A 115343-nucleotide genomic window follows, 5' to 3' on the forward strand; every position below is an offset into this window, starting at 1 on the left:
GAGCTGCCTGCCGATTCGCTGCTGGCCAGCAGGTGCAGGTTGCCGACCGGGAAGTCCCGCTCTTCGAGAATCTGGACGAGGGTTTCGCCGACAGTACCGGTGGCGCCGATCACGGCAATATCAAAGGACTGGCTCATGGGTCTACCTCAGGTAAAACGTGGGGAGCGGCACTTTACCGGGTGGTGGGTATGCAGGCAATTGGCCGGAGGGTTTGCAGTGCCTGGGCGGGCCTCATCGCGAGCAAGCTCGCTCCCACATGGGATCTTCAGTGACCACAAAACCTGTGGGAGCGAGCTCGCGATGAGGCCCGCCCTGATACACAATTGCCCCCCAATAAAAAACCCGCACCTCTCACAAGGCACGGGTTCTTTCACCGCAGCAATCGATCAACGCTCGAGCAGGATCCGCAGCATGCGACGCAGCGGTTCGGCCGCGCCCCACAGCAGTTGGTCGCCGACGGTGAAGGCACCGACGAATTGCGAACCCATGTTCAGTTTGCGCAGACGGCCCACCGGTACGTTCAGGGTGCCGGTGACCTTGGTCGGGCTCAGCTCCTGCATGCTGATTTCGCGGTTGTTCGGCACCAGCTTGACCCAAGGGTTGTGCTGGCTGATCAGCCCTTCGATGTCGGCGATCGGCACGTCTTTGTTCAGCTTGATGGTCAGCGCCTGGCTGTGGCAGCGCATGGCGCCGATGCGCACGCAGATGCCGTCCACCGGGATCGGGCTCTTGAAGCGACCCAGGATCTTGTTGGTTTCGGCCTGGGCCTTCCACTCTTCGCGGCTCTGGCCGTTAGGCAGTTCCTTGTCGATCCAGGGGATCAGGCTGCCGGCCAGCGGTACGCCGAAGTTCTCGGTCGGGTAGGCATCGCTGCGCATCGCCTCGGCGACCTTGCGGTCGATGTCGAGGATGGCGCTGGCCGGATTGGCCAGGTCGTCGGCGACGGCGGCGTGGGTGGCGCCCATCTGCTTGATCAGCTCACGCATGTTCTGCGCGCCGGCACCGGACGCCGCCTGGTAGGTCATGGCGCTCATCCACTCCACCAGACCAGCTTCGAACAGGCCGCCCAGGCCCATCAGCATCAGGCTGACAGTGCAGTTGCCGCCGATGTAGTTCTTGGTGCCCGCGTCCAGCTGCTGGTCGATGACCTTGCGGTTCACCGGGTCGAGGACGATCACCGCGTCGTCCTGCATGCGCAGGCTGGAAGCGGCGTCGATCCAGTAACCCTGCCAGCCGGCTTCACGCAGCTTGGGGAAAACTTCGCTGGTGTAGTCGCCACCCTGGCAGGTCAGGATCACGTCGAGGGTCTTGAGCTCTTCGATGCTGTAGGCATCCTTGAGCGCACCGGTGTCCTTGCCCACGGACGGGCCCTGGCCACCGACATTGGAAGTGGTGAAGAACACCGGCTCAATGAGATCGAAATCCTGCTCTTCCAGCATTCGCTGCATGAGCACGGAACCGACCATGCCGCGCCAACCGATCAGACCTACACGTTTCATCGCAACTACACCTATACAAAAGTGGGCCACCGTCGGAGCGGTGGGCCCGAAAGATTACAGATTCCGCAGCGCGGCGACTACTGCATCGCCCATTTGCTGCGTACCGACTTTGGTACAACCTTGCGACCAGATATCACCGGTGCGCAAGCCTTGGTCCAAGACCACGCTGACGGCTTTTTCGATCGCGTCGGCGGCATCGTTCAAATTGAAGCTGTAGCGCAGCATCATCGACACCGACAGGATGGTCGCCAACGGGTTGGCAATGTCCTGCCCGGCGATGTCTGGCGCCGAACCATGGCACGGCTCGTACATGCCCTTGTTGTTGGCGTCCAGGGAAGCCGACGGCAGCATGCCGATGGAGCCGGTGAGCATCGACGCTTCGTCGGACAGGATGTCGCCGAACAGGTTGTCGGTGACGATCACGTCGAACTGCTTCGGCGCACGCACCAGTTGCATGGCGGCGTTGTCGACGTACATGTGGCTCAGCTCGATGTCCGGGTAATCCTTGGCCACCTGCTCGACCACTTCACGCCACAGTTGGCTGGAAGCCAGTACGTTGGCCTTGTCCACCGAGCACAGCTTCTTGCCACGCACGCGGGCCATGTCGAAGCCAACCCGGGCGATACGGCGGATTTCGCTTTCGCTGTACGGCAGGGTGTCATAGGCCTGGCGCTCGCCATTTTCCAGCTCACGGGTGCCACGCGGGGCGCCGAAGTAGATGCCGCCGGTCAACTCGCGGACGATGAGGATGTCCAGGCCCGCGACGATTTCCGGCTTCAGGCTCGATGCATCGGCCAGTTGCGGGTAGAGAATCGCCGGACGCAGGTTGCCGAACAGACCCAGTTGCGCACGGATCTTCAGCAGGCCGCGCTCAGGACGGATGTCGCGTTCGATCTTGTCCCATTTCGGGCCGCCCACGGCGCCCAGCAGCACGGCATCGGCTGCACGGGCACGGTCCAGGGTTTCATCGGCCAGGGGCACGCCGTGCTTGTCGATGGCTGCGCCGCCGATCACGTCGTGGCTGAGTTCGAAGCCAAGGCCGTACTTGTCGTTCGCCAGTTCCAGGACCTTGACCGCTTCGGCCATGATTTCCGGACCAATGCCATCACCTGGGAGAATCAGAATCTGCTTGCTCATGCTTTCCTCGTTTGCTCTGTCGGCACACGCCTGGGCTTTGTACCCAACGCCTGGCCGGGAAAAATGCTATCGCTCGGCCCACAGCACCAACACATCTGTACTGAACGAACCATCGGCCTCAATCTCAAAATATTCACGCACTTCATCGCCCATCGAACGCTGCAGCTGGAGAATCGCCGCCCGCATCACCTCGGGGGTGCGCATGCGCTCGACCCAGGAGCGGTATTCAAGGCGCAGGCGCTGGCGCGAGGTGCTGCGGGTGTGCAACCCCGCCTCGCTGACCTGGCGCAACCACTCGCCGGCAGAATAATCGCGCACGTGGCTGGTGTCGCGCAGCACTTCGACGCTTTGCAGGTACGTGTCCAGCAACGGCATGCCAGGCGACAGGACGTCGATGAACGCCACCACGCCGCCCGGCTTGAGCACCCGGCGCACTTCCCGCAACGCCAGGCCCAGGTCGCTCCAATGATGCGCCGAATAGCGGCTGAACACGAAGTCGAACTCAGCGTCGGCGAACGGCAAGCGCTCAGCGGCGCCGCATACCGTGCCGACATTGCCCAGGCCACGCTCGGCAGCTGCCGTGGCGACCACGTCGAGCATTTGCTGGGACAAATCATAAGCCACTACTTCACCGGCCAGCGGCGCTACATGGAAACTCACATGGCCGGCGCCGCACCCCAGGTCCAGCACCCGGGCATCGCCACGGCCGGCCAACGCAGCTTGCAGCAACGCGAATTCAGCGCCCTGGGCGTGCACGGCACTGCTCAGATAGGCCGAGGCCTGTTCACCGAATTGCTTTTGTACAACCTGACTGTGGGCGGTGCTGGTCATGGGATGTCCTTGTGGTGTTGTGTTGCCTGGGCGGGCCTCATCGTCGGATCGCCGCCCGGAGCAAGCTCGCTCCCACAGGGGCTTTGTGAACGCCGCAAATCCAATGTGGGAGCGAGCTTGCTCGCGATGAGGCCGGTACTGCCTACATCAATCCATCAAGCATCGCGAAACAACCAAGGCTGGCTCGCCCGGTGCTTGGCCTCGAACGCGGCAATCGCCTCGCCGTCCTGCAAGGTCAGGCCGATATCGTCCAGGCCATTGAGCAGGCAATGCTTGCGAAACGCGTCGATCTCGAAACCCAGCACCTTGCCGTCGGGACGGGTCACGGTCTGGGCGGCCAGGTCGACCTGCAGTTGATAGCCTGGGTTGGCCTCGACCTGCTGGAACAGCTCATCCACGTCAGCATCGCTGAGGATGATCGGCAGCAAGCCGTTCTTGAAGCTGTTGTTGAAGAAAATGTCGGCATAGCTCGGCGCGATGATGCTGCGGAAACCGTATTCTTCCAGGGCCCATGGCGCGTGCTCGCGGCTCGAGCCGCAGCCGAAGTTCTCACGGGCCAGCAACACGCTGGCGCCTTGGTAGCGCTCGGCGTTGAGCACGAAGTCCTTGTTCAAAGGCCGCTTGGAGTTGTCCTGGTAAGGCTGGCCGACATCCAGGTAACGCCATTCATCAAACAGGTTCGGGCCGAAACCGGTGCGCTTGATGGACTTCAAGAACTGCTTGGGAATGATCTGGTCGGTGTCGACGTTGGCACGATCCAAAGGCGCGACAAGACCGGTGTGCTGGGTAAAAGCTTTCATGCTGCGCTCCTTCAGATCAATTCGCGGACGTCGACGAAACGGCCGTTGACAGCCGCCGCCGCGGCCATGGCCGGGCTCACCAGGTGCGTACGGCCACCGGCGCCCTGACGGCCTTCGAAGTTACGGTTGGAGGTGGAAGCGCAATGCTCGCCCGACTCCAAGCGGTCCGGGTTCATCGCCAGGCACATCGAGCACCCCGGCTCACGCCATTCGAAACCGGCTTCAAGGAAAATCTTGTCCAGCCCTTCCGCTTCCGCCTGGGCCTTCACCAGGCCCGAGCCTGGCACCACGATGGCCTGCTTGATGGTCGAAGCAACCTTGCGCCCCTTGGCGATCACTGCTGCAGCGCGCAGGTCTTCGATCCGCGAGTTGGTGCAAGAGCCGATGAACACACGGTCAAGCTGAATGTCAGTGATCGCCTGGTTGGCGCTCAAGCCCATGTATTTCAAGGCGCGGACGATGGAGTCGCGCTTGACCAGGTCCATTTCCTTGGCCGGATCCGGTACGTTCTGGTCCACCGCCAACACCATCTCAGGCGAAGTGCCCCAGCTGACTTGCGGCTTGATCTGCGTAGCGTCGAGCTCGACCACGGTGTCGAACTTGGCATCGGCGTCCGACACCAGGTCTTTCCAGGCCTCGACCGCCATGTCCCATTCCGCGCCTTTTGGCGAGAACGGACGGCCCTTGACGTATTCCACGGTTTTTTCATCGGCGGCCACCAGGCCAACGCGGGCACCGGCCTCGATGGACATGTTGCAGATGGTCATGCGGCCTTCGACGGACAAGTCGCGGATCGCGCTGCCAGCGAACTCGATGGCATGGCCGTTACCGCCGGCGGTGCCGATCTTGCCGATCACCGCCAGGACAATGTCCTTGGCGGTCACGCCGAACGGCAACTTGCCCTCGACGCGCACCAGCATGTTTTTCATTTTCTTGGCGACCAGGCACTGGGTGGCGAGCACATGCTCCACCTCGGAGGTGCCGATGCCGTGGGCAAGGGCCCCGAAAGCACCGTGGGTCGAGGTGTGCGAGTCGCCGCAGACCACGGTCATGCCAGGCAAGGTCGCGCCCTGCTCCGGGCCGATGACGTGGACGATGCCTTGGCGCACGTCATTCATCTTGAATTCGACGATGCCGTATTCGTCACAGTTGTCGTCGAGGGTCTGGACCTGCAAGCGCGAGACCTGGTCGGCAATGGCTTCGATGCCGCCCTTGCGCTCCGGGGTGGTCGGTACGTTGTGGTCCGGGGTCGCGATGTTGGCATCGATACGCCAAGGCTTGCGCCCGGCCAGGCGCAGGCCTTCGAAGGCTTGCGGCGAAGTCACTTCGTGGATGATGTGACGATCGATGTAGATCAGCGCCGAGCCATCGTCGCGCTGCTTGACCAAATGCGAATCCCAGAGCTTGTCGTAGAGCGTTTTGCCGGCCATCAGACGGTTCCTCATCAGCTTGTTTCTATGCCCCGGGCCTTGAACGAATCAATAACCCCTTGGCTTGTGAGGCTGATCCTATGGGGTTACATTAAATAACTCAAATTCATATTTTTCATACTTTGCATAACCAACTGGAATTCGACCGGAACCGCCATGGACCTCGCCAACCTCAATGCCTTTATAGCCATCGCCGAGACGGGCAGTTTCTCCGGCGCCGGCGAACGCCTGCACCTGACCCAGCCGGCCATTAGCAAGCGCATTGCCGGCCTCGAGCAACAGCTCAAGGTGCGCCTGTTCGATCGCCTGGGCCGTGAAGTGGGCCTGACCGAGGCCGGCCGGGCCCTGTTGCCACGGGCCTATCAGATCCTCAACGTACTGGACGACACCCGCCGCGCCCTGACCAACCTGAGCGGCGAAGTGACCGGGCGCCTGACGCTCGCCACCAGCCACCACATCGGCCTGCACCGCCTGCCACCTTTATTGCGGGAATTCACCCGACGCTACCCCCAGGTGGCGTTGGATATCCAGTTCCTGGATTCGGAAGTGGCCTACGAAGAAATTCTCCATGGCCGGGCGGAACTGGCCGTCATCACCCTCGCCCCCGAACCCCACACGCTGGTACGGGCCACACCGGTGTGGGACGACCCCCTCGATTTCGTGGTTGCCCCGGAGCATGCGCTGCTGGAAAACGGCGCGGTCAGCCTGGCGGACATTGCCCTGCATCCGGCGGTTTTCCCGGGGGGCAACACGTTTACCCATCACATCGTGCGACGGCTGTTCGAAGCCCAGGGCCTGACACCGAATATCGCCATGAGCACGAATTACCTGGAAACTATAAAAATGATGGTCTCCATCGGCCTGGCCTGGAGCGTTTTGCCGCGCACCATGCTCGACGAACAGGTGGCGCGCATTCCTTTGCCGGGCATACAACTCAGTCGCCAGCTAGGCTATATCTTGCACACCGAACGGACGCTGTCGAACGCCGCACGGGCCTTCATGGCCTTACTGGACGCACAAATCGATTTGCCAGGGACAAGGGCATAGGTTGTGCCGCGTCTGTAGGGCCTGACGCCTGTGCTTTATGCCCTAACCCGCTCAAGGCTCGCTAGATAATGCCAAAACCCGCTGACCACCTCCCGCCCTTGCCACGCATCCAGGCGCTCGACCCGAAACGGTCCGAGCAGAGCTGGGACAGCGCGCCGCAGTTGCTGGCCGCCCTGAACGGTGCGCGGCTGGGGGCCTGGTCGTGGGACATCGAGACTGGGAAGATCAGTTGGTCCCGGGGTACCCAGGCGCTGTTCGGCTTCGATCCGCGCCAGCCATTGCCAGCGGATGTGGATTATCTGGACCTGCTGCTGCCCGAAGACCGGGCCAAGGCCCTGCGTGCCTTTCATGCGGCAGTGGCCGGGGCGCCACTGGAACAGGCCATGCATCACCACATCGTCTGGCCCGATGGCAGCTTGCACTGGCTGGAGATCAGCGGCAGCGTGCTGCCCGACAAGCACGGGCGCCCGCGCATGATCGGGGTGATCCGCGAAATCACCCATCAGCGCGAGCGGGAACAGGCGCTGCGCAGCTCGGAAAAACGTTTTGCCACGCTGTTCCACCTGAGCCCGAACATGGTGCTGCTGACCCGCGAGGAAGACGGGATGATCAGCGAGGCCAACCAGTATTTCGAAAGCCTGTTCGGCTGGCCGCTGCACGATGTGATTGGCCGGACCACCCTGGAACTGGGCTTGTGGGTCGACTCCGGGCAACGGGAAAAACTGCTGGAAGCCATCAAGGCCAAGGGCGAACTGGCGAGCATGGAGGTGGAACTGCGGGCGAGCAATGGCCAGATCCACACAGGCCTGCTCAGCGCGCAGAAAGTCGAGCTGGAGGGCCAACCCTACCTGTTGAGCGCCTTTCTTGACACCACCGAGCGCAAACTCGCCGAACAGGCCCTCAAGGATAGCCAGGAACGCCTGGACCTGGCCCTCGACTCGGCGCAACTGGGCACCTGGGACTGGCACATTCCCAGCGGCATGCTCTACGGCTCGGCTCGGGCCGCGCAACTCCATGGCCTGGAGCCCAAGCCGTTCCACGAATCGTTCGATGCGTTTTTCGAAGGCGTCCCCACTGAAGAACGCAACAACATGCGCAATGCCTATCGCAGCCTGCGCGAAGGCCCGGCGGGCAACTATCAGTTGACCTACCGCATACAACTGCCGGACGGCAGTTCGCGCTACCTGGAAAGCCGTGCCCGCCTCTACCGCAACGACGACGGCAGCCCCTTGCGCATGGCCGGGACCTTGCTGGACATCACCGACCAGGTGGAGCGCGAACAGAGCCTGGCCGCCTCGGAAGAGAAATTCGCCACGCTGTTCCAGGTCAGTCCCGACCCGATCTGCGTCACCCACCAGGACAGCGGGCGGTTCCTCGAGATCAACTCCAGCTTCACCCAGACCTTCGGCTGGACCACCAGCGACGTGATCGGCCTCAACGCCGACGAAATCGGCCTCTGGGACGCCTCGGGCAGCAGCCTGCAACGCATCGAACGGGTGATCCGCGAACAATCGCTGAACAATGTCGCCATCGTCGTTCACCACAAGAACGGCCAGCCATTGACCTGCGTGATTTCCAGCCGAAAAATCAACGTCGGCAACCAGCCCTGCATCGTCACGACCTTGCGCGACATCACGCAGCAACAACGCTCCGAAGCCGCCCTCAAGGCCAGTGAAGAGAAATTCGCCAAGGCGTTTCATTCCAGCCCCGACGCCATCACCATCACCGAGCTCGAAAGCGGTCGCTACCTCGAGGTCAACGACGGCTTCTGCCGGCTGACCGGCTACCGCGCCGACGAAGTGATCGGGCACACCGTCTACGAAGTGGGGATCTGGGCCGAAGAAAAACAGCGAGCCGCCTTGCTGGCCGAGCTGCAACTCAAGGGCCGCGTAGTCCACCAGGAGATGCTCGGGCGCAATAAACAGGGGGAAATCCTGACGGTGGAGGTCTCGGTCGAGCCCATCACCCTCAATGAAACCGCATGCCTGCTGCTGACCGCCCGGGACGTGAGCCTGTTGCGCAATGCCGAAGCCCAGATCCGCCACCTGGCCTACCACGACTCGCTGACCAACCTGCCCAACCGGGCCTTGCTGATGGACCGGCTGAGCCAGCAGATCGCCCTGCTCAAGCGCCACAACTTGCGCGGCGCCCTGCTATTTCTCGACCTGGACCACTTCAAGCACATCAACGACTCCCTCGGTCACCCGGTGGGCGACACCGTGCTGAAGATCATCACCGCGCGCCTGGAAGCCAGCGTGCGCCTGGAAGACACCGTAGCGCGGCTGGGTGGCGACGAATTCGTGGTACTGCTCAGCGGCCTGGAAGGCTCGCGCAACGAAGTCAGCGAGCAAGTGCGGACCCTGGCCGACACCCTGCGCGAACTGCTTTCGGAGCCGATGTTTCTCGATGGCCAGCGCCTGCAGGTCACGCCGAGCATCGGTATCGCGCTGATTCCCGATCACGGTTCCACGCCCACCGATTTGCTCAAGCGCGCCGACATTGCGCTGTACCGCGCCAAGGACTCAGGGCGCAACACCTCGCAGATGTTTCACACCACCATGCAAAAAGCCGCCAGCGAACGGCTGCGGATGGAGACCGACCTGCGCCTTGCCCTGGCCCGTGGCGAGTTCAGCGTGCATTTCCAACCTCAGGTCGATGCCCGGGACAACCGCATCATCGGCGCCGAAGCCCTGGTGCGCTGGCATCACCCGGACCTGGGCGCCCAATCGCCCAATGAATTCATCAAAGTGCTGGAGGACAGTGGCCTGATCCTGGAAGTCGGGACCTGGATCCTCGATGAAGCCTGCGACGGCTTCAAGCAACTGATCGCCAAGGGCAAGATCGATCCCCAGCAATTCAGCCTGTGCGTGAACATCAGCCCACGGCAATTTCGCCAGAGCGACTTTGTCGAATGCATCGAAAACAGTCTCCTCTCTCACGGCCTGCCCTTCTCCCTGCTGAAACTGGAGATCACCGAAGGCATCGTGATCCAGAACCTGGACGACACCATCGCCAAGATGCGCCGGCTCAAGAAACTGGGGGTGAGCTTCGCCATGGATGATTTCGGCACCGGCTACTCGTCGCTGACCTACCTCAAGCGCCTGCCGGTGGACACGTTGAAAATCGACCAGTCATTCGTGCGCGACGCCACCAGCGACCCCAACGACGCCGAAATCATCCGCGCCATCGTCGCCATGGCCCGCAGCCTCAACCTGATCATGATTGCCGAGGGCGTGGAGACCTTGGAGCAATTGCAATTCCTGCAAGGGCTCGATTGCCATCTGTACCAGGGTTATTTGCATAGCCGACCGCTGCCGCTGGAGGCGTTTGAGCGGTTGTTGCCATGACAATGCGAAACGGGGCTTTTGTGGCGAGGGAGCTTGCTCCCGCTGGGCTGCGCAGCGGCCCCAAAAAATAGAATATTCGCCTCAGACCAGCATGACACACCGAGTTGACTGGTTTCAGGGCCGCTTCGCGCTGGAGCGCCAGCCCGGCCCAGCGGGAGCAAGCTCCCTCGCCACAATTGGTCTCCCACCGATACACAAAATGAAGAAGGGCGCCGTTGGGCGCCCTTCTTCATTTGCGCTGCATCAGCTTTGCAGTGCCGGTTGTTGCCGCGCTCCGTTGATCGGGATGCGCTTGGCCTTGGCCTCTTCCGGGATCACCCGCAGCAGGTCGATGCTCAACAGACCGTTGCTCAGGCCGGCGGATCTGATCTCGATATGATCGGCCAACCGGAAGGACAGCTTGAACGCACGCTGGGCGATGCCCTGGTGCAGGTAGGTGACGCTGTCGTTACTGGCTTCACGCTTGCCGCCACTGATGGTCAGCACACCTTTTTCCACTTGCAGGTCCAGGTCTTCTTCCTGGAACCCAGCGGCGGCGACCACGATGCGGTACTCGTCATCACCATGTTTTTCCACGTTGTAGGGTGGATAGCTGCTGCCCGGCTCGTTGCGCAGGGCGGTTTCGAACAAGTCGTTGAAACGGTCGAAACCTACCGAGAAACGGAACAGCGGGGCCAGCGAAAATGCAGTACTCATGATTCAAATCTCCTGAAAAATTCAGCAAGTTTTTTGTCTCCGCGACCCGAATTCGGCATCGCGTAACCCTTATCTAAGGACCGCCAAAAACTTTTCAAGAGCTTCTTCTGAAATTTTTTCAGGCCGCTTCGGTGCGCTGCACACCCAGCAAATGGCCCACCGCATCCAGGTCGGTTTCCCGGCGCAACGCGGTAAACAGTGCCACCGCTTCGGGGTAATTGCGGGTCAGCATCGCCAGCCACTGCTTCAACCGGCCTGGAGCCTGGCGTGGTGTCAGTTGCTCGACCACCTGCACCCAAAAGTCGTGGAGCATCGGCTGCAGCTCGGCCCAGGACATCTCGACCACGTCCTCACCGGCCCGAGCGGCGGCGATCTGCCGGGCCAGGTCAGGACGGGAAACGAGACCGCGACCGAGCATGATGTCTTCGACACCGCTGATTTCGCGGCAACGGCGCCAATCCTCAACGCTCCAGATATCGCCATTGGCGAACACCGGCACCTTGACCACTTCCTGCACCCGGGGAATCCACTCCCAGTGGGCCGGAGGCTTGTAGCCATCAACCTTGGTCCGCGCATGCACCACGATATGCGCCGCGCCGCCTTCGGCCAGTGCCGTGGCACACACCAGCGCACCGTCCGGGCTATCGAAACCCAGGCGCATCTTGGCGGTGACCGGAATGTGTTTTGGCACCGCACGACGCACGTGCTCGACGATTTCGTTGAGCAGTTCCGGCTCCTTGAGCAACACCGCCCCGCCCCGGGATTTGTTCACGGTCTTGGCCGGGCAACCGAAGTTCAAGTCGATAACCTCCGAGCCCAACTCGCACGCCAACGCCGCGTTTTCCGCCAGGCACACCGGATCGGAACCGAGCAACTGCACCCGCAACGGCACACCGGCAGCCGTCTGGGCACCGGTCAACAACTCAGGGGCGAGCTTATGGAAATAGGCAGGCGTGAGCAGACGGTCGTTGACACGGATGAACTCGGTGACACACCAGTCGATCCCGCCAACACGGGTCAGGACATCCCGCAGGATGTTGTCGACCAACCCCTCCATGGGCGCCAGGGCAATTTGCATGGAAACACACACTCGAACGAAAAAACGTGCGGCAGTTTACCGGATTTTGCCCACAACATCGGAATTGACCACCAATCCCTGTGGGAGCGAGCCTGCTCGCGAAGGCGGTGGGTCAGTTTGCGGAGATGTTGAATGTAGTGCCGCTATCGCGAGCAAGCTCGCTCCCACAGGGTTCTCGAGCGTTCAAGAATCCTGCGCTCACCACAAATCCCTTGTGGGAGCGAGCTTGCTCGCGAAAGCGGTGGGTCAGTTTGCGGAGATGTTGAATGTGCTGCCGTCATCGCGAGCAGGCTCGCTCCCACAGGGGGTCTCGAGCGTTCAAGAATCCTGCGCTCACCACAAATCCCTTGTGGGAGCGAGCTTGCTCGCGATTACGGTGGGTCAGTCGGTGAGGACCCCGGATGGTTTCAACGCAGGACCATAACCTTCGATGAATTCCGGCGGCATGCGCTTGGGCCTGCCGGTGGACAATTCGATGCAGACGAAGGTGGTCTGGGCCCGCAGCAGCGTGGCGTTGTCGCTGGGACGGACCAGCTGGAAATGCCGAGTCATCTTCAACCGCTGGTCCCAGTCGACGATCCAGGTCGCCAATTGCAGCTCATCGCCTTCATAGGCGGCCGCCAGGTAATCGATTTCATGCCGCACCACTGCCATGGCCCGGTCGAGGCGCCGGTATTCCACCAGATCCAGGCCCAGGCGCTGGGAATGGCGCCAGGCGCAGCGCTCGAGCCAGCTGACGTACACCGCGTTGTTGGCGTGGCCCAGCCCGTCGATGTCTTCGGCATTGACCTGAAGATCAATAATGAACGGTGTTGCGCGATCCCAGCCCATGCCTCTCTCCTGGTCGAATTTGGATCGGGGCAGTGTAACGGATCCTAGCTCGACCGCCATCGCGGGCAAGCCTTGCTCCCACAGATCAAGCCGATTGCCGCGCCTGCAGGCTGCGCCCGGCCAGCAGTGATAACACCCCATCAATGACCCGTGGATCGGCCAGCACCCGCTGGTGCCCGCCCTGTGGCAGTCGCAGCAAACGACTGTCGAACCAGGCTTCATGGATCAACTGCGACTCCCTCACCGAAACCGACGTGTCGTCCTCGGCATGGACGATCAACCCCGGCACGTCCAGCTGGTAATGCGCGACGTCCATCTTCGAGGCAGGCATGCCCACATCGCTTTCCACCTGGCGAATGAACGCCGAACGCGCCTTGGGCGGCAGGCCCATCATCCGGGAGAAACCGCGCAGCACCCCAAGAATGCGGGCGGGTGCGGCGATGCTGACCAGCGTCTCGGTACGCAACCCCAACTGGACGGCCAACAGGGCACTGGCGCCGCCCATGGAATGCCCGATAACGGCCTGCAACGGCGGCAGCTCAGCAGCGGCCTCGAGCATGGCCCTGGCAAACAACAGGACATTCGCCTCGCGACCCGGTGAGCGACCATGGGCCGGACCGTCCAGCGCCACCACCGTGTAACCGGCGTCCACCAGGGCCGTGATCAGCGCCGCGAACTGGGTCGGCCGCCCTTCCCAGCCATGCATCAGCAAGACTGCCGGGCCTTTGCCCCAGCGCAAGGCCGAGAGACCGAAGCGCAAGGTGATACGCTCGGACGAGGCCAGCAGCGGCAGTTCCCAATCCCGCGGCGGCAAGTTGCGCGGGCGCATGAACAGCGAACGCATCTGTTTGGCCACCAGGCGCGGAGCCACCCAACCCAGCGTGCCATTGACGCTACGAATCCAGCTCAACCTGTTCATCGCTCATCTCCAGGGCTTGCGCCTTAGCTCATCGCACCGCCGACTTGGCGGCGCGCAGCAAACGATCCGATAACTCTCCAGGGCCCAGCGCTCGCGCCAGGGCCAGGCCACCTACCATCAAGGCGATGTCGGCCAGGGCCTTGTCGGCGTCCTCCGGGCTGGCCGCCAATTGCGCGACCATCAACTCGATATGCTCATTGAGCACTTCACGAAACGCATCCGGCAGCCGGCCGAGCTCGCCGACCGACGCGGGGATCGGGCAGGCGTGTTCGGTGGAGTCACGGTGCTTGCGGGACAGATAGAACGCCGCCACCAGGGCGCGCCGCTCTTCGCCTGTCAGTTCGCCGTCCATGTCGGCGATCAGGCCGCGGCGCCGATTGAGCAATTGCTTGAATGCCTCCAGCATCAAGGCATCCTTGCTTTCGAAATGGGCATAAAAACCGCCCACCGTCAGCCCGGCCGCGCCCATCACCTCGCCCACGCTCGGCTCAGCCGGCCCACGCTGGATCAGCGCATCGCTGGCAGCCTTGAGAATGCGCTCACGGGTTTGTGCCTTTTTATCGCTCATCGTCGCCTCCGAATATTACGACTGAAATATTATTCCTATAATAATTTTCCGCAAGCGGAAATGTTGACCGCCGGTCAGAAGTCTATTTTCAAGGATAAGGGAATTGGCCGAACGCCAGACAAACAAAAGGGCCATTCAAGAATTGAATGACCCTTATAAAATCCCGCAGAGCGGGTAATCGTGGCGTCCCCTAGGGGACTCGAACCCCTGTTACCGCCGTGAAAGGGCGGTGTCCTAGGCCACTAGACGAAGGGGACACAAACCTTCTGACTTGATCAGCGCTGAGAACTGATCGATTCAAGGACGGTGTGGCCAGACCTCGAACCTGTAATTGGTGGAGCTAGACGGGATCGAACCGTCGACCTCTTGCATGCCATGCAAGCGCTCTCCCAGCTGAGCTATAGCCCCAGATTTTTCGCCTCGCGGCGGAGCGACATCTTGCAACATCGCTTCTGTAAAACTGGCGTCCCCTAGGGGACTCGAACCCCTGTTACCGCCGTGAAAGGGCGGTGTCCTAGGCCACTAGACGAAGGGGACGCAAACCCTTCTATACAACTGATCAACGCTGAGTGTTGATCGCTTCAAGACCGGTGTGGCCAGGCCTTGAAGTGTAAATTGGTGGAGCTAGACGGGATCGAACCGTCGACCTCTTGCATGCCATGCAAGCGCTCTCCCAGCTGAGCTATAGCCCCTCATCGCTGAGGACGGGGCGAATCTTAAGGGCGTATCGGAGGGCTGTCAAATTTATTTTCAACAAATTTGAAAATTTTTTGCCGGGATAACAATCACTTACCACCTTCCCCAATAAAACTGGGGCCTCGCCTGTTCCGTAGGAGCTGTGTAGGAGCTGACGAGTGCAACGAGGCTGCGATCTTCCCCCAGCTATTTGAATCTCAAGCGAAAGATCAAAAGATCGCAGCCTCGCTTCGCTCGACAGCTCCTACACAGCTCCTACAGGCCATTTAGGCGATCGCGCCCAACAGTTTTTCCCACTCCTTGTTTTCCTTCTTCGACACGCCACCGAGCAGATCGATGGCCTGGCGCAGGCGGAAACGGGTCAGGTCCGGACCGAGGATTTCCATCGCATCGAGCACCGACACCGAGCTGGCCTGGCCGGTAATGGCGGCGAACATCAGCGGCATGGCATCGCGCAGTTTCAACTCCAGCGACTCGACCACGGCCTGGATGGTCGCGGTGATGCTGTCCTTCTCCCACTGACGCAGGCTTTCGAGCTTCCACAGGATCAGTTGCATCAACTGGCGCACCTGGTCGCCCGAAAGCTTCTTGGATTCGAACAACTTCGCATCCGGCGTCACGCCACCGGCGAAGAAGAAGCCGGCCAGCGGGGCGATCTGGCTGAAGGTCTCTACCCTGCCCTGCACATGGGGCGCGATCTTCATCATGTACTCAGGGTTCAATGCCCACTTCTGCACACGTGCGGCGAACTCTTCGACCGGCAGGTCCCGCAGCCACTGGCCGTTGAGCCACGACAGTTTCTCGACGTCGAAGATCGGCCCGCCGAGGGACACGCGCGACAGATCGAAATGCTCGACCATTTCCTGCAGCGAGAACTTCTCGCGCTCGTCCGGCATAGACCAGCCCATGCGCCCCAGGTAGTTGAGCATCGCCTCGGGCATGAAGCCCATGCGCTCGTAGAACGTCACCGAGGTCGGGTTCTTGCGCTTGGACAGCTTGCTCTTGTCCGGGTTACGCAGCAGCGGCATGTAGCACAACTGCGGTTGCTCCCAGCCGAAGTATTCGTAGAGCAGGATCAGTTTCGGCGCCGATGGCAGCCATTCTTCACCGCGCAGGACGTGGGTGATGCCCATCAGGTGATCGTCGACCACGTTCGCCAGGAAGTACGTCGGCAGGCCGTCGGTCTTCATCAGCACTTGCATGTCCATGCGGTCCCACGGGATCTCGACATCGCCACGCAGCATGTCCGGCACCACGCAAACGCCTTCGCTCGGCACCTTCATGCGGATCACATGGGGCTCGCCGGCCGCCAGGCGACGGGCGACTTCTTCCTTGGACAGCAGCAGCGCCCGGCCGTCGTAACGCGGGGTTTCACCGCGGGCCATTTGCTCGGCGCGCATCTGGTCCAGCTCTTCGGCGGTGCAGAAACACGGGAACGCATGCCCCATGTCCAACAGTTGCTGGCAATACTGCTGGTAGATGTCACCACGCTCGCTCTGGCGGTACGGACCGTGCGGGCCGCCGACGTCCGGGCCTTCGCTCCAGTCGATCCCCAACCAGCGCAGGGCGTCGAAGATCTGCTGTTCAGACTCGCGGGTCGAACGCAACTGGTCGGTGTCCTCGATCCGCAGGATGAACTCGCCGCCATGCTGCTTGGCAAAGCAATAGTTGAACAAAGCGATGTAGGCGGTGCCAACATGGGGATCGCCAGTGGGCGAAGGCGCGATGCGGGTGCGGACGGTGGTCATGGCATGTCTCGGAAAGAATATAAAAGCGAAGATCAAACAGGGGGCGAATGGTAACAGGCGATGGCGGGCGGGCTCCAGTGAGAGCGGGATTTGTGTCGCCAGTCGTCAGACCGAGTCGCGCTCATCGCGAGCAAGCTCGCTCCCACAGGGGGACTCGATCAAACTGTGGGAGCGAGCTTGCTCGCGATGAGGCCCTTAAAGCCGCCAAAGAACCTCAGACAGCCAGCAACCGCTCACGCAACTTGCCAATCTCATCACGCAACTGCGCCGCCGCCTCGAACTCCAGGTCCCGGGCCAGTTGGTACATTTTCTCTTCCAACTGGCGGATGCGCTTGGTGATTTCGCTCGGCGAGCGCAGTTCGGCCTCGTAACGAGCGCTCTCTTCGGCCGCCTTGGCCATGCCCTTGCGCTTCTTGCTGCGCGAGCCAGGCACGGTGGCGCCCTCCATGATGTCGGCGACGTCCTTGAACACGCCCTTGGGGGTGATGCCGTTGGCCAGGTTGAAGGCGATCTGCTTGTCGCGACGGCGCTCGGTCTCGCCGATGGCCCGCTCCATGGAGCCAGTGATGCGGTCGGCATACAGAATCGCCCGGCCATTGAGGTTACGCGCCGCGCGACCGATGGTCTGGATCAGCGAACGCTCGGAACGCAGGAAACCTTCCTTGTCGGCGTCGAGAATCGCCACCAGCGACACTTCCGGCATGTCCAGGCCTTCGCGCAGCAGGTTGATGCCCACCAGCACATCGAAGGTGCCCAGGCGCAGGTCGCGGATAATCTCGACCCGCTCCACGGTGTCGATGTCCGAGTGCAGGTAGCGCACCCGCACACCATGGTCGGCCAGGTAGTCGGTGAGGTCTTCGGCCATGCGCTTGGTCAGCGTGGTGACCAGCACCCGCTCCTCCACCGCCACTCGCTTGGAGATTTCCGAGAGCAGGTCATCGACCTGGGTCAACGCCGGGCGCACCTCGACTTGCGGATCCACCAGCCCGGTCGGCCGCACCACTTGCTCGACCACGCGGCCGGCATGCTCAGCCTCGTAGTTGCCGGGGGTGGCCGAGACAAAAATCGTCTGCGGGCTCACGCTTTCCCATTCGTCGAAGCGCATCGGTCGGTTGTCCAGCGCCGAGGGCAGGCGGAAGCCGTACTCCACCAGGGTTTCCTTGCGCGAACGGTCGCCTTTGTACATGGCGCCGACCTGGGGCACGCTGACGTGGGATTCGTCAATGACCAGCAAGGCATCGGCCGGCAGGTAGTCATACAAGGTGGGCGGCGGCGCGCCCGCCGGACGGCCCGACAGGTAGCGCGAGTAGTTTTCGATGCCGTTGCAGTAGCCCAGCTCCAGGATCATCTCCAGATCGAACCGGGTCCGCTGCTCCAGGCGCTGGGCTTCCACCAACTTGTTGTTCGAACGCAGGTATTCCAGGCGCTCCTGCAACTCGACCTTGATCCCTTCGATGGCGTCCAGCAGGGTTTCCCGGGGCGTCACGTAGTGGCTCTTGGGGTAGAAGGTGAAGCGTGGCAACTTGCGGATCACTTCACCGGTCAGCGGGTCGAACGCCGAGAGACTCTCCACTTCATCGTCGAACAGCTCGATGCGGATCGCTTCCAGGTCCGATTCCGCCGGGTAGACGTCGATCACATCGCCACGCACCCGGAACGTCGCCCGGGCGAAATCCATGTCGTTGCGGGTGTACTGCAAGTCCGCCAGGCGCCGCAGCAAGGCGCGCTGGTCGAGTTTGTCGCCACGGTCCACGTGCAGCACCATCTTCAGGTAGGTTTCCGGGCTGCCCAGACCGTAGATGCACGACACCGTGGTGACGATGATCGCGTCCTTGCGCTCGAGCAAGGCCTTGGTCGCCGACAGTCGCATCTGTTCGATGTGGTCGTTGATCGAGGCATCCTTCTCGATGAAGGTGTCCGACGACGGCACGTAGGCCTCGGGCTGGTAGTAGTCGTAGTAGGAAACGAAGTACTCCACGGCGTTATTCGGGAAAAACGCCTTGAACTCACCGTACAGCTGCGCCGCCAGGGTCTTGTTCGGCGCCAGTACCAGGGTCGGGCGCTGAATCTGGGCGATCACGTTGGCAATGCTGAAGGTCTTGCCCGAGCCGGTCACACCGAGCAGCGTCTGGTGCGCCAGCCCGGCCTCGATGCCCTCGACCATCAGGCGGATGGCTTCCGGCTGATCGCCGGCGGGCTGGAAGCGGGTGACTAGCTGGAATTCAGACATGACATAACCTCTGGATTCACCCCTGTCGGCCAGCCGACAGGAACGAGAAAGACCGAAACGACTGATGTCGCCCGAGGAAAAAACTGGAATGCACACAATGTGGAGGTGAATGCCTTCGCTTTCAAGACGAACGTCCTACACGCCTTGAAGACTTTGACGCGGCGAGAGGACTAACGGTCGAAAAAAATCGTAAAAACTTAGCGTAAAAACCGAATCGCCTGTCGCCGTGCCGGGTGATGGCCTCTATACTAGCTCCCCGTTTGTGCACCGCTCTAGTGCATTCGGCTGGAGCGCCACATCTCCCCTCACTCTCCATTAGAGCCGCGCAATAATGAGCCTGTTTTCCGCTGTCGAATTGGCACCCCGCGACCCCATCCTGGGCCTCAACGAAGCTTTCAACGCCGACACCCGTACCAATAAGGTCAACCTGGGTGTAGGTGTTTACTGCAATGAAGAGGGGCGTATTCCACTCCTGCGCGCCGTTGTCGAGGCCGAGACGGCTCGCGTGGCTCAGCACGTTTCCCGTGGCTACCTGCCGATCGACGGCATTGCCGCCTACGACCAGGCCGTGCAGACCTTGCTGTTCGGCAAGGATTCGCCGCTGATCGCCTCCGGTCGCGTCATTACCACCCAGGCCGTGGGCGGCACCGGTGCACTGAAGATCGGTGCCGACTTCCTCAAGCAACTGCTGCCTGATGCCGTCGTCGCCATCAGCGACCCAAGCTGGGAAAACCACCGCGCCCTATTCGAAACCGCCGGCTTCCCGGTGCAGAACTACCGCTACTACGACGCCGCCACCCACGACGTGAACCGCAGCGGCCTGCTGGAAGACCTCAACGCCCTGCCCGACCGCTCGATCGTTGTGCTGCACGCCTGCTGCCACAACCCGACCGGCGTGGACCTGAGCCCGGAAGACTGGAAAAACGTGCTGGCCGTGGTCAAGGCCAAGAACCACGTTCCGTTCCTGGACATGGCCTACCAGGGCTTCGGCACCGGTATCGACGAAGACGCGGCGGCCGTGCGCCTGTTCGCCGAGTCGGGCCTGACCTTCTTTGCCTCCAGCTCGTTCTCCAAGTCGTTCTCGCTGTACGGCGAGCGCGTCGGCGCCCTGTCGATTGTCAGCGAATCGAAAGAAGAAAGTGCCCGCGTGCTGTCCCAGGTCAAGCGCGTGATCCGCACCAACTACTCCAACCCACCGACCCACGGCGCCAGCATCGTCGCCGCCGTGCTCAACAGCCCTGAACTGCGGGCCCAGTGGGAAGCCGAGCTGGCCGAAATGCGCCTGCGCATTCGCGGCATGCGCGTCCAGATGGTGGACATGCTGGCCAAGGCCGCCCCGCACCACGACTTCAGCTTCGTCGCACGCCAGAGCGGGATGTTCTCCTACTCCGGCCTGACCGTTGAACAAGTGACGCGCCTGCGCAACGAGTTCGGCATCTATGCTCTGGACACCGGTCGCATCTGCGTGGCCGCGCTGAACCAGAACAACATCGATGCGGTGACCAAGGCCATCGTCCAGGTGATCTGACGCCTCGGCGCCGAATGAAAAACGGGAAGCCATTGGCTTCCCGTTTTTTTTGGCCTGATGCCTCTGTGGCCTGCTTCTGTGGCCTGCTTCTGTGGCGAGGGAGCTTGCTCCCGCTGGGGTGCGAAGCGGCCCTAAACCAGGCAACTCGGTGTGTCAGGCTGAGTGAGTTGACTGTTTTGGGGCTGCTTCGCAGCCCAGCGGGAGCAAGCTCCCTCGCCACAAAAGCAAAACCACCAAAGCAAGGCCACAAAAGCAAGGCCACAAAAGCATCTGGCACGACTCTCGGTGAGGCTACAACTCCGTCGCCCGCTGGCTCGCCGCATCGTCATAAATGACATACAACGACTCGGCCACCTGGCTCTTGATCGCCTTGGTGCTTTCCAGCCCCAGGACAAAGCCCTCGGCCTTGCCGCCGGCGCGGTTCAGTTCTTCAGCGGTGCTGGCCTGGGTGATGGCGTCGTACAGTTTCTCGGCATGAGGCCCCACGCCCTTGGGCAAGCTGATCTGAGCGGTACTCACAAGAGCACCTCGGCGCGGCGGACACAGAGAAGGGGTAACAGGTGGTTCATGGCGCGTACCTTAATGTCGGCGAATGGCCGGCAGCGCGTCCTGCCACTTCCGGGCGACCATGGTAGTCCTCTCCTGCCCTGGCGGTAACTGCCAATCGTTGATTGACCGTCAAAGGGCACCAGGAATGCGCCGTCCGGCAATGGACGCTTGACTTCTCTTTGCCAATCAGTAACATACGCGCCATTCCGCGATAGCTCAGTTGGTAGAGCAAGTGACTGTTAATCACTGGGTCCCTGGTTCGAGTCCAGGTCGTGGAGCCAGACAGCAACAAACAAAAGCCCCTGAATCGAAAGATCCAGGGGCTTTTTTGTGGGTAAAAAATAGACTAATGGCCGTATATGCCTGGCCGAGGTCGCTACCGGAACAATAATCCGGCGCCAAAAAGGCATTATGGTCCGGATCCTGCTTTCTTTTCTCCAACAACCCAAGCTGTCACGTGAGCGTCATGACCGGGCCGCAAACTGGCTCTGTCCGCCAACAACAGCTTCATAAAAACAAGGACGAAGGTATGCCCACACAAAACCCCCATCGCATCGTCGGCCTGTGCACCTCCAGCAAGGTGTACAACGTGCTGACCGAACTCAAGCAACTGGAAGGCCACCGCAGCGCCAAGTTCCTTTCCCTGCTGGCGGAAAACCTGGTGCGCAAGGGCCTGCTCAACGAGCAGGAAGTGGTGCACATGCTCGATCTGGTCGTCGATTGAGCGGCATCGATTCCTACTATTGAGCCGGTTGATTTTTCGTTACCCCCACTGAGTCGTAAGGTAACCCCATCGATTGATGGAGGTTTCCCATGCCCAAGGTTCAAATCATGTCTGTCATTGGCAGCGCCGTCCCCGCCCCACTCCGGGAGCTCGGGTTGCTGGCCTGCTGGTATCTGGTGCAAGACGGCGTAACCATCAGCGGCCCGCTGACTTCACTGCCCGCCGCCCAGGCCCTGTCGCAACGTATTGGCCCCTACCTGCTGAGCGCCTAAGGCAACTGCACCCGCGGTGTGGTTTCGACGAACAGGGCCCAACTCGACATGAACAGCGCGGCGATCAGCGGCCCGATCACGAAGCCATTGAGCCCGAACACCGCCAGCCCGCCCAGTGTCGAGACCAGCACCATGTAGTCGGGCATCTTGGTGTCCTTGCCCACCAGGATCGGACGCAGGAAGTTGTCCACCAGGCCGATCACGAACACCCCGAACAGCGTCAGCACCACGCCCTGCCAGATCGCCCCCGAAAGCAGGAAATACACCGCCACCGGCGCCCAGACGAGGCCCGCCCCCACCGCCGGCAACAACGACAGGAACGCCATCAGCACCGCCCAGGGCAACACCGTTGGAATCCCCAGGACCCAGAAGATCAGCCCACCCAGCGCCCCCTGGCTGATGGCGACCAGCAGGTTGCCTTTTACCGTGGCGCGCACCACCCGATTGAATTTCAACTGCAGGCGGCGCTTTTGGTGTTCGGCCAAGGGAACGGCCGTGCGCACCTTGCGCACCAGCTCCGCGCCGTCGCGCAGAAAGAAGAACAGCAGGTAGATCATCACGAAGAAGCTGACCAGGAACTGAAAGGTCCCCTGCCCGAAACTGAAGGCCTGGGTGGCGAAGAACTCGCTGCCCTGCATCGCGCTCTTGACGATCTTGTCGCGCAAGCCGTTCAGGTTGCCCAGGCCGAAGCGGTCCAGCAGGTGCTGAAAGTACGGCGGCAAGGCATCCTTGAAACGGGCCAGGTAATCGGCAATGTCCAGTTCTCCGCTTTCCAGGCTCTTGTACAGCGCCGCGCCTTCCTGGACCAACAACGTACTGATGATGATCACCGGCAAGATCGCGCTGACCACGCAGATGCTCAACGTGAACAGCGAGGTGACATTGCGGTGCCAGCCGAATTTCAACTGTAGGCGGCGCTGCATCGGCGCAAAGACGATGCCCAGGATCACCGCCCAGAACACCGCGCCGTAAAACGGCAGCAGAATCCAGATGAACGCAATGGTGACCAGCACCAGGAGCAACATCTGGGCTTTGTTTTGCAGCATCTTTCGATTCATCAGCTTTCCATGTCCAAAGGCGGGATAAACATTAGTCAGCCAGGACTCGTGGGAGTGCCTTCTCGTTTGCGCCGTGCATTGATTCAGATCAATAGGGCCTGGCCGACCATGGGCTACCCTCGCCGCCTTTTGCGATCCGACGCCATCATGACCCTCGCCGCCCCCGAACTACTGGCCCCCGCCGGCACCCTGAAAAACATGCGCTATGCCTTCGCCTACGGTGCCGATGCGGTGTATGCCGGCCAGCCGCGCTACAGCCTGCGAGTGCGCAACAACGAGTTCGACCATGCGAACCTGGCCTTGGGCATTGCCGAGGCCCAGGCCATGGGCAAGCGCTTCTACGTGGTGGTGAACATCGCCCCGCACAACGCCAAGCTGCGCACCTTCCTCAAAGACCTTGAACCGGTGATTGCCATGGCGCCGGACGCGCTGATCATGTCCGACCCGGGGCTGATCATGCTGGTGCGCCGGCACTTCCCACAGATGCCGATTCACCTGTCGGTGCAGGCCAACACGGTGAACTGGGCGAGCGTCGAGTTCTGGCAGCAGCAGGGCTTGAGCCGGATCATCCTGTCCCGGGAACTGTCCCTGGAGGAAATCGCCGAGATCCGCGAGCAGGTGCCGGCCATGGAGCTGGAAGTGTTCGTCCACGGCGCGCTGTGCATGGCCTATTCCGGACGCTGCCTGCTGTCCGGCTATTTGAACAAGCGCGACGCCAACCAGGGCAGTTGCACCAACGCCTGTCGCTGGAAATATTCGGCCCAACCGGCGGTGGAAAACGCCGTGGGCGACATTGTGCAGAGTTATCAGCCCGAGCCGACCCTGGGCCTCGGCGCGCCCACCGACCAGGTGTTTTTGCTTCAGGAAGCCAACCGCCCGGAAGAATCCATGCCGGCCTTCGAGGACGAGCACGGCACCTACATCATGAATGCCAAGGACCTGCGCGCCGTACAACACGTCGAGCGCCTGGCGCGCATGGGTGTGCATTCGCTGAAGATCGAAGGCCGGACCAAGTCGCACTTCTATTGCGCGCGCACCACCCAGGTGTATCGCCAGGCCATCGATGACGCGGTGGCCGGCCGGGAATTTGATCGTGGCCTGATGACCGACCTGGAGTCCCTGGCCCAGCGCGGCTACACCGAAGGTTTTCTAAGGCGCCACGTGCACGACGAATACCAGAACTACCAGAACGGCAGCTCAGTGTCGGAGCGCCAGCAGTTCGTCGGCGAACTGACCGGCGAACGGCGCGAACGCCTGGCCGAAGTAAAGGTGAAGAACCGCTTTGGCCTCGGCGATCACATGGAACTGATGACCCCCAAGGGCAATTTCCACTTCGACCTGCATCACTTGCAGAACGCCAAAGGCCAGGGCATCGAGGTGGCACCGGGGGATGGGCACGTGGTGTACGTGCCCATCCCGGATGCGGTGGATCTGCGGTTCGGGTTGTTGATGCGCGATGTGCGCGAGCCTTAGCACTGGCACTGATCCAATAATGCAGGCGCCGCAGAACACTGTGGGAGCGAGCTTGCTCGCGATGGCGTCGGATCAGCCAATATTCATTTGACTGACACACCGCTATCGCGAGCAAGCTCGCTCCCACAGGTTTGGGACGGTCTGCCGTGCACGGCAAGAACTGCCGAAGGCTGCGATCCTTCTTTCTCGATAAGACCCGGTTGCCCAGGTGAAAACATCTGGATCGAGAGCAAAAGATCGCAGCCTTCGGCAGCTCCTGCTGCGATGGGATCAGATCCGGAACTGCCCCACCAGCTTGCCCAGGCGCTGGCCCAGGTCGGCCAGGCTGCGGGAAGTCTGGGCGCCGAGTTGGGTCTCGTCGGCGACGCTGTCCACGGCCACGGCGATCTGATGCACGCTGCGGTTGATTTCCTCGGCCACCGCGGTCTGCTCTTCGGCAGCGCTGGCGATCTGGGCGTTCATCGAGTTGATGGTGCCGATCAGTTGCGCCATGGTGTCCAGGGAGGCGCCGGCCTCGTTGGCCCGTTCCGAGGTGCCGTCACCGGCCTCACTGGAACGGCGCATCGCTTCCACCGCCGCGTGGGTGCCTGATTGCAGGCGATCGATCATGCCCTGGATTTCCTGGGTGCTCTGCTGGGTCCGGCTGGCCAGGGCCCGCACTTCATCGGCCACCACCGCAAAACCACGCCCGGCCTCGCCAGCACGCGCGGCCTCGATAGCGGCGTTGAGGGCCAGCAGGTTGGTCTGCTCGGCAATCGAACGAATCACCCCGAGCACGCTGACAATCGAGGCCACGTCCTGCTGCAGGCTATCCAGGGACACGCCACTGCTGCGAATATCGTTCACCAACGCATGAATCTGCTGGATGCTGCCGGCCACCACGCGCTTGGCCGACTGTCCTTCCTCGTCGGTCTGCTGGGCCGCGACGGCGGCACCCTGGGCGCTGCGGGCGACTTCCTGGGCCGCCGAGGACATCTCGTTGATCGCCGTGGCGACTTGATCGGTTTCGTGGCGCTGACGTTCCATCGCCTGCTCGGAGCGCTGGGCCTGCTCGGAGACTTGCGTCACCAGGCCGGTCAGTTGCGAGGTCATGTCGGTGATCTGCCGCACCAGGCCGTGGATCTTGTCGACGAAGCGGTTGAACGAACCGGCCAACTGGCCAAGCTCGTCCTGGCTGGTGATAGCCAGGCGGCGGGTCAGGTCGCCCTCACCCGCGGCGATGTCGTCGAGGTTGTCCTTCATCAGGTTCAAGGGACGCAGGATCGTGTTGGCGAGCACCAGGCCCACCACCGCAATCACCAGCAACACCACCGCGGCGATCCCGACGATGCTCAAGATCACACCTTGCAGACGTTCATGGACCGTGGCTTGCACCAACGCCACCTGGCCTTCGATGCCGTCCAGGTTGACCGAGCTGCCGACTGCCAGGTCCCACTTGGACAGGTATTCGGTGTAGCCGAGCTTGGGCACCAGGTCTTTGCTGTTGGGCAGCGGCGAGCTGTATTCGAGGTAGTGAGTCCCGTCCTTGGCGACTTTCACCAGGTCGCGGTTGACGTAGACACCGTTCGGGTCGCGGTTGTCCTTGAAACTCTTGCCCACGCCATCGGGGCTGTTGGCCTTGAACAGACGAATGGTCTCGGAGTCGTAGCCGAAGAAATAGCCGTCCTTGCCGTAGCTGATGTTCGACAGCAGCTTGATCGCCTGGGCACGCGCCTCGTTATCGCCAGGCGCGGCGGCATCGTAGAGCGGCTTGATGGCGGTCAGGCCCACCGCCACGTAGTTCTGCAGCGTGGCCTTGGCCTCGCTGAGCAGGCGCTCGCGGGTCTGCTGGACCTCTTTGCTAGCTTGCTCCTTCAAGATGAAAGCCGTGGTCAGGCTGATGATCACGGCGGACAGCAATACCGGCAGTATCGCAAGGGACAGGACTTTAGCCTTCAGGCTCAGGCGCATGCTGTTCACTCTTGTAGGTGTTATTGGCGTGGTTAGCTGTATTAACGGCATCGCACGGCAAAACTGTAGGGCAAGGTGAACGGTCCGTCGGCAGGGTCGTTGGATTCAGGACCTCATCGCGAGCAAGCTCGCTCCCACAGGGGAACGCATTCCACTGTGGGAGCGAGCTTGCTCGCGATTGAGGCAACTCGGTATTGAGGTTACAACACCATCGCCGCCACCCAACCAAACACCAGCAGCGGCAGGTTGTAGTGGATGAAGGTCGGGACCACGGTGTCCCAGATGTGATGGTGCTGGCCGTCGATGTTCAGGCCCGAGGTCGGGCCCAGGGTCGAGTCCGAGGCGGGCGAGCCGGCATCGCCCAGGGCGCCGGCGGTGCCGACGATGCAGACGATCGCCAGCGGGCTGAAGCCCAGTTGCAGGCACAGTGGTACGAAAATCGTCGCCAGGATCGGCACCGTGGAAAACGACGAGCCGATGCCCATGGTCACCAGCAGCCCCACCAGCAACATCATCAGCGCGCCGATGCCCTTGTTGTGGCCGATCCAGGCCGCCGAAGACTCCACCAGGCTCTGGACTTCGCCGGTGGCCTTCATCACTTCGGCGAAGCCTGAGGCCGCGATCATGATGAAGCCGATCATCGCCATCATCTTCATGCCTTCGGTGAACAGGTCGTCAGTCTCGCGCCAGCGCACCACCCCCGACAGCGAGAAAATCAGGAACCCGACCAGGGCGCCGATGATCATCGAGTCCACCAGCAGTTGCACCGCGAACGCCGCCGCCACCGCAAACCCGGCCACCATCAGGCTCAGCGGGTTGTAGTTCACCTTCACCTGCTCGACCCGGGCAATTTTCTTCAGGTCGTAGACGCGCTTCTTGCGGTAGGAGAACAACGACAACAGCAAGCCAAACACCATGCCCAGCGCCGGAATGCCCATGGCATGGGTGACGTTGATGCCGCTGACGTCCACACCGCTGCGGGCGATGTTGGCCAGGAGGATTTCGTTGAGGAAGATATTGCCGAAACCCACTGGCAGGAACATGTAGGGCGTGATCAGGCCGAAGGTCATGACGCAGGCGATCAACCGGCGGTCCAACTGCAGCTTGGTCAGTACGTAGAGCAGCGGCGGCACCAACAGCGGGATGAAAGCGATGTGGATCGGCAAAATGTTCTGGGAGGCGACCGCGACCGTTCCCAGCAGACCGATCAGCACCCATTTGACGCCCGTGCCGCCGGCAGCGTCCTGGCGATCCACCAGGGCCAGGGCTTTGTCCGCCAGGGCGTGGGCCATGCCGGACTTGGCAATCGCCACGGCGAAGGCACCGAGCAAGGCGTAGGACAACGCCACTGTCGCACCGCCACCCAGGCCGGCATTGAACGCCTTGAGCGTCGCCTCGATCCCCAGGCCGCCCGTGAGGCCACCCACCAACGCGCCGATAATCAGCGCGATCACCACATGCACGCGGGACAGGCTGAGCACCAGCATGACGCCAACCGCGGCAATTACTGCATTTATCATCATTACCTCAAAGCACAGCGATGGAAAGCCACCGGACAAAAAGGTCGCGACTTTGCAGCAAGCGGCGGCAAGCTGCAAGGGCCGTGGGGCGGGTTTTCAAGTCTCGCAATATTTGCAGCCACCACTGCCCCCTGTGGGAGCGAGCTTGCTCGCGATAGCGGTCTGACAGTCCATGCATCATTGCCTGACACACCGCCATCGCGAGCAAGCTCGCTCCCACAGGGGGGTGGACTTCAGCGCTTGGGCAATTCGATCACCACCTTCAACCCGCCCCACTCGCTGTCGTCCAACGCCAGCAGGCCGCCCCAGGTGTCGACGATGTCCCGCACGATGCCCAGGCCCAGGCCGTGTCCATCGGTCTGTTCATCCAGTCGCGTGCCGCGGCTGAACACCTGGTCGCGGCGATCCCTGGGAATGCCGGGGCCGTCGTCTTCCACGGCCAGGCTGAACCCGTCGGCTGTCTCGATCATGGTCAGTCGCACTTCGGCGTCGGCCCATTTGCAGGCGTTGTCCAGCAGGTTGCCCAGCAGTTCCAGCAGGTCTTCACGATCCCACGGCAGGTGCAGGCCAGACGGGGCGACGTAGCTCAGGTGCAGGTGTTCGCCGTGGATCATGTTCAGCGTGGCCAGCAACCCCGGCAGCTCGGCGTCGCAGTCCAGGTGCGCGCCGGGCAAGGCATCACCGGACAAGCGGGCGCGGTTGAGTTCGCGGTTCAGGCGCTGGCGGACCTGCTCCAGTTGCTCGAGCAACAGTTTGCGCAACTCGGGATACGGATCGAGCTTCTCGTTCGAAGCCAGGCTTTGCAGCACCGCCAGCGGGGTTTTCAAGGCATGGCCGAGGTTGCCCAGGGCGTTGCGCGAACGCTTGAGGCTGTCCTCGGTGTGGGCCAGCAGATGGTTGATTTGCGCCACCAGCGGCTCCAGTTCCCGTGGCACCTGTTCGTCGAGTTGCGAACGCTGCCCGCGCTGCAACTGGGCAATCTGCTCCCGCGCCCGGTCCAGCGGACGCAAGGCGCGGCGCACGGTGATGCGGTGCAGCAACAGAATCAACAGCAGCCCCGCCAACCCCAGCCCGAGGCCGATCTGCTGCATTCGGCGGAAGCTGTCACGCACCGGCGTGTAATCCTGGGCCACGCTGATGGAGATCGCCTGGCCCAGCCGTCGATAGTCGGTACGCAGCACCAGCAGCTTCTGACCCTCAGGCCCCAGTTGCAGGTTGCTGTGCAGGCCCGGGTGGTCGAGCCGGGGCAATTCCTGGTCCCACAGGGAGCGGGAGCGCCAGTGCACATCGGCAAAGTCGATGCGGAAATAATGCCCGGAAAACGGCCGCTGATAGGCCGGCGACAAACGTCGTTCATCCAGTTGCAACCCCTGTGGGCCGCGCACCAGGGCCACCAGCAGGTTTTCGCTGTCGTTGCGCAGCCCGGCTTCCAGGTAACGCTGCAAGCCCAGCTCGAACAGCCACAGGCTGGTCTGTGCCAGGACCAGGCCGACCACCACCATCACACCGATCAACCCCAGGCTCAGGCACCGCTGGATGGATCTCACTGCGCCTGCCCGCCGAACAGGTAACCCTGGCCGCGACGGGTTTCGATCACACTGCGTCCCAGCTTGCGCCGCAGGTGATTGACGTGGACTTCGAGCACGTTGGAGTCGCGCTCGGTCTCACCGTCATACAGGTGTTCGGCGAGATGGCTTTTGGAAAGGATCTGCTCGGGATGCAGCATGAAATAGCGCAACAGGCGGAACTCGGCCGCCGTGAGCTGGATGTCGGTGCCGTCGCGGACCACGCACTGGCGACTCTCATCCAGGTGCAATCCGGCCGATTTCAGCGTCGGCTGGTTGACCTGGCCGTGGGAGCGGCGCAGCAACGCCTGGATCCGCAACTGCAGCTCCTCAGGATGAAAAGGTTTGGTCAGGTAATCGTCGGCCCCGGCCTTGAGGCCTTCGATGCGCTCGGCCCAGGACCCGCGTGCGGTAAGGATCAACACCGGCGTGCTCAGGCCACCGGCACGCCATTGGGCGAGCACCTCGAGCCCCGGCACGCCCGGCAGGCCGAGATCGAGGATGATCAGGTCGTAGGGTTCGCTGCTGCCCTGGTACACCGCGTCGCGACCATCGGCGAGCCAGTCGACAGCGTAGCCCTGGCGTGCAAGCCCGGCCATCAGTTCGTCGGCCAGGGGCACATGATCTTCCACCAGAAGCAGGCGCATCAGTCTTCCTTATCTTTGAGTAGGCGGCCGGTCGCGGCCTCCAGGTCCAATTCGCGCACGACGCCGTCGGTGTCCAGTAATTCGACCTCATAAATATAGACGCCGTGCTTTTCCTCCAGCTCGGCTTCCAGCAGTTTGGCGCCGGGATGCAAGTCCAGCGCCTGTTGCAGCAGGTGCTCCAGCGGCAAGATCACACCCTGCTGGCGCAGTTGCAGGGCCTCGTCCTGATCCAGGTCCCGGGCCACGGCCAGCGAACAAAACGCCAGCAGCGCCAGCGCCCATCGACTATGGGCGCGCAGATTAAGCTTCATTACGTATCCTGATGATTCTTGAGCACCTTGCCGTTGGTGGCGTCCAATTCCAGATCCCACTCAATGCCCTTCGTATCGCGCAGTTCCACTTGGTAAATGTACTTGCCGTACTCTTCGTCCAGCTCGGTATCGGTCAAGGTGGCGCCAGGGTGTTCGGCCAGGGCAGCGGCGTTGAGTTTTTCAAAGGACAGGATGGTACCAGCGTCTTGCAGTTTGCGGGCTTCGTCCGTGTCCAGGTCTCGTGCGTGAACCAGGCTGGTTCCCAGTGCCATGAGGGTCGCGATGAAAAAGGCAGTCAGGCGGTTCATGGGTTATCTCCTTCTTATAATCTTTACCGGGGGGACTGTATCGGGGTGAACTTAACTGAAACTGAATGGCCATCATGGAACCCACATCAATGTGGGAGCGAGCTTGCTCGCGATGGCGGTCTATCCGTTGATATCGATGTGACAGAACTGACGCTATCGCGAGCGAGCTCGCTCCCACAGGGTTTTGTGTCGTTATAATCAGCCGCTTACCCGTATTCGAGACCGGTATGACCGCCATCCACATCAAGTTTCCCGCCCTCACCCTCAAGGCCGGCCCCCGTGCGTTCGGGCGGATTCGCCAGGCCGGCTTGAACGCTGCCGACGTCGGCATCCTGCCGGGCGCTGCCGGTGGTCCCAAGGCCCTGGGCATCCAGGGGCTGGACCTGGCGCTGTTCGGCGAATGGCTGCCCGCCGAGCCCCGGGAGCGCTCGCTGATCGGGGCCTCGGTGGGTGCCTGGCGCTTCGCCAGCGCCTGCCTGCCGGATGCCGCCGAGGGAATCCGGCGCCTGGGCACGCTGTACAACGAACAAAGCTTTGCCAAAGGCGTGACCATGGCCGGGGTCAGCCAGAGCTCGCAACGCATGCTCGATGATTTGCTCGACGGCCGCGACGCTTCGATCCTCGATAACCCGCGATACCGGCTCAACATCATGGTGGTCAAGAGCCACGGCCTGCTGGCCCAGGATCATCGCGGCCGACTGGGCCTGGGCTTGTCGTCGGTGATCGCCGACAACCTGCGAGGCCGGGCACGGCTGTCGCGGCATTTCGAACGGCTGATCATTCATGACCCGCGCCTGGCCCCGCCCCTGCATCCGTTGAATGACTTTCCGTCACGCTTCGTTCCGCTGGCTGCCGGCAACCTGCGCCAGGCCCTGCTGGCCTCGGGCTCGATCCCGATGGTCATGGAAGGCGTGCGCGACCTGCCGGGTGCCGGGGCTGGCACCTACCGCGACGGCGGTCTGCTGGACTACCACCTCGACCTGCCGTACAGCGGCGAAGACATCGTGCTCTATCCGCACTTCACCGACCGGGTCATTCCCGGCTGGTTCGACAAGGGCCTGCCGTGGCGCCGGGGCAACGTCGACCGCCTGCAAGACGTGCTGTTGCTGGCACCGTCGCGTGAATACCTGGCGCGCCTGCCCTACGGCAAACTGCCGGACCGCAACGACTTCAAGCGTTTCATGGGCGATGACCCGAGCCGTCGCCAGTACTGGCGCACGGCGATGGACGAGAGCCGCCGGCTCGGTGATGAGTTCCTGGAACTGGCGGCCAACGGCGGGTTGGGCGAGCGTTTGCTGACCCTTTAGTCAGCACGGTCGCGCAACGCCGTTATCAAACTGATAAACTGCGCCGCCTGCCTCGCGACCGATATCTAAAGAGCCCGAACCTGTGGAAATTTTCAAAGAGTTTACCTTCGAATCCGCCCACCGCCTGCCCCACGTGCCGGACGGCCACAAGTGCGGCCGCCTTCACGGCCACTCGTTCAAGGTGGCGATTCACCTGAGCGGCGACATCGACCCGCACACCGGCTGGATTCGCGACTTCTCGGAAATCAAGGCGATCTTCAAGCCGCTCTACGAGCGCCTGGACCACAACTACCTCAACGACATTCCTGGCCTGGAAAACCCCACCAGCGAAGTGTTGGCCAAGTGGATCTGGAATGAATTGAAGCCATTGCTGCCGGAACTCAGCGCCATCCGCATCCATGAGACCTGCACCAGCGGTTGCATCTACCACGGCGAATAAAACCTGTGGGATCCGCCTGTAGGGTCCCACCTGTGGGAGCAAAGCTTGCTCGCGATAAAGATTGCACGGTCTCTTCGGAACCGAGGCGCCTGTATCGCGGGCAAGCCTTGCTCCCACAAAATCTGGCGCCACCATTGGGGTTTCCCTGTCCCGTCAGCATTGACCTATGCTCTACCCCCTGAGCCATTTTCAGGGGAGTATCGAGCATGACCCACTGGCCGCTGGATCACACATACGACTTCAACGGACACCCCATCCGCTACGCCATCCACGGCGACGGCCCGCCGCTGGTGTTTGTCCACGGCACTCCCTTCTCTTCCTACGTGTGGCACCGCATCGCCCCGCTGTTCTTCGCAACCCACACGGTGCATTACTTCGACCTGCTGGGGTATGGCCAGTCCGCGCAACCGGATGCCGATGTGTCCCTGGGCGTGCAAAACCAGCTACTCGCGCAACTGCTGGAGCACTGGGGCCTGGACTGCCCGGATGTGGTGGCCCATGACTTTGGCGGCGCCACGGCCCTGCGCACGCACCTGCTCAATGGCAAGGACTACCGCAGCCTGACCCTGATCGACCCGGTGGCCCTGTCGCCCTGGGGTTCACCCTTTGTCCAGCATGTACGCCAGCATGAAGCGGCGTTCAGCGGCCTGCCCGACTACATCCAGCGGGCGATCGTGCCGACCTATATCCGCGGTGCGATCAAACGGGACATCCCGGACGCCGAACTGGCGCCCTACGTGCAGCCGTGGCTTGGCGAGCCCGGCCAGGCGGCGTTCTACCGGCAGATTGCGCAGATGGACGAGCGTTATACCCGCGAAGCCGAGGGCTTGTACCCGACCGTGCGCTGCCCGACGCAGATACTGTGGGGCGAGGATGACCAGTGGATCCCCATCGAGCGCGGGCGGGCCCTGCACCAGCTGATTCCAGGTGCACAGTTCCACCCTGTTCCGAACGCCGGGCACCTGGTCCAGGAAGACGCGCCGGAGGCCGTCGTGGCGGCGGTGTTGCGGTTCCTGGCATGAAGAACCCTGCATTCCATTGTGGGAGCGAGCTTGCTCGCGATAGCGTCAGGTCAGCCACATCGCCGTCAACTGATCTACCGCTATCGCGAGCAAGCTCGCTCCCACAGGGAAACCGGATAGGCAGTGAGAACTGTGTTCCAACTTGAATCACCGCCGCACCGCTTTCGATCCCTTCGCCCACCCAATCCCCAGGATTGTCTATAAATAACCTCGCGATCACTCGCTTGGCACGGCCGCTGCACGCTTGCGATATACCCCTCACCCGCAAGGACCGCCACATGACTCAGAACGATCCGGGCAATGACTACCCCTTGAGCGAAGTCCCGATGCACGCTCGCAAGGGCCTGGCCTCCACGGCCATGGTGCTGCTGGGTTTCACCTTTTTCACCGCCACCATGTTTGCCGGCGGCAAGCTGGGGGTAGCGTTCGGTTTTGCCGAAATGCTCACGGTCATCGTCATCGGCAATCTGCTGCTGGGTCTCTACGCCGCCGGCCTGGGCTACATCGCCTTCAAGAGCGGGCTCAATTCGGTGCTGATGGGCCGCTTCTGTTTCGGCGAGGTGGGCAGCAAGCTCAGCGACTTGATCCTGGGGTTCACCCAGATCGGCTGGTACGCCTGGGGCACAGCGACCGCCGCGGTGGTGCTGGGCAAGTATTTCCAATTGAGCGAAGGCACCGTGCTGGGATTGATGGTGCTGTTCGGCCTGGGGTTCTGTGCCACGGCCTATGTTGGTTATCGCGGGCTGGAAATCCTCTCGTACCTCGCCGTGCCGGCCATGATGTTGCTGCTGATGTTGTCGATGTGGGTCGCGACGGTGAAGGTCGGCGGTCTCGAGGGCTTGTTGGCGGTGGTGCCGACGGGCAGTCTCGACTGGTCCACTGCCATCACGTTGGTGTTCGGCACCTTCGTCAGCGGCGCGACCCAGGCGACCAACTGGACGCGGTTTTCCCGCTCGGCGAAGGTCGCGGTGCTGGCGAGCCTGATCGGCTTCTTCCTGGGTAACGGCCTGATGGTGCTGATCGGCGCCTACGGAGCCATCGTCTATCAACAACCGGACGTGGTCGAAGTGTTGCTGCTGCAGGGCTTCGCCATGGCGGCGATGGCCATGTTGCTGCTCAACATCTGGAGCACCCAGGACAACACCATCTACAATTTCGCCGTGGCAGGTTGCAACCTGCTGCGCACCCGCCGGCGCAAAACCGTGACCCTGGGCGGCGCGGTGATCGGCACGCTGCTGGCGCTGCTGGGCATGTACGATTTGCTGGTGCCGTACCTGATCCTGCTGGGCACGGTGATCCCACCCATCGGCGGGGTGATCATGGCCGATTTCTTCTTCCGCTGGCGTGGTCGTTACCCGCGCCTGGCCGAGGCGCAACTGCCGGCGTTCAACTGGCCCGGGCTGTTGGCCTATGGGGTTGGCACCGTCGCGGCGTTCAATTCGCCATGGATCGCGCCACTGGTAGGAATCGCTGCCGGCGCGCTAACGTATGTGCTATTGATCAGCGTAATGGGTACTCGCACCGCTGATGCGCCCCTACAAGACCTCTAAAGGATTCGCTTGATGCACATCATCAACGCCCGTCTGCGTAACCGTGAAGGCTTGCATGAACTGCACCTGGAAAACGGCCTGATCGCCAACATCGCCCGCCAGACCGAGGCCCCCAGCCTCGGCCCGGAAGACCTCGATGCCGGCGGCAACCTGGTGGTCCCGCCCTTCGTCGAACCGCACATTCACCTGGACGCGACCCTCACTGCGGGCGAGCCGCGCTGGAACATGAGCGGCACACTGTTCGAAGGCATTGAGTGCTGGGGCGAACGCAAGGCCACCATCACCGAAGAAGACACCAAGACCCGCGCCAAGAAAACCATCCAGGCCCTCGCCGCCCATGGCATCCAGCATGTGCGCACCCACGTCGACGTGACCGACCCCCAGCTTACGGCGCTCAAGGCGCTGCTGGAGGTGCGCGAGGAAAGCCGTCACCTGATCGACATGCAAATCGTCGCGTTTCCCCAGGAGGGCATCGAGTCCTATCGCAACGGCCGCGAGCTGATGGAAGAAGCGATCCGCATGGGCGCCGACGTGGTGGGCGGCATTCCCCACTTCGAGTACACCCGCGACCAGGGTGTCAGCTCGGTGAAATTCCTCATGGACCTGGCCGAACGCACCGGGTGCCTGGTGGATGTGCATTGCGACGAAACCGATGACCCGCACTCACGTTTCCTCGAAGTGCTCGCCGAAGAAGCCCGCAGCCGCGACATGGGCGCGCGGGTCACGGCCAGCCACACCACGGCCATGGGCTCCTACGACAACGCCTACTGCGCCAAGTTGTTCCGCCTGCTCGGGCACTCAGGCATCAGCTTTGTCTCTTGCCCAACCGAAAGCATTCACCTGCAAGGGCGCTTCGATAACTTCCCCAAACGCCGCGGTGTCACCCGGGTCAATGAACTGCTCGAGGCCGGGATGAATGTGTGCTTCGGCCAGGACTCCATCGTCGACCCGTGGTACCCGCTGGGCAACGGCAACATCTTGCGGGTCCTCGAAGCCGGCCTGCACATCTGCCACATGCTCGGCTACCGCAACCTGCAAAGCGCCCTGGACCTGGTCACCGACAACAGCGCCAAGGCCATGGCCCTGGGCGAGCGCTACGGCCTGGAACCCGGTCGCCCGGCGAACCTGCTGATCCTGTCGGCGGACAGTGACTACGAAGTGATCCGCAGCCAGGGCTTGCCGCTCTATTCGATTCGCAACGGTGAAGTGCTGATGAAGCGGCAGATGCCGGTGGTGGAGTTTGCGCAGCAGCCAGGCTGATTCCCACAACCCCTTGTGGGAGCGAGCTCGCTCGCGATGGCGGTCTACCCGTTGATATGGATGTGACTGACCCGCCGCTATCGCGAGCAAGCTCGCTCCCACAATGGATCTGTGTCGGATACACCATTTCTATCCACTGAAGCCCCCCTGTGGGAGCGAGCTCGCTCGCGATAGCGGCATCAGCCACACCGCAAAACTTCCAGAAAGCTCTACGGCACAGACCGCGCCGTCCCAAACAACCTGACCCGCACCAACTCACCCGCCTCTTCTTCCAGCAAAATCGGCGCAGTCCCCCCCGGCATCACCACACTCACCGCCCCCGCCTGCACCCAACCCACCCGCCATGCGGCACTGGCCACGGCACTGGCGCTGGTGCCCGAGGAAGCCGTGGGCCCCTCGCCCCGCTCAAACACCCGGGCCGCGATTCGCCCTTCGGCTTCGCGCCAGGCCCATTGCAGATTCACCCCCCTCGGGCACGGAACACCGGCCCCACCGGGCGCCGCATAAGCAATTTGGGTCAGGCTTTGCGAGAGCGCCGCAACACGCATCTGCGAATTGCCCGGCAACGCCTCGACACCCGCCACCAGCGTCACGCAATGAGGATTGCCGAGGCTCACGAACTGGCTGTGGCCCCACGCCGGGTTCAACCGTTCAAGCGCCGCCACACGGCTGACATCGCACTGGTTGAACAGCACGCTCTCGACCTCCTGGGCGCCAACAGCCTGGGGCCCGAACAGCGGTTTGCCCAGGTCCAGCCAGAAACCTTGGACGCCGTCGAATTCAGCGGCACGAACCGAGGTGTGCAGCGGTGACAAGCCGTCGGGTTTATCGTGATTAACCTGCAGCACACACTCACCCGCGCCCGGCATCAAGCCTTGCGCTTGCAACGCCTGGGAGAAAATCGTCAGGCCGTTGCCGCTGCGCTCGGCCAGGGTGCCGTCGGTGTTGACGATCAACAGATCAAAAGGCGGTTCGCTCTGGAACGGGCCGATCAACAGACCGTCACTGCGATGGGCCTTGGCGTCCGGCGGCGCTTCGCCCGGAGCCCGACTGCAGAAGGCCTGCACCGCAGCCTTTGTCCAGGATTCGCGTGTGCGTGCAGCCTCGGCAGCCGACGGTGGCAGATCAATGCCCTGGTCACGGACCTGTCGAGGTGAAACGACTCCATAGATATTGCCGCGTGCGTCATAAAACTGCGTCATGGACCAAACCCGGTATCAGCCAGCAAGGGGCAGTACTTTATGCCGGCAAAGGCTGGGGGAGCAAAGCCTGCTGGCGACCCGGATATTCGCGTCGGCACCTTGGGCTCGCGGTGCGGTCAGTGGATGTGCAAGCATAGGCCCCTGCCCGCCGCACCACACCGCACGACAGCCAAGGACGTTTCATGACTGCCATTACGCCCCCGCCCACCTTTATCCCCGGACGCCTGGAACAGATGTCCACCCGCATCGCCTATCTCATCGCCGGCATCGGCATCGCCGCCTGGGCGCCGCTGGTGCCGTACGCCAAGGTGCGGGCGAACCTGGATGAAGGCACCCTCGGGTTGCTGCTGTTGTGCCTGGGGGTCGGGTCGATCCTGGCGATGCCGATTTCCGGTGCGCTGGCGACGCGCTTCGGCTGCCGGCGGGTGCTCAGCGGCGGCACGATTCTGATCTGCCTGGCGTTGCCGTTGCTGGCGACAATGACCTCCCTGCCCTGGCTGGTGGCCGCCTTGTTCCTGTTTGGCGCCGGGCTCGGCACCGTGGACTCGACCGTGAACCTGCAAGCGGTGATCGTCGAGCGGGCCAGCGGCAAGACCATGATGTCGGGTTTCCACGGCATGTTCAGCCTCGGCGGGATCATTGGCGCGGCGGGTGTAAGTGCCCTGCTTGGCCTGGGGCTTTCGCCGCTGGGGGCGACGCTGGTGGTCAATGGGGTGCTGCTGGTGGCGTTGTTCAAGGCTGCGCCGCACCTGCTGCCCTACGGCAGTGAGAGCTCCGGACCGGCGTTCGCCATTCCCCACGGCGTGGTGCTGTTTATCGGCATCCTGTGTTTTATCGTGTTCCTGGCCGAAGGCGCGGTGCTCGACTGGAGCGCCGTGTTCCTGACCACCGAACGCGCAGTGGATACCGCCTATGCCGGGCTGGGTTATGCCGCCTTCGCGCTGACCATGACGGTCGGCCGGCTGACCGGCGATTCAGTGGTGCACCGCCTGGGGGCCAGACGCGTGATCATCTATGGCGGATCGATCGCGGCAGCCGGGTTCCTGCTAGCGACCCTCGCACCGATGTGGCAAGCCGCGCTACTGGGCTATGCGTTGGTGGGCGCCGGGTGTTCGAACATCGTGCCGGTGCTGTACACCGCCGTCGGCAAACAGACCCTGATGCCGGAAGCGATCGCTGTGCCGGCCATCACCACCATCGGCTATGCCGGCATCCTTGCCGGCCCGGCGCTGATCGGCTTCGTCGCCCATGGCAGCAGCTTGAGCATTGCCTTTGGGTTGATTGCGCTATCGCTGGTGGCGGTGGCGGCCAGTGGGAAGGTGTTGAAGGTCTGAGTTCTCTACAGACCTTGTGGGAGCAAGGCTTGCCCCCACAGGTATTTTTTCTTCTGATTACGCTTCAGGCATCTTGCGAAAGCCCACCGCCAAGCGGTTCCAACCATTGATGGCGTTGATCGCCACGGTCAGGTCGACCATTTCCTTGGGGCTGAAATGCTCGCTCAGCAAGGCATAGTCGGCGTCCGGCGCGTGGGTGTCGCTCAGGCGGGTCAGGGCTTCGGTCCAGGCCAGGGCCGCGCGCTCGCGGCCGGTGAAGAATGGCGCTTCACGCCAGGCGGTCACGGCGTACAGGCGACGTTCGGTCTCGCCATCCTTGCGGGCATCGGCGGTGTGCATGTCGATGCAGAAGGCGCAGCCGTTGATCTGTGAGGAACGCAGCTTGACCAGCTCCAGCAGGGACTTCTCCAGGCCCAGCTTCGAGACGGCGGTTTCCAGGGCCAGCATGGCTTTGAAAGCGTCAGGGGAAGCGGTGTAGAAATCGGTACGCGGTTGCATGGTGAACTCCAGAACAATTGGGTGTGGCGCTACGTTAGCCGTGCAGTGGCGCGGTACAAATAGCCAATTGTTGGGAAGTTCGGGTGGCCAATGGCAGGCGGTGGGAACAACCTATCAAAGGGAGAGAGGCTTCTCTGTGGCGAGGGAGCTTGCTCCCGCTCGGCTGCGCTGTAGGAGCTGCCGAAGGCTGCGATCTTTTGATCTTTCGCTCGGGACTCAAGTGACTGGGGAAAGATCGCAGCCTCGTTGCACTCGACAGCTCCTACGACCCAGCGGGAGCAAGCTCCCTCGCCACAGGGCCATGAGCACTTCAGTCAGGCCCGGCTGCGCAACCATTGCAAAAAACGCTTCTTGACGATCGGCTTGGGGGCTTCGCGGGTCAGGTTCTGGGCCAGGTGCATGCGCACGTCCAGCAGGTTTTTCATCGCGTCGTTGATGTCGCGACGGGCCTCGAGGCACGGCTTGAGGTAGCTGTTCTCGATGCGGTACAGGGTGCAGAAGGTCTTGGCGTTAAAGTTCGCCAGCGCTGCCTGTTCGGCGACGATCCCGGCTTCGCCGATCACCTCCCCCGGCCCCATGCGCCCGCCCTCGAGTGGCTGGCCGTTGCGCATGAGGCTCACGCTGACCACCCCGGACTCGATGATGAACAGATGATCGCTGACCTCCCCGGCCGCCAGGATCACATCACCCGCACGGAAGGTCTGCAGGGTCATGTTCTGGCTGAAGGTGTCTTTCTCGTCCTGGCGCAAGGTAGAGAAAATGTTCGAGCTTTCCAGCAGGGCCCGGGGTCGCGACACCTCCTGCGGCACCGCGCTTTCACTGGTGGACAACAGGCTCACGCCCGACGCCTGCAAATGCCGGAACGCCAGGTCGAACAGCTGGTTGCGCACCGTGCGTTTCTGGGCCATGGAGGCAACGAACCCGCTGATCTCGTACTCCGCGCCGCCACTGCCGCTGCTTTTAAGCGTCACGCAGGGGGGCGGGCTGGCGAGCAGGGAACGACAGCCGATCATCGCCCGCTCCAGCGCGTCGATCACGGTTTGTGGCCGCGCATGAGGGCTGACCTGGATACTGATGGACAAGCCATGGACGTCGCTGGGTCGACTGAAGTTGATGACCTTGGCCTTTGCCGCCAGCGAGTTGGGGATCACCGCCATGCTGCCCTGGGCGGTCTGCAAGCGCGTGGCCCGCCAGTCGATGTCAGTGACCCGGCCTTCGGTGCCGTCGATGGAAATCCAGTCATCAAGCTGATAAGGCTTGGTGGTGTTGAGCACGATCCCGGAGAACACGTCGCTGAGGGTGCTCTGCAAGGCCAAGCCGACGATGATCGCCATCGCGCCGGACGTCGCCAACACGCCTTTGACCGGCAAATCCAGCACGTAGGCCATTGCCGCGATGACGGCGATCAGGAAAATCACCGCGCCGAGCAAATCCTGCAGCAACCGCCCGGTATGGCCGACCCGTTGCATCATCGCCGCACCGATCAGCACCGTCAGGGTTCGCGCGGCGAACAGCCACCAGGCGATCTGCAGGCCGGTCGCGGCCAGGTGCCGCGGCACATCGTCAACCCACTGCGCCGGCTCCATGGGGTTGAGGCCTTCGTTGAACAGCAGCACGCTGAACAGCGAAAAAATCACCAGCCTTGCGCCGACTTTCCAATAGATCCGATCCGCACTGACCAGGCGCCACATCAACAGGTCGAGCACCAGCAGCGCCAGGGAACAGAGCAGCGGGTGCTCGGAGATCAGAGACAGCATCGGGACAGCTCCAGGAAGGCGATTGGCGAAGATTGGCACAGAATGAATACTCTGTAGAGATCCCCATGCAGATCCCCATTGTGGGAGCGAGCTTGCTCGCGATGGCGGTCTGACAGTCAACCCATCATTGAATGTCCTACCGCTATCGCGAGCAAGCTCGCTCCCACAATGGGTTCAGCGTGGCTGTTGTTTCGCCTCAATCGTCCATCCGGCCAAAACGCCCCGAGTGGAAATCATTGAAGGCCTGGTGGATTTCCTGCTCGCTGTTCATCACGAACGGACCATGGCCGACGATGGGTTCGTCGATCGGCTCGCCACTGAGCAGCAGCACCACCGCGTCGTTATTGGCTTGCAGGCTCAATTGGTCGCCGGCCCGGTCGAACAGGGCCATCTGCCCGGCCTCGACCCGTTCGCGACCATTGGCCTGGACCGAGCCGCGCAATACCACCAAGGCGGTGTTGTGACCTTCGTGCAGGTCAAGAATGAGGTTTTTCCCGGCATTCAAGCGAATGTCCCAGACATCGATAGGCGTGAAGGTCCTGGCGGGGCCTTGCTGCCCTTCGAAGCGCCCGGCGATCAGGCGCAGGCTGCCGGCGTTGTCCTTCAGGGCGATGTTCGGAATGTCGCCCTTGAGGATCGTCTGGTAGCCGGCCGGGGCCATCTTGTCCTTGGCGGGCAGGTTGACCCACAACTGGACCATCTCCATGAACCCACCCTGCCGGGCGAAGGCTTCGGAGTGGAACTCTTCGTGGATGATGCCGGACGCGGCGGTCATCCATTGCACGTCGCCGGGACCGATCTTGCCGCCGCTGCCGGTGGAGTCACGGTGCTCCAGTTCGCCCTGGTAGACGATTGTCACGGTTTCGAAACCGCGATGCGGGTGCTGGCCGACACCACGACGCTCGGTGGTGGGCGTGAATTCAGTCGGGGCGGCGTGGTCCAGCAGCAGGAACGGGCTGACGTGCTTGCCCAGGTTGTCATAGGAAAACAGCGTGCGAACCTGGAAGCCATCGCCAACCCAATGGGGCCGTGGGCTGGTGTAGAGGCCGATGATGTTTTTCATGCTGTGTCTCCAAAATCAGGTACTGCGATTCAATGGACACAGCTTAGAACCGACACCTTTGCAGCACTAGACTGCAAAAATCGGCTTTAGCGTTCTATTTAGAGAACGACTGAAAAACCTGTGGGAGCGAGCTTGCTCGCGATAGCGCTGTATCAGCCGAAGATGCATCGACGGGCAGACCGCTATCGCGAGCAAGCTCGCTCCCACAGGTTCTGGTGTCATTCAAAGGTGATTGCGCTTGGCAAACTCCGACAGCCCCACCAAGGATTGCAGGCCAAGCTTTTCCAACAGGCGAGTCTTGTAGGTGCTGACGGTTTTTGGGCTCAGGAACAGGCTTTCGGCGATGTCCTTGCCGCGCATGCCCATGGCCAGCATGCGCAGGATGGACAGCTCACGGGTAGAGAGGCTTTCCAGCGCCTGCTGTTCGCTGCGCTGCTGAAAATCCAGCCTGACGGACATCTGTGGAAAATAGGCATAACCGGACTTCAAGGCCTGGATGGCCTTGGTCAGTTCCTTGAGATCGCTTTTCTTGGTCACAAAACCCCGGGCCCCGGCCGAGATGCAGCGGTTGCAGAAGTGCTGCGCATCCTGGGAAGTGAACACCAGCACGCTGCACTCAGGGAACTGGGCCATGATCCAGACCAGCAGGTCCAGGCCATCGAAACCGTTCATCACCAGGTCGAGGATCACCAGGTCTGGCACGCACGCCTTGATGAGGGCCCTGGCATCGGCCGCGCCGCTGGCGTCCCGGATGTGGGTGAACGCCTCATTCTGGCAAATAAGCCGCAGCGCCCCTCGTATGACAGGGTGGTCATCCACGATCAACACGTCTTTCAAGGCAACTCCCCAGGTCATTACAAACGGCACCGGCGCCATGACTGCGCCGGACTCTCGCACAAGCGCCAGGCCCTGCCACCTGTCAGATCCGACAGTGCAGACCAGCGGTCTTCCTCAGCGTCCATGGCCCTGCCTGAGGGCACGCGTCCACGGTTGCAGCGACTCACTGGCTTGAGGGTCGACCCGCTCCATCAGGCACCGCAGGGAGGCAAGGTCAGGCAGTGGTGCCTGGCTCAGGTGCATGCTCGATCGGCGCGCGACCGGCACCGGCGACAGGCTGGCCGGTTGCGCGTTGTAAATCATCCCGTGACGAACCTGTGGGTTATAGATAACAAAATCGTGCAAGTCCAACGCCCCGCTTGCCAGCCCGGCATTGACGACGATCAGGTCGAACGGCTCGCTGCCGTACTCCACCAGCGTCAGCAACTCTTGCACATGACTCACGGGGACAATCCGGAAATAGCCCTGTTGGTTGAACAGGCGCTCCAGCACGATTCGATGAGCATGGTGTGGGTCGGCAATCAGGATACGGAGTGCTTTGTTCGGCATGGCAAGCTTTCCAATAGCAACGCGCCAGGTAGAAACCGGCTCAGAACATTAAGGGCCGTCAGGCTAGAGGAAGCGTTTGAAAGACGATGTAGGATTATTCCTAAAATGATGACGGACCAAGCCCCTGCGACGAGGGAATTCACCCTACGCTCGACGCTTTTGTAGGAGCTGGCGAAGCCTGCGATCTTTTGATCTTTGATCTTTCGCTTGGGACTCAAGTGTCTGGGGAAAGATCGCAGCCTCGTTGCACTCGTCAGCTCCTACAGCTCCTACTCCTCCATGTAGGTCTTCAGTTGTTCCGCCAGGTGCTCGATGGCTTGGCGAATATCTTCCACGGCTTGGGCGAGCAGCAACGTATCGCCGCCCCGACAAGCGCTTTCCAGCGCCTCGCAGGCGGCGATCAGGCGTTGCGCCTGGACGATCCGCGCCCCACCCTTGATCCGGTGCGCCAGGTCCGCCAGGCCCGGCAAGTCTTGTCGACTGGACAGGTGCAACAGTCGCGCTTGATCGTCGGCATTGCTGCTGACCAGTTCCTCCAGCAGTGCCCTGATGGCGGTCGTGTCGCCTCCGGTCAGTTGTTCCAGGCTAGTCAAGTCGATTTCATCGTCGGGCTGAGGCGCCCCCACGTCCGGCGTGACCGAAGCCAGGCACGCGTTAAGCTCCCGAAGGCTGAGGGGTTTGAACAGGCAATCGTCCATCCCGGCCTCGGCACAGCGGTCCTTTTCCTCAGGCTGGGCGTTGGCCGTGAACCCCAGGATCACCCCGGGCGACAGGTTTTGCGCACGCTCTTCGTCGCGAATGGCCCGCGCGAGTTCGTAGCCGCTCATCAAGGGCATGTTGCAGTCGGTGATGACCACATCGAAGTGTTCGTTGCGCCAGGCGTGCAGACCTTCGACACCGTTCTGTGCCTCCTGGACACGATGGCCCAGGTAGCCCAGTTGCTTGGACAGCAGCAAGCGATTGGCCGGGTAGTCATCGACCACCAGGATACTCAGCGCCCGGCCTGGTACCAGCGCCTCGGCCTCGACAGGCGGCGCGGTCGGCAAGGCATCGAGCAGGGGCAGGTCCAGCAGGATCTCGACCTGCGTGCCCGCCCCCGCCACGCTGCGCAACGTCAGGGTGCCGCCCATCATTTCGCACAAGGTGCGGCTGATGACCAGCCCCAGCCCGGAACCGCTGCGCGCCGACTGGGTCGTGTGGCTGGCCTGGGTAAAGGGGCTGAACAGGCGGCGCTGGTCCTCAGGCGAAATCCCGCAGCCGGTGTCCTCGACTCGCAGGCAAATGCCCAGGCGCCCGTGTTCAATGTCCGGCTCGCCGCGCACACTCAGGCGCACCTCGCCCTGGTCGGTGAACTTGATGGCGTTGCTCAACAGGTTCGAGACGATCTGCTTGAAGCGCAACGGGTCGATCAACACGTCACGATTGACCTCGGCGTCCAGTGCCCGTTGCAGGCGCAGGTGTTTCTGCCGGGCCAGGCCCTCGAAAATCCGCGCCACCGACTCGGTCAATTCGCGCAGATTGGCCCGTTGCGGTACCAGCGACAGCTTGCCCGACTCGATGCGGGCGATGTCGAGGATGTCGCCGATCAAGTCCAGCATGCCATGGGCGGCCCCCGACGCGACCTCGATGGCGAACCGGTCCACGATGCCTTGGTCGGCTTTTTTCAGGGCCAGTTCCAGCAGGCCGATCACCGCGTTCATCGGTGTGCGGATCTCATGGCTCATGGTCGCCACGAAGGTGGTCTTGGCCCGGTTGGCGTCGTCGGCGCTTTCCTTGGCGACGCGCAATTGCTCCAGCAGGCGCCGCAAGTAAATGACCCAGCCCAAGGTCACCAGCAACAGCAGCGCAGCGACGGTGAACCCCTGGAGAATCGTGGTGCGGTTGCGCAGCCAGTAACTGTCGTCGATCACCACCTCGCTGCGCCAGCGGTTGGTCAACTCGTCCATCTCTTCGGGAGAAATGCTCAACAGCGCCTTGTCGAGAATCGAGTAGAGCTCCAATGCGCCCCGGTTCGTTGCCAACGCAACGCGCGCGGGCAAGGTGCCGACGGTACTGGTGACCTGCAGCTTGTCGCGGTACTGGCGGGAGATCATGTAGCGGGCACTGATCAGCGGATTGACCGCAGCGTCCGCCGTGCCGGCGGCGACCATGGCCATGGCGTCGGCGGTGTTTTGTGCCGTCACCAACTGCACGCGGGGGAACTGCTCCAGCAGGAACTCGCGCAACACGTTGCCGCGCACCAGCGCCAGGCGCTTGCCGGCCATCTGGTCCAGGGTTAGCGGGCCCTTGGCCCGAGCGGGCACCACCAGCACGAACGGATTCGTCAGGTACGGTCGGGTAAAGCGCAACTCGTCTTCAAGTTCGGTACTGGGTATGGCGGTCGCCAGGACATCGGCCTTGCCGCTCTTGACCTGCCCGATCAAATCGTCAACCGAACCGCCACGCTGCACATCGAATTTCAAACCGGTGCGCAAGCTGATCCTCGCCAGCACATCGGCGCCGATACCGCGCAAATGGCCTTGCTCATCGAAGAACGTCAGCGGCAGGAAGTTTTCGTTGGCGGCGACCTTGATCCGTGGGTGGGCATCCAGCCAGCGCTGCTCCTTGACGCTGAAGTGCAGCGCCTGCTGACCCGGCATGCTCGCGCCGCCGGCACTCCAGCGCCTCAGGATGCTCATGTGTTCGCTGGCGGGAATGGCTTGCAGCGCGGCGTTGATAATGCGCAAGAGGCGCGCGTTGTCGCGGCTGACCGCGAAGGCGAACGGCTGCACTTCCATGCGCGAGAAATCGGCCAGTTGAATATTGTTCAGGTAATTCTTGCTGATCAGGTAGTTGGAACTGATCGAATCCCCCAGATAAACGTCGGCCTGACCAAACGCCACGGCGCCGATGGCGCTCAAGGTCGAGGGGAACAGCTGCAAGGAAGCCTCGGGATAAAACGCCTCGACCGTCTCCGGCGGCAAGTAGTGATACAGCATCGCCACGCGCTTGCCCGCCAGGTCGCTGGGCAAGTCCTGGCTGTCGTCGATGCGGGCCACGAGGGTGGGCAGGTCATCGGCATAGGCCTGGGACATCGCCAGGTCCGGATCGGCGGCTTCGAAGCCGTTGGCGGTGCCGAGCATATCGATCTCGCCGCCGCGCAGGGCCTGGAGCGATTCGGCACGGGATGGGTAGCGCTGGACCTGCACCTTGACGTGCAGGAGTTGCCCGAGCAATTGCGCATAGTCGGCGGTCAGGCCTTCATAGTCGCGACCATTGCCAGTGATGCTGAACGGCGCGTAGTCCGGCGCCGAGGCACCCAGCTGCAACGTGCCCTTTTGGCGCAGCCAGGTCCAGTCGGCATCGTCCAGGGACACCGAATAATCGCTCACATTGGAGCGCCCGAGCACCTGCAGCGCCTCGGGGGCCGCGTCCACCGGTGGCACCACACTCAATGAGCCCAGCAACAGCGCCACCAGGCCTGTGCGTAAAAGCAAAATCATCTGGTCAGGGTGTTTCGCTTGGCGTAGTCGGCCCGGCGCACACCGACTGCACGTTCAGTCAGGGTGGACCGGCTGAGGGGTTCAGACTGCCAATACGAGGGAACAGCGAACCGAGCCTTTCAAACAGCAGGAGGCTGTGAGTGAGTGTAGGAAATTTCTGAAGAATTTCCTGACTGGCTTGCGGTTGTTTTGTAGGAGCTGTCGAGCGAAGCGAGGCTGCGATCTTTTGATCTTTTGATCTTTCACTTGGGACTCAAGTGTTTGGGGAAAGATCGCAGCCTCGCTTCGCTCGACAGCTCCTACACAGCTCCTACACAGCGGCCAACCGCAAATCAGGCACCGGGCGCGCCTGCCCGCGATGGTTTCCGTGTTCATACAGCGAGCCGGCGATTTCATCGGCACGCACCGGCAGGATCGACAGCAAGGTGTCGCTCAGGCCATGGCTGGCCTGGCAGAAGCCCTGCATGTAGATCGCCGCCTTGCAGCGCTCGTCGGTGATCAGCTTGTAGTTGCGATCCACCTCGAAATCTCCCAGGTATTGCGCCAGCGGCTCCAGCAGGGTGCGGTGCATCTGCCGTTCGTAACCGGTGGCCAGCACCACGGCGTCATAGCGGCGCACAGTCAATTCGCCCGTGGCGTTGTTGCGCACCGCCAGTTCCACGCCGGTGGCGGTGGCCGTGGCCTTCTCCACCGTCGTGAGGGTGCGGAACGCATGACGGGCGATGCCAGAGACTTTCTGGCGATAGAAAATCCCGTAGATGCGTTCGATCAGGTCGATGTCCACCACCGAATAGTTGGTGTTGTGGTATTCGTTGACCAGGCGCTCGCGCTCGCTGTGGGGTTGCTGGAACACCAGGTCGGTGAACTCCGGCGAGAACACTTCGTTGACGAATGGGCTGTCATCCGCCGGCTTGAGGGCCGAGCCGCGCAGGATCATGTCGACCTGCACCGAAGGGAAGCTGTCGTTGAGGTCGATGAAAGCCTCCGCCGCGCTCTGCCCACCGCCGATGATGGCGATGTTCATCGGCTGGCCCTTCACGCATGGTTGGCCGGCCATGCGTTCCAGGTACTGGGAATGGTGGAACACCCGCGCGTCATCCTTGAAGGCCTTGAACGCCTCGGGGATGCGCGCCGTACCGCCGGCACTGACCACCAGCGCACGGGTGGTGCGGACGAACTCTTCGCCCTGGGCATCGCGGGAAATCACCCGCAGCGCTTCGACCTGCTGGTTGTGCAACACCGGCTCGATGCGCAGCACTTCTTCGCCATAGCGACTCTGCTCGGTGAAATGCCCGGCCACCCAGCGCAGGTAGTCGTTGTACTCCATGCGGCACGGGTAGAAGGTGCCGAGGTTGATGAAATCCACCAGGCGACCGTGGTGCTTGAGGTAATTGACGAACGAATACGGGCTGGTGGGGTTGCGCAGGGTCACCAGGTCCTTGAGGAAGGAAATCTGCAACTCGCTCTGGGTCACCAGGGTGTTGCCGTGCCAGCGGTAGTCGGCCTGCTTGTCGAGGAACAGCACGTCCAGTTCACCCTGGACCGGCCCGCGCTCCTGCAGCGCGATGGCCAGCGCCAGGTTCGAGGGGCCGAAACCGATGCCGATCAAGTCGTGAACGATGGGCGATGCAATTGCCTGTGTCATGTCCAGTGTCCTCTGGAAAAGCCCTCAACAGGGCGCAAAAAGCCTGGGGTGACCTGCCCAGCGTTTAAGGGGCCAACAAGTCGTGTGTTGAGAGGAACGAGGACAATGAAAAAAAATTTACCGCGAGGCGACCGGCGTGGGCAGATTAATGCGCGTCCCACTGCCGCACGCGAACGCGGCAGTGCTTCATGGCGTTGACGATGTGTTTTTCCACCAGCGCCCGGGAAATGCCCAGGCGCTCGGCGATTTGCGGGTGGGACAAGCCTTCGAGCTTGCGCAGCAGGAAGCTCTCGCGGCACAGCGGTGGCAGCTCGGCCAAGGCACGCTGGAGCATGTCCAGGCGCTGGCCATGGTCGAGGCTGGAATGGGGCGACGGGGTGAAGAAGCGCTCTTCGCTGTCCAGCACCTCCAGGGATTCGACCTGGCGCAGGGTATTGCGCCGATGCCCGTCGATCACCAGGTTCAGCGCCGTGCGGTAGAGAAACGCCCGCGGTTGCTCGATGGGGACGTCGCTGGCACGCTCCAGCACCCGCACATAGGCGTCATGCACCACATCCTCGGCCGCCTGACGGTTGCCTAGCCTGGCGTTCAGGAAACACACCAGCTCGCGATAGTAGTTTTCCAACATGACTCCCATGCGCAATGGCTGCGACCGCTATCCCTGTGCCCACTCGGCATGCCCGGGACAGGCAATGGCACGATAGTGGCAGATTCGATCGCGTAATTTATAGTAATTCTCATATAGATTTAAAGCTTTGGTTTGTATCAGGACTGATTCGTTCAGATAAATGGGGTGCCAGGGCCGCTTTTGTGGCGAGGGAGCTTGCTCCCGCTGGACTCTGTAGGAGCTGTCGAGCGAAGCGAGGCTGCGATCTTTCCGCTGCCAATTGAGTTCAAAGCGAAAGATCAAAAGATCGCAGCCTCGCTTCGCTCGGCAGCTCCTACAGTAAGTGTTTCACAGCAGTAAATTCCCGCCCGGAACGCTCGTTTACCAGGACAGCCTCCCGTCCCTGCCCTTCCTCGGACGGGCCCGATATCACCGGCCGGAACCCTGCATGAAACGTCCCCGCCCTACCCGACGCGCCTGGCTTCTCACCTTCGCCCTGCTTCCGGCCGTGGCCTTCGCCGCGTGGCAAGCGGTGGCGCCAAGCCGTGCGCCCCTGGTCACCGCGCCCGTCACCCGTGGCGATATCGAAAACAGCGTCACCGCCCTGGGCACCCTGCAACCACGGCGTTATGTCGACGTCGGCGCCCAGGCGTCCGGGCAGATCCAGAAGATTCATGTGGAAGCCGGCGACGAGGTGCGCGAAGGCCAGTTGCTGGTGGAAATCGACCCGTCCACGCAAAAAGCCCGGCTCGACGCCGGGCGTTTTTCAATCGAGAACCTCAAGGCCCAGCTCCAGGAACAGCGCGCCCAGCATGACCTGGCGCAGCAGAAATCCCGCCGCCAGCAACAGCTCAAGGCCGGCGGTGCCACCCGCGAGGAAGACGTGCAGACTGCCCAGGCCGAAGTGCGGGCGACCCAGGCGCGCATCGACATGTTCCAGGCCCAGATCCGCCAGGCCCAGGCCAGCCTGCGCAGTGACGAGGCTGAATTGGGCTATACGCGCATCTATGCGCCGATGAGCGGCACCGTGGTCGCCGTCGGTGCCCGGGAAGGCCAGACCCTCAACGCCCAGCAGCAAACCCCATTGATCCTGCGCATCGCGCGCCTGTCGCCGATGACCGTCTGGGCCGAAGTCTCGGAAGCCGACATCGGCCACGTCAAACCGGGCATGACCGCTTACTTCACCACCCTGGCCGGCGGCAGCCGACGCTGGAGCAGCACCGTTCGCCAGATCCTCCCGGTGCCGCCACGCCCGCTGGAAGCCAGCCAGGGCGGCAGCCCCACGGGCGGTCGCAGCGGCAGCGAGCGGGTGGTGCTCTACACCGTGTTGCTCGACGTCGACAACGCCGACCGCACGCTGATGACCGACATGACCGCCCAGGTGTTTTTCGTCGCCGCCCAAGCCAAGGACGTGCTGACCGTGCCCATCGCCGCCTTGCAGGACGCCGGCCAGGTACGGGTGCTGGCCGACAATGGCGATGTCCAGCCACGCACCGTTCGCACTGGCGTCAGCGATCGACTGCGTACCGAGATTGTCGACGGCCTGAGCGAAGGCGACCGGGTGCTGATCGGCCCGGCCACCGGCAGCGGAGGCTGAATGAACACGCCCCTGATCGAACTGCGGGACATTCGCAAGGCCTACGGCGGTGGCGACAGTCCTCGGGTGGAGGTGCTGCGCGGCATCGACTTGGCCATTCACGCCGGGGAATTCCTGGCGATTGTCGGCGCGTCCGGCTCCGGCAAATCGACCTTGATGAACATCCTCGGCTGCCTCGACCGCCCCACCAGCGGCGAGTACCGTTTCGCCGGCGAAGACGTCGCCGGCCTGGGCAGTGATGAGCTGGCCTGGCTGCGGCGCGAAGCGTTCGGCTTCGTGTTCCAGGGCTATCACCTGATCCCCTCCGGCACCGCCCAGGAAAACGTCGAGATGCCGGCCATCTACGCCGGCACCTCGGCCGCCGAGCGCCATACCCGGGCCAGCGCCCTGCTCGACCGCCTGGGCCTGGCCAGCCGCACCGGCAACCGCCCCCATCAATTGTCCGGCGGCCAGCAGCAACGCGTGTCGATTGCCCGGGCCTTGATGAACGGCGGCCACATCATCCTCGCCGACGAACCCACTGGCGCCCTCGACAGCCAGAGCGGCATCGAGGTCATGGCCTTGCTCGACGAACTGGCGAGCCAGGGCCACGTGGTCATCCTGATCACCCACGACCGCGAAGTGGCGGCCCGGGCCAAGCGCATCATCGAGATCCGCGACGGGCTGATCATCAGCGACAGCGCCACTTCTTTGCCAACTGACGTGCAAGCCAATCCAAAGGCACTGCAAGCCGTGGACCTGCGCCAGCGCCTGAGTGCCGGTAGCGAACACAACGGCGCCTGGAAAGGTGAGCTGGTGGACGCGGTACAGGCGGCGTGGCGGGTGATGTGGATCAATCGTTTTCGCACCGCCCTGACGCTACTGGGCATCGTCATCGGCGTGGCCTCGGTAGTGGTCATGCTGGCCGTGGGCGAAGGCAGCAAGCGCCAGGTCATGGCCCAGATGGGCGCCTTCGGCTCGAACATCATCTACCTCAACGGCATCGCGCCCACACCGCGCGCTACCAAGGGCATTATCAGCGAATACGACCTGGCCGCCCTCGCCGCGTTGCCCGAGGTGCAGCGAATCATGCCGGTCAACGGTGCCGAGGCCAGCGTGCGTTTCGGCAACCTCGACCACACCAGCTACGTCGGCGGCAACGACACCAATTTCCCGATCATCTTCAATTGGCCGGTGGCCCAGGGCAGCTACTTCAGCGAGGCCGACGAGCGCAGCGCGGCGGCGGTGGCGGTGATCGGCCACAGGGTCCGACAGAAACTGCTCAAGGATGTCGCCGACCCCATCGGTCGCTACATCCTGATCGAGAACGTGCCGTTCCAAGTGGTCGGCGTACTGGCCGAGAAAGGCGCCAGCTCCGGGGACTCAGACGCCGACAACCGCGTCGCGGTGCCCTACTCTGCCGCCAGCGTGCGGCTGTTCGGCACGCGCCATCCCGAGTACGTGGTGATTGCCGCCAAGGACGCAGGCAAAGTCCAACAGGCCGAGCAAGCCGTCTCGCGGACGCTGTTGCGCCTGCATGACGGCAAGCAGGATTTCGAACTGACCAACAACGCCGCGATGATCCAGGCCGAAGCACGCACCCAGGGCACGCTGTCGCTGATGCTCGGCGCCATCGCGGCGATTTCGCTGCTGGTGGGCGGCATCGGCGTGATGAACATTATGCTCATGACCGTGCGTGAACGGACCCGCGAGATCGGCATCCGCATGGCCACCGGCGCCCGCCAGCGCGACATCCTGCGCCAGTTTCTCACCGAAGCGGTGATGCTCTCGGTGGTCGGTGGGGTCACCGGTATCGGCCTGGCCCTGCTGGTGGGCGGCGCGTTGCTGCTGGGCAAGATCGCCGTGGCCTTCGAATGGTTGGCGGTGTTCGGCGCCTTCGGTTGCGCGCTGGTCACCGGCGTTGTCTTCGGTTTCATGCCGGCCCGCAAGGCCGCCCGCCTCGACCCGGTCGCGGCCCTTACCAGTGAATGAACCCCACGCTATGAAAGTCCACCTGACCCTCCTGGCCGCCAGCCTGTTGCTGGCGGCCTGCGCCACCCCTGCGTCGGCGCCGGACAGCGGCCTCCAACCGCCACCGGCCTGGCAGAACCTCGATACACCCAGCGCCCGGGCGGATAACCAGCAATGGTGGACGCACTTCGGCAGCCCGCAATTGAACCGCTTGATCGAGCAGGCGCGCCTGGACAGCCACGACCTGGCCGCGGCCATGGCCCGAGTGCGCCAGGCCGAGGCCAGCGCCGTCATTGCCGGCGCGCCGCTGCTGCCGGAGATCAGGGCCGGGCTCAACGGCAATCGCCAGGAATTGCTACGGGGCAAGGGCTACAGCCAGCTGGATGTGGATCGGAACAACCGCACCATCGATTACTACGACGCCAACCTCAGTGCCACTTATGAGCTGGATTTCTGGGGCGGCAAACGGGCGGCCCGGGACAGTGTGCTGAAGACGTTGGCGGCCAGCCAGTTCGACCGCGCGACGGTGGAGTTGACCCTGCTCAGCGGCGTCGCCAACAGCTACACCCAGGCCTTGTCCCTGCGCGAGCAACAGCGCATCGCCGAACAGAACCTGGGCAACGCCCAACGCGTGCTCGACCTGGTGCAGACCCGCTACGACGCCGGCAGTGCCACAGCCCTGGAACTGTCCCAGCAAAAAAGCCTGGTGGCGGCCCAGCAACGCCGCTTGCCTCAGGTGCAGCAACAAGCCCGGGAAGCGTTGATCACCCTGGCGACGCTGCTGGGGCAACCGGTGCAGTCGGTCAGGCTCGACGACGACAGTTTCGACCGCCTGCACTGGCCGGCCATCGACGCTGGCGTGCCCAGCCAATTGCTGAGCCGCCGCCCGGACATCGCCGCCGCCGAAGCCCGCCTCGCCGCCGCCCAGGCCGACATCACCGTCGCTCGCGCCGCCATGCTGCCCAGCGTGACCCTGGGCCTGAGCCTGGGCACTGGGGCCGACATCGCCGACCAATTGCTGCGCAACAACTTCTACAACCTCAGCGCCGGTTTGGCCGCGCCAATCTTCAACAACGGCCGCCTGAGCGCCGAACGCGACCGAGCCACCGCGCGCCAGGAGGAACTACTCGAGCTGTACCGCGCCGCCATCATCAACGGCTTCGCCGACGTCGAGAAAGCCCTGAACGGCATCAACGGCCTGGACCGCCAACGGCAATGGCAAAGCGAAGAACTGCACCAGGCCCAGACCGCCTTCGACCTCGCCCAACGCCGCTACCAGGCCGGCGCCGAAGACCTGCTCACCGTACTGGAAACCCAACGCACCCTCTTCACCGCCCAGGACATGAACGTGCAACTGCGATTGGCGCGGGTGCAGGCGAGCGTGGCGCTGTACAAGGCGCTGGGTGGGGGTTGGCGGGTGATGTAGGCCCCAGGCTCATCTTTCGATCGTTCCCACGCTCCGCGTGGGAATGCCTCTACGGACGCTCTGCGTTCGGCTCTCTGGGACGCGGAGCGTCCCCGGCTGCATTCCCACGCGGAGCGTGGGAACGATCAGTAATGGTGTTCGGCTTTGGCTCTGTTTATCCGGCCATGTAGGACTCCCGAGCAAGGCTACGTTGCCTTGCGTCATTGCCTACAACTACGCCAGAATCCGCCGGCTTGTGCGCTTGGCTTGTGGCTTTTACTGTTCCCAGGTCGCTGATTTCAGCGATCGGGTTTGGTAGCCCGCGAGTCAACTAGGCGCAAGCGCCACCTTCTACAGATGCTCTCTCGCGCCTGTGTCATGGTGGCCGTGCGCAGGGCGTCTTCGGGCGCGCCGGGTTCCTAGTGCTCCGGTCTACCAACCCGCGTACGGCCGCCACCCAATCGTTTGGTAGCGAGGGTGACGAGTCCAAAAAACTCAACGAAGCCGCCGACCGCGCCCTCGCCTCGGTCAATGCCATGGCCAACGAACTGGCCTTTGATTTGGAAGGCGCGCGACGGAGTTTTGCCCTGGGGATCCAGCAGATGGTCGAGCTGAGTGAGCTGCTGGCGAACCGCGCCCTGGACATCGCCGCGCCGCGATAAGCGCCCGAGTCATTGTGCTGGGCTACGTCCCGTAGGAGCTGACGAGTGCAACGAGGCTGCGATCTTTCCCCTGACGCTTGAATCCCAAGCGAAAGATCAAAAGATCGCAGCATCCGGCAGCTCCTACAGGGTGCAGCCCAGCGGCAGCAAGCGTCCTCGCCACAAAAGCAGCCATCCATATAGCCCAGGTTCGATCGTTCCCACGCTCCGCGTGGGAATGCCTCTACGGACGCTCTGCGTTCGGCCCTTTGGGACGCGGAGCGTCCCTGGCTGCATTCCCACGCAGAGCGTGGGAACGATCAGTAATATCTGACCCACTGAGGTGCTGGCCATTGGGGCCGCTTCGCAGCCCAGCGGGAGCAAGCTCCCTCACCACAAAAGCAGTCTTTTACACAGCCCAGGTTCGGTCAGTTCGGGCCAGGGTTCACACCGGTTTGGATTTTAGATTACGCGCATACCACGGCCGTTGCGGCACGCGGCGGAACAGGTCGGAGAGCTTTTTGTCATCGCTGCCGAAGGTGATGCGCAGGGCCAGTTTCATGGTTTCCGGGTCCATCTCCACCGAACGTCCAACCTGCAACCCCGGCGTGGTGCTGCAACCGTGGGTGTCCGGGCCCAGCCAGGGATCGGCGATTTCGACCCAACGGCCCGGGGCGTACCAGGGCACGCCGTTGACGTCGAGCCGGCTCACTTCGCCCGGATGGAAACGCTCGTGGGCGCGGAACCAGTCTTCGAGGCGGTCGTCGATCCAGCCGTGGAAGGCCCAGAACACCGGGCTCACGTGGGAGGAAAACGGATCACCGAGGAAGTCGTTTTCCGCGGCGAACCAGCGCTGGGCGAAGTCGTCCGGGTCGCGGGCGAACGGCACCGGGTGACCGTTGGAAGGGTCACGCGGCACCGAGGCCCAGCGCATGTGCAACCAGTCGTGCAGGCCCAATTCCACTTCCGAACCGAACTGGCCCAAGGTCAGTTTCGCCAGGTAGCGCGGGTCGCGGTAACGCGATTCCCAGACCTGGAAATTGCTGTGGTAGGTCTCGGCGGTCTTGATGTCGCTGACCCACTGGGCATACTGCGCGTCGCCATCGGCCAGCCAGGTCGGCGGCAAGGCCGTGCCATCGTGGTTATCGAGGTAGCGGGCGAACCCAAGGCGATCACGTTCCAGCTCCGGTTGCGGTAAGGGGAAGCGCGGCCACGACGGCAGCGGCTGGAACGAACGGGCCGTGCCGAGCATGTGCCGGTGCATGAAAAAGAAGTCCACGCCCGAGCCATTGCGATCCTTGCGCGGGCCGCGGGCATCACGCTCCTGGTCCCGTGGGCCGGGCTGCCAGCCGATGCCGCGCAGGGCATTGCGCTTGTCCTCGTCCAGGGTGTGCCATTTGTCCCGCGTGGCATGCCAGAGCTGGTGGAACAGCCGATGCTCGGGCGACACCAGCCAGGCCAGCAACGGCGGGCTCAGCGGCGTGCGCTCCCGGGCCTCGGGGAAGCGTTGCTTGAGGGCGATGAAATGATTGTCCTGTTCAGGCAGCGCCATGGGACGGTCCAGGCGCAACACCCGACCGCTGAGGGTGGCGCTGCCGGCATTGCCGAAGCCGGCCCAGACTTCGTCCAGGGTCATGATGCATTCATAGTCCGGCGCGTCCTGGCGAGCACTCATCAGCCGCCAACTCAGTTGCTTCGGGTCGGTGCCGGCCAGGTCGCCCAACACTCGGTAACGCGGCTCTTCGGCGCCACGCAAGCGTTCGGCGGTGTCGAGGTAGCCCACCAGGCCACGGCCCCTGTGGCCGATATCGAGGAATAGTTGCAAATCGTCCCGCGGCAAGCCTTCGAGACCGGCGTCACGGCCGGTGAAACGGAGCGTCCAGATGCCCCGCAACGTATCGGCGCGGCGCTGGCCCGCTACGTCAGCCACGTCGAACGAGGCCTCGCCGGGGGTGATGGTCGGGTCCGGCCGGGTCAGTTCGCGATGCCCGTAATACACCGCAGGCACGGCGGCACCGGTCAGCGCCAGGCCTGCCATGAACCATCGTCGAGAAATCGTCATTGCCTTACCTGTGTCCAGCCCTGGAGCGGGCTTTATCCAAGCTAGAACGATGGGTGGGCTGACAAATTTATAGGCAGTTGTGAGGGCCTCATCGCGAGCAGGCTCGCTCCCACAATGGATCTGAGTCATTCGCAAGAGATGGGTGGGTTTCAAGGCCGCTATCGCGAGCAAGCTCGCTCCCATAGGGGGGCTGGGTACATTCAGGAGAAACAGGTCAACTGCAAGGTCGCCTCGCGAGCAAGCTTTGCTCCCACAGTGGAATTGGATGCGGTCCCCTGTGGGAGCGAGCTTGCTCGCGATGGCGGCCCCGAGAACACCTAAATTTCCCCGCCGATCACTCGTTCTCCCCAGATAGCAAAGGCCCCCGCGCCTGTCCTTCCAAGGCGAACCTGACTGAGATCGGCAATGACAACACCACGTTCGAAAAAGGCTCTTTTCATCGGCCTGCCCCTGGCCCTGGCGTTGACCGTGGGTGCGGGCGTCGCGGCTTGGGACCACTGGTGGCGGGATAACCCCGGCTACCCGGTCAAAGTCATGAACGAAGCCAGGGAGCTGCACGAACGCCTGCTGTCCTTCGACAGCCACATCACCGTGCCGCTGGATTTCGGCACCGCCGGCAATGAAGCCGACAAGGACGGCAGCGGCCAGTTCGACCTGGTGAAAGCCAACCGCGGGCAGCTGTCCGGCGCGGCCCTGACGGTGTTTGGCTGGCCGGAGTTGTGGAACGGCCCCAACGCGCCGCACAAGCCCACCGCCGGCTTCGTCGAGGAAGCGCGCAACCAGCAGGAGGTGCGCTACAAAATCATCACCGGCCTGGTCCGGGACTTTCCCAACCAGGTCGCCATCGCCTACACCCCGGATGATTTCCGCCGCCTGCACGGCGAAGGCAAGTTCGCGATCTTCATCAGTATGCTCAACGCCTATCCCCTCGGCCATGACCTGAGCCTGCTGGACCTGTGGACCGCGCGAGGCATGCGCATGTTCGGCTTCAGCTACATCGGCAACAACGACTGGGCCGACTCCTCCCGTCCGCTGCCGTTCTTCAACGATTCGCCCGACGCCCTCGGCGGCCTGTCGGACATCGGCAAGCAAGCGGTGACGCGCCTGAACGACCTGGGCGTGATCATCGACGTGTCGCAAATGTCGACCCCGGCCCTGGAACAAGTCGCGCAATTGAGCCGCACGCCGCTGGTGGCGTCCCATTCGGCGCCACGGGCGATGGTCGACATTCCACGCAACCTCAGCGACAAGGAAATGCAACTGATCAAGGCCAGCGGCGGCGTGGTGCAGATCGTCGGTTTCTCCCAATACCTGCGGCCGCTGACGCAAAAGACCCAGGACAAGCTCAACGCCCTGCGCGAACGCTTCGACCTGCCGCCGCTGCCCAACCTGGCGATGGCGCTGATGCCCGGCGACCCGATCATCGCCGCCTGGCCGGAACAGAAATTCGGCGAATACGCCGGCCAGCTCTACGGCATCCTCGAAGAAGAACCCAAGGCCAGCCTCAAGGACCTGGGCGATGCCATCGACTACACCGTGCGCAAGATCGGCATCGACCACGTCGGCATCAGCTCGGACTTCAACGAAGGCGGCGGTGTGAAGGGCTGGGAGAACGTCGGCGACATCCGCAACGTCACCGCCGAACTGCTGACCCGCGGCTACTCCGAAGCCGACATCGCCAAACTGTGGGGCGGCAATTTCCTGCGGGTCTGGGACCAGGTCCAGAAAGCCGCCCGCCCCGCCCTCGCGTCGACCCAGAAGGCCGTCCAGCCATGAACGAGCGTCGCACCTTCCTGAAGCAGGCCGGGATCCTCGCCGCCGGCCTGCCGCTCGCTGCCAGCCTGCCCGTCACGGCCAGCGCCGATCCACTGCCACCGCTGCCGAAGGACAAATGGGCGCAGTTGCGCTCGCTGTTCAACCAGGACCCGGACTATCTGCACTTCTCCAATTTCCTGGTCACCACCCACCCGCGCCCGGTGCGCGAGGCCATCGACCGGCACCGCGCCGCCCTGGATAAAAACCCGGGGCTGTTGATGGACTGGGACCTGGGCGTAACCGAAGAACGCGAGGAAAACGTCCGCAGCTGGGCCGGCCGCTACCTGCAAGCGAGCCCGAAACAGATCGCCCTCACCGGCAGCACCACCGAAGGCCTGTCGATCATCTACGGCGGCGTCCACGTGGCGGCCGACCAGGAAATCCTCACCACCGTCCACGAACACTACGCCACCCACACCATTCTCGACCTGCGCACCCAACGGACTGGCACACGGGTGCGCAAGATCAAGCTGTTCGACAACGCTCACGACGCCAGCCACGAACAGATCCTCACAGCCATCGACCGCAACATCCGCCCCGAAACCCGGGTGCTGGGCATGACCTGGGTGCACTCGGGCAGCGGTGTGAAACTGCCGATCGACAAGATCGGCGCCCTGGTGGACAAGCACAACCAGGGCCGCAGCGATGAACAGCGGATCATCTACGTGGTGGACGGCGTGCACGGTTTCGGCGTCGAAGACCTCAGCTTCCCCGCCATGAATTGCGACTTTTTCATCGCCGGCACCCACAAGTGGATGTTCGGCCCGCGCGGCACCGGCCTGGTGTGCAGCCGCAGCGAAGAGCTCAAGTACGTCACGCCGATCATTCCAACGTTCTCTGAGGCCACGGCGTTTTCCACCACCATGACGCCGGGTGGCTACCACGCCTTCGAGCATCGCTGGGCGGCGGACGAGGCGTTCAAGTTGCACCTGCAACTGGGCAAGGCCGAGGTGCAGGCGCGCATCCATGCCCTCAACAGCTATTTGAAAAAACAGCTGGTGGCACAGCCGCAGATCGAACTGGTCACCCCGCTGAGCCCCGACCTGTCCGCCGGTTTCACCTTCTTCCGAGTCAAGGGCCGCGACAGCGACGAAGTCGCCGCCTACCTGATGAAGAACCGCGTAATCGCCGACGCCGTGCATCGCGATGCGGGGCCGGTGGTCCGCACCGCGCCGGGGCTGCTCAACACCGAAGCCGAGATCGATCGCTTCATGGGCTTGCTGGGCAAGACACTCTGAACCTGACTTATCGAGAGAGATGGATGAACAGTTTTTTGTTGAAGCTATTCCCGGCACTGGCCGTCGCCGCCCTGCTGCCCTCCGGCGCCCAGGCCTCGCAAGCGGGCCAGGTCTTTCGTGACTGCAAGGACTGCCCGGAAATGGTCGTGCTGCCCACCGGCACCTTCCAGATGGGCACCCCGGAAGACGAAGTAGGCCGCGAGCCCGACGAAGGCCCGATGCACCCGGTGACGTTCGCCAAACCGCTGGCGATCAGTCGCTTCCAGGTGCTCAAGGGCGAATGGTTCGCCTACCTGCGCGACACCGGCTACACGATGCCCGACGGCGATGAGCGCCCCGGCCGCGCCTGCAAGGCCGGCATTCCGGATTACCAGGGCAGCGACCCTCGCAAGCAATACACCGACCGGCACCCGGCGGTGTGCATGGATTTCGCCGAGGCCAATGCCTACGTCGCGTGGCTGTCGAAAAAAACCGGCAAACACTACCGGCTGGTCAGCGAGTCCCTGCGCGAGTACGCGGCACGCGGCGGCAGCACCGGCCCGTTCCCCTTCCCGTTCGATGAAGGCAAGGAGTACAGCATCGCCCAGCACGCCAACACCTACGGCGCGGCCGACGGCTACAACTTCACCGCCCCGGCCGGCAGCTTCGCGCCCAACGCCTTCGGCGTGTATGACATGCACGGCAACATCTACGAATGGACCGCCGATTGCTACAACGAAAACTATGTGGGCGCCCCGAGCGACGACAGCGCGTGGCTGACCGGCAAGTGCGAATTCAAACGCATCCGTGGCAATGATTGGGGCGAGGCGCCGGTGTTCTCCCGCTCCGGCAACCGCAACGCGCTGGTGCCCGGCGATCGCGGCGACTGGATCGGTTTTCGGGTGGCGCGGGATATGTGAAGACGCCTCGCCGATGCACTTGAAGGCCGGCTTTTGTGGCGAGGGAGCTTGCTCCCGCTCGGTTGCGCAGCGACCGCAAAATCCAGGGGCCGCTGCGCAGCCCAGCGGGAGCAAGCTCCCTCGCCACAATAATGTGTGTCAGGCGGCTCCTCGCTAAATCCCCTTCCCCTCCAATCGTTCTACAGGTGGGCGCGCCCCAACCGGCGTGCCGCCGTCCTCCAGCCCATGCGGTGAACGCCCGCGATGGCCTTCGCCCTTTTTCATCTAGCAGGGAAACCTCCATGAGCCAACCAAAACGCGGGGTGATCACTGAATTGTTCACCCTGCTCAAACCCTTCCGGCTGATTGTCGTGGGCTCCATCCTCTTGGGCATGTTGGGCGGCCTGAGCATCACTGCCCTGCTGGCAACCATCAACGACGCCCTGAACGCCGCCACAACGCCCACGTTCCAGATGCTGGCGACGTTCGCGGGGCTTTGCGCGGCAGCGCTGCTGACCTCGATTCTTTCAGACATCGGCACCAACCATGTCGGCCAGAACATCATCGCCGAGCTGCGTAAATCCCTGGGCAAGAAAGTCTTGCTGGCCCCCATCGAGCAGATCGAACGCTATCGCAGCCATCGGCTCATCCCGGTACTGACCCACGACGTCAACACCGTCAGCGACTTCGCGTTTTCCTTCGCGCCACTGGCCATCGCCTTCACGGTCACCCTCGGTTGCCTGGGCTACCTGGCCTACCTGTCAGTGCCGATGTTTTTGCTGCTGCTGGTGGCACTGGTCATCGGCACGGTCGTGCAATACCTGGCTCGCGCCCGTGGCATCAGGGGTTTCGAAGACGCCCGGGAGGCCGAAGACGCGCTGCAGAAACACTACGGCGCTATCGCTGCCGGGGCCAAGGAATTGCGCATTCATCGCCCACGCCGCCAGCGCATGTTCAGCCAGCGCATCGAAGCGACCGCCGATTACATCTGCGACACCAACATCCGCTCGGTCAATACATTCGTGGTGGCCAAGACGTTCGGCTCGATGCTGTTTTTTGTGGTCATCGGCCTGGTCCTGGCCCTGCAATCGCTGTGGCTGGGCACGGACCGGGTGGTGCTCAGCGGTTTCGTGCTGGTGCTGTTGTACATGAAGGGCCCGCTGGAATACCTGGTGATGACGTTGCCGGTGATCAGCCGGGCGAACGTTGCGTTCAAGCGCATCGCCGAACTGGCCGAGCAGTTTTCCTCACCGGAGCCGCATCTGCTGCTCAACGACAAGCACCTGTGCAAACCAACGATCCAGCACCTTGAGTTGCGCGATGTGCACTACGCCTTCCCCGTGGTCGAAGGCAGCCAACCCTTCGCCCTGGGACCGGTCAACCTGTCCATCGCCCAGGGTGACATCGTGTTCATCGTCGGTGAAAACGGTGGCGGCAAGACCACGCTGATCAAGCTGCTGCTGGGCCTCTACTTCCCCCAGGGCGGCCAAATCCTCCTCGACGGCGCGCCGGTAGGGGCCGCTCAACGGGACGATTATCGCCAGTTGTTCACGACGATTTTTGCCGACTACTACCTGTTCGACGAGCTGGTCCAGGGCGACCAGCAGGTGCCCAAAGACGCCAACCGCTACCTGGAACGCCTGGAAATCGCTCATAAGGTCAGTATTCAGGACGGCGCCTTCAGCACCACCGACCTCTCCACCGGCCAACGCAAACGCCTGGCTTTGCTCAACGCCTGGCTTGAGGAGCGCCCAGTGCTGGTGTTCGACGAATGGGCCGCCGACCAGGATCCGGTGTTCCGGCGCGTGTTCTATACCGAACTGCTGCCGGAACTGAAGGCGCTGGGCAAAACCATCATTGTCATCTCCCATGACGACCGCTATTTCGACATCGCCGATCAACTGGTCCGCATGCAGGCCGGTCAGGTGGTCAGTGAAAAATCTGCGGCGGCTTTTGCCTGAACCCGTCCGACGCAATGCTGTTTATCGAGAACACCATGAACGAACTGCTAGATGATGATCTGCTGATGCTGCTGCTCGACGATGTCGCCGGCGACATGCACGCCAGCGCCAGCCGCCGGCTGGACCGCGCGCCGTTGTCTTTCGCCCAGCAACGCTTGTGGCTGGAGCATCAGCGAGACCCGGCCCGTTCGGCCTACAACTTGCCACGGGCCCTGCGCCTGACCGGTAGACTCGATGCCGACGCCCTGGAACAGGCGCTGAATCGGGTCATCGACCGACACGACATCCTGCGCACCGCGTTCAATGACCTCGACGGTGCGGCAGTCCAGGTCGTCGAGCGCAACGTCTGCCTAATCCTGCATCGGGAGGACCTCGGCGCGCTCGCCCCCCAGGCACGAGCCATGGCACTCTCACAGCGCATCGAGTTGCACGCCCGGCAACCGTTCGATCTCAGCCACGCGCCGCTGATGCGGGCGACGCTTCTGCGGCTGGGCAGCGACGAACATGTACTGCTGCTCAACATGCATCACATTGTCTCCGATGCCTGGTCCAACACGATCCTCATGCAGGACATGACCCAGGCCTACGCTCAGGCCTTGCTCGGTGATCCGTCACCGCTGCCACCGTTGTCCCTGCAATACGCCGACTACGCCACCCATCAGCGAGGCGAGTATTTGCAGGGCACGGCCTGCCAGCGCAGCGGTGAATACTGGCGCCACTACCTGGGTCGCGACCTGCCCACGCTGGAACTGCCCCTGGATTTCCCCCGCACCGCCGGCCAGCAGCATAGGGCCGGACGTGTGCACGTAACACTTGCCCCCGCAGTGACCCGGGCCCTGGACGCGTTCTGCCAACACCAGGGCCTTTCGCCTTTCGTGGTGGCACTGGCTGCCTGGCAGCTGTTGCTGGGCCGGTACAGCAACCAGGACGATTTCACCGTCGGCGTGCCCAACGCCAACCGCAACAGCCATGAATGCCAGGACCTGGTGGGGTTCTTTGTCAGCAGCCAGGTGTATCGGACGCGGATCGACTCGACCCACAGCGTGTCGGATTTCCTGCGCAGTTTGCGCGCCCAGTCCCTCGCCGCGCTGGAACATGCCGACTACCCGCTGGAGCTGATCCTTGATCAACTGCAACGTCCCGGCGCACAGGGCTTGTTCCAGGTCTTGTTCAACTGGCGCACCGGCTCACCGCCCCTGACGATCTCGCCCAACGGCGAACTGGCCCTGGAGTTTCTCGATACAGGCGACAGCCAGGCCAAGTTCGACTTGTCGCTGGATGTCGATTATTCACAGCAGCAGATTCTGGCGACGTTCGAATACAGCCGTGATCTCTACCGCACTGAAACCATCGAGCGCATGGCCGGCCACTGGCAAAACCTGTTGCAGGACCTGATCGAAACCCCTGAACGCGCCCTCGGCGAATTGCAATTGCTGAGCGCTGAGGAACGGCAACACACCCTGCACGACTGGAACCGCCAGCCCACCCGACTGCCTTGCGAACAGTGCCTGCACCAGTTAATCGAGGCCCATGCCGCCGCCACGGGTGACGCCACGGCACTGACCTTTGAAGGGCAGCACATGAGCTATGCCGAGCTCAATCGACAGGCCAATCAACTGGCCCATCGGCTGATCGAGCAAGGCGTCGGGCCCGACGTGCTGGTCGGCATCGCCGCCGAGCGTACGCCGCAAATGATCATTGGCCTGTTGGCGATTCTCAAGGCCGGTGGCGCGTACGTGCCGCTGGACCCGGCCTACCCGGCCGATCGCCTGGCCTACATGATCCAGGACAGTGGCGTGACGCAGATCCTGACCCAGGCTCATCTGCGTGAATCGTTGGCGTTGCCAGCCGACATGAACTGTTTGTCGCTCGACCCCGTCGAGATCGAGGGCGACTATCCCGAACACAATCCGGATGTGCCGATGCACCCGGATAACCTGGCGTATGTGATTTACACCTCCGGCTCGACCGGCCAGCCCAAAGGCGCATTGCTGACGCACCACAACGTCAGCCGATTGTTCCGGGCCACTGACCGCTGGTTCAGCTTCGATCACCAGGACGTCTGGTGCCTGTTCCATTCCTATGCCTTCGACTTTTCCGTGTGGGAAATTTTCGGTGCGTTGCTGCACGGCGGCCGACTGGTCATCGTGCCCCACGCGGTGAGTCGTTCGCCGCAGGAGTTCTACGCCCTGGTTTGCCAAGAACACGTCACCGTGCTCAACCAGACGCCCTCGGCGTTCAGGTCGTTGCTAAAAGTCGCCTGCGAGCCTCATCAGCCGCTTGGTCACCGGCTGCGCCAGGTCATTTTTGGCGGCGAAGCCATCGATGTGCAGAGTTTGCGCCCCTGGTTCGAACGTTTCGGCGACCAGTCGCCTCGATTGATCAACATGTATGGCATCACGGAAACGACCGTCCATGTCACCTGGCGACCGCTGTCGATCGACGACTTGAACAGCGAGACCGCGAGCCCTATCGGCCAGCCCATCGTCGACCTGTCCTGGTATGTGCTCGACGCGCACCTGAACCCGGTCCCCAAGGGCTGCATCGGTGAGCTGCATGTCGGTCGGGCCGGCCTGGCCCGTGGTTACCACCAACGCGCCGACCTGACCGCCAGCCGCTTTATCCCCGACCCGTTCGATCCGCTGCCGGGTGGTCGCCTGTATCGCACCGGCGACCTGGCACGTTATGGCAGCGACGGCAGCATCGAATACATCGGGCGCCTGGATCACCAGGTCAAGATCCGCGGATTCCGCATTGAATTGGGCGAAATCCAGGCACGTTTGCAAGCGCTGCCGGCGGTCCGGGATTGTGTCGTGTTGACCCATGAAGGCCCGGCCGGCCTGCAACTGGTCGCTTATGTGATTGCCACGCAAGCGTCCATGAGTGGGTTACGCGAAGGTCTGTTGGCCGCTCTCAAAGCGCAGTTGCCGGACTACATGGTGCCCAGTCACCTGGTGTTCATCGATCACTTGCCGCTCAATGCCAATGGCAAGCTCGACCGCAAGGCCTTGCCGGAACCGGACGCGCGTCTTCGGCAGACCGATTACGTGGCGCCGCGTACTCAATTGGAACAGGCGCTGGCGCAGCTCTGGCAAGAATCCCTCAGGGTTGAGCGCGTGGGGATCAACGACAGCTTCTTTGAACTGGGTGGGCATTCGATCCTGGCGATTGAGCTGATCGCCAACCTCAAGGCACGCCTGAACATCACCGTGCGTCTGCAGGCGCTGCTGGTCAACCCGAGCATCGCGGAGCTGGCACTGTTCATTTCGCAGGAGCATCGGCAGCAGACTCAGTGTCTTGTTCCCTTGAACACCGCTCCCACCAATGCGCCGCAGTTGTTTTGCCTGCATCCCAGCGGTGGCATCGTGTTCTGCTACCAACCCTTGGCGCGCAAACTCCAACATCGGGCGCGCACCATTGGCGTCATGCACCGCGGCTTCAGCGAACCCCATGCGAGCCCTGAGGCCTGGCGCGAGATGATCGCCGATTACAGCCGGGAAATCGTCAGCGCCCAACCCCAAGGCCCGTATTACCTGATGGGCTGGTCCCTGGGCGGAACCATCGCGCTGGACATCGCCGCGTCGCTGGAAAACCAGGGCCACACCGTCAGCTTCCTCGGCCTGGTGGACGCCACGATTCCTGAACATCTGTACCCGGCAACCTTGTCGCGTCATCGACATTTGCCAGGCGCTGAGCAAGCCGACCCGGCCTCCCAGGATCTGCTCGAGGCCATCGAATACTTCGACTTGCTGTTTCCAACCCTCACCGAACGCACGGCGGCTTACCGGCAAGAACACCCCGCCAGCACGGTCCAGGCCTTCCATGAGTGGGCCGCCAGCCAGATCGAGCCGGGCCGAGGCGACTTGCTGTCGATCGTGCAAAGCGTCAAGGATGAGGTCATGAACGCCCAGGCGTTTTCGGTGCATGACCGGTTGCTCGAAGCCTTTGACGGGTTCACCTTCAAACCAGTCCAGGTACGTCCCAGTTGCTGGTGGACACAGGCGGAAAAAACCCCTGGGGAACTGGCATTCTGCGAAGCCTTGATCAAGGGCTATAGCCTGACGGGTGAGCTGCAATGCTCGGTGCATTCCCCGTTGCGTCATCGCAGTATGATTTTTGATGATGTGTTGCTGGATTCACTGGTCGAGGTTTTTCTGGCCAGTACGGTGGAAGGGAAATAGCGCCAATAGACGATACGGTGGCAAGGTCGCTTTTGTGGCGAGGGAGCTTGCTCCCGCTGGGCTGCGCAGCAGACCCAAAGGCGCGAACTCAATTTGCCTGACACACTGGGTTGCCGGATTTCAGGGGTGGTGTGTATATCCGTTTCTTCGGTAACGGCGGCTTAGGGTTCCGCCCTGACGGCGGGTCACTTTTGAGAAGCCCGGGAGTCGGCCCAGTCAAAAGTAACCAAAACGCTCATGCCCCACCACTTGGTGCCTCGCTTAGGCTCGGCATGCCCTCACTCCGGCATTGCTCCGTGGGCCCGCCGCGAAGGGCCATCCATGGCCCAGCGCGGCTATCCCGGCATCCATGCCGGGATGCCCACTCCACAATGCCTGCGTTCGGCCATCGTGGTTAACGGGGCGCCGAGATCAACGTCCACCGCGAGGCGGCCTAGTAGCCGACCTGGTTCTAGGTGACCGCGTTTCCCCTGTGGGAGCGAGCTTGCTCGCGATGAGGCCAGTACATCCACCATCTTCATCGACTGTAGCCCCGCCTTCGCGAGCAAGCTCGCTCCCACATTGGATCTTCTGCAGACACAATATCCGTGTGCACCCGGGGTCCTTCTGTGGGAGCGAGCCTGCTCGCGATGAGGCCAGTACATCCACCATCTTCATCGACTGTAGCCCCGCCTTCGCGAGCAAGCTCGCTCCCACATTGGATCTTCTGCAGACACAATATCCGTGTGCACCCGGGGTCCTTCTGTGGGAGCGAGCCTGCTCGCGATGAGGCCAGCACATCCAACCTCTTCATCGACTGTGACACCCGCCTTCGCGAGCAAGCTCGCTCCCACATTGGATCTTCAGCAGCCACAACATCCATATGCATACAGAGTCCTTCTGTGGGAGCGAGCTTGCTCGCGATGAGGCCAGCACATCCAACATCTTCATCGACTGTAACGCCGCCTTCGCGAGCAAGCTCGCTCCCACATTGGACTTCAGCAGCCACAATATCCGTATGCACCCGGGGTCCTTCTGTGGGAGCGAGCTTGCTCGCGATGAGGCCTGCCCATTCAACATCTTCGTCGACTGTGACACCGCCTTCGCGAGCAAGCTCGCACACATTGGATCTTCAGCAGCCACAATATCCGTGTGCACCCGGGGGCCTTCTGTGGGAGCGAGCCTGCTCGCGATGAGGCCAGTCCATTCAACATCTTCATCGACTGGAACGCCGCCTTCGCGAGCAGGCTCGCTCCCACATTGGATCTTCAGCAGCCACAACATCCATATGCATACAGAGTCCTTCTGTGGGAGCGAGCTTGCTCGCGATGAGGCCAGCACATCCAACATCTTCATCGACTGTAACGCCGCCTTCGCGAGCAAGCTCGCTCCCACATTGGAGCTTCTGCAGACACAATATCCGTGTGCACCCGGGGTCCTTCTGTGGGAGCGGGCTTGCTCGCGAAGAGGCCAGTACATCCAACATCTTCATCGACTGGAACGCCGCCTTCGCGAGCAGGCTCGCTCCCACATTGGAGCTTCTGCAGACACAATATCCGTATGCACCCGGGGTCCTTCTGTGGGAGCGAGCTTGCTCGCGATAACGCCGGCACATCCAACATCACCGTAAACTGACCCTCCGCTATCGCGAGCAAGCTCGCTCCCACAGGGGGAATGCGGTCCCACCCAGAACCAGGTCGGCTATCAGGCCGCCTCGTTTCGGACGTTGATCTCAGGCGCCCCGTTAACCACGATGGCCGAACGCAGGCATTGTGGAGTGGGCATCCCGGCATGGATGCCGGGATAGCCGCGCTGGGCCATGGATGGCCCTTCGCGGCGGGCCCACGGAGCAATGCCGGAGTGAGGGCATGCCGAGCCTAGGCGAGGCACCGAGTGGTGGGGCAGAAGCGTTTTGCTTACTTTTGCGCTTTTCAAAAGTGAGCCGCTGTAAGAGCGGAACCATAAGTGGCCGTTACCGCAGCAACGGATATACACACCACCCCATCCAAAAAAAGCCAAAAAAAACGGCGTTTCACATTTCTGAAGAAGCGCCGTTTTTTTAGTGACCAACACTACGCACAAGGCGGGTCTATTTCATTCCCGCGAGAATCAGAACTCCGGGGTGTACTTCACCGAGAACATCAAGTTGCGCGGATCACCGAAGTTGTTGTTGCCATCGAGCTGGTTGTAAGCGGACGTTATGTACGTCTTGTCAAACAGGTTGTTGGCATTGAGCGCCAAAGCGATTTCCGGCGTCAGCTGGTAGCCGATACGGGCATTCCACACGGTATAACCCGGTACGTCGGTCTTTTCTTGGTAAACCAGTGTGTGGCTTTGGGTGGTGAAGCCCAGGCCAGTGCTGACGCGGCTCCAGTCGCCGGTCAGTTGGTAATTGCCCCACACGCGCAGCATGTGTTTCGGCGTCCAGCTACTGTAGACACGCCCTTCATTTTCCGGGTCCTCCAGGTACTTGGTGGTGTTGTAGGTGTAGCCCGCGAACAACTGCAGATTGTCTATCACTTCACCACTGATTTCGGCATCGAAACCCTGGCTGCGCACTTTCCCCGAGGCAGTGGAGCAGTTCACGTCATTACAACCAGGGATGTCGGTGGCACGGTTCTCGTGATCGTAACGGAAGATGGCCAGGGAGGTATTGACCCGACCGTCCATCAGCTCACCCTTGAGGCCAACTTCGTAGTTGGTGCCTACGATAGGCTTGAGCACCGAACCGCTGGGGCTGACCTCGGTCTGGGGCTGGAACACATCGGTGTAGCTGGCGTAGACCGCCCACTCACGGCTCAGGTCATAGATGATACCGCCGTAGGGCGTGACCACCCCGGTTTCAGTTGCGGTGCTTGGGTCGTTGCGTGTGATACCGGCCGAGTCTTGGGTTTTCGACTTGTAGCTGGACTCATACCAGCTGACCCGAGACCCCAGCACCAGCGTCAGATCATCGATCGGCTTGACGCGCCAGGTGCCATACACACCCTTCTGGCGGATATCGTATTTACTGAGGGTGCCTCGCCCGCCCGGGCTGTTGATCAGACTCTCATAGCTGATGTCCGGACGGTCATTGTTCAGGTCGAAGATGGAGTCGCTGGTATTGTTGAATGTACGGGCGAATTTATCATCCGTCTCCAACTGCGAGAAGTTGCCACCCAGCATGACTTCCTGCTCCATCGACAAGGCTTCGAACTTGCCGGTCAGGTTCATGTCCAGACCAGACTTCGTGGACTGGAAATCCGTCACGAAGTCGGCATATTGCACGCCACTGCCATCAGCCAAGAGACCACCCCCCCTTTGGACTCGCTGGTTCTTCGCCTGGTTATCTTCAGTCATGTACACAGCACCCACCTTGAACGCCCAGTCCTCGTTGAAGTGATGCTCCAGGTCGGTGTAGTAGGTGGTGACATCGATTTCAGAACGGTTCCAACGCGCACCCGTGTAGGTCGAACGCGACACGTCCGGCATCGAACCGTCGGCATAACGAGGCAGGCCACGGATGTTGCCGCGCGATTCGCCGTTGGATTGGCTGACGGCGAAGCCCAGGGTGGTGTCTTCGCTCAGGTCGACGTCCAACGCACCGTACAGCGAGTGAGTCTTTGTCCACGCATGGTCGACGAACGAATTGCTCTGGTCTTCGTCGACGACGACGCGGCCGCGAATGTTGCCGGCCTGGTTCAGCGGGCCGCCGGCGTCCAATTGCAGACCGTAGTGATCCCAGGAGCCGGCCTTGCCGGTCAGGGTCACGGTCGGTGCGCTCTGGCCACGCTTGCGCACCAGGTTGACGGCACCACCGGGGCTGCCAGTGCCTTGCAGCAGGCCGGCCGCGCCGCGCATGATTTCCAGGCGGTCGAAGAAGATCAGGTCCTGGGTCGCCCAGTTGCCCAGCGAATAGTTGTTACGCAGGATCGGCACACCATCGTATTGCCAATCGTCGATCTGGAAACCGCGGGACGACAGGATCATGCCTTGGCCGACGCCCTGCAGGCCGACGATGCCGGTGGTCTGGTTGACGGCGTCCTTGAGGCTGACCAGGTTCTGGTCATCCATCTGCTTGCGCGTCATCACGGTGATCGACTGGGGAATTTCCTTGAGGGTGTGGGTGCCCTTGCCAATGGTCACGGCGTGACTGGTGTAGGTGTTACTGCCTTCGGTTGTCGCGTCCAACGCTTGTGCACTGATGGTGGTCGCACCCAGCTCAAGGCCTCCCGTGGCAGAACCGCGCACCAGCATCAGGGTATTGCCCTCAACGCTGTAACGCACCCCCGTGCCCTTGAGCAACTCGGCAATGGCCGCCTGCGGGCTCATCTTACCGCTGACGCGGGTGCTCTTCAGGTCGGCCATATCTGCAGCGTTGTAGATCACTTGCTGGTTGGTCTGCTGACCGAACGCTTGCAGTGCCTGCGGCAGCGGTTGCGCAGGAATGTTGATGCTGACGTCTTCTGCCATCACCTGAGCGCTGAGGGGCAGTACGCAGACCAACCCCAGACCGGCCAACACCCGCCGCGAACGCAGGCCGCGGGACATGACGAGTGCCTTGAACAGAGGTTTCAACTCATGAATGGATGACATCGTGCTCTCTATTATTGGTAGAAGTAAAAGTCCATGGGGCCGAAGGGCCCGCCGCTCGCCAGCACACGTGAACCCGCACGGTCGATTGCCCCAAGGCAATGTCAGTGCGTGGCCGACCGGCCCCTCCCCGGGCACGGTCATCTGGCTGGAAGACGGCGAAATTTTTTCTGAACAAGCCCGGTGCCTGGACGTCCTGCCCGACCCGATTTGCCCACATACCTAAGTAAGACGCAGCACCTGCCAAAAACCGGAATGAGTTTATTTATCATTCGCGAAAAAGATTAAAAAAAAGGCCGGCGCTGTTGGGCGACGGCCTTTTGTTTCGTGTGATGTCAGTTGCTTTGCGCAGCCCTGGCGGCTTGCAGCTGCCGAGCCTGTTCGGTCAGGCGGAGCTTTTCCTCGGGGCTCATCGCTTCCATGCGCAAGCGGACCTGGGCCATTTTTTCCAGTTGCCCCGGACTGCTCTCTAGCGCCCGCAAGGCCAGTGCCAGCGACGCCACGGTCGGATGATCGAAGACCAGGCCCGGGTGAATTTCGCACTGCAACAACTTGCGAATACCGGCCACCAACTTGATCACCAGCAGCGAATGACCTCCGGCGGCGAAGAAGTCACGATCGATGCCCAATCGCTCCAGCCCCAGCAATTGCGCCATGCGTGTGGCGAGCAATTGCTCCAGCGCATCGCGCGGCGCGGCGTCTTTGTCATCCGTTGCCGCACCCGCCAACTGCTGCAATGCCTTGCGATCGATCTTGCCGTTGACCAGTCGCGGGAACGCTTCGATCAGCTGCATGTGCTGGGGCACCATCACGCTGGGCAGGCGGGCGCTCAACCCGGCACGGGCGGCGTCCAACACGCCCGTGGCGCTACCCGGCTGCGCCACGATAAAGGCCAACAGTCCCTGCTCGACCGACGCCGCCGGCAGCACCAGGGCTTCGGCCACCTGCGGCATGCGCAGAAGCACCGCCTCGATCTCCGCCAGTTCAATACGGAACCCGCGCACCTTGACCTGCTGATCACGCCGACCGTACAGCTGGATCGCCCCATCCGTGCGATAACGCGCCAGGTCGCCGGTGCGATACAAACGCTGCGCCGGATCAAATGGACTCTGGATGAACGTCTGCTCATCGGCCTCGGCATTCAGATAGCCCCGACACAACTGCGCGCCGCCCAGGTACACCTCACCCAGCACGCCCACCGGCGCCAAGCGCAGATCGGCGTCCAGCACGTAAACCTGGTTGTTGCCCAGCACCTGAGTCAGCGCCGAACAATCGCCGACCGCGCCGTGCAGCGACAACGGATGAATCATTACTCCCACCGTGGCTTCGGTCGGCCCATAGTGGTTGAACACGCGGCAATCGCTGCGCAACCGGGCGATGCGCTCGATCAACGTCGCGGGGATCGGCTCGCCGCCCAGAATCAGCGTAAGCGGCAGTGTCGCCTGCTCACTGTCGAGCAGCGCCGCAAGGTGCGACGGCACGATTTTCAGGCAGTCGATCCGTTGCTGGCGCAGGTACCCGGCAAACAACGCGCCGTCCTGCATCTGCTCATCGCTGGCCACATGCAGGGTGGCGCCATTGAACAACGCGCCAAACAACGCCGTGTTGCCCAGGTCCGCCGCCACGGTGGAGCTGAAACCGACGTTTTTGCACTGTGCCAGCCCCAGGGCCTGGCTGGCCTGGGCGGTGTAGTTGAGCAATTGCCGATGCTCGATCACCACGCCTTTGGGCACCCCGGTGGAGCCGGATGTAAACAACACGTAGGCGATGTCGTTGCCCTGGGTGGCGAGCACCGGTAATGGCGCTGCCGACTGACTGAGTTCAGCCAATGTCAGCGCCTTGTACGGCTGCCCGTGCCAGGCCGGCAGATGCGTCGCATCGGTGAGCAACACGGCCGCGTCGGCCTGTTCCAGCATCAACGCCTGGCGCGCCTGGGGCCACTGCACATCCAAGGGCAGGTACGCCGCCCCTATGCGCCAGCTCGCCAGCATTGCAATCACCAGCTCCGCCGAGCGCGGCAACGCCAGCGCGACAATCGAACCCTGGCCCAGACCTTGGTCCTTGAGGCCCTGCGCTACACGGTCGACACGGGCTTGCAACTGGCCATAGCTCAAGTGCTGATGGGCGTCGGTCAGGGCGATGGCGTCCGGCGTACGAATCGCCAGCTCAGCGATGCGCTGCGGCAGATAACGGCCATCCGCCAATGCCTGCATCGGCGGATTGATCGCCCGCAAGCGCTGCTCCTCGCTGCGACTGAGCACATTGAGCTGCGCCAGTGCGGTTTGCGGGGCGGCAAGGATCGACGCCAACAGCACGCCGTACTGTTCCAGCACGACGCCGGCCGATGCGGGCGAATAACGCGAACCGGCGTAAGACAGATTGACCGCGGCAAGCCGCTGGGCATCGTCCAATTGAACCTGTAGCAGCAACTCGAACGCATCGGCCTGCACAAGCGTTGGCTCCGGCGCCCAGTTCAAGCCGTCACGGTTCCTTGCACCGCTCGCCTGCCCCAGGGTAAAGCCATAGGCCGGGCGTGCGTCAGGCGCCAGGTCCGGGGTCCAGTATTCCTGCCAGGTACGATGGGCTTCGAGGCCCGCCGCCAGTTCGCTCAACCACTCACTGAACGCCACGCTGGCGGGCAACGAAACGCAAAGCGGCAGGGTTTTCTCGAACACGCCCACGGCATTGGCGAAGTATTCATAGTCGCCACGGCTGTCATGGCGCACGCCGACCAGCGCCTGCTCAAGCCCGCTCAAACGTCCCAGCAGCACCCACCACGCGCCTTGCAGCAGCGTGGCAAGCGTCTGGCCGAGCTGCTCGGCCAGACGTTGCAAAGCGTCACGCTGGGCAGATTCCAGCGTCAACGACACGCACCTGTCGCCTGCACCGGTCTCACTGCCGGCGCTGCGTGCGGCCAACCACGGCGTGGCGATGTCCGTCTGCACACCGTGCAGGTGTTGCTGCCAGTAGCTGCGTCCGGTGGCGGCATCTTCATCCAGCACCACCTCACTGCGCCATTCCAGGTATTGGGTGAACTCGCCCGGCGCGTCGTCTTCCGTTCCCTGGATCCCGGCGTAGGCTTGCTGCACCTGCTCAAGCAGCAGATTCAGGGATTGCCCATCGGCACAGCAGCGGGCGATGCCCAGCACCAGTTGCCATTGCCGTGGCGCCAGACGATAAAGCCCGGCCTGGAGGCTTTCCGATTCGCAGAGCACAAAAGCGCGACCCATCGAATCCTTGATCTGCGCCTGGATGTCCTCGGCCTGTTGCTCGCTGGCCTGTACTGTCAGCGGGAAGCGAGCGGCGCTGGCGGCGGCCTGGCGCCAACCGTGGAAACCGGCGACTTTGCCCAGCCGCGCCAACAGCATCGGCTGTTGCGCCAGCAGCGTATCGAACGCGACCTGCAAGCGCTGCGGATCGAGATCGCCGTCGATCACCACGTTCAGCCAGCGCAACGCCTCGCCACAGGTCGCCGTGGGCGACAGTTGTTCGAGCAGCGTTTGTTGCTCGGGCGTCAGGGGGAAACTTGGGGCCTGTTGATCCATCCTTGCTTCGCTCATGCTCCGGTTTCCTCCAGATTGCGCCGGCCCTGAATCGCGTGCCCGGCACTGGCCGGGTTGTCCAGAGCGCTACGGTCGTACATATCGCCCATGGCTACCACGATCTTGCGCGGGCCCTCGAACGGGTCGCGGGCGTGGGCCACCAGCATGTTGTCCAGCAGGATCACATCGCCTTTTTGCCAGTCGAAACGCACCGCGCAGGCTTCATACAGCTCACCGATACGCGCCATCACCTCGTCTTCAATCGGTGTGCCGTCGCCGTAATACACATGCCGAGGCATGCGCTCCAGGCCGAACATCGACAACAGGTCCTCCCGCACGTCCGGGTCCAACCAATAAATGTGATGCAATTGCACCTGGTTGAAGAACGACTTCTCTCCAGTGATCGGGTGCGTGATGATCGCGGGCCCCGGTGTGCGGGTCTGCAACTCGTCGTTATCGAGCCAGCGCCATTGGATGCCGCCCGCCCGACAGCGGGCCTCCACTTCAAGGCGGTCTTCGGTCTTGAAGAAGTGCTGCCACGACACGTCGAGTTTGTCGGTGAAGGTGCGTACGTACAGCAACCCTTTGTCTTCGAACTTCTCGCGAAGGTCCGCCGGCAGTCGTTCATACATCAACCGGCAATCCACCACCGGGGTCGCGCCGCCTACGGGTGCGGCTTGCTCGCAATAGAACATCTGCTTGCGCGGCCAGCGGTCCTGATGGGAGCTTTCGTTGTGGAACAGGATCATCTTGCGCTCGGGGTACGGCGTGGAACGGTAGGTGTTCTTGCCGCCTTCTTTCTTCGGCAGGTCGCCGTACTGACCATAAAGCCCTGGCTGTACCGCTTCGGCGAACGCTTCGAAACCCTGGATACCGTCCAGCGCGAAACCGCGGAACAGAATGCCCGCATGTTCGGCCAGCTTCTGCTCGAGCAGCGGCCGGTTCTGGTGGATCCACTCGATGACATCCAGATGGGGCTCGCCCGGCTCCAGCATCAAGGGAAAGCGCTGCGGTGCAGCCACCAGTGATTCACGCACCCGCGCCGCACGAGGCTTGGCGAGCGGTGTCACGGAACGCTTGAGAAACTTGCCCAATTTGTCGGCCTTGGGCCCCGGGACGGTGGCAGGCGTGACGGCCGCCGCCATGTTGTCGACTGGCATGCTGATAGCTCCCAATTGAATGTCCTGATCAGCGACGATCTGTTCCAACAGGGCTGTCCAGGCCTGAATCAGGTGCTGAATGCGCTCATGTCCGAACAAGGTTGTGGCGAATTGCCAATTACCGCGCAATTGCCCTTCTTCTTCGTCAACGAACAACGCCATATCGAATTTAGAATGGGTCTCGAGCGCTGGCAGCAGTTCCACGCTCAACCCCGTCATGGAGCGGGTGCGCACCGGCACGTTGTTCATCACGAACAACACCTGGAGCAACGGGTTCATGCCCTTGTGTCGCGGTACGCCCGAGGCTTCGACAATCTGGTCGAACGGCAAGTCCTGATGCTCCAGGGCACCGAGCAGGTTGTCCTGGGTCTGCCCCAGGAAGCGCGAGAACGTGGCCCCGGCGTCGAAACGCGAACGCAGGGGCAGTACGTTGACGAAGAAACCGATCAGCCGCTCCAGCTCAGGCTGTTCACGACCCGCCACGTCGGCCCCGACCACCAGGTCTTGCGCGTCGCAGAGCCGATGCAACAACACCTGGAAGGACGCCAGCAGCGTACTGTACAGCGTGACACCGGCCTCGCTGGCTAACCGGCGCAAGGCCCCGCTCAGCGCGGTGGAAAGCTGGAACTGCAACGCATCGCCGTCGTAGGACGCCGTCTGGCCCCGGGGGCTGCTCAGCGGCAAGTCCAGGCGCCCTTCGTAGCCGCCGAGCCGGTGTTTCCAGTACTCGGCCTGTCGCGCCAGTACGCCCTGCTCCTCCAGCGCCTGTTGCCACAGCGCGAAGTCATGGTACTGAACCTCCAGGGGCGGCAGCGGCATCGGTTCACCCTTGAGGGATGCCTCGTAGACCTGCACCAGTTCGTTGATCAACAGCCCCATCGACCAGCCATCGGAGATGATGTGGTGCATGGCATACAACAACACGTGCTCGGTCGGCCCCAGGCGCAGGATCCGCCCGCGCAACAGCGGTGCCTGTTCCAGGTCGATGGGGATGCGCGCGTTTTCCAGCGTCGCCCGGGCCACTTGTTCCTGCTGGGCACTGGGCGACAGGCCAGAGAGGTCGATCACCGGGAAGTCCAGTTGCACCTCATCGGCAATCAGCGCCAGCGGATCGCCTTCTTCGTCCTGGACATACGCGGTGCGCAGTACGTCATGACGGCGAGCCACATCGGCAAAGCTGCTCATCAGGTGCGCCAGCGACAACTCGCCGCACAGGCGCAGCGCCATGGGCATGCCATAGGCCGACGTGCCGCCGGACAATTGTTCGGCGATCCACAAACGTCGCTGCACCAACGACAGCGGTGCCGAACGTCGCGGCCCATGGGCCTTGAGCCGGACCTCATGGGAATCGCCCGCCCGGACCGGCCCATCGGCAGTGCCGGCCATCAGGACCGCCAGCGCCTTGAGCTGCGGATGATTGAACAAGTCACGCAGGCTCAGCGGATAACCCGTCAGCTTGCGCAAACGCGAGACCGCCTGGGTTGCCAGCAAGGAGTGGCCACCGCGCTCGAAGAAATGGTCATTGCGACCGACCTGTTCCACTTCCAGCACCTCTTGCCAGATACCGGCGATCTGTTGCTCCAGTTCGCTGACGGGCGCCTCGTAACCGCTTTGCGACAACCCGGTCTCCACGGCCGGCAGGGCCTTGCGGTCGAGCTTGCCGTTGGGCGTCAGCGGCAATTGTTCGAGGAACAACAGGTGCGCCGGGATCATGTAGTCCGGCAGGTGTTCCTTGAGGCCTGCCTTGAGCTGGGCGCGCAGCTTGCTTTCGTCCTGTTGCAACGCCGCAGCGACCACGTAGGCCACCAGTTGCTGACCGCCCGGGGCGTCCTGGGCCAGGACCGCCACGTCACGCACCTCAGGCTGTTGCAGCAGCCGCGCTTCGATTTCCCCCAGCTCGATACGGAAGCCACGGATCTTCACTTGATGGTCGATGCGGCCCTGGTATTCGAGCACGCCATCGACGCGGTAACGGCTCAGGTCGCCCGTGCGGTACAGGCGTTCGCCGGCGGTGGAGAACGGGTTGGGCACGTATTTTTCGGCGGTCATCGCCGCGCGGCCAAGGTAGCCACGGGTGATGCCCGCGCCACTCAGGTACAGCTCTGCCGAAACGCCTTGGGGGACTGGTTGCAGGTCGGCGTCGAGCAGGTAGCTGGCAGTGTGCTTGAGGGGCCGGCCGATGTTCGCCGTGCCGCCGGGGGTGCGGCGGGTCCAGGTGGAATAGGTGGTGTCCTCGGATGGGCCGTAGAGGTCGTAGACATGCGCTATCCCTTGTGGGAGCGAGCTTGCTCGCGATGGCGTCCTGTCAGTTGGCCCATGGGCGTCTGATCCACCGCTATCGCGAGCAAGCTCGCTCCCACAGTTGGCATCTGCGTACAGACTGTCGACCAGGCTTTGCTTCAGTGGCTCACCGGCCAGGTTGATGATGCGCACGCTGGCCGGGATCTCATCGCTGCGCTGCAACGCAGCAATCGCCGAGGGCACGGTGTTGATCAGGCGTACCTGATCGCGGGCCGGCAGTTGCGGCAATTCCAGGGCATTGCGGGCGATGATCAGCGAGCCGCCGTTGGCCAGGGTCACGAACAGCTCCCACACCGACAGATCGAAACACACCGACGTGGAGGCCAATACACCCTGGATGTCGTCGCGGCTGTAGACCGATTTGGACCAGTCGATCAGCGCCAGCACGTTGCGATGGGCAATCGCCACGCCCTTGGGCTTACCGGTGGAACCGGAGGTGTAGATGACGTAGGCGAGATTGTCTGGCGTGACGCTGCTGTGCGGTGCGCTCAATGGATAGCGTGAAAGATCGAGCTGGTCGAGCATCAGCACGGCGGTTTCAGCCGGCACGCTCAGCGTCGCCGCCACCGCTTGCTCAGTCAGCAACACCCGCGCACGGCTGTCGTCGAGCATGTAGGCCACGCGCTCGGCCGGGTAATCCGGATCCAGCGGCACGTAGGCGCCACCGGCCTTGAGCACTGCCAGCAAGGCGATCAACAGGTGCTCGGAGCGTGGCATTGCCACGCCCACTCGCACTTCCGGGCCCACCCCCAACTCGATGAGTTTATGGGCCAGGCGATTGGCGCGACCGTCGAGTTCGCTGTAGCTCAGGCGCGTGTTGGCGAAGGTCACCGCCAGGGCATCTGGCGTGGTTTCAACCTGACGAGCAATCATCTGGTGAATGCACAGCGCTTGCTCGAACGGTGCGTCCACCGGGTTCCAGTCATGGGTCAGGCGCTGATGCTCATCGAACTCCAGCATCGACAGTTCACCCAGGCAGCCCTCGCCATGGGCGGCCATCTGGCCCAGCAGTTGCGTCAGATGCGCCGCCAGTCGCGCCACGGTGGCGGGCGCAAAACTGGCCCGCTGGTAGCTCATGTGCACCGACAGTTGCCGATCCAATCCCACCAACAGCGTCAACGGGTAGCTGGTCTGTTCCTGGGTGAGCGGCGGACCAAAGCGCAAACCGTCCGGCGCGCCCTGCTCCAGGGCCTGGGCAATCGGATAGTTTTCGAACACCAACAGGCTGTCGAACAGCGCTTCACCGCCCTGCCCGGCCCAGCGTTGGATGTCCAGCAACGCGGTGTGCTCGAACTCGCGCAGCGCCAGGTTTTGCGCCTGCACCGTTTGCAGCCAGCTGTCCAACGATTGCTCGGCCCGTGGGCTGGCGATCACCGGCAAGGTGTTGATGAACAGGCCGATCTGCTGCTCGATGCCCGGCAGGTCCGTCGGACGACCGGCCACGGTTGCGCCGAAAGCCACGGTGTCTTTGCCGGTGTAACGCTGCAACAGCAGCAGCCACGCGGCCTGCACCAAGGTGTTGACGGTGACTTTCGAGGTGCGGGCGAAGGCTTCCAGGCGCCGGGTCAGCGCTTCGTCCAGGACCTGCACGTGGTCGCCATAACCGGCGCTGGCCTGGGCCGGTGATGCAACGGCATCGGCCAGTCGGGTCGGGGCCTCCAAGCGTTGCAGCGCAGGGGTCCAGAACGCTTCGCTGGCCGCCGCATCCTGGCGTTGCAACCAGGCGATGTAGTCCCGGTAGCGGCTGCCCGATGCGGCGACGGGTTGGCCGCTGTAGCGTTGCAGCACTTCGCCGAGCAATTGCGAGTTGCTCCAGCCGTCCATCAGGATGTGATGACAGGTGTAGATCAAGTGGTAGCGGTCCTCTGCCACGCGTGTCACCACCAGGCGCAGCAAGGGCGCCGCCTCCAGCTCGAAACCCTGTTGGCGCTGCGCCAGGGCAAGGGTGTCGAGGTCCTGGGACAGCTGCGCACTGGCGCGCCAGTCATGGAACAGGAAGGCAACGTCCAGCTGTTTGTGCACGACCTGCAGTGCACGCTTGAATTCACCTTCCCAGACGAAACTGCTGCGCAGCACTTCATGGGCGTCCAGGGCCGCCTGCCAGGCCTGGCGGAAGCGCTCGACGTCCAACCCTTCGACATCCACCCGCAACTGATTGATGTAGTTGCCGGCCTGTTGCTCATACAACGTATGGAACAGCATGCCTTGCTGCATGGGCGACAACGGATAAATGTCTTCGACTTGCCGGGGCGCCAGTGGCAACGCGTCCAGCTCAGCCTGGGTCAACCCGGCCAGCGGGAAGTCCGACGGCGTGAAGCCTTGGTGCGGTGCCTGGCAGCAGTGTTCGATCAGGGCCTGCAACTCTCGGCCGTAGTCCAGGGCCAGCGCCTGGATCGTCGATTCGTTGAACATCTGCGTGCTGAACGTCCAGTCGATGCTCAGTTCGCCGGCGTAGACACTGCCATTGAGGGTCAACCAGTTATCCAGCGGCGCCAGCGGGCTCTGTGGTGCGCCCGCCGATTCAATGGCCGGGATAAACAAGCCGTCGGCATCATCGGCGAATCCGCTGTCGAACTGGCCCAGATAGTTGAAGGTGATGCGTGGCAGCGGCAACGCCTGGAGGGTACGCCGGGTCGGCTCATCCCCCAGGTAGCGCAGCACACCGAATCCGAGCCCTTTGTCGGGTATCGCCCGCAATTGCTCCTTGATGGTCTTGAGCGAATCCCCGGCGGTCGCGGCCGGCGTCAAGCGCACCGGGAACAGGCTGGTGAACCAGCCGACGCTACGACTCAGGTCCAGGTCATCGAACAGCGCCTCACGGCCGTGACCCTCCAGCTGAATCAAGGTCGAGGCGTCGCCGGTCCAGCGGCCAATCACCCGGGCCAGGGCCGTCAACAACAGATCGTTGACCTGGGTGCGGTAGGCCGCCGGCGCCTGCTGCAAGAGTTGTCGGGTCTGGTTTTTATCCAACCGCGTCTGAACCTGCGCCCCATGGCACCTGCGCAGTTCGCCCTCGGGCCGATCGCAAGGCAAATCGGCGCGAGCGCCCTGCAGTTGCCCTTGCCAATAGGCCATTTGGGCCTGTAAAGCCGCACTGCCGGCATGCCCCTGCAACCGTTGCGCCCAAGCCTGGGTGGCACTGGTCTTGGCGGGCAGTTTCAGGGCCTGGCCGGCCTGCAGTTGTTGATAAGCCTGTTGCAGGTCTTCCAGCAGAATGCGCCAGGACACCCCGTCCACCACCAGGTGATGGATCACCAGCAACAGCCGCTGGCTGCCATCGGCCAGGCTCGCCAAAACCCCGCGCAACAGCGCACCGCTCTGCAGTTCGAGACTGCGCTGGGCCTGTTCGGCCAACCGTTCAAGCGCCGCAGCATCTGCCACCTCGGCGGTCCACAACAGCGGTGAGCGTTGCCAAAGCGCCTGCTGCTCGGCGAGGCTTTGATGGCGAGCGGTCCAGGCGTCGTTCTCACGGGTGAAGGCCAGGCGCAAGGCATCGTGGTGGGCAACCAACGCCTGCAACGCCTGCTCCAGATGAGCGGCGTCCACTGGCCGCAGCCCCTTGAGCAGCACCGATTGGTTCCAGTGATGCGGCTCGGCCATGTCCTGTTCGAAAAACAGTTGCTGGAACGGCAGCAACACCGCGTCGCCCATCACCGGGCCCTGGTCGATGCCCGGGCCGCTGTCCCCCTGGGTCGCCACACTGGCAAGGCCCTGGATGGTCTGGTGGACGAACAGCTCCTTGGGACTGAAATGAATCCCGGCCTGCCGCGCCCGACTGACCATCTGGATCGAGATAATCGAATCGCCCCCCAGCTCGAAGAAGTTGTCACCCACCCCCACTTGCTCGCGCCCGAGCACGCTTTGCCAGATCGCGGCCAGGGTCTGTTCGAGGGCGGTGATCGGTGCGATGTAAGCCTTGGGGCTGGCACTGATATCGGCTTTTGGCAGCGCCTTGCGCTCCAGTTTGCCGTTGGGGCTGACGGGCATTTTTTCCAGCCACACCCAGTGCTGCGGCACCATGTAGCCGGGCAGGGACTGGCTCAAATGGTCCTTGAGGCGACCTTGCAGCGCCTGGCGGACGGTGTCTTCGGCGCTCAGCAGTTCTGCGCGGGCTGGCACCAGGTAGGCCACCAGCAAGGTGCCGTCCTGGGCGATGACGACGGTTTCGCGCACCTCGGCGTGCTCGGCCAGGCGCGCTTCGATTTCCCCCAGCTCAATGCGCAAGCCACGGATTTTCACCTGATGGTCCATGCGCCCGGCGTATTCGATCACGCCATCGGTGCGGTAGCGCGCCAGGTCACCGGTGCGATACAGCCGCTGACCGTGACCGAAGGGGCCGGTCACGAACCGCTCGGCCGTCAGCGCTGCACGTCGATGGTAACCACGGGCCAAGCCCTCCCCCGCAAGGTACAACTCTCCAATCACCCCCATCGGTACCGGCGCTAATTCATCATCCAGAATGTAGGTGCCCAGGTTGGCAATCGGCTGGCCGATCGGCACGCTGTCGCGCCCCTCCTCGACACAGGTCCAGTGGGTGACGTCGATGGCGGCCTCGGTCGGGCCGTAGAGGTTGTACAGGCCGGCGCTCGGCAGTTTGGCGAACACCTGCTGCTGCGCATCCACCGGCAGGGCTTCGCCGCTGCACACGATCCGCTTCAGGCTGGAGCATTGGACCACGTGTGGGTCTTGCACAAACGCCTGCAACATCGACGGCACGAAGTGCAGCGTGGTGATGCGCTGCGCGGTGATCAGTTCGATCAGTTGCGTCGGGTCGCGATGAGCGCCCGGCGCGGCCACCACCAGCGTCGCGCCGGTCAACAATGGCCAGAAGAATTCCCATACCGACACGTCGAAACTGAACGGCGTTTTTTGCAGCACGCTGTCCGTGGCATCAAGCCCATAGGCCTGCTGCATCCAGCACAGCCGATTGACCAGGGCCGAGTGCCGATTGCCCGCGCCCTTGGGCTTGCCGGTGGAACCGGAGGTGTAGATCACATACGCCAGGTTTTCAGCGTGAACCTCGACGTCCGGATTCGTCTCGCGAGCTGCGTACACCCCGTCGCCAGGCAGGTCCAGCACCAGGCTGCGCAACCCGTCCGGGATCGGCAACTGCTCCAACAGATGCTGCTGGGTCAGCAGCAAACCGATGCCGCTGTCTTCGAACATATAGGCCAGGCGATCCCGTGGGTATTCTGGGTCCAGCGGCACATAGGCACCGCCGGCCTTGAGAATCGCCAACAGCCCCAGGACCATTTCCATCGAACGTTCCACGGCGATGCCCACCAGCACATCCGGGCCCACGCCATGCTCGATCAATGTGTGCGCCAAGCGATTGGCCCGGGCGTTGAGCTCGCCGTAGCTCAGGCGTTGCTCACCGAACACCAGGGCCGCAGCATCCGGGGTCCTGCGCACCTGCTCTTCGATCAGCCCCTGGACACTGCGCTCGAGCGGGTATAAAACCGCCGTCGCATTCCAGTCGACGAGCATCTGCCGACGTTCGTCATCGTCCAGTAACGTCCACTGCGCAATGGGCCGGTGCAGGTCCTGCACCATGCCTTGCAACAGGTTGAGCCAATGCTGGCCCATGCGCTCGAGGGTGGCCGGCTCGAACAGGTCGGTCGCGTAGATCAGCGCGGCATGCAGGCCTTGCGGGCTGTCGGTGGTTTCCAGGCTCAGGTCGAATTGTGCGGTGCGCTGCTCCCAGCCAAGGGGTTCGACCGCCAGGCCCGGCAATGCGTCTTCAAAGGCCGAAGCGGTTTCGTTGCGATGGTTGAACATGGCCTGGAACAGCGGGCTGTGGCTCAGGTTACGCTGCGGCTGCAAGGCATCGACCAATTGCTCGAACGGCAGGTCCTGATGCATCTGCGCGGCCATGGCCGTCTGCTTGAGCTGTTGCAGCAAACCGGCGCCGGTCAGATCGCTGTGGAATTCGGTCCGCAGCACCTGGGTATTGACGAAAAACCCGATCAAGCGCTCGGTTTCCAGGCGCTGGCGGTTGGCAATCGGCACCCCGACCCGGATGTCGGCCTGGCCACTGTAGCGGTGCAACAACGCTTGGAAAGAGCCGAGCAGCAGCACAAACAGCGTGACGTTTTCCCGTCGAGCCAGCGCTTTGAGGGCATCGCTCAACGCGCGATCCAGCACAATCGGCAAACGCGCGCCGCGCATGCTCTGCTGCGCCGGGCGCGGATGGTCGGTGGGCAGTTCCAGCAGCGGCTGCTCACCGCCCAGTTGCTCGGTCCAGTAGCCCAGTTGGCGATCCCGTTCACCGGCAGCCATCCATTGGCGCTGCCAGACGGCATAGTCGGCGTATTGCACCGCCAACGCTGGCAACTGCGCGGGCTGCCCCTGGGCGAAGGCCGAATACAGGCTCATCAGGTCGTCGACCATCACCTGCAAGGACCAGCCGTCAGACACGATGTGATGCAGGGTCAGCACCAAAATGTGCTCCTGCTCACCCAACGCCAGCAATGCCACGCGCAATAGCGCATCGTTCAAGAGGTCGAACGGGGCTTGCGTCTGCTGCTCGATGAAGGCCTGGATACTGGTCTCGTCATCGCCGGCCAGACGCTGTTCGACGAAATCGACCTGCCCTTGCGCACGGATCACCTGGCAGGTCACCCCATCGTCCTCCACGAACAGGGTGCGCAGGCTTTCGTGACGCGCCACCAGTGCTTCAAAGCTGCGACGCAGGGCCATTTTGTCCAGCACGCCACGCAGCCGCAGCGCTGTGGGAATGTTGTAGGCGGCGCTGTCGGGGTCCATTTTCCACAGGAACCATTGGCGCTCCTGGGCAAACGACAGCGGCAGTGGCTTGTCGCGGGGCACCGGCACCATCGCCAACGCTTGTTCACCGTGGCCCTGCTCGAAGGCACTGACAAAATCGCGCAACGTGCTGTGCTCGAACAGGCTGCGCAGCGGCACCTCGATACCCAGCGTGCGCCGGACCCGCGAGACCACTTGGGTGACCAACAGCGAATGCCCGCCCAATTCGAAGAAGTTGTCTTCCAGACCTACCCGCTCGAGCTTGAGCACCTCCTGCCAAATCGCCGCCACCTGCTGCTCAGGTTGACTGCGGGGCGCCACGTAAGCCTGTTGCAGATCTGTGGCGTCAGGGGCTGGCAACGCCTTGCGATCGACCTTGCCGTTGGGCGTCAACGGCAGTTGCGCCAGGAACACCAGGTGCGCCGGGACCATGTACTCGGGCAATTGCGCCTTGAGCGCGGCTTTGAGCGAAGCGCGTAACGAAGACTCGTCCGCGACTTCACCGTTCGCGGGCACCACGTAGCCCACCAGTTGCGCGCCGGTCGGGCCTTCATGGGCCACCACCACGGTTTCACGCACGCTCTCCTGGGCCAACAGTGCGGCTTCGATTTCCCCCAGTTCGATGCGCAAGCCGCGGATCTTGACCTGATGATCGATGCGGCCGATGTACTCGACCACGCCTTCGGCCCGATAACGGGTCAGATCGCCCGTGCGGTACAGCCGTTCGCCGGTGGCGGAGAACGGGTCCGGCACAAAACGTTCGGCGGTCAGGGCCGGGCGCTGGAAGTAGCCGCGAGCCAGGCCGTCACCACCGATCAGCAGTTCCCCCGGCGCGCCGGGCGGGTTGAGCGTCAGGTCGCTGCCGACCACGTACAGCGCGGTGTTGTCCAGGGGTTTGCCAAGGAACGGACGGCTGTTTTCAGGGCTCAACGGATGCAGCGCCGACCAGATCGTGGTTTCGGTCGGGCCGTAGAGGTTCCAGACCTTCGGCGAAAGCGCCAGCAGCCGTTGCGCCAACTCCTGGGGCAACGCCTCGCCACCGCACAGGAAGGTGCGACCGGCCAGCAGCGCAGATTGTTCATGATCGAGCAACATGCGCCAGCTCGAAGGGGTGGCTTGCAGCACCGTCACATCGTACCGTTCGATCAGCGCCAGCACCGCTTGCGGATCCTGGTGGACGTTCTGGCCGGTCAGCACGATGCTGGCTCCAGCCGACAACGGCCCGTAGATCTCCAAGCCAAAAATATCGAAGGAAAACGTCGTCAGCGACAGCATGCGATCACTGGCCGTGAGGCCCGGTTGGGCGATCATGCTGGTGATGAAATTGCTCAGCGCGCCATGGCGCACCATCACGCCCTTGGGTCTGCCGGTGGAACCTGAGGTGTAGATCACATAGGCCAGGTGTTCGCCAGTCAGCGACACGGCCGGGCAGGTTCGCGGGGCTGCTTGCAATGCAGCGTCCGGCCGGTCCAGCAGCAGGGTCCGCAGGGTCGCCGGGATCGGCAAGCGCGCCTGCAAACGGGCCTGGGTCAGCAGCAGCTCGATGCCGCTGTCCTGAATCATGTAGGCCAGGCGATCCTCGGGGTACGCCGGGTCGAGTGGCACGTAGGCACCGCCGGCCTTGAGGATCGCCAGCAGGCCGACAATCATCTCGACGCTGCGCTCCACGGCGATGCCCACGCGCTGGTCCGACATCACGCCCAAGGCCAGCAAACGGTGGGCGAGCTGGTTGGCGCGCGCGTCCAGTTGCCCGTAGGTCAGGGCCTGTCCATCGATGGTCAGCGCCAGTGCGTCCGGGGTCATGCGGGCCTGTTCGGCGATGCGCTGGTGCACACACGCCGCGGGGCCATGCTCAACCATGCGGCGCCAGTCGTGCTGTGTCAGACGCTGCTGGTCGGTGTCGAGCAACGGCAACTCGCCGATACGTTGCTGCGGCGCATCGACGATGCCTTGCAGCAGGTTCTGCCAGTGGCGGGCAAGGCGTTCGATGGTCTGCGCCTCGAACAGGTCGGTCGCATAGGTCAGTTCCGCGGCGACGCCCTGCTCGGTTTCATAAGTGCCCAGGGTCAAATCGAACTGGGCCGTGCGCCCTTCCCATACCAGGTCCTCGATGCGCAATTGCGGCAAGTGCATTTGCCGGGCCTGGGCATCACCCGAGGTCTGATGGTTGAACATGACCTGGAAGATCGGGCTGTGGCTCAGGCTGCGCTCCGGTTGCAGGGCTTGGATCAACTGCTCGAACGGCAAGTCCTGATGCGCCTGGGCCGCCATCGCCGATTGCTTGACCTGATCGAGCAAGCGCTCGAACGGCAACTGTCCATCGACATGGGCGTTGAGCACCTGGGTGTTGACGAAAAAGCCGATCAGGCCCTCGGTCTCGACCCGGTTGCGGTTGGCCACCGGCACCCCGACGCGGATCTGCGGCTGGCCGCTGTAGCGGTGCAACAAGGCTTGGAACGAGGCCAGCAACACCATGAACAGGCTGGCCCCTTGGCGCTGGGCCAACTGCTTGAGCGCTGCCCCCAGTTGCGGCGGCAGGTTCAGGTCCAGCCGCGCACCGCGAAAGCTTTGCACGGGCGGGCGCGAATGGTCGAACGGCAACTCCAGCACCGGCTGTTCGCCGCCCAGGGTCTTGACCCAATAGGCCAACTGGCGCTCGCGCTCACCGGCCTCGAGCCAGTGACGCTGCCAGATCGCGTAGTCGGCGTATTGCACGGTCAATTCCGGCAACACCAGTGACTCGCCGGCCGTATCGGCGGCGTAGTGGCGGACCAGCTCATCCACCAGCACCTGCATCGACCAGCCATCGGCAACGATGTGGTGCTGGATCAGCACCAGCACATGATCGCCCTCGGCGATTTTCAACAGCGAAACCCGCAACAACGGCCCTTGACGCAAATCGAACGGGCGGGCGATTTCGCGCTCGACGAAAGCCTTGATGCTGTCGTCCTGGCTGGCCGGTGAACCGGCGGGCAGCGCCTGGACCGCAACACACAATGGCATCTGCGGGTGGATGACCTGCACAGCTTGCTCACCGCGCTCGATGAAGGTGGTGCGCAAGCTTTCGTGGCGCTCGACCAGTGCGTTGAAGCTGCGCTCCAGGGCCGGCACGTCCAGTGGCCCTTTGAGGCGCAAGGCACTGGGAATGTGATAAGCCGAGCTGTGAGGGTCCATCTGCCACAGGAACCACTGACGTTCCTGGGCGTAGGACAGCGCGATGTTTTCGAACCCGCAACGGACCTCGGGAATCGGCAGGTTGGCCGGCGAGACGCCCTCTTCGAGCATCTTTTCCAGGTACAGCTTACGTTTGTCCAGCGGCAGAGTGATAAAGCGCTTGGCGATCCTCAAAGCAACACTCTTGTCCATCAGACTTCCTCCATTTCATCAAGCAGGGCTTCCAGCTTGTTCAGTTTCTGTTCATTGATTGGCCCATCCCCGGTGTCGAGTTGCGCGACAAAATCCCCCAGGACGGGGTGCTGGAAAATCAGTTGCGGGGTCAGCGTCAGCCCCAGTTCGAGCGCCATGCGCGAGACGGCATTGACCGCCAGCAGCGAATGGCCGCCCAGCTCGAAGAAGTGATCGTTCAAGCCCACGCGATTCAACGTGAGCACTTCGGCCCAGATCGCCGCGACCTGCTGTTCCAGGTCACTGACCGGCGCGACATAACCAACTTGTAAAAGGCCGGTGTCCACGTCCGGCAGCGCCTTGCGGTCGAGCTTGCCGTTGGGGGTCAGGGGCAGTTGATCGAGGAACAGCAGGTGCGCGGGGATCATGTAGTCGGGCAGGTGTTCCTTGAGCCCGGCCTTGAGTTGCTCGCGCAGTGCACGTTGGGCTTCGCTGGCATCCAGGTTCAGCGCCGCAGCGACCACGTAGGCCACCAGTTGCTGACCGCCCGGGGCGTCCTGGGCCAGGACCGCCACGTCACGCACCTGGAGTTGTTGCAACAGCCGCGCTTCGATTTCCCCCAGCTCGATACGGAAGCCACGGATCTTCACTTGATGGTCGATGCGGCCCTGGTATTCGAGCACGCCATCGACGCGGTAACGGCTCAGGTCACCGGTGCGGTACAGGCGTTCGCCGGCCGTGGAGAACGGGTTGGGCAGGTATTTTTCGGCGGTCATCGCCGCGCGGCCAAGGTAGCCACGGGTGATGCCCGCGCCGCTCAGGTACAGCTCTGCGGAGACGCCTTGGGGGACTGGTTGCAGGTCGGCGTCGAGCAGGTAGCTGGCGGTGTGTTTGAGGGGCCGGCCGATGTTCGCCGTGCCGCCGGGGGTGCGACGGGTCCAGGTGGAATAGGTGGTGTCCTCGGATGGGCCGTAGAGGTCGTAGACATGCGCTATCCCTTGTGGGAGCGAGCTTGCTCGCGATGGCGTCCTGTCAGTTGGCCCATGGGCGTCTGATCCACCGCTATCGCGAGCAAGCTCGCTCCCACAGTTGGCATCTGCGTACAGACTGTCGACCAGGCTTTGCTTCAGTGGCTCACCGGCCAGGTTGATGATGCGCACGCTGGCCGGGATCTCATCGCTGCGCTGCAACGCGGCAATCGCCGAGGGCACGGTGTTGATCAGGCGTACCTGATCGCGGGCCGGCAGTTGCGGCAATTCCAGGGCATTGCGGGCGATGATCAGCGAGCCGCCGTTGGCCAGGGTCACGAACAGCTCCCACACCGACAGATCGAAGCACACTGACGTGGAGGCAAGTACACCCTGGATGTCGTCGCGGCTGTAGACCGATTTGGACCAGTCGATCAGCGCCAGCACGTTGCGATGGGCAATCGCCACGCCCTTGGGTTTACCGGTGGAACCAGAGGTGTAGATCACGTAAGCGAGGTTGTCTGGCGTGACGCTGCTGTGCGGTGCGCTCAATGGATAGCGTGAAAGATCGAGCTGGTCGAGCATCAGCACGGCGGTTTCAGCCGGCACGCTCAGCGTCGCCGCCACCGCGTCTTCGGTCAGCAGCACCCGAGCACGGCTGTCGTCGAGCATGTAGGCCACCCGCTCGACCGGATAATCCGGGTCCAGCGGCACGTAGGCGCCACCGGCCTTGAGCACCGCCAGCAAGGCGATCAGCAGGTGCTCGGAACGCGGCATCGCCACGCCGACGCGCACTTCCGGCCCCACACCCAGTTCGATGAGTTTATGGGCCAGGCGATTGGCGCGGCCGTCCAGTTCGCTGTAGCTCAGTTGGTTTTTGGCGAAGGTCACCGCCAGAGCATCCGGCGAGGCTTGGGCCTGGCGGGCAATCATCTGGTGAATGCACAGCGCTTGCTCGAACGGTGCGTCCACCGGGTTCCAGTCATGGGTCAGGCGCTGATGCTCATCGAACTCCAGCATCGACAGTTCACCCAGGCAGCGCTCGCCATGGGCGGTCATCTGGCCCAACAGTTGGGTCAGATGTGCCGCCAATCGCGCGACGGTGGCGGGCGCAAAACTGGCCCGTTGGTAGCTCATGTGCACCGACAGTTGCCGATCCAATCCCACCAACAGCGTCAACGGGTAGCTGGTCTGTTCCTGGGTGAGCGGCGGACCAAAGCGCAAACCGTCCGGCGCGCCCTGCTCCAGGGCCTGGGCAATCGGATAGTTTTCGAACACCAACAGGCTGTCGAACAGCGCTTCACCGCCCTGCCCGGCCCAGCGTTGGATGTCCAGCAACGCGGTGTGCTCGAACTCGCGCAGCGCCAGGTTTTGCGCCTGCACCGCTTGCAACCAACTGTGCAGGGATTGCTCGGCCCGTGGGCTGGCGATCACCGGCAAGGTGTTGATGAACAGGCCGATCTGCTGCTCGATGCCGGGCAAATCCGCCGGACGACCGGCCACCGTCGCGCCGAAAGCCACCGTGTCTTTGCCGGTGTAACGCTGCAACAGCAGCAGCCACGCGGCCTGCACCAAGGTGTTGACGGTGACTTTCGAGGTGCGGGCGAAGGCTTCCAGGCGTCGGGTCAGTGCTTCGTCCACCACCTGGACATGATCGCCATAACCGGGCTGGGCCTGCGCCGGCTTCGCCATGACGTCGGCCAGGCGCGTCGGTGTCCCCAGGCGTTGCAGCGCAGGCGTCCAGAACGCTTCACTGATGGCCGCGTCCTGGCGTTGCAGCCAGGCGATGTAATCGCGGTAGCGACCCGCCGGACGGGCCACGCTGTCACCGCGGTAATGCTGCAACACTTCACCGAGCAACTGCGCACTGCTCCAGCCATCCATCAGGATGTGGTGGTTGGTGTAGAGCAGGTGATGCCGATCAGGGCCAATGCGTACCAGCACCAGGCGCATCAGCGGTGCCTGGGTCAGGTCCACGCCTTGGGCCCGTTCTTCATCGGCGAGGGTTTGCAGGGCGCCATCAATATCAGCCCGCCCGTTCCAGTCGAGCATACGGAACGGCACCTCGACCTGACGCTGGACGATTTGCACCGGCTGCTCCAGGTCACCCTGCCAGAAGAAGCCGCTGCGCAGGATGTCATGGGCATCGACCACCGCTTGCCAGGCCGCACGGAAACGCTGCGGATCGACGCCTTCGACGTCGAGGCGCATCTGGTTGATGTAGTCGCCGCCGCCCTGCCCGAGCAGGGAGTGAAACAGCATGCCCTGCTGCATCGGCGACAGCGGGTAGATGTCGTCGATGGCCTGAGGTACTTGGACCAGGGTGTCCAGTTGTGCTTGGGTCAGCCGCGCCAGGGGGAAATCCGACGGCGTCACGCCACCACTGTGGCTGTCGCAGCAATGGCCGATGAGCGCAGTGAGCTCTTGCACGTAGTCATCGGCCAGGCGCTGGATGGTCGCGGTATTGAACAGGTCGCCGCTGAAGGTCCAGCTCAAGTCCAATTCACCACCGAACACTTGGCCGTCAAGGGCCAGCGGGCTGCCCAGCGGACCTTGCAGGTTCACTTCCTCGCCGCCGCGCTCTTTGGTCGGCACGAACAAGGCATCGGCGGCCGCATCGAAACTGCCGTCGAACTGACCAAGGTAATTGAAGGTCAGTTGCGGTTTCGGCAAGGCTTGTAGGGTTTGACGTGCGGCGTCATCGCCCAGGTGCGCCAAGGCCCCGAAGCCAATGCCCTTGTTGGGGATGGCGCGCAGTTGCTCCTTGATCTGCTTCAGCGAGGCGCCCATCTCGGCGACCGGCGTCAAGCGAGCCGGGAACAGGCTGGTGAACCAGCCTACGGTGCGGCTCAGGTCGACGTGGGTGAACAGATCTTCACGGCCGTGGCCTTCGAGTTGCACCCACACACTGTCATCGCCGGTCCAGCGCACCATCACCCGCGCCAGCGCCGTCAGCAGCAGGTCGTTGACCTGGGTGCGATAGGCCGCCGGGGCTTGCTGCAGCAATTGCCGGGTGAGGTTTTTGTCCAGTGCCGTGCGAATCGTCACGGCTTGGCCCTGTTGCTGCCCGCCCTGGGGGTTGTCCCACGGCAAGCCCGCCGGAGCGCCGTGCAACTGCTGCTGCCAAAAGCCCAGTTCGGCCTGCACGGGTGCGCTGGCGACATAGTCCTGCAACGCTGCCGTCCAGGCGTTGACCGCGCTGGTCTTGGCCGGCAGTTGCACCGCCGCACCGGCCAGGGCCTGCCGATAAGCGCTTTGCAGGTCTTCGAACAGTATCCGCCAGGACACACCGTCCACCACCAGGTGATGGACAATCAGCAATAGCCGCTGCGTGCCATCGGCAAGGTTCGCCAGCAGCGCGCGGATCAGCGGCCCGCCCGCCAGTCGCAGGCTGCGCTGGGCCTGGTTGCCCAGCACTTGCAGTGCGGCGAGATCGACGACGTCGGCTTGCCAGAGCAGCGTGTCGGCGGCCTGCGCCTCGACGTCACGGTAACGCGCGGTCCAGCGTTCGCCCTGCTCGATGAAGTCCAGGCGCAAGCTGTCGTGGTGCACGACCAGTGCGCCCAAGGCCTGTTCCAGCGCCTGCGCATCCAACGCCTGGGTCGGTTTGAGCATCACCGACTGGTTCCAGTGATGGCGGTCGGGGATCGGCTGGGTGAAGAACCAATGATGAATCGGCAGCAGCGCGGTTTCGCCGGTCGCGGGTTGCTGGTCGATCAATTGCAGCGGCGCGCCCGTCTGTACCACGGCGGCCAGGGCCTCGATGGTCTGGTGCTGGAACAGGTCCTTCGGCGTGAAGTGCATACCGACCAACCGAGCACGACTGACCACCTGGATCGAGACGATGGAATCGCCGCCCAGTTCGAAGAAGTTGTCCCGCAGGCCCACTTGCTCGAGCTTGAGCACGTCCTGCCAGATCGACGCCAGTTGCTGCTCCAGCGCGCTGCGCGGGGCCACGTAGGTTTGCTGCAATTGGCTGACGTCGGGCTTGGGCAGGTTCTTGCGGTCGAGCTTGCCGTTGGGGGTCAACGGCAGGCGGTCGAGCAGCAGCAGATAAGCCGGGACCATGTGTCCCGGCAGGGTCGCCTTGAGCTGGTCACGCAAGTGCTCGGCAAACACATCACCCACGGACTCATCGGCCACCACATAGGCCACCAGGCGCTTGCCGCTGCCAGCAGCACCTTCCTGGGCTACGACAACCGCTTCGCGCACGCCTTCAAGGGCTTGCAGGCTGGCTTCGACTTCACCCAGTTCGATGCGGAAGCCGCGGATTTTCACCTGGTTGTCGATGCGGTCCAGGTAATCGAAAGTGCCATCGGCGCGTTGGCGCACCAGGTCGCCGGTGCGGTAGAGCAAGCCGCCGCGGCTGAATGGGTCGGCGATAAATCGCTCGGCCGTCAGGCCCGGACGGTTCAGGTAACCCCGCGCCAACCCCGTACCGCCCAGGTACAGTTCGCCGGCCATGCCCTGGGGCAGCAGGTTCAAGTCAGCGTCGAGCACGTAGGCGCTGCGGTCGCCGATGCGGCTGCCGATGGGCGCATAGGCGGCGCCACACGCCACGTCGCGACCGGCCTTCCAGATCAGCGGCGTGACCACGGTTTCGGTCGGGCCGTAGCCGTTGATGATGTAGTCCGGGTCGAGGGCGCGCTTGACCCGTTCGAAGCTGGCATTGGGCACCGCATCGCCGCCAAAGCAGTAGATGCGCACCTTCGGCGGGTTGCCCTCGCGCTCGGCGTGTTCGGCCAGTTGTTGCAGGTACACCGGCGGGAACGCCACCACCGTCACGCCGTGCTCGCCCATGGCGTTGTAGGTCTGCTCCGGGGTCCACAGGCTGTCATCGCGAATCAGCAGCGAGGCGCCGTGGGTCAGGCTGGTGAGCCAGCGTTCATGGGCACCGTCGAAGGCGAACGACATGAAATGGAATTCGCAATCGCTGTCGCGCATCTCATAGCGTTCGCCGATGGCCTGGCAGTGCATCGCCAGCGGACCGTGAGCCACGCTCACGCCTTTCGGGTTGCCGGTGGAACCGGAGGTGTAGATGACGTAGGCGAGGTTCTGCGGATCGACGGTGATCGAAGGTGCATCAGACGATTGCAGGCTCAGGTCCAGGCGATCGAGTTCCAGCACCTGGGCGGCGCCCTTCAGCGGCAATTGCGCCGACACCCGGGAGTCGGTGAGCAACAGCGCCAGCCCGGAATCCTCGATCAGGTAGGCCAGGCGCTCACGGGGGTAGCTGGTGTCCAGCGGCACATAGGCCGCGCCGGCCTTGAGCACCGCCAGCAGTGCGACGATCACCCCTTCGCTGCGCGGCAGGGCCACGCCAACGCGGGTTTCCGGGGCCACGCCACGGGCAATCAGGGCGTGCGCCAACTGGTTGGCCCGCCGGTCGATCTCGCCATAGCTGAAGCGCTGGCCGTCGAAGATCACCGCCGTACTGTGCGGTTTCAGCGCCGCCAGATGGGCGATGCGCTGATGCACGGCCATGTCGGTCGGGTAGGGCTGCGGGTGGTTGGCAGCCTGTTGCGCCCTGTGCTCCTCGTCATCGGCCAGGGCGATCTCGCCGAGGCGGCGCTCGGCGGATTCGGCAAACCGCTCCAGCAGGAGCAGCAGCTGCGCACTCAAGCGCTCAATGGTTGCAACGCTGAAATGCGCCTGGTCGAAACTCATGTGCAGCGCCAGCGTCTCGCCCAAGGTCACGCCCAGGGTCAGCGGATAGTGAGTCTGATCCTGGTTGGCGACTTCGCCGAATACCACGCCTTGGGCGGTGCCGTGTTGCAACGCCGCGGAAATCGGGAAGTTCTCGAACACCAGCAGGCTGTCGAACAGCGCTCCCCCGCCCTGCCCGGCCCAACGTTGGATGCTCGCCAGCGGCGTGTGCTCGAACTCGCGCAGGCTCAGGTTCCGGGCCTGTACGGCGGCCAGCCAGGCCGCGACGGTCTGGTCCGGACGCGAGCCGGCGATCACCGGCAAGGTGTTGATGAACAGGCCGACCTGTTGTTCGATGCCTACCAGCTCCGCCGGCCGCCCGGCCACGGTAGTGCCGAACGCCACGCAGTCGCTGCCGGTATAGCGCTGCAACAGCAGCAGCCAAGCCGCTTGTACCAGGGTGTTGACGGTGACTTTCTGCTGGCGGGCGAACGCGTTGAGACGGCCAGTGCCCGGCGCATCCAGGTGGTAATGCCTGAGCGCATGAGCGCTTTCGCTGCGCATTTCGCCACTCGCCGCAGCGGCGTTCGCCAGTACCGTCGGCTCCTGGAGATCGGTCAGTTGCCCCCGCCAGAACGCTTCACTGAGGGCGGCGTCCTGGCGCTGCAACCATTGGATGTAATCGGCATAGCGGCTGACCGGGCGCGGCGGCTGTTGACCGGCATAACGTTGCAGCACTTCACCGAGCATCTGCGCGCTGCTCCAGCCATCCATCAGGATGTGGTGGTTGGTAAAGATCAGGTGATGACGCTCATCGCTCAGTTGAATCAGCGTGACCCGCAGCAGCCCGGCCTGGGTCAGGTCGAACCCCATGGCCAGGTCAGCGGCAATGAAATCCTTGAGGGCCAGGGCGACATCCTGGCGTTCGCGCCAATCGAGCACGGTGTAGGGCAGCGCCAGACGGCGGTGGATGATCTGCAACTGTTGCTGCAACTCGCCCTGCCAGATGAAGCCGCTGCGCAGGATCTCATGGGCGTCCAGGGTCGCCTGCCACGCCGCGCGGAAACGCTCGGGGTCCAGGCCATCGACATCCACGCACAATTGGTTGATGTAGGCACCGGTGCCCTGTTCGTACAGGGTATGAAACAGCATGCCTTGTTGCATCGGCGACAGTGGATAAATGTCTTCGATGGCGGCAGCCGGCACGGGGATCGCGTCCAACTGCGCCTGGGTGATGCGCGCCAGCGGGAAGTCCGACGGCGTGGTGCCCATGGAGGCGGCCGAGCAGCAATGGCCGATCAGCGCTTCCAGTTCGCGGGCATAGTCATCGGCCAGACGAGCGATGGTCGCCTCGTTGAATTGCTCATGGCTGAACGTCCAACGCAAGTCGAGCTCGCCGTCGTAGACCTGGCCTTCGACACTCAGCCAGTTATCCAATGGCGCATCAAGGCTCTGCTCGCGCCCGGCGCTTTCCCCCGCCGGGCTGAACAGCGCACCCTCCCGGGCATCGAAACTGCCGTCGAACTGGCCGAGGTAATTGAAGGTGATGCATGGCAATGGCAAGGCCTTGAGACAGGCTTGCGCCGCATCGTCGCCGAGGTAGCGCAGCACACCGAAACCGATGCCCTTGTTCGGGATCGCCCGCAGTTGCTCCTTGATCTGCTTGATCGCGGCGCCCACGCCATCGGCCGGGGTCAGCCGCACGGGGAACAGGCTGGTAAACCAGCCGACCGTACGGGTCAGATCGACGCCTTTGAACAACTCTTCGCGGCCATGGCCTTCGAGCTGGATCAAGGTGTCGGCGTGGCCGGTCCAGCGACAGATCACCCGCGCCAGGGCGGTCAGCAGCAGGTCGTTGACCTGGGTGCGATACGCCGCGGGAGCCTCTTGCAGCAGTTGCCGGGTGAGGGTTTTGTCGAGACGGCTGTGCAGCACTTTGGCGTAACGGCTCTGCCGGCTGCCTTCGGGGTTATCCCATGGCAGATCCACTCCCGCGCCTTGCAGTTGTTGCTGCCAGAACGTCAGTTCGGCCTGAACGTTTTCAGTGCTGGCGTAGGCCTGCAGATGTTCGCCCCAGGCCTTGTAGGCGCTGGTCTTGGCCGGCAGCTTGATGGCGGCGCCGGCGCTGGCCTGTTGATAAGCCCGTTGCAGATCTTCCAGCAGGATGCGCCACGACACACCGTCCACGGCCAGATGGTGCACGGCCAATAACAGCCGCTGGCTGCCATCGGCCATGCTCGCCAGCACCGCACGCAGCAGCGGGCCATTGTGCAGGTCGAGGCTGCACTGGGCCTTGGCACACAGGTCTTGCAGCTCAGCGGCGCTCAGGTTGTCCGCCGTCCACAACAACTCAGGGTCGACCACCATCGGCGCCACCTCGGCCCGCCAGCCTGCCGGGGTTTCGACGAAGCGCGAACGCAAGGCATCGTGATGCACCAACACGGCGTTGAGGGCCTGCCGCAGCGCCGGGGCCTGCAACGGTAGATGGCTGCGCAACAAGACGGCCTGGTTCCAGTGGTGACGCTGGGCAATGGCGTCCTCGAAAAACAGCTGCTGGATGGGCAGCAACGGCAGCTCGCCGCTGACCGGCCCCTGATCGATCTGCAGCCCGCTGCCACCCTGTTGCACGACGCTCGCCAGGCCTTGCACGGTTTGATGCTGGAACAGGTCACGGGGGGTGAAATGGATGCCGGCCTGCCGCGAGCGGCTGACCACCTGGATCGAGATGATCGAGTCGCCACCCAGCTCGAAAAAGTTGTCGGTCAAGCCAACTTGTTCAAGCTTGAGCACGTCCCGCCAGATGGCCGCGATACCTCGCTCCAGTTCGCTGCGGGGGGCGATATAGGCCTGCTGCAGTTGGCTGGCATCCGCTGACGGCAAGGCCTTGCGGTCGAGCTTGCCGTTGGGGCTCAATGGCATTTGCGCAAGGAACACCAGCTGGGTCGGCACCATGTAGTCCGGCAGGTGCTCCTTGAGTTGCGCCTTGAGGGTTTCCCGCGCAGCGCCCTGCTCATCAGCCGAGGCCGACACCAGCGAAGTGTCGTTGGGCACCACATAACCCACCAGTTGCAAGCTGCTGCCACCCTGCACCGCCAGTACGACGGCTTCACTGACCGCCGCCAGTTCCAACAGGCGTGCTTCGACCTCGCCCAGCTCGATGCGCAAGCCGCGGATCTTCACTTGATGGTCAACGCGGCCCACGTATTCGATTTCGCCCAAGGCATTGAAGCGCGCCAAGTCGCCGGTGCGATACAGGCGCGCACCGCTGGTGGAAAACGGATCGGGGATGAAACGTTCGGCGGTCAAGGCCGGGCGTTGAAAGTAACCACGCGCCAGCAGCTCGCCGCCAATCAGCAACTCCCCGGTCACCCCCACCGGCGTGGGCGCCAGGTGCGCATCGAGCAGATAGGTATGCCGGCCTGGAAGCGGTTGACCAATGGGCAAGGTCAGCGGCAGCGGCCGGCGATTGAAAACGTAATCGCTGCAATCGAGGGTGGTGGCCGTGACCGTGGCTTCGGTCGGGCCGTAGGTGTTGAGCAGCTTGACCTGCTCCAGCCCGGCCCGGCGCCAGGCCTGCACGCCTTCGGGCGGCATGGCTTCACCCCCGCTGTGCACCTGACGCAGCGCCGCATAGTCACGCGGCCCGACAGCGGCGAACTCCTTGGCGATCATGTTCCAGTAGGCGGTGGTCAAGTCCATGACCGTGATGCCCTGCTCGACGATCTGGCGGTACAGGGTTTCGCTGTCCCAGACCTCGTTGCCGCGCAGCACCACCGAGGCGCCGCAGGTCAGCGGGCCGAACAGTTGCTCGCCAAAGGCATCGAAGTTGAACGTCGCGAATTGCAGCACGCAGTCGGCGCTGTTCAAGCCGTAATAGTACTGCGAGGCAAACGCATGCTTGCTCAGCGCGCCATGACTGATACCGACGCCTTTCGGCCGCCCGGTCGAGCCGGAGGTGAACATGACGTAGGCCAGGCTGTCGGCCCACACCGTGCGTTGCAGGTTGCCTGGCTCGGCGCTTTCCCAGGACTCGGCCTGATCCAGGCACAGGCAACGCACGCCGTCAGGCACAGGCAGTCGTTCAAGCAAATGGCTTTGGCTCAGGAGCAAACGGCTGGCGCTGTCTTCGATCATGAATCGAAGGCGATCCACCGGGTACTGGGGGTCCAGCGGCACGTAGGCACCGCCGGCCTTGAGCACGGCAAGAATGGCCACCACCAGGTCCAGGCTCCGGTCAACAGCGATGCCCACCAGCACGTCAGGACCGACCCCCGCCGCCACCAATGTGCGCGCCAGGCGGTTGGATCGGGCATTGAGCTGGCCATAGCTCAATCGTTGTCCATCGCAGATCAAGGCGACGGCGTCCGGGCTACGTTGAGCTTGGGCCTCGAACAGTTCATGCACCGGTCGCTCACTCGGCCAGCTCGTGTCGTGGCGCGCCCACTCTGTCACCACCTGCCGATAGTCGGCCGGCGCCAACAACGCCAGCTCGCCGACGCGCTGCTGCGGGTCGTTGACGATGTTGCGCAATAGCAGCGTCCAGTGCCGAGCCATGCGCTCGATGGTGTCGGGGTTGAACAAGTCACTGGCGTAGGTGAACGCCGCATGCAAGTGCCCGCCCTTTTCGTAGGTGTCCAGGCTCAAGTCGAACTGGGTGCTGCGGGTTTCCCACTCGATGACGCCCAACTCCAGACCGCTGCCGACTTTCAGCGTGGTGACGTCGGCCACTTCCGGCTGGTGGTTGTACATCACCTGGAACAATGGGTTGTAGCTCAGGCTGCGCTCAAGCTTCAGCGCCTCGACCAACCGTTCGAAGGGCAGATCCTGGTGGGCCTGGGCGCCGAGGGCGATTTCCTTGATGTCACGCAACAGGTCGCCGAGGCGAGTCTGGCCGTCCAGTTGCACCCGCAATACCTGGGTGTTGACGAAGAAACCGATCAGCCCTTCGATTTCCCGGCGGTTGCGGTTGGCGATCGGGACGCCGACCCGCAAGTCGTCTTGTCCGGTATAGCGGTGCAGCAGGATATTGAAAGTCCCCAGCAGCAGCATGAACAACGTGACCCCATGCTGGCGGGCAACGCCGCGCAGTTGCTCGACCAGCGCGGCGTCCACCACATGCTCCAGGCGGCGACCGCGATAGCTCGGCAGCACCGGGCGCGGATAGTCGATCGGCAGCTCCAGCACCGGATGCTCATCGCCCAGCTGCGCTTGCCAGTAATCGAGTTGACGCTGCAGCTCGCCCGCTTCCAGCCAGCGCCGCTGCCACAGGGCATAGTCGCTGTACTGGATCGGCAAGTCGGCCAGTTGCGGCGCAACGCCCGCCTCATGGGCGTCGTAGCAGCGGATGAATTCATCGATCAGCACGTTCATCGACCAGCCGTCGGAGACGATGTGGTGCAAGGTCAGCAGCAGCACGTGCTCCTGATCATCGAGTTTGAGCAGTTCGACCCGCAGCAAGGGGCCGCTGGACAGGTCGAAGGGCCGCAGTGATTGTTCCTCGGCGGCCCGACGCACCGCTTGCTCGCGCTCGGCTGCCGGCATGGCGCTGAAGTCCCTGTGCTCGATCACCAACGGCGCGTCGGTCGGCACTTGCAGGAGGCTGTCGTCGGCCTGGCGCCGGAACACCGTACGCAGGGTTTCATGACGGGCCACCAGGCTGGCGAAAGCTTGCTCCAGCGCCGGCAGGCTCAACGCGCCCTTTAGCCGCACCGCTCCCGGCAAGTTGTAGGCGCCGCTGTCCGGCTCCAGCTGCCAGAGAAACCACATGCGCTGCTGGGCATAAGACAAGGCCTGGCGATCCTCGGCCTCGACGCCCCGAGGGATAGGGAAACCGCTGAACTCCACGCCCTCCTTGTCCAGCGCGGCCAGGAACATCCGGCGCTTTTCCAGGGGCAACCCGATAAACCGGCGAGCAAGTTTCAAGGCGTCTTCAGCATTCATTTCTGGGGTATCCGGAATCAGTGGGCACAAGGCACAAAGGCAAGTCGTCCCTATAAAACGAATGCAGACCGGAAAAATTAGCGTTTGAGAATTTGTGTCAGGAAGGGAGGCAGAACAGGGATTTTCAGAAGGATGCAGCCCCCTAAATGTGGGAGCGAGCTTGCTCGCGATGGCGGTGGGTCAGCTTGCTGTTCGTTGACTGACACGACGCCATCGCGAGCAAGCTCGCTCCCACAAGGGGGTATATCACCCCCATCCACTGTGGGGGCTGCATTTGGATCAGGCGCTGATGGCCAACCCATGCCGCCGATGATGCACGCTCAACTGATCCTTGATCAGCCGCAGCACCTTGGCCTCGTGCTCATGAATGAAGAAGTGCCCACCGGCCAGCATGTCCACCGAGAAGCTGCCCGTGGTTTCCTGGCGCCAGCCAATCAGTTGCTCCGTGGTGGCCTTGTCGGTGGTGCCGCCGAACACGTGCACCGGACAGTTGAGCAGCGGCCGCTGCCGCGGTTGGAAGCGTCCACACAGCAGGAAGTCGGCCCGCAGGACCGGCAACGTCAGGGCCATCAGCTCTTCATTGGCCAATATCTCTTCGCTGGTGCCGTTGAGGGTGCGCAGTTGCTCGATCAGTTCAGCGTCGGTTCTCGGCTCGGCGAAACCGCGGTCATAGTCGGCGCGCATCGTCGGCGCCGCGGTGCCGGACGCAAACAGCGCCACTGGTTCCGGGCAGCCGAGCTCACGCAGGGCATGGCCGATCTCGCAGGCCAGCAGCGCGCCCAGGCTGTGGCCGAACAAGGCGTAAGGGGCCTGGAGTGTCGCGGACAGCTCCCGCGCCAGTTGCATCGCCAACGGGCCCATGTCGGTATGCAGCGGCTCGTCGAAGCGCGCCCCGCGCCCCGGCAGTTCCACCGGTTGCACGTGCAGCCATTGCGGCAACGTGCGCCGCCAGCGGCTGTACACCATCGCGCTGGCGCCGGAATAAGGCAGGCACAGCAGGGTCAGTTGGGTCACTGCGGTTTTCTCCGATCGGTCGTGTAGAAAAGATAACGAAATCGTAACCCATGGAATTAGTCAAAACCGTGACGTTCGCTACGCGATGACGGCACCTTGTGGGAGCAAGGCTTGCCCGCGATGAACGATAACGCGGTTCATCTTCCCACCCGACCTTATACTGGCGATACCTTGATCACTGCACCACACGGGAGAACGCCATGAGCTGGTCCGCCAAGCAATACGTCACCTTCGAACAGGAACGCACCCGTCCGTCCCGGGACCTGCTCGCCGCCATCCCCCCCACACAGGCCCGCTCGGTGATCGACCTGGGGTGCGGCCCGGGCAATTCCACCGAACTGTTGGTGGAACATTTCAACAGCGCCACGGTGCGCGGCCTGGACAGTTCCAGCGACATGGTCGACGCCGCACGCAAACGCTTGCCCGCCGTGACGTTCGACACCGCCGACATCGGCCAATGGGATGAACCCGGGCCGTTCGACGTGATCTTCGCCAACGCCGTGCTGCAATGGCTGCCCGACCACGCCAGCCTGCTGCCCTCGCTGGTGGGCAAGCTCGCTCCCGGCGGCAGCCTGGCGATCCAGATGCCCGACAACCTGCACCAGCCCTCCCACCGCTTGATGCGGGAAATCGCCGCCAACGGGCCTTGGGCCAGCCAACTGGCCGCGGCGGCTGATTCGCGTACCGAGATGGCGGATGCCAGCACCTATTACTCGATCCTCAAGCCCCACTGCAGCCGCGTCGATGTGTGGCGCACCACCTACCATCACCCCTTGGCCGGCGGTGCCGCAGGCGTGGTGGAATGGTTCAAGGGCAGCGCCTTGCGGCCGTTTCTCGAGCCGCTGGACGAGGCGCAACGCGAGCAGTACCTGGCGCAGTACCTCAAGGCGATCGAACAGGCTTATCCAGCCCAGGACGATGGGACGGTGCTGCTGCCGTTTCCCCGGTTGTTCATGGTCGCGACGCGCTAGGGCGACGGTCGATAACGCAGCGACGGGGCCTAAATTTCTGATCCGGGCCCTCGTTACCTGCTAAGACCAAAAACCCGCAAGAGTGACCGCCGTGGACCTGCACACCATCCTGGGCAAGCTGTTCGCCAATGCCGGCGCCGTTGGTATCGAAGGCGTCTTCCAATTCGTGTTCGGCCCGCACCAGGCGTACTGGTCCGAGGTCAAGGCCAGCAGCCGCACCGAGGCCGGCCGTCACACCAGCCCTGACGTGACCATCGAGGTGGCGGAAAAGGACTTCCTCGGGATCATGGCCGGCCTGGCCAATGTCGAGGAACTGTTCGCCAGCGGGCGCCTGAAGATCGGCGGCAACATGGGCCTGGCGACGTTGCTGCCGCAGATCATCGACCATGCCCGGCATGGCAGTGGCGTGGTGGAAAAGGTCGACATGAACAAGCGCTACCCCACCCCGTCGCGCTTCAGCGAAAAACTCACCGCCAGCCTGCCGCCCCAACGCAGCGTGGAGCGTCGGCCTCGCAGCGGGCTGTCGGTGCAGGAGTTTCAAGCACGCTATTTACCCCACGGCATTCCACTGGTCATCAGCGATGCCTTGCAGGACTGGCCGTTGTTCAAGCTCAGCCGCGAAGAATCCCTGGTGCATTTTGCCGAGCTGCAAGGCATCACCCGCCACGGCGACTACGTGAAGAAGACCTTCTCCACCGAGCGGGATTTCCGCTCCACGTCCATGGCCGACTTCATCGCCTCCCTCGACAGCCCGGCGACCAGGGGCGCCGACGGCGAACCACCGGCCTACATGGGCAACAACATCCTGCCGGCGCAACTGATGGAGCAGATCAAGTACCCGCCCTACTTCGACGCCTCGCTGTTCATCCCGCCGCGCATCTGGATCGGCCCCAAGGGCACCCTGACGCCGCTGCACCGCGACGACACCGACAACCTGTTCGCCCAGGTCTGGGGCCAGAAAACCTTCACCCTCGCCGCGCCTCACCACCGCGAAGCCCTGGGCACTTGGTCCACGGCGCCCCAAGGCGGGCTGGACGGCTGTGATTTCAACCCGGACGCGCCGGACTACCAACGCTTCCCCCACGCCCGCGACGTGACCTTCATGCGCGTGACATTGGAAGCTGGGGATTTGCTGTTTTTGCCTGAGGGCTGGTTCCATCAGGTGGAGTCGGTGTCTACGTCGTTGTCGGTGAATTTCTGGGTGAGTTCGGGGCGGGGTTGGTAACAACCGACCTGAAGCAACATTCTTTGTGGCTGGAGGATTGTGGGAGCAAGGCTTGCCCGCGATGAAGGCAATGCGGTCTTTCAGAAATCGAGTCGCCTGTTTCGCGAGCAAGCTATGCTCCCACAGTCCCCTTGCCACAGGTTTGTGTTTGGACCTGGAATATGAAGACCGCTTCACCCAACTGAACTCTGCCCCCCTCACACCAGTCAGCAGGTAAGGCCCCTCCGTTCAAGGTGCTAGACCATGCAGATATCCCTCGCCCGACAGGTTGCCCTGGTCACCGGCGCCAGCTCCGGCATTGGCGCAGGCGCGGCCAGGGCGTTGGCAGACGCGGGTGCCGCGGTGGTACTCAACTACCACTCCAGCGCCGGCCCGGCCGAAGCACTGGCCCGTGAAATCAACGCCACCGGCGGCCGCGCCATCGCCGTCGGGGCCGATGTGTCGAAGGAGCCGGACGTCGAGCGGCTGTTCGCCCAGACCCTCGAAGCGTTTGGCGCGCTGGACATCCTGGTCGCCAACTCCGGCCTGCAAAAAGACGCCGCCACCGTCGACATGCGCCTGGAAGACTGGAACACCGTGATCGGCACCAACCTCACCGGCCAGTTCCTCTGTGCTCGCGCCGCCCTGCGGATTTTCACCCGCCAGGGTATTCGCCAGGGCGTGTCCCGGGCCGCAGGCAAGATCATTCACATGAGTTCGGTGCACCAGCGCATTCCCTGGGCGGGCCACGCCAATTACGCCGCGTCCAAGGGCGGAGTCGATCTGCTGATGCAGAGCCTGGCCCAGGAAACCAGCCACCAACGCATCCGCATCAACAGCATCGCCCCCGGCGCCATCCGCACCGCCATCAACCAGGACGCCACCGAGGGCGAGCAGGAACAGAAACTGCTGGAGCTGATTCCTTACGGTCGCGTCGGCGATGTGGAGGACGTCGCCAACGCGGTGGTCTGGCTGGCCTCGGACTTGTCCGATTATGTGGTGGGCACCACGCTGTTCATCGATGGCGGGATGAGCCTTTATCCGGGGTTTCGCGGCAATGGCTGATCATGACGAACCACAAAGCCCCATCGAGAACCACGGCATCATTGGCGACATGCGCAGCGCCGCGCTGGTCAATGACCAAGGCAGCATAGATTTTTTCTGCTGGCCGGAATTCGACAGCCCGTCGATCTTCTGTTCGCTGCTGGATACGCCCGAAGCGGGCATTTTCCAACTCGCGCCAGACCTGCCGAATGCCCGCCGCCAGCAGATCTACCTGCCCGACACCAACGTGCTGCAAACCCGCTGGCTGAGCGACGGTGCCGTGGTGGAAGTCACCGACCTGCTGCCCATTGGCGACAGCGAGGATGATTTGCCGGTGCTGATGCGCAAGGTGCACATGACCGTCGGCAGCGCGACGTTTCGCATGCGCTGCGCCGTGCGGCATGACTACGCCCGGGCCGCCACCACTGCGCGCCAGGACGCTGCCCACATCTGTTTCGAGGCGCCGGGACAACCGAGCCTACGCTTATGCTCCGATCAGCCCATGACGCTGGACGGCAATGCGGCGGTGGCCGAGTTCACCCTGGCGCAGGGCCAGAGCGCCGAATTCTTGCTGGGTGGCATCGACGACCCGCGCCTTCAGGACGATGTCAGCGCGATTTGCCTGGAACGCACCCTGGCGTTCTGGCGCGGCTGGATCGGCCAGTCCACCTACCGGGGCCGCTGGCGGGAAGTGGTCAACCGCTCGGCCCTGGCGCTGAAGCTGCTGACCTCGCGCAAGCACGGCGCCATCCTCGCCGCCGCCACCTTCGGCCTGCCGGAAACCCGCGGCGGCGAACGCAACTGGGATTATCGCTACACCTGGATCCGCGACTCTTCCTTTACCGTCTATGCGTTCATGCGCCTGGGCTTCGTCGAAGAAGCCAACGCCTACATGCGCTGGCTGCGCGGCCGGGTCAGCGACTGCTGCGATCAGCCGACCAAACTCAATATTCTCTACGGTCTGGACGGCAGGCTGGAACTGCCGGAAACCGAACTGCCGCACCTGAGTGGCTTCGGCAACGCCCGACCGGTGCGCATCGGCAACCTGGCCTACAAACAGGTGCAGTTGGACATTTTCGGCGAGCTGATGGACGCGGTGTACCTGGTCAACAAATACGGCGAAGCCATCTCCCATCAAGGCTGGAAACACACCGTCGAGGTGGTCGACCAAGTGTGCAAGGTCTGGCAGGACAAGGATGTGGGTATCTGGGAAATGCGCGGCGACAAACAGCATTTCCTGCATTCGCGGCTCATGTGTTGGGTCGCCGTGGATCGCGCCATCCGCCTGGCCGAAAAACGCTCCCTGCCCGCCCCGTTCGCCCGCTGGGACGAGACGCGCCAGGCCATCTACCAGGACATCTGGACGAACTTCTGGAACGACGAACACCAGCACTTCATCCAGCGCCTGGGCAGCAGCGCCCTGGACGGCTCGATGCTGTTGATGCCGCTGGTGCGCTTCGTCAGCGCCCGCGACCCGCGCTGGCTCTCGACACTCGATGCCATCGAAAAAAACCTGGTGCGCGACGGCATGGTCTATCGCTACCGCAACGACGACAGCCCCATCGACGGCCTCAGCGGCATCGAAGGCTCATTCGCGGCCTGCTCATTCTGGTACGTCGAATGCCTGGCCCGCGCCGGCCGCGTGGAAAAAGCCCAGCTGGAGTTCGAACAACTGCTGCGCTACGCCAACCCGCTGGGGCTGTACGCCGAAGAATTCGACAGCCACGGCTACCACCTGGGCAACACTCCCCAAGCCCTGACCCATCTTGCGCTGATCAGCGCGGCGAGCTTCCTGGATCGCAAGTTGAGCGGGGAGAAAACTCATTGGCAGCCGTGAACTGAGTTGCCCTTCAGACTGGGCACAGTCCCTGTGGCGAGGGAGCTTGCTCCCGCTCGACTGCGCAGCAGGCGCAAAAATCTTGGGGTCGCTTCGCAACCCAGCGGGAGCAAGCTCCCTCGCCACAGGGAAAGCGGTGTGCTGGCTATTGCGTTGAATCGGCCAATTCGAGGTCATCCAACGCACGGTTGGCCAACAACCTGGCCAGCTCGATCAGTTGCTGAATCCCCAGCGCAACATGCCGCCGAGAACCCTCCAGATCGAACCCCAGGTCACTGACCAGCGCATCGGCCGAGGCCAGGGTTTCGCTGAGGGTGGTCAGCACCGATTCGGTGTTGAGGCCGGGGACCACGGTGAAAACCTGGCCGTCCTGGGTGTCGGGTTTGGGCGACGTGGGCGACAAATGGATATTCAGCGCCCGGTCGGCGGCTTCGCGGAGCTTTTTTGTATCGAGGGTGGTGTAGGCAGAGAGGTCTTCGGCGCGTGGAGGGTTGGGGGTGATCTTGACCATTGTGAAACTCCTGACTTGAAGTTGAGCTCACCCCTCCTCGTGACCAAACGAGGGTGGTGGGCTATACGCAGGTTGGTCAACCGGGAAGTCAGGCACCCGGCGCACTCGAAAGTGCCCCGCGCACAGCCCACCGCAAAGCATACCGACAAGCACGCAAAAAAGCGCCGACATGCTGAGGTTGGCGCGTGTGCGCCTGACATTGGACGGGTGACCAAACCCGGTCGCTGATTTTGCAGCGACGAGCAAAGCCTATCCCCGCTATTTCCTAACCGGCAACCGCCGCGACTCGTCAGAAAATTCCGGTTCACCTATTTTTTTGTAGGAACACAACCCCGTGGCGAGGGAGCTTGCTCCCGCTCGACTGCGCAGCAGGCGCAAAAATCTTGGGGTCGCTTCGCAACCCAGCGGGAGCAAGCTCCCTCGCCACAAGAGCATTGCAGTACCCGCTTCCCATTTATCGTTACGTCCCGTTTCGAGTTGCCAGCCCCCCAAACCCCTCCTAAGATCGATGCTCTCACGGGTGCAGCGGAGCTGCCCGATAAAAACCCGACTCAAGGACCTGACATGACCCATATCAAACGCCCCATCACCACCCCACCCCGAAGAGGCCTTACCCGCGAAGACCTCTGGGAGGGCCAGGACCGGGGCCTGATCAAATGCTGGGAAATCGGCCGCGACCGCGCGGTGAAGTTTCCCGAACTGGCGCAGCGCTGCCTGGCCGGTGAGTTGCCGGTACTGGGCTGGAAAGGTGGCGTCAGCCGCAGCCTGAAGAAAAGCGAAAAATTCGGCTGTCTCAAGTACCTCGCCCAATGGCAGGGCCTGCGCGGTGAAGACCTGGACATCGACTTGACCCAGGAGCGCACCCTCACCTGCTCCAGCACGAACATGATCGTGACGTTCACGCCGGATCGGGCCAAATACGTGAACCAGGAACCCGCCTGACCGCAACCGAGCAATGCCGGAGGCCAACATGAACCTCGATCCCAAGGTCAACTTCGCCGTGACGCCGCTGTTGCGCATCGCCTACGAAGAACACGGTCCCGCCAGCGGCGAGCCCGTCATCCTGCTGCACGGCTTTCCTTACGACCCCAGGGCTTTCGATGAAGTCGCACCAGCCCTGGCCGAGCGTGGATATTGGGTCATCGTGCCCTACCTGCGCGGCTACGGCCCGACCCGGTTCAACAACCCGGCCATCCTGCGCTCCGGCCAGCAAGCGGCACTGGCGCAGGACCTGCTGGACCTGATGCACGCACTCTCCATCCCCCAGGCCGCGCTGTGCGGCTACGACTGGGGCGGTCGGGCGGCGTGTATCGTCGCGGCGCTGTGGCCCGAGCGCGTTCGCTGCCTGGTGACTGGCGACGGCTACAACCTGCAGGACATTCCCCGTTCCACGCAGCCGCTGGACTCGGAAACCGAACATCGCCTGTGGTACCAGTACTATTTCCACACGGCGCGGGGCGTCGAGGGCCTGACCCGGAACCGACGTGAACTGTGTGAGTTGCTCTGGCGCCTGTGGTCACCGACCTGGAAACGTGGCGCCGAACGGTATCCCCTCAGTGCTGCGTCGTTCGACAACCCGGACTTCGTCGACGTGGTGATCCACTCCTACCGCCATCGCTTCATGTACGCACCGGGCGACCCGACGCTGGAGTGGATGGAGGAACGGCTGGCGGCACAACCGGCCATCAGCGTGCCGAGCATTTCCCTGTGCGGCGCCGACGACGGCGTGGGGCCAGCGCCGGAACATGATGAAGACGCCGAACATTTCACAGGTTTTTACGAGCGCCGCGTGCTGGCCGGTGTCGGCCACAACATCCCACAGGAAGCCCCCGAGGCCACGCTCAAGGCATTGCTGGATCTGCTTGAGGGCTGACGGCGAACCGCTCGCGATAGGCCTGTGGCGTTACCCCCATGGCCCGCAAAAAGCTGCGGCGCAAGGTTTCCTCACTGCCGAAGCCACATTGCACCGCCACCCGCTTGATCGACACAGCGGTGTCGGACAACAGGCGGCGAGCGGTTTCCACGCGAATCAACTCCACCGCCCGCGCCGGGGTCTGGCCGGTGTCGGCGCGGTAGTGCCGCACAAAGCTGCGTTCGCTCATGCCGACCTCGGCGGCCAGGCTCGACAGGCCCAGGTCACGGGTGAGGTTTTCAGCGATCCAGGCATGCAGGTCATCAAACCGACTGCCCTGCTTTTGCAGCGACAACGTCACGCTGAACTGCGATTGCCCGCCAGGCCGCTTGAGGAACACCACCAGGTGCCGGGCGACTTCCAGCGCCACCGCGCGGCCCAGGTCTTCCTCCACTAGCGCCAAGGCCAGGTCGATGCCGGCCGTGACCCCGGCCGAGGTCCAGACCGGACCGTCGTTGATGAAAATCGGGTTGGGTTCGACCCGCAACTGCGGATGCTGCTCGGCCAGTTGTTCGCAGCGGGTCCAGTGCGTCACCACGCGTCGCCCGTCCAGCCAACCGCTGGCGGCCAGCAGGAACGCCCCGGTGCACACCGACGCCACCCTTCGCGAACGCAGGCCGTGCTCCTTGACCCAGGCCACCAGCGCCGGATCCTTCGCCGCTTCGTACACGCCCCAGCCACCAGCGATCAACAGCGTGTCGCTGCCTTCGCTCGGCAGCGGCTCGGCTAACAGCGCCAACCCTGCCGAGGACATCACCGCCCCGCCCCCCACAGCGATGACTGTCGGCGTGTAGGGCAACGGCAGGCCTTGCTGGCGGGCCAGGTCGTTGGCTGAGGCAAACACCTGCAGGGGCCCGGTGACATCCAGCACTTGCACGTTGGCGAAGGCCAGTACATGAACGGTTTTCGGTGGGTTGGGCATATTGGCGTGATTCGTGGGTTTATTGGCGTATACGCCAGAGCCTACGGATCTAAAGTAAAACCGTCCACCCCTCGGGCATCATCCAAAGGAGCACGCGACATGACGCTGCAGATCGGTTTGCTGTTATTCCCCCAAGTCCAGCAGTTGGACCTGACCGGCCCTTATGACGTACTGGCCTCGTTGCCAGACGTGAAGGTCCACCTGATCTGGAAGGACCTGGCGCCGGTCACTGCCAGCACTGGGCTGGTGTTGCTACCCACCACCACGTTCGAGGACTGCCCGAAGCTCGACGTGATCTGCGTTCCCGGCGGGACCGGCGTCGGGCCCCTGATGGAAGACGAGCAGACGTTGGCCTTCATCAAGCGGCAGGCCGCCGAGGCGAAATACATCACGTCCGTGTGCACCGGTTCGCTGGTGCTCGGTGCGGCGGGCCTGTTGCAAGGCAAGCGCGCCACCACCCATTGGGCCTATCACAGCCTGCTGCAAACCTTGGGCGCGACACCGGTCAAGGATCGCGTGGTCCGCGATGGCAACCTGCTCACCGGTGGCGGCATCACGGCCGGGATCGATTTTGCCTTGACCCTGGCGGCCGAACTGTTCGACCAGGACACCGCCGAACTGGTCCAGCTGCAGCTCGAATACGCCCCTGCCCCGCCGTTCAACGCCGGCAGCCCCGACACCGCGCCGACGCGCGTCCTGGAAGAAGCCCACCGGCGTACCGCAGAGTCGTTCCGGGTGCGCTCGCAGATCGCTCAGCGAGCTGCGGCGCGGTTGGAGCGGGCGTAACGATAAGCCCCAGCCAGGCACTGCTGTGCTGTGCTGTGTTGTGCTGTGGGAGCAAAGCTTGCTCGCGAAACAGGCGCCTCTATTTCTGGAAAGACCGCATCGCCTCTATCGCGGGCAAGCCTTGCTCCCACACAGCTGGGCCTGCCACAGAGCTCAGGTTTCCCTCATGCGATACCACTCGCTCATGAGCGGTCTCCTGTCGGGTCAACTCGATTCAAAACGGGCTGGCAGTGGGGCGCACGATCAGTTCGCTGACGTCCACATCCGCTGGTTGTTCGATGGCGTAGGCGATCGCCCGGGCGATGGCTTCGGCCGGAATGGAGATCCTGCGGAACTCGCGCATTTCGGCACGACCACCTTCATCGGAAATGCTCTCGGCCAGTTCCGATTCGGTCACGCCGGGGGAAATCACCGTCACCCGAACATCACCCCCGACTTCCTGGCGCAAGCCCTCGGAAATCGCCCGCACAGCGTACTTGGTCGCGCAATACACGGCGGCAGTCGGGCTGACGGCGTAGGCACCGATGGACGCGATGTTGATGAACTGGCCGCTGCGCTGGCGCTGCATCAACGGCAGGCCGGCGGCGATACCGTGCAGCACACCACGGATGTTGACGTCGATCATGCGGTCCCACTCCTCGACTTTCAGCGCCTCGAGCTTGGAGAGCGGCATGACCCCGGCATTGTTGATGATCACGTCGACCCGACCGAATCGCTCGACAGCAAAGTCGATCAACTGCTGGACATCCTCGCGGCGGGTCACGTCCACCGCTTTGCAGACCGCCTGCTGGCCGGCGGTTTCGAGTTCCTGCACCAGTGTTTGCAGACGATCGATGCGCCGGGCGCCAAGCACGACACGGGCACCGCGAGCCGCGAGCAACCGCGCCGCCGCTTCACCAATCCCGCTGCTGGCGCCAGTGATGACCACTACTTTGTTTTGAATATCGGACATGATGGTTCCCTCGTCTGGATGTGTTGCCCCGGTGGGAGCGTTTTGACAGGTCCAGATTAGGGAACCGACCACGGCCTGGGTTAGCCGGATCCTCCTGCGCACTTGCACGATCCTGTGGCGATAAAACCGACTCTGGCCGACAGCCGCGCAATCGGCTTTACTAGCTCGGTCCACTCAATTTGGCCTGGGAGATTGATCGGCATGTCGGTATCCACGTCCATCCACATTGCGCCAGACGACGGCGTCAGCCAGCGCCGTGCCGAACTGGCGAGCCTGATGAAGCGCTTTGCACCGGAATACGGCGTTCACCCTACGGCCATCGAGGCCTTGCACCTGATCCGTAGCGACCAGCCGACCGAAGCCCTGCACACCGTGCACAAACCTGGTTTATGCGTGATTATCGAGGGGCGCAAGGAAGTGCGCCTGGCGGACGAATGCTACGTGTATGACCCGCTCAATTACCTGGTCGTCTCGGTGACCCTGCCGCTGGCCGGCCAGGTGATTGAAGCCAGCCCCGAGCGCCCCTACTTGTGCATCCGCCTCGACATCGACCCGGCACAGATCTGCCGCCTGATTGCCGACGCCAGCCCTATCGGCGTGCCGGCCGAAAGAGCCGGGCGCGGGCTATTCCTGGATCGCATTGATACGCCATTGCTCGACGCGCTGTTGCGCTTACTGCGGCTGTTGGACAGCCCGGACGATATCGCCACCCTCGCGCCGTTGGCCCAACAGGAGATTTTCTATCGGCTGCTGCGTGGCGCCCAAGGCCAGCGCTTGCACGAAATCGCCATTCCCGACACCCAGACCCATCGCATCAGCCGTGCCATCGAATGGCTCAATACCCATTACGCCGAACCGCTGAGCATCGACAGCCTGGCACAAATGATCAATCTCAGCCCTTCGGCGCTGCACCACCGCTTCAAAGCCGTGACCGCCATGAGCCCGCTGCAATACCAGAAACAACTGCGCTTGCAGGAAGCCCGACGGTTACTATTGGCGGAGAACAGCGACGTTTCGTCAATTGGCTACAAGATGGGGTATGAAAGCCCTTCGCAGTTCAGCCGTGAATACAGCCGTCTATTTGGCGCCTCCCCGAGCAAGGACATCGCTCGTTTGCGGGCCCAGGCGCTGCAAGCCAGTAGCGCCTGATCCTAGACTCTCGCTGCCGATGGTTCCGACCGCACCATGACCCGGCGCCTGGTATGATCAGGCCACTTTTTCGCAGACGAAAAAAAACCCGCCTAGGCGGGTTTTTTGAGGACCAATTTGACTCCCTGTCCGGCATTCCATGCCTGGTCCAATCATCCATGACCCCGAGCACTCCCTGTACCCAGTGGATGAACATAGATTAGGCCCATCGGTATCTGGGAAAAAGACGAGAAAGCAGCAACGACGTGTAAGCGTTTCGCTATAGGACCCTTTCAGATTTTTGCGGGCGAAAAAAAACCCGCCGAAGCGGGTTTTTCCAAGACCATTACGACTCCCTGTCGATAGCTTTCCTTGCAAGGTCGATCGTCCCTGATCCTGAGCACTTCCTGTGCTTCAGTGGATGAGTCCAGATTACGCCTCGGATCCAAAACGAAATAGACGACATAGCTACCATCTCGTGTAAGACATTCGCTATACCGCCCTTCCGAAAACCCTTAGCCCCTCAGCAGTCCCCGTCAAGACTTGCTCAGGAAGGCTTCAATATTGGCCATCTGCTCGTCCCAGCCACGACTGTCCATGCGAAAAGCCTTGAGCCGGCGAGCCTCGGGAATGTTGTTGAAACCCGACTCCACGACTTTGAGCAAGGTACCGCCATCCATGTCTTCAAGTTCGAATAGCACCCGGGTTTCGGACTCTTGAGAGTAATCCACCTGCGGCTCGACAGCGTAAGGATGCCAGCGAAACGAGAACACCCGCTCAGGCTCCACCCGCTCCACCGCTACGTCCCAGATGAGATGCTCGTAACCTGGATAAGTGATTTGCCCCTGGGTACGCTCCCCTGCCACAAACCGTTTCCCCTCAAGGGCGACACCGAACCATTGGCCGAAAGCTTCGGCATTGGCCAGGGCTCGCCAGACATGAGAGCGCGGAGCCTTGAGCAGGATCTTTCTTTCAATGCGGTCGGATGAATGCATGGGTCACCTCCTGTGTTTCAACAGTAGGCTTGTAAGACCACAAGGCCAACCAGAAAGTTGTATCAGGATCGCCTTCTTTAAAACTGCATGGAGCGATGTAAACTCACCCGGCGTTTTCAACCCCCTCGAGGAGAGACCGAACATGTCCCTGCGCTTGCTTCTGACCCTGATGCCGCTGCTTTTCGTCACTGTTGCCCAGGCCGACGACTGCGCCGACGCCACCACTCAAGGCGAAATGAACCAATGCGCAGCCAAAGAAAACAAGGCCGCCGACAACGAGCTGAACAGCTTGTACAAGCAGATCACAGCACGCCTGAAGGACAACCCGCAGGCCAAGCAGATGCTGGTCAAGGCGCAGCGTGCCTGGATAGGTTTCCGTGATGCCGAATGCAATTTCTCCGCCTCCGGGGTCGAGGGCGGTAGCGTCTACCCGCTGATCTACAGCAACTGCATCACCGCCCAGACTAAAGCCCGGGTCGAGGCATTCAAGACCTATCTCAAGTGCAAGGAAGGGGATCTGAGCTGCCCAGTACCCGAGGCTTAAGGGCCCGGATGCAAAAAAGGATGACCTCTACAGGTCATCCTTTTTTTGGCCAAAGCTTTTTATTGCGGACAAAAACAAAACCCCTACCTGCATCAGCAGATAGGGGTTTCGGAATTTAATCTTGACGATGACCTACTCTCACATGGGGAAACCCCACACTACCATCGGCGATGCATCGTTTCACTGCTGAGTTCGGGATGGGATCAGGTGGTTCCAATGCTCTATGGTCGTCAAGAAATTCGGGTACTGAGTCGCGGCCATTT

At 62.9% G+C, this 115343-nt stretch carries 69 protein-coding genes, 5 tRNA genes, 1 rRNA gene and 2 pseudogenes (1 of these 77 only partly in view); 31 read left to right on the plus strand and 46 right to left on the minus strand.

Going from position 1 to position 115343, the window contains the following annotated elements:
* The 6 genes from QMK47_RS19615 to leuC form a co-directional block, all read right to left on the minus strand.
* Positions 1-137, minus strand: partial view of an aspartate-semialdehyde dehydrogenase gene (locus QMK47_RS19615; protein ID WP_320389178.1) — the 5' portion only. Its footprint begins 874 nt before the window's first position; 137 of the gene's 1011 nt are visible here — the first part of the coding sequence; it begins with the start codon at positions 135-137; its stop codon lies beyond the left edge, outside the window.
* A gap of 249 nt (positions 138-386) precedes the next feature.
* The gene (gene asd, locus QMK47_RS19620) at positions 387-1499 is read right to left on the minus strand and encodes an aspartate-semialdehyde dehydrogenase (RefSeq protein ID WP_003203857.1); all 1113 of its coding nucleotides are present in this window, start codon (positions 1497-1499) and stop codon (positions 387-389) included.
* Between the two features lie 54 nt (positions 1500-1553).
* The gene (leuB, locus tag QMK47_RS19625) at positions 1554-2636 is read right to left on the minus strand and encodes a 3-isopropylmalate dehydrogenase (RefSeq protein ID WP_258688859.1); all 1083 of its coding nucleotides are present in this window, start codon (positions 2634-2636) and stop codon (positions 1554-1556) included.
* A gap of 66 nt (positions 2637-2702) precedes the next feature.
* Positions 2703-3467: a class I SAM-dependent methyltransferase gene (locus QMK47_RS19630; RefSeq protein ID WP_320389179.1), complete on the minus strand. Its 765-nt coding sequence runs from the start codon at positions 3465-3467 to the stop codon at positions 2703-2705.
* A 155-nt stretch (positions 3468-3622) separates the two neighbouring features.
* Positions 3623-4267 (minus strand): 3-isopropylmalate dehydratase small subunit, encoded by a 645-nt coding sequence (gene leuD, locus QMK47_RS19635; RefSeq protein WP_018612423.1) that lies wholly within the window; start codon positions 4265-4267, stop codon positions 3623-3625.
* A gap of 11 nt (positions 4268-4278) precedes the next feature.
* Entirely contained in the window at positions 4279-5697 is a 1419-nt protein-coding gene (gene leuC, locus QMK47_RS19640; RefSeq protein ID WP_003203866.1) for a 3-isopropylmalate dehydratase large subunit, read from the minus strand.
* Between the two features lie 156 nt (positions 5698-5853).
* Between leuC and QMK47_RS19645 the strand changes: the two genes are divergently transcribed.
* Both QMK47_RS19645 and QMK47_RS19650 read left to right on the plus strand, forming a co-directional pair.
* Positions 5854-6744 (plus strand): LysR family transcriptional regulator, encoded by an 891-nt coding sequence (locus QMK47_RS19645; RefSeq protein ID WP_003203868.1) that lies wholly within the window; start codon positions 5854-5856, stop codon positions 6742-6744.
* A 68-nt stretch (positions 6745-6812) separates the two neighbouring features.
* Complete coding sequence (locus QMK47_RS19650; RefSeq protein ID WP_320389180.1) at positions 6813-10091, plus strand: PAS domain S-box protein; 3279 nt, start codon at positions 6813-6815, stop codon at positions 10089-10091.
* 243 nt (positions 10092-10334) lie between these two features.
* Here QMK47_RS19650 and QMK47_RS19655 read toward each other — a convergent pair whose 3' ends face one another.
* From QMK47_RS19655 to uvrB, 11 genes are all read right to left on the minus strand, one after another.
* Positions 10335-10787 carry an Hsp20 family protein gene (locus QMK47_RS19655; RefSeq protein WP_320389181.1) on the minus strand — a complete coding sequence of 151 codons (453 nt, stop codon included), beginning with the start codon at positions 10785-10787 and terminating at the stop codon, positions 10335-10337.
* 118 nt (positions 10788-10905) lie between these two features.
* Positions 10906-11865: a tRNA dihydrouridine synthase gene (locus QMK47_RS19660; RefSeq protein WP_214510503.1), complete on the minus strand. Its 960-nt coding sequence runs from the start codon at positions 11863-11865 to the stop codon at positions 10906-10908.
* 381 nt (positions 11866-12246) lie between these two features.
* Positions 12247-12696: a thioesterase family protein gene (locus QMK47_RS19665; RefSeq protein ID WP_320389182.1), complete on the minus strand. Its 450-nt coding sequence runs from the start codon at positions 12694-12696 to the stop codon at positions 12247-12249.
* Between the two features lie 85 nt (positions 12697-12781).
* Positions 12782-13615: an alpha/beta fold hydrolase gene (locus tag QMK47_RS19670; RefSeq protein ID WP_018612410.1), complete on the minus strand. Its 834-nt coding sequence runs from the start codon at positions 13613-13615 to the stop codon at positions 12782-12784.
* A gap of 28 nt (positions 13616-13643) precedes the next feature.
* Complete coding sequence (locus tag QMK47_RS19675) at positions 13644-14183, minus strand: TetR/AcrR family transcriptional regulator (protein ID WP_003203880.1); 540 nt, start codon at positions 14181-14183, stop codon at positions 13644-13646.
* A 181-nt stretch (positions 14184-14364) separates the two neighbouring features.
* A tRNA-Glu gene (locus QMK47_RS19680) sits at positions 14365-14440 on the minus strand.
* Between the two features lie 75 nt (positions 14441-14515).
* A tRNA-Ala gene (locus QMK47_RS19685) sits at positions 14516-14591 on the minus strand.
* A 53-nt stretch (positions 14592-14644) separates the two neighbouring features.
* Positions 14645-14720 (minus strand) — tRNA-Glu (locus QMK47_RS19690).
* A 79-nt stretch (positions 14721-14799) separates the two neighbouring features.
* Positions 14800-14875 (minus strand) — tRNA-Ala (locus tag QMK47_RS19695).
* A gap of 270 nt (positions 14876-15145) precedes the next feature.
* Positions 15146-16627 carry a glutamate--tRNA ligase gene (gene gltX, locus QMK47_RS19700; protein ID WP_320389183.1) on the minus strand — a complete coding sequence of 494 codons (1482 nt, stop codon included), beginning with the start codon at positions 16625-16627 and terminating at the stop codon, positions 15146-15148.
* A 214-nt stretch (positions 16628-16841) separates the two neighbouring features.
* Entirely contained in the window at positions 16842-18857 is a 2016-nt protein-coding gene (uvrB, locus tag QMK47_RS19705) for an excinuclease ABC subunit UvrB (protein WP_214510500.1), read from the minus strand.
* A 331-nt stretch (positions 18858-19188) separates the two neighbouring features.
* Here uvrB and QMK47_RS19710 point away from each other — a divergent pair, with 331 nt between their 5' ends.
* The gene (locus QMK47_RS19710; RefSeq protein WP_253476598.1) at positions 19189-20385 is read left to right on the plus strand and encodes an amino acid aminotransferase; all 1197 of its coding nucleotides are present in this window, start codon (positions 19189-19191) and stop codon (positions 20383-20385) included.
* Positions 20386-20676: 291 nt separating this feature from the next.
* On the opposite strand, the gene QMK47_RS19715 is transcribed toward QMK47_RS19710, so the two are convergent.
* Positions 20677-20904, minus strand: a complete 228-nt coding sequence (locus tag QMK47_RS19715) for a hypothetical protein (RefSeq protein ID WP_018612405.1) — start codon at positions 20902-20904, stop codon at positions 20677-20679.
* Positions 20905-21139: 235 nt separating this feature from the next.
* On the opposite strand from QMK47_RS19715, the gene QMK47_RS19720 reads away from it, so the two are divergent.
* The 3 genes from QMK47_RS19720 (at position 21140) to QMK47_RS19730 (ending at position 21930) form a co-directional block, all read left to right on the plus strand.
* A tRNA-Asn gene (locus QMK47_RS19720) sits at positions 21140-21215 on the plus strand.
* A gap of 248 nt (positions 21216-21463) precedes the next feature.
* Positions 21464-21658, plus strand: coding sequence for a hypothetical protein (locus tag QMK47_RS19725; RefSeq protein WP_003203896.1), 195 nt, complete (start codon positions 21464-21466; stop codon positions 21656-21658).
* Between the two features lie 89 nt (positions 21659-21747).
* Entirely contained in the window at positions 21748-21930 is a 183-nt protein-coding gene (locus QMK47_RS19730; protein WP_003203898.1) for a hypothetical protein, read from the plus strand.
* Here QMK47_RS19730 and QMK47_RS19735 read toward each other — a convergent pair.
* Positions 21927-22988, minus strand: a complete 1062-nt coding sequence (locus tag QMK47_RS19735; RefSeq protein ID WP_253476600.1) for an AI-2E family transporter — start codon at positions 22986-22988, stop codon at positions 21927-21929. The two genes, QMK47_RS19730 and QMK47_RS19735, sit on opposite strands and share 4 nt — an antisense overlap.
* Before the next feature lie 147 nt (positions 22989-23135).
* Between QMK47_RS19735 and yegQ the strand changes: the two genes are divergently transcribed.
* A complete protein-coding gene (gene yegQ / locus QMK47_RS19740; protein ID WP_253476602.1) occupies positions 23136-24461 on the plus strand; it encodes a tRNA 5-hydroxyuridine modification protein YegQ in 1326 nt (441 codons plus the stop codon).
* 270 nt (positions 24462-24731) lie between these two features.
* Here the strand turns inward: yegQ and QMK47_RS28785 are convergent, their stop codons facing one another.
* The 7 genes and pseudogenes from QMK47_RS28785 to QMK47_RS19770 all read right to left on the minus strand — a co-directional run bounded on the left by QMK47_RS28785 (position 24732) and on the right by QMK47_RS19770 (position 30762).
* Entirely contained in the window at positions 24732-25553 is an 822-nt protein-coding gene (locus QMK47_RS28785; RefSeq protein ID WP_371914218.1) for a methyl-accepting chemotaxis protein, read from the minus strand.
* Positions 25554-25637: 84 nt separating this feature from the next.
* Positions 25638-26462 (minus strand): annotated as a pseudogene (locus QMK47_RS28790) (cache domain-containing protein); the annotation flags it as partial.
* A gap of 149 nt (positions 26463-26611) precedes the next feature.
* Positions 26612-27928: a Na+/H+ antiporter family protein gene (locus QMK47_RS19750; protein ID WP_320390545.1), complete on the minus strand. Its 1317-nt coding sequence runs from the start codon at positions 27926-27928 to the stop codon at positions 26612-26614.
* 236 nt (positions 27929-28164) lie between these two features.
* Complete coding sequence (locus QMK47_RS19755) at positions 28165-29478, minus strand: sensor histidine kinase (protein ID WP_253476606.1); 1314 nt, start codon at positions 29476-29478, stop codon at positions 28165-28167.
* Complete coding sequence (locus QMK47_RS19760; protein ID WP_063320294.1) at positions 29475-30143, minus strand: response regulator transcription factor; 669 nt, start codon at positions 30141-30143, stop codon at positions 29475-29477. The genes QMK47_RS19755 and QMK47_RS19760 overlap by 4 nt, the downstream gene beginning before the upstream one ends.
* Entirely contained in the window at positions 30143-30454 is a 312-nt protein-coding gene (locus QMK47_RS19765; protein ID WP_134925124.1) for a PepSY domain-containing protein, read from the minus strand. Before QMK47_RS19765 ends, QMK47_RS19760 begins: the two co-directional genes overlap by 1 nt.
* Entirely contained in the window at positions 30454-30762 is a 309-nt protein-coding gene (locus QMK47_RS19770) for a PepSY domain-containing protein (protein ID WP_320389184.1), read from the minus strand. The genes QMK47_RS19765 and QMK47_RS19770 overlap by 1 nt, the downstream gene beginning before the upstream one ends.
* 227 nt (positions 30763-30989) lie before the next feature.
* On the opposite strand from QMK47_RS19770, the gene QMK47_RS19775 reads away from it, so the two are divergent.
* From QMK47_RS19775 to codA, 5 genes are all read left to right on the plus strand, one after another.
* Positions 30990-32069, plus strand: coding sequence for a patatin-like phospholipase family protein (locus tag QMK47_RS19775; RefSeq protein ID WP_214510493.1), 1080 nt, complete (start codon positions 30990-30992; stop codon positions 32067-32069).
* Between the two features lie 82 nt (positions 32070-32151).
* Complete coding sequence (queD, locus tag QMK47_RS19780; RefSeq protein WP_003203918.1) at positions 32152-32508, plus strand: 6-carboxytetrahydropterin synthase QueD; 357 nt, start codon at positions 32152-32154, stop codon at positions 32506-32508.
* 206 nt (positions 32509-32714) lie between these two features.
* Positions 32715-33530 (plus strand): alpha/beta fold hydrolase, encoded by an 816-nt coding sequence (locus QMK47_RS19785; protein ID WP_253476613.1) that lies wholly within the window; start codon positions 32715-32717, stop codon positions 33528-33530.
* A 278-nt stretch (positions 33531-33808) separates the two neighbouring features.
* A complete protein-coding gene (gene codB / locus QMK47_RS19790; protein ID WP_253476615.1) occupies positions 33809-35080 on the plus strand; it encodes a cytosine permease in 1272 nt (423 codons plus the stop codon).
* 12 nt (positions 35081-35092) lie between these two features.
* Positions 35093-36340 carry a cytosine deaminase gene (gene codA / locus QMK47_RS19795; protein WP_214510490.1) on the plus strand — a complete coding sequence of 416 codons (1248 nt, stop codon included), beginning with the start codon at positions 35093-35095 and terminating at the stop codon, positions 36338-36340.
* A 209-nt stretch (positions 36341-36549) separates the two neighbouring features.
* Here the strand turns inward: codA and QMK47_RS19800 are convergent, their stop codons facing one another.
* Positions 36550-37542 (minus strand): diaminopimelate epimerase, encoded by a 993-nt coding sequence (locus QMK47_RS19800; RefSeq protein WP_320389185.1) that lies wholly within the window; start codon positions 37540-37542, stop codon positions 36550-36552.
* A gap of 182 nt (positions 37543-37724) precedes the next feature.
* Here QMK47_RS19800 and QMK47_RS19805 point away from each other — a divergent pair, with 182 nt between their 5' ends.
* A complete protein-coding gene (locus QMK47_RS19805) occupies positions 37725-38876 on the plus strand; it encodes an MFS transporter (RefSeq protein ID WP_320389186.1) in 1152 nt (383 codons plus the stop codon).
* A 57-nt stretch (positions 38877-38933) separates the two neighbouring features.
* On the opposite strand, the gene QMK47_RS19810 is transcribed toward QMK47_RS19805, so the two are convergent.
* The 8 genes from QMK47_RS19810 to QMK47_RS19845 form a co-directional block, all read right to left on the minus strand.
* Positions 38934-39374, minus strand: a complete 441-nt coding sequence (locus QMK47_RS19810; RefSeq protein ID WP_320389187.1) for a carboxymuconolactone decarboxylase family protein — start codon at positions 39372-39374, stop codon at positions 38934-38936.
* A gap of 314 nt (positions 39375-39688) precedes the next feature.
* A complete protein-coding gene (locus QMK47_RS19815; protein WP_253476621.1) occupies positions 39689-41131 on the minus strand; it encodes a mechanosensitive ion channel family protein in 1443 nt (480 codons plus the stop codon).
* 196 nt (positions 41132-41327) lie between these two features.
* Positions 41328-42194: a pirin family protein gene (locus tag QMK47_RS19820; RefSeq protein WP_018602869.1), complete on the minus strand. Its 867-nt coding sequence runs from the start codon at positions 42192-42194 to the stop codon at positions 41328-41330.
* Between the two features lie 222 nt (positions 42195-42416).
* Positions 42417-43070 carry a response regulator transcription factor gene (locus tag QMK47_RS19825; protein WP_253478614.1) on the minus strand — a complete coding sequence of 218 codons (654 nt, stop codon included), beginning with the start codon at positions 43068-43070 and terminating at the stop codon, positions 42417-42419.
* 75 nt (positions 43071-43145) lie between these two features.
* Positions 43146-43580 (minus strand): response regulator, encoded by a 435-nt coding sequence (locus tag QMK47_RS19830; protein WP_320389188.1) that lies wholly within the window; start codon positions 43578-43580, stop codon positions 43146-43148.
* 269 nt (positions 43581-43849) lie between these two features.
* Entirely contained in the window at positions 43850-47062 is a 3213-nt protein-coding gene (locus QMK47_RS19835) for a transporter substrate-binding domain-containing protein (RefSeq protein WP_320389189.1), read from the minus strand.
* A gap of 310 nt (positions 47063-47372) precedes the next feature.
* Positions 47373-48707 carry a lysine N(6)-hydroxylase/L-ornithine N(5)-oxygenase family protein gene (locus QMK47_RS19840; protein WP_320389190.1) on the minus strand — a complete coding sequence of 445 codons (1335 nt, stop codon included), beginning with the start codon at positions 48705-48707 and terminating at the stop codon, positions 47373-47375.
* A gap of 145 nt (positions 48708-48852) precedes the next feature.
* Positions 48853-49335: a sigma-70 family RNA polymerase sigma factor gene (locus QMK47_RS19845; RefSeq protein ID WP_309475791.1), complete on the minus strand. Its 483-nt coding sequence runs from the start codon at positions 49333-49335 to the stop codon at positions 48853-48855.
* A gap of 427 nt (positions 49336-49762) precedes the next feature.
* On the opposite strand from QMK47_RS19845, the gene QMK47_RS19850 reads away from it, so the two are divergent.
* From QMK47_RS19850 to QMK47_RS19865, 4 genes and pseudogenes are all read left to right on the plus strand, one after another.
* Entirely contained in the window at positions 49763-50911 is a 1149-nt protein-coding gene (locus tag QMK47_RS19850; RefSeq protein ID WP_320389191.1) for an efflux RND transporter periplasmic adaptor subunit, read from the plus strand.
* Positions 50912-52882, plus strand: a complete 1971-nt coding sequence (locus QMK47_RS19855; RefSeq protein WP_320389192.1) for a MacB family efflux pump subunit — start codon at positions 50912-50914, stop codon at positions 52880-52882. It begins immediately after the preceding gene.
* Positions 52883-52892: 10 nt separating this feature from the next.
* On the plus strand, positions 52893-54287 hold the full coding sequence (locus tag QMK47_RS19860) for an efflux transporter outer membrane subunit (protein ID WP_320389193.1): 1395 nt from the start codon (positions 52893-52895) through the stop codon (positions 54285-54287).
* Positions 54288-54781: 494 nt separating this feature from the next.
* Positions 54782-54928, plus strand: a pseudogene (locus tag QMK47_RS19865) (DUF6124 family protein); the annotation flags it as partial.
* A 424-nt stretch (positions 54929-55352) separates the two neighbouring features.
* Here the strand turns inward: QMK47_RS19865 and QMK47_RS19870 are convergent.
* Positions 55353-56969, minus strand: coding sequence for a PvdJ/PvdD/PvdP-like protein (locus QMK47_RS19870; RefSeq protein WP_320389194.1), 1617 nt, complete (start codon positions 56967-56969; stop codon positions 55353-55355).
* A gap of 405 nt (positions 56970-57374) precedes the next feature.
* On the opposite strand from QMK47_RS19870, the gene pvdM reads away from it, so the two are divergent.
* The 5 genes from pvdM to QMK47_RS19895 all read left to right on the plus strand — a co-directional run bounded on the left by pvdM (position 57375) and on the right by QMK47_RS19895 (position 67042).
* Positions 57375-58745 (plus strand): pyoverdine-tailoring dipeptidase-like protein PvdM, encoded by a 1371-nt coding sequence (gene pvdM / locus QMK47_RS19875; protein ID WP_320389195.1) that lies wholly within the window; start codon positions 57375-57377, stop codon positions 58743-58745.
* Positions 58742-60022 (plus strand): aminotransferase class V-fold PLP-dependent enzyme, encoded by a 1281-nt coding sequence (locus tag QMK47_RS19880; protein ID WP_320389196.1) that lies wholly within the window; start codon positions 58742-58744, stop codon positions 60020-60022. The genes pvdM and QMK47_RS19880 overlap by 4 nt, the downstream gene beginning before the upstream one ends.
* A 23-nt stretch (positions 60023-60045) precedes the next feature.
* A complete protein-coding gene (locus tag QMK47_RS19885; protein WP_320389197.1) occupies positions 60046-60921 on the plus strand; it encodes a formylglycine-generating enzyme family protein in 876 nt (291 codons plus the stop codon).
* 281 nt (positions 60922-61202) lie between these two features.
* A complete protein-coding gene (locus tag QMK47_RS19890) occupies positions 61203-62861 on the plus strand; it encodes a cyclic peptide export ABC transporter (protein ID WP_320389198.1) in 1659 nt (552 codons plus the stop codon).
* 35 nt (positions 62862-62896) lie between these two features.
* Positions 62897-67042, plus strand: coding sequence for an amino acid adenylation domain-containing protein (locus QMK47_RS19895; protein ID WP_320389199.1), 4146 nt, complete (start codon positions 62897-62899; stop codon positions 67040-67042).
* 2088 nt (positions 67043-69130) lie between these two features.
* On the opposite strand, the gene QMK47_RS19900 is transcribed toward QMK47_RS19895, so the two are convergent.
* From QMK47_RS19900 to QMK47_RS19920, 5 genes are all read right to left on the minus strand, one after another.
* Positions 69131-71596: a TonB-dependent siderophore receptor gene (locus QMK47_RS19900; RefSeq protein WP_320389200.1), complete on the minus strand. Its 2466-nt coding sequence runs from the start codon at positions 71594-71596 to the stop codon at positions 69131-69133.
* Positions 71597-71928: 332 nt separating this feature from the next.
* Complete coding sequence (locus QMK47_RS19905) at positions 71929-75153, minus strand: amino acid adenylation domain-containing protein (RefSeq protein WP_320389201.1); 3225 nt, start codon at positions 75151-75153, stop codon at positions 71929-71931.
* On the minus strand, positions 75150-88727 hold the full coding sequence (locus QMK47_RS19910) for a non-ribosomal peptide synthase/polyketide synthase (protein WP_320389202.1): 13578 nt from the start codon (positions 88725-88727) through the stop codon (positions 75150-75152). Before QMK47_RS19910 ends, QMK47_RS19905 begins: the two co-directional genes overlap by 4 nt.
* Positions 88727-101260 (minus strand): non-ribosomal peptide synthase/polyketide synthase, encoded by a 12534-nt coding sequence (locus QMK47_RS19915; protein ID WP_320389203.1) that lies wholly within the window; start codon positions 101258-101260, stop codon positions 88727-88729. The genes QMK47_RS19910 and QMK47_RS19915 overlap by 1 nt, the downstream gene beginning before the upstream one ends.
* Before the next feature lie 279 nt (positions 101261-101539).
* Positions 101540-102274: a thioesterase II family protein gene (locus tag QMK47_RS19920; protein ID WP_253476655.1), complete on the minus strand. Its 735-nt coding sequence runs from the start codon at positions 102272-102274 to the stop codon at positions 101540-101542.
* Positions 102275-102474: 200 nt separating this feature from the next.
* Here QMK47_RS19920 and tam point away from each other — a divergent pair, with 200 nt between their 5' ends.
* The 4 genes from tam to QMK47_RS19940 all read left to right on the plus strand — a co-directional run bounded on the left by tam (position 102475) and on the right by QMK47_RS19940 (position 107330).
* Positions 102475-103245 (plus strand): trans-aconitate 2-methyltransferase, encoded by a 771-nt coding sequence (gene tam, locus QMK47_RS19925; protein ID WP_258688889.1) that lies wholly within the window; start codon positions 102475-102477, stop codon positions 103243-103245.
* Between the two features lie 91 nt (positions 103246-103336).
* Positions 103337-104470, plus strand: a complete 1134-nt coding sequence (locus QMK47_RS19930; RefSeq protein WP_320389204.1) for a cupin-like domain-containing protein — start codon at positions 103337-103339, stop codon at positions 104468-104470.
* A 243-nt stretch (positions 104471-104713) separates the two neighbouring features.
* Positions 104714-105514 carry an SDR family oxidoreductase gene (locus tag QMK47_RS19935; RefSeq protein ID WP_258688891.1) on the plus strand — a complete coding sequence of 267 codons (801 nt, stop codon included), beginning with the start codon at positions 104714-104716 and terminating at the stop codon, positions 105512-105514.
* Positions 105507-107330 carry a glycoside hydrolase family 15 protein gene (locus tag QMK47_RS19940; protein WP_258688892.1) on the plus strand — a complete coding sequence of 608 codons (1824 nt, stop codon included), beginning with the start codon at positions 105507-105509 and terminating at the stop codon, positions 107328-107330. Before QMK47_RS19935 ends, QMK47_RS19940 begins: the two co-directional genes overlap by 8 nt.
* A gap of 145 nt (positions 107331-107475) precedes the next feature.
* On the opposite strand, the gene QMK47_RS19945 is transcribed toward QMK47_RS19940, so the two are convergent.
* Positions 107476-107841 (minus strand): DUF6124 family protein, encoded by a 366-nt coding sequence (locus QMK47_RS19945; protein ID WP_320389205.1) that lies wholly within the window; start codon positions 107839-107841, stop codon positions 107476-107478.
* 564 nt (positions 107842-108405) lie between these two features.
* Between QMK47_RS19945 and QMK47_RS19950 the strand changes: the two genes are divergently transcribed.
* Together QMK47_RS19950 and QMK47_RS19955 are read left to right on the plus strand one after the other, a co-directional pair.
* Entirely contained in the window at positions 108406-108783 is a 378-nt protein-coding gene (locus QMK47_RS19950; protein WP_253476667.1) for a hypothetical protein, read from the plus strand.
* A 28-nt stretch (positions 108784-108811) separates the two neighbouring features.
* Positions 108812-109714 carry an alpha/beta fold hydrolase gene (locus QMK47_RS19955; RefSeq protein ID WP_258688894.1) on the plus strand — a complete coding sequence of 301 codons (903 nt, stop codon included), beginning with the start codon at positions 108812-108814 and terminating at the stop codon, positions 109712-109714.
* On the opposite strand, the gene QMK47_RS19960 is transcribed toward QMK47_RS19955, so the two are convergent.
* Positions 109683-110675 (minus strand): GlxA family transcriptional regulator, encoded by a 993-nt coding sequence (locus QMK47_RS19960; RefSeq protein ID WP_230153680.1) that lies wholly within the window; start codon positions 110673-110675, stop codon positions 109683-109685. The genes QMK47_RS19955 and QMK47_RS19960 overlap by 32 nt on opposite strands.
* A gap of 99 nt (positions 110676-110774) precedes the next feature.
* Here QMK47_RS19960 and inhA point away from each other — a divergent pair, with 99 nt between their 5' ends.
* The gene (inhA, locus tag QMK47_RS19965) at positions 110775-111461 is read left to right on the plus strand and encodes an isonitrile hydratase (protein WP_024616043.1); all 687 of its coding nucleotides are present in this window, start codon (positions 110775-110777) and stop codon (positions 111459-111461) included.
* 214 nt (positions 111462-111675) lie between these two features.
* Here inhA and QMK47_RS19970 read toward each other — a convergent pair whose 3' ends face one another.
* Positions 111676-112413, minus strand: coding sequence for an SDR family oxidoreductase (locus QMK47_RS19970; protein WP_320389206.1), 738 nt, complete (start codon positions 112411-112413; stop codon positions 111676-111678).
* Positions 112414-112614: 201 nt separating this feature from the next.
* Here QMK47_RS19970 and QMK47_RS19975 point away from each other — a divergent pair, with 201 nt between their 5' ends.
* Positions 112615-113562, plus strand: a complete 948-nt coding sequence (locus tag QMK47_RS19975) for an AraC family transcriptional regulator (RefSeq protein ID WP_320389207.1) — start codon at positions 112615-112617, stop codon at positions 113560-113562.
* Between the two features lie 515 nt (positions 113563-114077).
* Here QMK47_RS19975 and QMK47_RS19980 read toward each other — a convergent pair.
* Positions 114078-114536: an SRPBCC family protein gene (locus QMK47_RS19980; RefSeq protein WP_003204010.1), complete on the minus strand. Its 459-nt coding sequence runs from the start codon at positions 114534-114536 to the stop codon at positions 114078-114080.
* A 142-nt stretch (positions 114537-114678) separates the two neighbouring features.
* Here QMK47_RS19980 and QMK47_RS19985 point away from each other — a divergent pair, with 142 nt between their 5' ends.
* On the plus strand, positions 114679-115080 hold the full coding sequence (locus QMK47_RS19985) for a lysozyme inhibitor LprI family protein (RefSeq protein ID WP_320389208.1): 402 nt from the start codon (positions 114679-114681) through the stop codon (positions 115078-115080).
* Positions 115081-115199: 119 nt separating this feature from the next.
* Here the strand turns inward: QMK47_RS19985 and rrf are convergent.
* A 5S ribosomal RNA gene (gene rrf, locus QMK47_RS19990) occupies positions 115200-115315 on the minus strand.
* Positions 115316-115343 lie beyond the last annotated feature (28 nt).

Origin of the sequence: Pseudomonas sp. P9_35 (assembly GCF_034008205.1) — a bacterium.
GTDB lineage: Bacteria > Pseudomonadota > Gammaproteobacteria > Pseudomonadales > Pseudomonadaceae > Aquipseudomonas > Aquipseudomonas kilonensis.

Bases quoted from the DNA above. Each gene is read 5' to 3' on its own strand.
- asd (WP_003203857.1), bottom strand. From the start codon at position 1,499: ATGAAACGTGTAGGTCTGATCGGTTGGCGCGGCATGGTCGGTTCCGTG.
- leuB (WP_258688859.1), bottom strand. From the start codon at position 2,636: ATGAGCAAGCAGATTCTGATTCTCCCAGGTGATGGCATTGGTCCGGAA.
- QMK47_RS19630 (WP_320389179.1), bottom strand. From the start codon at position 3,467: ATGACCAGCACCGCCCACAGTCAGGTTGTACAAAAGCAATTCGGTGAA.
- leuD (WP_018612423.1), bottom strand. From the start codon at position 4,267: ATGAAAGCTTTTACCCAGCACACCGGTCTTGTCGCGCCTTTGGATCGT.
- leuC (WP_003203866.1), bottom strand. From the start codon at position 5,697: ATGGCCGGCAAAACGCTCTACGACAAGCTCTGGGATTCGCATTTGGTC.
- QMK47_RS19645 (WP_003203868.1), top strand. From the start codon at position 5,854: ATGGACCTCGCCAACCTCAATGCCTTTATAGCCATCGCCGAGACGGGC.
- QMK47_RS19650 (WP_320389180.1), top strand. From the start codon at position 6,813: ATGCCAAAACCCGCTGACCACCTCCCGCCCTTGCCACGCATCCAGGCG.
- QMK47_RS19655 (WP_320389181.1), bottom strand. From the start codon at position 10,787: ATGAGTACTGCATTTTCGCTGGCCCCGCTGTTCCGTTTCTCGGTAGGT.
- QMK47_RS19660 (WP_214510503.1), bottom strand. From the start codon at position 11,865: ATGCAAATTGCCCTGGCGCCCATGGAGGGGTTGGTCGACAACATCCTG.
- QMK47_RS19665 (WP_320389182.1), bottom strand. From the start codon at position 12,696: ATGGGCTGGGATCGCGCAACACCGTTCATTATTGATCTTCAGGTCAAT.
- QMK47_RS19670 (WP_018612410.1), bottom strand. From the start codon at position 13,615: ATGAACAGGTTGAGCTGGATTCGTAGCGTCAATGGCACGCTGGGTTGG.
- QMK47_RS19675 (WP_003203880.1), bottom strand. From the start codon at position 14,183: ATGAGCGATAAAAAGGCACAAACCCGTGAGCGCATTCTCAAGGCTGCC.
- gltX (WP_320389183.1), bottom strand. From the start codon at position 16,627: ATGACCACCGTCCGCACCCGCATCGCGCCTTCGCCCACTGGCGATCCC.
- uvrB (WP_214510500.1), bottom strand. From the start codon at position 18,857: ATGTCTGAATTCCAGCTAGTCACCCGCTTCCAGCCCGCCGGCGATCAG.
- QMK47_RS19710 (WP_253476598.1), top strand. From the start codon at position 19,189: ATGAGCCTGTTTTCCGCTGTCGAATTGGCACCCCGCGACCCCATCCTG.
- QMK47_RS19725 (WP_003203896.1), top strand. From the start codon at position 21,464: ATGCCCACACAAAACCCCCATCGCATCGTCGGCCTGTGCACCTCCAGC.
- QMK47_RS19730 (WP_003203898.1), top strand. From the start codon at position 21,748: ATGCCCAAGGTTCAAATCATGTCTGTCATTGGCAGCGCCGTCCCCGCC.
- QMK47_RS19735 (WP_253476600.1), bottom strand. From the start codon at position 22,988: ATGAATCGAAAGATGCTGCAAAACAAAGCCCAGATGTTGCTCCTGGTG.
- yegQ (WP_253476602.1), top strand. From the start codon at position 23,136: ATGACCCTCGCCGCCCCCGAACTACTGGCCCCCGCCGGCACCCTGAAA.
- QMK47_RS28785 (WP_371914218.1), bottom strand. From the start codon at position 25,553: ATGACCTCGCAACTGACCGGCCTGGTGACGCAAGTCTCCGAGCAGGCC.
- QMK47_RS19760 (WP_063320294.1), bottom strand. From the start codon at position 30,143: ATGCGCCTGCTTCTGGTGGAAGATCATGTGCCCCTGGCCGACGAACTG.
- QMK47_RS19765 (WP_134925124.1), bottom strand. From the start codon at position 30,454: ATGAAGCTTAATCTGCGCGCCCATAGTCGATGGGCGCTGGCGCTGCTG.
- QMK47_RS19770 (WP_320389184.1), bottom strand. From the start codon at position 30,762: ATGAACCGCCTGACTGCCTTTTTCATCGCGACCCTCATGGCACTGGGA.
- QMK47_RS19775 (WP_214510493.1), top strand. From the start codon at position 30,990: ATGACCGCCATCCACATCAAGTTTCCCGCCCTCACCCTCAAGGCCGGC.
- QMK47_RS19785 (WP_253476613.1), top strand. From the start codon at position 32,715: ATGACCCACTGGCCGCTGGATCACACATACGACTTCAACGGACACCCC.
- codB (WP_253476615.1), top strand. From the start codon at position 33,809: ATGACTCAGAACGATCCGGGCAATGACTACCCCTTGAGCGAAGTCCCG.
- codA (WP_214510490.1), top strand. From the start codon at position 35,093: ATGCACATCATCAACGCCCGTCTGCGTAACCGTGAAGGCTTGCATGAA.
- QMK47_RS19800 (WP_320389185.1), bottom strand. From the start codon at position 37,542: ATGACGCAGTTTTATGACGCACGCGGCAATATCTATGGAGTCGTTTCA.
- QMK47_RS19805 (WP_320389186.1), top strand. From the start codon at position 37,725: ATGACTGCCATTACGCCCCCGCCCACCTTTATCCCCGGACGCCTGGAA.
- QMK47_RS19810 (WP_320389187.1), bottom strand. From the start codon at position 39,374: ATGCAACCGCGTACCGATTTCTACACCGCTTCCCCTGACGCTTTCAAA.
- QMK47_RS19815 (WP_253476621.1), bottom strand. From the start codon at position 41,131: ATGCTGTCTCTGATCTCCGAGCACCCGCTGCTCTGTTCCCTGGCGCTG.
- QMK47_RS19820 (WP_018602869.1), bottom strand. From the start codon at position 42,194: ATGAAAAACATCATCGGCCTCTACACCAGCCCACGGCCCCATTGGGTT.
- QMK47_RS19825 (WP_253478614.1), bottom strand. From the start codon at position 43,070: ATGGCGCCGGTGCCGTTTGTAATGACCTGGGGAGTTGCCTTGAAAGAC.
- QMK47_RS19830 (WP_320389188.1), bottom strand. From the start codon at position 43,580: ATGCCGAACAAAGCACTCCGTATCCTGATTGCCGACCCACACCATGCT.
- QMK47_RS19835 (WP_320389189.1), bottom strand. From the start codon at position 47,062: ATGATTTTGCTTTTACGCACAGGCCTGGTGGCGCTGTTGCTGGGCTCA.
- QMK47_RS19840 (WP_320389190.1), bottom strand. From the start codon at position 48,707: ATGACACAGGCAATTGCATCGCCCATCGTTCACGACTTGATCGGCATC.
- QMK47_RS19845 (WP_309475791.1), bottom strand. From the start codon at position 49,335: ATGTTGGAAAACTACTATCGCGAGCTGGTGTGTTTCCTGAACGCCAGG.
- QMK47_RS19850 (WP_320389191.1), top strand. From the start codon at position 49,763: ATGAAACGTCCCCGCCCTACCCGACGCGCCTGGCTTCTCACCTTCGCC.
- QMK47_RS19855 (WP_320389192.1), top strand. From the start codon at position 50,912: ATGAACACGCCCCTGATCGAACTGCGGGACATTCGCAAGGCCTACGGC.
- QMK47_RS19860 (WP_320389193.1), top strand. From the start codon at position 52,893: ATGAAAGTCCACCTGACCCTCCTGGCCGCCAGCCTGTTGCTGGCGGCC.
- QMK47_RS19870 (WP_320389194.1), bottom strand. From the start codon at position 56,969: ATGACGATTTCTCGACGATGGTTCATGGCAGGCCTGGCGCTGACCGGT.
- pvdM (WP_320389195.1), top strand. From the start codon at position 57,375: ATGACAACACCACGTTCGAAAAAGGCTCTTTTCATCGGCCTGCCCCTG.
- QMK47_RS19880 (WP_320389196.1), top strand. From the start codon at position 58,742: ATGAACGAGCGTCGCACCTTCCTGAAGCAGGCCGGGATCCTCGCCGCC.
- QMK47_RS19885 (WP_320389197.1), top strand. From the start codon at position 60,046: ATGAACAGTTTTTTGTTGAAGCTATTCCCGGCACTGGCCGTCGCCGCC.
- QMK47_RS19890 (WP_320389198.1), top strand. From the start codon at position 61,203: ATGAGCCAACCAAAACGCGGGGTGATCACTGAATTGTTCACCCTGCTC.
- QMK47_RS19895 (WP_320389199.1), top strand. From the start codon at position 62,897: ATGAACGAACTGCTAGATGATGATCTGCTGATGCTGCTGCTCGACGAT.
- QMK47_RS19900 (WP_320389200.1), bottom strand. From the start codon at position 71,596: ATGTCATCCATTCATGAGTTGAAACCTCTGTTCAAGGCACTCGTCATG.
- QMK47_RS19905 (WP_320389201.1), bottom strand. From the start codon at position 75,153: ATGAGCGAAGCAAGGATGGATCAACAGGCCCCAAGTTTCCCCCTGACG.
- QMK47_RS19910 (WP_320389202.1), bottom strand. From the start codon at position 88,727: ATGGACAAGAGTGTTGCTTTGAGGATCGCCAAGCGCTTTATCACTCTG.
- QMK47_RS19915 (WP_320389203.1), bottom strand. From the start codon at position 101,260: ATGAATGCTGAAGACGCCTTGAAACTTGCTCGCCGGTTTATCGGGTTG.
- tam (WP_258688889.1), top strand. From the start codon at position 102,475: ATGAGCTGGTCCGCCAAGCAATACGTCACCTTCGAACAGGAACGCACC.
- QMK47_RS19935 (WP_258688891.1), top strand. From the start codon at position 104,714: ATGCAGATATCCCTCGCCCGACAGGTTGCCCTGGTCACCGGCGCCAGC.
- QMK47_RS19940 (WP_258688892.1), top strand. From the start codon at position 105,507: ATGGCTGATCATGACGAACCACAAAGCCCCATCGAGAACCACGGCATC.
- QMK47_RS19945 (WP_320389205.1), bottom strand. From the start codon at position 107,841: ATGGTCAAGATCACCCCCAACCCTCCACGCGCCGAAGACCTCTCTGCC.
- QMK47_RS19950 (WP_253476667.1), top strand. From the start codon at position 108,406: ATGACCCATATCAAACGCCCCATCACCACCCCACCCCGAAGAGGCCTT.
- QMK47_RS19955 (WP_258688894.1), top strand. From the start codon at position 108,812: ATGAACCTCGATCCCAAGGTCAACTTCGCCGTGACGCCGCTGTTGCGC.
- QMK47_RS19960 (WP_230153680.1), bottom strand. From the start codon at position 110,675: ATGCCCAACCCACCGAAAACCGTTCATGTACTGGCCTTCGCCAACGTG.
- inhA (WP_024616043.1), top strand. From the start codon at position 110,775: ATGACGCTGCAGATCGGTTTGCTGTTATTCCCCCAAGTCCAGCAGTTG.
- QMK47_RS19970 (WP_320389206.1), bottom strand. From the start codon at position 112,413: ATGTCCGATATTCAAAACAAAGTAGTGGTCATCACTGGCGCCAGCAGC.
- QMK47_RS19975 (WP_320389207.1), top strand. From the start codon at position 112,615: ATGTCGGTATCCACGTCCATCCACATTGCGCCAGACGACGGCGTCAGC.
- QMK47_RS19980 (WP_003204010.1), bottom strand. From the start codon at position 114,536: ATGCATTCATCCGACCGCATTGAAAGAAAGATCCTGCTCAAGGCTCCG.
- QMK47_RS19985 (WP_320389208.1), top strand. From the start codon at position 114,679: ATGTCCCTGCGCTTGCTTCTGACCCTGATGCCGCTGCTTTTCGTCACT.